This is a genomic window from Mucilaginibacter sediminis (assembly GCF_051903035.1).
Taxonomy (GTDB): Bacteria; Bacteroidota; Bacteroidia; order Sphingobacteriales; family Sphingobacteriaceae; genus Mucilaginibacter.
Genome location: NZ_CP170602.1, coordinates 2,594,037 through 2,709,379 on the forward strand (window position 1 = coordinate 2,594,037; position 115,343 = coordinate 2,709,379).

Annotated in this window: 85 protein-coding genes and 1 riboswitch (2 of these 86 cut by a window edge); of the genes, 29 read left to right on the forward strand and 56 right to left on the reverse strand. The window is 43.7% G+C overall.

The window, feature by feature from the left end:
* The 23 genes from ACFGVS_RS10145 to ACFGVS_RS10255 form a co-directional block, all read right to left on the reverse strand.
* Positions 1–1,458, reverse strand: partial view of a RagB/SusD family nutrient uptake outer membrane protein gene (locus ACFGVS_RS10145; RefSeq protein ID WP_439698516.1) — the 5' portion only. The gene continues 357 nt to the left of window position 1, outside the view; only the first 1,458 of its 1,815 coding nucleotides appear in the window; the start codon lies at positions 1,456–1,458; its stop codon lies beyond the left edge, outside the window.
* A gap of 30 nt (positions 1,459–1,488) precedes the next feature.
* A complete protein-coding gene (locus tag ACFGVS_RS10150; protein ID WP_439698517.1) occupies positions 1,489–4,785 on the reverse strand; it encodes a SusC/RagA family TonB-linked outer membrane protein in 3,297 nt (1,098 codons plus the stop codon).
* 254 nt (positions 4,786–5,039) lie between these two features.
* The gene (locus tag ACFGVS_RS10155; protein ID WP_439698518.1) at positions 5,040–6,005 is read right to left on the reverse strand and encodes a FecR family protein; all 966 of its coding nucleotides are present in this window, start codon (positions 6,003–6,005) and stop codon (positions 5,040–5,042) included.
* 243 nt (positions 6,006–6,248) lie between these two features.
* On the reverse strand, positions 6,249–6,821 hold the full coding sequence (locus ACFGVS_RS10160) for an RNA polymerase sigma-70 factor (RefSeq protein WP_090649113.1): 573 nt from the start codon (positions 6,819–6,821) through the stop codon (positions 6,249–6,251).
* A gap of 244 nt (positions 6,822–7,065) precedes the next feature.
* The gene (locus tag ACFGVS_RS10165; RefSeq protein WP_439698519.1) at positions 7,066–8,013 is read right to left on the reverse strand and encodes a BT_3987 domain-containing protein; all 948 of its coding nucleotides are present in this window, start codon (positions 8,011–8,013) and stop codon (positions 7,066–7,068) included.
* A 288-nt stretch (positions 8,014–8,301) separates the two neighbouring features.
* The gene (locus tag ACFGVS_RS10170) at positions 8,302–10,659 is read right to left on the reverse strand and encodes an alpha-L-rhamnosidase-related protein (RefSeq protein ID WP_439698520.1); all 2,358 of its coding nucleotides are present in this window, start codon (positions 10,657–10,659) and stop codon (positions 8,302–8,304) included.
* A 202-nt stretch (positions 10,660–10,861) separates the two neighbouring features.
* The gene (locus ACFGVS_RS10175; RefSeq protein WP_439698521.1) at positions 10,862–11,890 is read right to left on the reverse strand and encodes a LacI family DNA-binding transcriptional regulator; all 1,029 of its coding nucleotides are present in this window, start codon (positions 11,888–11,890) and stop codon (positions 10,862–10,864) included.
* Between the two features lie 137 nt (positions 11,891–12,027).
* The gene (gene fucP, locus ACFGVS_RS10180; RefSeq protein ID WP_439698522.1) at positions 12,028–13,263 is read right to left on the reverse strand and encodes an L-fucose:H+ symporter permease; all 1,236 of its coding nucleotides are present in this window, start codon (positions 13,261–13,263) and stop codon (positions 12,028–12,030) included.
* A gap of 113 nt (positions 13,264–13,376) precedes the next feature.
* Positions 13,377–16,304, reverse strand: a complete 2,928-nt coding sequence (locus tag ACFGVS_RS10185; protein ID WP_439698523.1) for a discoidin domain-containing protein — start codon at positions 16,302–16,304, stop codon at positions 13,377–13,379.
* A gap of 760 nt (positions 16,305–17,064) precedes the next feature.
* Positions 17,065–19,347, reverse strand: coding sequence for a GH92 family glycosyl hydrolase (locus tag ACFGVS_RS10190; protein WP_439698524.1), 2,283 nt, complete (start codon positions 19,345–19,347; stop codon positions 17,065–17,067).
* 103 nt (positions 19,348–19,450) lie between these two features.
* The gene (locus ACFGVS_RS10195; RefSeq protein WP_439698525.1) at positions 19,451–20,113 is read right to left on the reverse strand and encodes an SGNH/GDSL hydrolase family protein; all 663 of its coding nucleotides are present in this window, start codon (positions 20,111–20,113) and stop codon (positions 19,451–19,453) included.
* A gap of 623 nt (positions 20,114–20,736) precedes the next feature.
* Complete coding sequence (locus ACFGVS_RS10200; protein ID WP_439698526.1) at positions 20,737–21,933, reverse strand: DUF4185 domain-containing protein; 1,197 nt, start codon at positions 21,931–21,933, stop codon at positions 20,737–20,739.
* 29 nt (positions 21,934–21,962) lie between these two features.
* Positions 21,963–23,126, reverse strand: coding sequence for a prolipoprotein diacylglyceryl transferase (locus tag ACFGVS_RS10205; protein WP_439698527.1), 1,164 nt, complete (start codon positions 23,124–23,126; stop codon positions 21,963–21,965).
* Between the two features lie 420 nt (positions 23,127–23,546).
* Positions 23,547–26,666, reverse strand: coding sequence for a SusC/RagA family TonB-linked outer membrane protein (locus ACFGVS_RS10210; protein ID WP_274212543.1), 3,120 nt, complete (start codon positions 26,664–26,666; stop codon positions 23,547–23,549).
* 36 nt (positions 26,667–26,702) lie between these two features.
* Positions 26,703–28,412 (reverse strand): RagB/SusD family nutrient uptake outer membrane protein, encoded by a 1,710-nt coding sequence (locus ACFGVS_RS10215; RefSeq protein WP_439698528.1) that lies wholly within the window; start codon positions 28,410–28,412, stop codon positions 26,703–26,705.
* Between the two features lie 27 nt (positions 28,413–28,439).
* Positions 28,440–31,535 carry a SusC/RagA family TonB-linked outer membrane protein gene (locus tag ACFGVS_RS10220; RefSeq protein WP_439698529.1) on the reverse strand — a complete coding sequence of 1,032 codons (3,096 nt, stop codon included), beginning with the start codon at positions 31,533–31,535 and terminating at the stop codon, positions 28,440–28,442.
* 108 nt (positions 31,536–31,643) lie between these two features.
* A complete protein-coding gene (locus ACFGVS_RS10225; protein WP_439698530.1) occupies positions 31,644–32,645 on the reverse strand; it encodes a DUF4961 domain-containing protein in 1,002 nt (333 codons plus the stop codon).
* Between the two features lie 34 nt (positions 32,646–32,679).
* Positions 32,680–33,123 (reverse strand): DUF5004 domain-containing protein, encoded by a 444-nt coding sequence (locus ACFGVS_RS10230; RefSeq protein WP_225976409.1) that lies wholly within the window; start codon positions 33,121–33,123, stop codon positions 32,680–32,682.
* 24 nt (positions 33,124–33,147) lie between these two features.
* A complete protein-coding gene (locus tag ACFGVS_RS10235) occupies positions 33,148–34,899 on the reverse strand; it encodes a RagB/SusD family nutrient uptake outer membrane protein (protein ID WP_439698531.1) in 1,752 nt (583 codons plus the stop codon).
* 310 nt (positions 34,900–35,209) lie between these two features.
* Positions 35,210–36,031 carry an alpha/beta hydrolase gene (locus ACFGVS_RS10240; RefSeq protein ID WP_439698532.1) on the reverse strand — a complete coding sequence of 274 codons (822 nt, stop codon included), beginning with the start codon at positions 36,029–36,031 and terminating at the stop codon, positions 35,210–35,212.
* Between the two features lie 27 nt (positions 36,032–36,058).
* On the reverse strand, positions 36,059–37,444 hold the full coding sequence (locus ACFGVS_RS10245; RefSeq protein WP_439698533.1) for an SGNH/GDSL hydrolase family protein: 1,386 nt from the start codon (positions 37,442–37,444) through the stop codon (positions 36,059–36,061).
* A gap of 183 nt (positions 37,445–37,627) precedes the next feature.
* A complete protein-coding gene (locus tag ACFGVS_RS10250; RefSeq protein WP_439698534.1) occupies positions 37,628–39,325 on the reverse strand; it encodes an RICIN domain-containing protein in 1,698 nt (565 codons plus the stop codon).
* Between the two features lie 107 nt (positions 39,326–39,432).
* Positions 39,433–41,784 (reverse strand): GH92 family glycosyl hydrolase, encoded by a 2,352-nt coding sequence (locus tag ACFGVS_RS10255; protein ID WP_439698535.1) that lies wholly within the window; start codon positions 41,782–41,784, stop codon positions 39,433–39,435.
* 721 nt (positions 41,785–42,505) lie between these two features.
* Here ACFGVS_RS10255 and ACFGVS_RS10260 point away from each other — a divergent pair.
* From ACFGVS_RS10260 to ACFGVS_RS10285, 6 genes are all read left to right on the forward strand, one after another.
* Positions 42,506–46,693: a hybrid sensor histidine kinase/response regulator transcription factor gene (locus ACFGVS_RS10260; protein ID WP_439698536.1), complete on the forward strand. Its 4,188-nt coding sequence runs from the start codon at positions 42,506–42,508 to the stop codon at positions 46,691–46,693.
* A gap of 499 nt (positions 46,694–47,192) precedes the next feature.
* Complete coding sequence (locus ACFGVS_RS10265; RefSeq protein WP_439698537.1) at positions 47,193–50,498, forward strand: SusC/RagA family TonB-linked outer membrane protein; 3,306 nt, start codon at positions 47,193–47,195, stop codon at positions 50,496–50,498.
* A gap of 10 nt (positions 50,499–50,508) precedes the next feature.
* The gene (locus ACFGVS_RS10270; RefSeq protein WP_274212531.1) at positions 50,509–52,353 is read left to right on the forward strand and encodes a RagB/SusD family nutrient uptake outer membrane protein; all 1,845 of its coding nucleotides are present in this window, start codon (positions 50,509–50,511) and stop codon (positions 52,351–52,353) included.
* Positions 52,354–52,455: 102 nt separating this feature from the next.
* Positions 52,456–55,794: a VCBS repeat-containing protein gene (locus tag ACFGVS_RS10275; RefSeq protein ID WP_439698538.1), complete on the forward strand. Its 3,339-nt coding sequence runs from the start codon at positions 52,456–52,458 to the stop codon at positions 55,792–55,794.
* A 4-nt stretch (positions 55,795–55,798) separates the two neighbouring features.
* Complete coding sequence (locus ACFGVS_RS10280) at positions 55,799–57,136, forward strand: vanadium-dependent haloperoxidase (RefSeq protein WP_439698539.1); 1,338 nt, start codon at positions 55,799–55,801, stop codon at positions 57,134–57,136.
* Between the two features lie 75 nt (positions 57,137–57,211).
* Positions 57,212–59,035 carry a glycoside hydrolase family 35 protein gene (locus tag ACFGVS_RS10285; RefSeq protein WP_439698540.1) on the forward strand — a complete coding sequence of 608 codons (1,824 nt, stop codon included), beginning with the start codon at positions 57,212–57,214 and terminating at the stop codon, positions 59,033–59,035.
* A 50-nt stretch (positions 59,036–59,085) separates the two neighbouring features.
* Here ACFGVS_RS10285 and ACFGVS_RS10290 read toward each other — a convergent pair whose 3' ends face one another.
* From ACFGVS_RS10290 to ACFGVS_RS10315, 6 genes are all read right to left on the reverse strand, one after another.
* Entirely contained in the window at positions 59,086–59,778 is a 693-nt protein-coding gene (locus ACFGVS_RS10290; RefSeq protein WP_439698541.1) for a fasciclin domain-containing protein, read from the reverse strand.
* A gap of 25 nt (positions 59,779–59,803) precedes the next feature.
* On the reverse strand, positions 59,804–61,252 hold the full coding sequence (locus tag ACFGVS_RS10295) for a RagB/SusD family nutrient uptake outer membrane protein (RefSeq protein ID WP_439698542.1): 1,449 nt from the start codon (positions 61,250–61,252) through the stop codon (positions 59,804–59,806).
* A gap of 11 nt (positions 61,253–61,263) precedes the next feature.
* Positions 61,264–64,611, reverse strand: coding sequence for a TonB-dependent receptor (locus tag ACFGVS_RS10300; protein WP_439698543.1), 3,348 nt, complete (start codon positions 64,609–64,611; stop codon positions 61,264–61,266).
* A gap of 223 nt (positions 64,612–64,834) precedes the next feature.
* Entirely contained in the window at positions 64,835–65,908 is a 1,074-nt protein-coding gene (locus ACFGVS_RS10305; protein WP_439698544.1) for a FecR family protein, read from the reverse strand.
* A 59-nt stretch (positions 65,909–65,967) separates the two neighbouring features.
* Positions 65,968–66,555, reverse strand: coding sequence for an RNA polymerase sigma-70 factor (locus ACFGVS_RS10310; protein WP_090649009.1), 588 nt, complete (start codon positions 66,553–66,555; stop codon positions 65,968–65,970).
* Positions 66,556–66,978: 423 nt separating this feature from the next.
* Positions 66,979–67,407: an SRPBCC family protein gene (locus tag ACFGVS_RS10315; RefSeq protein ID WP_439698545.1), complete on the reverse strand. Its 429-nt coding sequence runs from the start codon at positions 67,405–67,407 to the stop codon at positions 66,979–66,981.
* Between the two features lie 196 nt (positions 67,408–67,603).
* On the opposite strand from ACFGVS_RS10315, the gene ACFGVS_RS10320 reads away from it, so the two are divergent.
* The 3 genes from ACFGVS_RS10320 to ACFGVS_RS10330 all read left to right on the forward strand — a co-directional run bounded on the left by ACFGVS_RS10320 (position 67,604) and on the right by ACFGVS_RS10330 (position 70,288).
* Positions 67,604–68,692 (forward strand): DUF695 domain-containing protein, encoded by a 1,089-nt coding sequence (locus ACFGVS_RS10320; protein WP_439698546.1) that lies wholly within the window; start codon positions 67,604–67,606, stop codon positions 68,690–68,692.
* Positions 68,693–68,918: 226 nt separating this feature from the next.
* A complete protein-coding gene (locus ACFGVS_RS10325) occupies positions 68,919–69,851 on the forward strand; it encodes a helix-turn-helix domain-containing protein (RefSeq protein WP_274212519.1) in 933 nt (310 codons plus the stop codon).
* A gap of 80 nt (positions 69,852–69,931) precedes the next feature.
* Entirely contained in the window at positions 69,932–70,288 is a 357-nt protein-coding gene (locus tag ACFGVS_RS10330; RefSeq protein ID WP_439698547.1) for a hypothetical protein, read from the forward strand.
* A gap of 228 nt (positions 70,289–70,516) precedes the next feature.
* On the opposite strand, the gene ACFGVS_RS10335 is transcribed toward ACFGVS_RS10330, so the two are convergent.
* Positions 70,517–70,996 (reverse strand): Dps family protein, encoded by a 480-nt coding sequence (locus ACFGVS_RS10335; protein WP_274212515.1) that lies wholly within the window; start codon positions 70,994–70,996, stop codon positions 70,517–70,519.
* 95 nt (positions 70,997–71,091) lie between these two features.
* Here ACFGVS_RS10335 and ACFGVS_RS10340 point away from each other — a divergent pair, with 95 nt between their 5' ends.
* The 3 genes from ACFGVS_RS10340 to ACFGVS_RS10350 are packed head-to-tail and all read left to right on the forward strand — an operon-like array spanning position 71,092 to position 73,534.
* A complete protein-coding gene (locus ACFGVS_RS10340; RefSeq protein ID WP_439698548.1) occupies positions 71,092–71,871 on the forward strand; it encodes a DUF4905 domain-containing protein in 780 nt (259 codons plus the stop codon).
* A 6-nt stretch (positions 71,872–71,877) separates the two neighbouring features.
* Complete coding sequence (locus tag ACFGVS_RS10345; RefSeq protein ID WP_439698549.1) at positions 71,878–72,909, forward strand: LysM peptidoglycan-binding domain-containing protein; 1,032 nt, start codon at positions 71,878–71,880, stop codon at positions 72,907–72,909.
* Positions 72,902–73,534, forward strand: coding sequence for a uridine kinase family protein (locus ACFGVS_RS10350; protein ID WP_439698550.1), 633 nt, complete (start codon positions 72,902–72,904; stop codon positions 73,532–73,534). The genes ACFGVS_RS10345 and ACFGVS_RS10350 overlap by 8 nt, the downstream gene beginning before the upstream one ends.
* Before the next feature lie 113 nt (positions 73,535–73,647).
* Here ACFGVS_RS10350 and ACFGVS_RS10355 read toward each other — a convergent pair whose 3' ends face one another.
* The 4 genes from ACFGVS_RS10355 to ACFGVS_RS10370 form a co-directional block, all read right to left on the reverse strand.
* Positions 73,648–73,983 (reverse strand): superinfection immunity protein, encoded by a 336-nt coding sequence (locus ACFGVS_RS10355; RefSeq protein ID WP_274212510.1) that lies wholly within the window; start codon positions 73,981–73,983, stop codon positions 73,648–73,650.
* 94 nt (positions 73,984–74,077) lie between these two features.
* Complete coding sequence (locus ACFGVS_RS10360; protein WP_439698551.1) at positions 74,078–74,734, reverse strand: 3-oxoacid CoA-transferase subunit B; 657 nt, start codon at positions 74,732–74,734, stop codon at positions 74,078–74,080.
* Positions 74,735–74,791: 57 nt separating this feature from the next.
* Positions 74,792–75,142: a four helix bundle protein gene (locus ACFGVS_RS10365; protein ID WP_439698552.1), complete on the reverse strand. Its 351-nt coding sequence runs from the start codon at positions 75,140–75,142 to the stop codon at positions 74,792–74,794.
* A gap of 73 nt (positions 75,143–75,215) precedes the next feature.
* Positions 75,216–75,911 carry a CoA transferase subunit A gene (locus ACFGVS_RS10370; protein WP_439698553.1) on the reverse strand — a complete coding sequence of 232 codons (696 nt, stop codon included), beginning with the start codon at positions 75,909–75,911 and terminating at the stop codon, positions 75,216–75,218.
* 229 nt (positions 75,912–76,140) lie between these two features.
* Between ACFGVS_RS10370 and ACFGVS_RS10375 the strand changes: the two genes are divergently transcribed.
* Complete coding sequence (locus ACFGVS_RS10375) at positions 76,141–76,683, forward strand: hypothetical protein (RefSeq protein WP_439698554.1); 543 nt, start codon at positions 76,141–76,143, stop codon at positions 76,681–76,683.
* Between the two features lie 177 nt (positions 76,684–76,860).
* On the opposite strand, the gene ACFGVS_RS10380 is transcribed toward ACFGVS_RS10375, so the two are convergent.
* The 5 genes from ACFGVS_RS10380 to ACFGVS_RS10400 form a co-directional block, all read right to left on the reverse strand.
* Positions 76,861–77,946, reverse strand: a complete 1,086-nt coding sequence (locus tag ACFGVS_RS10380; protein ID WP_439698555.1) for an SGNH/GDSL hydrolase family protein — start codon at positions 77,944–77,946, stop codon at positions 76,861–76,863.
* A 191-nt stretch (positions 77,947–78,137) separates the two neighbouring features.
* Positions 78,138–78,500: a VOC family protein gene (locus ACFGVS_RS10385; RefSeq protein ID WP_090648940.1), complete on the reverse strand. Its 363-nt coding sequence runs from the start codon at positions 78,498–78,500 to the stop codon at positions 78,138–78,140.
* A gap of 196 nt (positions 78,501–78,696) precedes the next feature.
* The gene (locus tag ACFGVS_RS10390) at positions 78,697–79,119 is read right to left on the reverse strand and encodes a hypothetical protein (protein WP_439698556.1); all 423 of its coding nucleotides are present in this window, start codon (positions 79,117–79,119) and stop codon (positions 78,697–78,699) included.
* Positions 79,120–79,138: 19 nt separating this feature from the next.
* Positions 79,139–81,508 (reverse strand): endonuclease MutS2, encoded by a 2,370-nt coding sequence (locus ACFGVS_RS10395; protein WP_439698557.1) that lies wholly within the window; start codon positions 81,506–81,508, stop codon positions 79,139–79,141.
* On the reverse strand, positions 81,489–82,100 hold the full coding sequence (locus ACFGVS_RS10400; protein ID WP_439698558.1) for a DUF4296 domain-containing protein: 612 nt from the start codon (positions 82,098–82,100) through the stop codon (positions 81,489–81,491). Before ACFGVS_RS10400 ends, ACFGVS_RS10395 begins: the two co-directional genes overlap by 20 nt.
* Before the next feature lie 43 nt (positions 82,101–82,143).
* On the opposite strand from ACFGVS_RS10400, the gene ACFGVS_RS10405 reads away from it, so the two are divergent.
* The 5 genes from ACFGVS_RS10405 to ACFGVS_RS10425 all read left to right on the forward strand — a co-directional run bounded on the left by ACFGVS_RS10405 (position 82,144) and on the right by ACFGVS_RS10425 (position 86,057).
* Positions 82,144–82,833: a YggS family pyridoxal phosphate-dependent enzyme gene (locus tag ACFGVS_RS10405; RefSeq protein WP_439698559.1), complete on the forward strand. Its 690-nt coding sequence runs from the start codon at positions 82,144–82,146 to the stop codon at positions 82,831–82,833.
* Positions 82,834–82,997: 164 nt separating this feature from the next.
* On the forward strand, positions 82,998–83,453 hold the full coding sequence (locus tag ACFGVS_RS10410) for a GNAT family N-acetyltransferase (RefSeq protein WP_439699242.1): 456 nt from the start codon (positions 82,998–83,000) through the stop codon (positions 83,451–83,453).
* A 255-nt stretch (positions 83,454–83,708) separates the two neighbouring features.
* On the forward strand, positions 83,709–84,503 hold the full coding sequence (locus ACFGVS_RS10415; protein ID WP_274212502.1) for an RsiV family protein: 795 nt from the start codon (positions 83,709–83,711) through the stop codon (positions 84,501–84,503).
* Positions 84,504–85,760 carry an aspartate kinase gene (locus ACFGVS_RS10420; RefSeq protein ID WP_439698560.1) on the forward strand — a complete coding sequence of 419 codons (1,257 nt, stop codon included), beginning with the start codon at positions 84,504–84,506 and terminating at the stop codon, positions 85,758–85,760.
* Positions 85,761–85,901: 141 nt separating this feature from the next.
* Complete coding sequence (locus tag ACFGVS_RS10425) at positions 85,902–86,057, forward strand: Sec-independent protein translocase subunit TatA/TatB (RefSeq protein ID WP_147052303.1); 156 nt, start codon at positions 85,902–85,904, stop codon at positions 86,055–86,057.
* Between the two features lie 366 nt (positions 86,058–86,423).
* Here ACFGVS_RS10425 and ACFGVS_RS10430 read toward each other — a convergent pair whose 3' ends face one another.
* From ACFGVS_RS10430 to ACFGVS_RS10440, 3 genes are read right to left on the reverse strand one after another with little or no spacing between them, the layout of a single operon-like run.
* Positions 86,424–87,125 carry a hypothetical protein gene (locus tag ACFGVS_RS10430; RefSeq protein ID WP_439698561.1) on the reverse strand — a complete coding sequence of 234 codons (702 nt, stop codon included), beginning with the start codon at positions 87,123–87,125 and terminating at the stop codon, positions 86,424–86,426.
* Positions 87,088–87,639 (reverse strand): hypothetical protein, encoded by a 552-nt coding sequence (locus ACFGVS_RS10435; protein ID WP_439698562.1) that lies wholly within the window; start codon positions 87,637–87,639, stop codon positions 87,088–87,090. The genes ACFGVS_RS10430 and ACFGVS_RS10435 overlap by 38 nt, the downstream gene beginning before the upstream one ends.
* Before the next feature lie 10 nt (positions 87,640–87,649).
* Positions 87,650–88,393 (reverse strand): intradiol ring-cleavage dioxygenase, encoded by a 744-nt coding sequence (locus ACFGVS_RS10440; protein WP_439698563.1) that lies wholly within the window; start codon positions 88,391–88,393, stop codon positions 87,650–87,652.
* Positions 88,394–88,577: 184 nt separating this feature from the next.
* Here ACFGVS_RS10440 and ACFGVS_RS10445 point away from each other — a divergent pair, with 184 nt between their 5' ends.
* The 6 genes from ACFGVS_RS10445 to ACFGVS_RS10470 all read left to right on the forward strand — a co-directional run bounded on the left by ACFGVS_RS10445 (position 88,578) and on the right by ACFGVS_RS10470 (position 95,089).
* Positions 88,578–89,195, forward strand: coding sequence for a phosphatase PAP2 family protein (locus ACFGVS_RS10445; RefSeq protein ID WP_439698564.1), 618 nt, complete (start codon positions 88,578–88,580; stop codon positions 89,193–89,195).
* Positions 89,196–89,207: 12 nt separating this feature from the next.
* Entirely contained in the window at positions 89,208–89,882 is a 675-nt protein-coding gene (locus tag ACFGVS_RS10450; protein WP_439698565.1) for a hypothetical protein, read from the forward strand.
* Between the two features lie 103 nt (positions 89,883–89,985).
* A riboswitch (cobalamin riboswitch) is annotated at positions 89,986–90,187 on the forward strand.
* A gap of 167 nt (positions 90,188–90,354) precedes the next feature.
* On the forward strand, positions 90,355–92,661 hold the full coding sequence (metE, locus tag ACFGVS_RS10455; protein ID WP_439698566.1) for a 5-methyltetrahydropteroyltriglutamate--homocysteine S-methyltransferase: 2,307 nt from the start codon (positions 90,355–90,357) through the stop codon (positions 92,659–92,661).
* A gap of 58 nt (positions 92,662–92,719) precedes the next feature.
* The gene (locus tag ACFGVS_RS10460) at positions 92,720–93,724 is read left to right on the forward strand and encodes a beta-ketoacyl-ACP synthase III (RefSeq protein WP_090648886.1); all 1,005 of its coding nucleotides are present in this window, start codon (positions 92,720–92,722) and stop codon (positions 93,722–93,724) included.
* 127 nt (positions 93,725–93,851) lie between these two features.
* Complete coding sequence (locus ACFGVS_RS10465) at positions 93,852–94,238, forward strand: acyl-CoA thioesterase (protein WP_439698567.1); 387 nt, start codon at positions 93,852–93,854, stop codon at positions 94,236–94,238.
* Positions 94,239–94,318: 80 nt separating this feature from the next.
* Positions 94,319–95,089 (forward strand): SGNH/GDSL hydrolase family protein, encoded by a 771-nt coding sequence (locus ACFGVS_RS10470; protein WP_439698568.1) that lies wholly within the window; start codon positions 94,319–94,321, stop codon positions 95,087–95,089.
* Here ACFGVS_RS10470 and ACFGVS_RS10475 read toward each other — a convergent pair whose 3' ends face one another.
* The 5 genes from ACFGVS_RS10475 to ACFGVS_RS10495 form a co-directional block, all read right to left on the reverse strand.
* Positions 95,090–95,518: a VOC family protein gene (locus ACFGVS_RS10475; protein ID WP_090648873.1), complete on the reverse strand. Its 429-nt coding sequence runs from the start codon at positions 95,516–95,518 to the stop codon at positions 95,090–95,092.
* 237 nt (positions 95,519–95,755) lie between these two features.
* Positions 95,756–96,616, reverse strand: a complete 861-nt coding sequence (locus ACFGVS_RS10480) for a YitT family protein (RefSeq protein WP_274212491.1) — start codon at positions 96,614–96,616, stop codon at positions 95,756–95,758.
* A 139-nt stretch (positions 96,617–96,755) separates the two neighbouring features.
* Positions 96,756–97,328, reverse strand: a complete 573-nt coding sequence (locus ACFGVS_RS10485) for an isochorismatase family protein (RefSeq protein ID WP_439698569.1) — start codon at positions 97,326–97,328, stop codon at positions 96,756–96,758.
* A gap of 73 nt (positions 97,329–97,401) precedes the next feature.
* Positions 97,402–98,667, reverse strand: coding sequence for an MFS transporter (locus ACFGVS_RS10490; protein WP_439698570.1), 1,266 nt, complete (start codon positions 98,665–98,667; stop codon positions 97,402–97,404).
* Between the two features lie 26 nt (positions 98,668–98,693).
* On the reverse strand, positions 98,694–99,131 hold the full coding sequence (locus tag ACFGVS_RS10495; protein WP_439698571.1) for a MarR family winged helix-turn-helix transcriptional regulator: 438 nt from the start codon (positions 99,129–99,131) through the stop codon (positions 98,694–98,696).
* 135 nt (positions 99,132–99,266) lie between these two features.
* On the opposite strand from ACFGVS_RS10495, the gene ACFGVS_RS10500 reads away from it, so the two are divergent.
* On the forward strand, positions 99,267–99,659 hold the full coding sequence (locus ACFGVS_RS10500; RefSeq protein WP_274212487.1) for a group III truncated hemoglobin: 393 nt from the start codon (positions 99,267–99,269) through the stop codon (positions 99,657–99,659).
* Positions 99,660–99,708: 49 nt separating this feature from the next.
* Positions 99,709–100,584, forward strand: a complete 876-nt coding sequence (locus tag ACFGVS_RS10505) for a glycoside hydrolase family 25 protein (RefSeq protein WP_090648850.1) — start codon at positions 99,709–99,711, stop codon at positions 100,582–100,584.
* 5 nt (positions 100,585–100,589) lie between these two features.
* Here ACFGVS_RS10505 and ACFGVS_RS10510 read toward each other — a convergent pair whose 3' ends face one another.
* Positions 100,590–101,366 carry a hypothetical protein gene (locus ACFGVS_RS10510; protein WP_439698572.1) on the reverse strand — a complete coding sequence of 259 codons (777 nt, stop codon included), beginning with the start codon at positions 101,364–101,366 and terminating at the stop codon, positions 100,590–100,592.
* Between the two features lie 305 nt (positions 101,367–101,671).
* Here ACFGVS_RS10510 and ACFGVS_RS10515 point away from each other — a divergent pair, with 305 nt between their 5' ends.
* On the forward strand, positions 101,672–104,386 hold the full coding sequence (locus ACFGVS_RS10515; protein WP_439698573.1) for a bifunctional YncE family protein/alkaline phosphatase family protein: 2,715 nt from the start codon (positions 101,672–101,674) through the stop codon (positions 104,384–104,386).
* Between the two features lie 214 nt (positions 104,387–104,600).
* Here ACFGVS_RS10515 and ACFGVS_RS10520 read toward each other — a convergent pair whose 3' ends face one another.
* The 4 genes from ACFGVS_RS10520 to ACFGVS_RS10535 form a co-directional block, all read right to left on the reverse strand.
* Entirely contained in the window at positions 104,601–105,287 is a 687-nt protein-coding gene (locus ACFGVS_RS10520) for an NUDIX hydrolase (RefSeq protein ID WP_439698574.1), read from the reverse strand.
* A 323-nt stretch (positions 105,288–105,610) separates the two neighbouring features.
* Entirely contained in the window at positions 105,611–106,000 is a 390-nt protein-coding gene (gloA2, locus tag ACFGVS_RS10525; protein WP_439698575.1) for an SMU1112c/YaeR family gloxylase I-like metalloprotein, read from the reverse strand.
* Between the two features lie 3 nt (positions 106,001–106,003).
* Positions 106,004–108,226: a phosphoribosylformylglycinamidine synthase subunit PurL gene (purL, locus tag ACFGVS_RS10530; RefSeq protein ID WP_439698576.1), complete on the reverse strand. Its 2,223-nt coding sequence runs from the start codon at positions 108,224–108,226 to the stop codon at positions 106,004–106,006.
* 232 nt (positions 108,227–108,458) lie between these two features.
* On the reverse strand, positions 108,459–109,553 hold the full coding sequence (locus ACFGVS_RS10535) for a hypothetical protein (protein WP_439698577.1): 1,095 nt from the start codon (positions 109,551–109,553) through the stop codon (positions 108,459–108,461).
* A gap of 556 nt (positions 109,554–110,109) precedes the next feature.
* Here ACFGVS_RS10535 and ACFGVS_RS10540 point away from each other — a divergent pair.
* A complete protein-coding gene (locus ACFGVS_RS10540; protein WP_439698578.1) occupies positions 110,110–111,153 on the forward strand; it encodes a cellulase family glycosylhydrolase in 1,044 nt (347 codons plus the stop codon).
* A 171-nt stretch (positions 111,154–111,324) separates the two neighbouring features.
* Here ACFGVS_RS10540 and ACFGVS_RS10545 read toward each other — a convergent pair whose 3' ends face one another.
* The 4 genes from ACFGVS_RS10545 to ACFGVS_RS10560 form a co-directional block, all read right to left on the reverse strand.
* Complete coding sequence (locus ACFGVS_RS10545; RefSeq protein ID WP_439698579.1) at positions 111,325–112,602, reverse strand: glycosyltransferase; 1,278 nt, start codon at positions 112,600–112,602, stop codon at positions 111,325–111,327.
* 587 nt (positions 112,603–113,189) lie between these two features.
* Positions 113,190–113,408: a UPF0175 family protein gene (locus ACFGVS_RS10550; RefSeq protein ID WP_439698580.1), complete on the reverse strand. Its 219-nt coding sequence runs from the start codon at positions 113,406–113,408 to the stop codon at positions 113,190–113,192.
* A 299-nt stretch (positions 113,409–113,707) separates the two neighbouring features.
* Entirely contained in the window at positions 113,708–114,259 is a 552-nt protein-coding gene (locus tag ACFGVS_RS10555; protein ID WP_439698581.1) for a hypothetical protein, read from the reverse strand.
* Positions 114,252–114,968, reverse strand: a complete 717-nt coding sequence (locus ACFGVS_RS10560) for a hypothetical protein (protein ID WP_439698582.1) — start codon at positions 114,966–114,968, stop codon at positions 114,252–114,254. The genes ACFGVS_RS10555 and ACFGVS_RS10560 overlap by 8 nt, the downstream gene beginning before the upstream one ends.
* A 353-nt stretch (positions 114,969–115,321) precedes the next feature.
* On the opposite strand from ACFGVS_RS10560, the gene ACFGVS_RS10565 reads away from it, so the two are divergent.
* Positions 115,322–115,343, forward strand: partial view of a hypothetical protein gene (locus ACFGVS_RS10565; protein WP_090648804.1) — the 5' portion only. Its footprint extends 593 nt past the window's final position; the window shows 22 of its 615 coding nt (coding positions 1–22); the start codon lies at positions 115,322–115,324; its stop codon lies beyond the right edge, outside the window.

Genomic DNA, 115,343 nt, shown 5'->3' on the forward strand with positions numbered 1-115,343 from the left:
ATTGCCCGGCGAAGCTTCATTTAAAGCCTCGGCGTAGTTCAGATAAATTTCGGCCAGCCTTAACATTACCCATGAGCGGCCGCCTGTGCGCCAATCGCCTATCGGCTCGTTTTTACGCACAATATAGCCTGTTGGCGAATAATCATTACCACCAGTTTGCTTGCCAGAGTTACCGGTGTTATAGGTTTGCGTAATAACCTCGCCGCTATTGGTGTTTAGCCATTTGCTGCCGTTATAAGTAATGCCTACATAAAAGCGCGGCTCGCGGTTTGTCCATTGGTTATAGGTACTCCGGGCCTGGTCATCATAGGGTGCCTGAAAATTGGAGAAACCGGTAGCAACATAACCCGAACCATTATCGGTTATTGAACGGCCGTTTGCCATAAAGTAGGCATCAACCATGGTTTGCGTGGCGCCCAAGCCGCCGCTGCCCCTTACCTCATCGGCATAACCGGAGTGGTAAGGTGTGGTTTCATACTGCCTGTTGGTTACGCCGGCATCAATCCTGGCGTAAATGATTTCCTTGTTCCAGTCAACCAGCATTACGTCGCGGCATGACAGGTATGGGCTAAAGTTACCCGAAGCATCGTTTTCGCGGTACAAATCAAAAGTGCCGGGTACAAACTGATCAAGAAAGGCTTTCGCGGCGTCGGCTGCTTTTTGCCATTTGGTAGCATCGTAAGTTTGGTTAATAAGCTTTTTTCCATCGGCATTTACCATACCGGCATAGTCTGTATTACCATTAAACAACGGGCTGGCAGCATACAACAACACCTGCGATTTTACTGCCGTTGCAAAAGCTTTGTTTATACGGCCAAGGTTATTGTTATTTGCGGCTTTCAGGGGCAAATCGGCAATGGCAGCATCAAGCTCGGTGGTCACATAGGTTACGCACTCATCAAACGAGCTGCGGGGTAATTGCACATCGGCAAATGAAGCATCGGGTGCAATTGTTTTATCGCCGGTGATAACAACCGGGCCGTAAATACGCATCAGCCAAAAGTAATAGATGGCACGCAACGCCCTTGCTTCGGCTTTGTACTGCGTTTTTAGCGAGGCGGGCATATCAGAAACCTTATCTACATTATCCATAAAGATGCCGGCCGAGCGGATACCACGGTAATAGGTTGTCCAAAAACCGCTTATAAAACCGCTGGACGCATCGTAATTGCCATTGTTGATATTTTGGGTGGCCACAAAACCCCAATCGTACTCTGCTTCATCAGATCCGCCTGTCCACTCGCCAATGCTGTTGTCTGATCCGGGGAAACGTTGTGATGCTTCATCGGGTATGGCAGAGTATACGTTGGCTAAAAACTTCTCGGCTGTGTTACGGTTTTTAAAGGTTTCATCAAGGGTAAGCCTGTCATCGGGCACCTGGTCTAAAAAGCCTTTTTTGCATGATGAGCTAACAGTTAACATACATGCCAGCGTTAAGGCTACTATAATTCGTTTCATTTTATTATCTTGAATTAAATGTTACTTCTGTTAATTAAATTGAGCGCTCAGGCCTAATGATATGGTTTTAACATTTGGGTATGCAGTGCCATTGCCGGTATTCAGCTCAGGGTCCCAAAGTTTAAACTTACTGAAAGTAAGCAGGTTGTAACCCATAATATAAATACGCGGGTTACTCATGCCAATTTTGCTCAGTGAAGCTTTGGAGAAAGTGTAACCAAAATCAAGCGTTTTAAGGCGGATAAACTGTACGTCTTTTACCCACCATGAACTATGCTGCGTGTTGTTGGTATTGTCGCCATCGCCATAAGCCAAGCGCGGATAAAACACATCCTGGCGCGGGCTTGCTTCTGTCCACCTGTCGGTAATGTTGGCATAGGCGTTACTGATACCGCCATTGGTTGAAAATGGCTGGATAGCATTACCCGATATATACCGCGATGCATGCCCGGTTCCAACAAAGAATGCGCCCAGGTTAAAGCCTTTGTAAGCTACGTTAAAACCTAAACCATAGGTCAGGAAAGGCACATCGCCTTTGCTTATTTCCGTTTTATCGTAAGCGTTAATAATACCATCGTTATTTAAATCTTTGTATTTGATATCGCCTGGTTTAATGCTGGCTTTGGCGCCGGGGGTGGCGCTGCTGTTTATCTCTTCCTGGGTGGTAAATAAACCTTCGGCTATGTAACCGAAATCTGCCAGTACGTTATGACCGCGCTGATCATTCCATGCATATTTGGGGGTTGGCTGGTCGTTTTCTACAACAACGTCTTTGTTATAAGTGATGTTGCCTCGTAAATTTAATACAACCTTACCTACATTAATACGCTGCTCGATGGTTGCATCAAAGCCTTTATTATTAACTATACCAAGGTTGGCGTAGGGTGACGATGACAAGCCAACATATCCGGGTACCGCAGCCCTTTGTAAGAAAATGCCTGTACGGTGCTCCTTAAACAAATCGAAGGTAAGTGAAAACGAATCGTGCAGGGCGCGGATATCCAAACCCAAATCTTGTTTATGAGACCGCGACCAGCTTACATCAACCCCATAGTCAGTTATGCTGATACCACTTATTCCGTTGGTATTGCCCAAACCATAAGTGAAACCCGATGAGCCGTCAGACAACAATGTAAGGTAACCAAAACGACGGCCTAAACCAATATCGCCACTACCCACAATACCATTGCTGTAACGGAATTTGAAGAACGATATAGCGTCTTTTAAAGGCTCAAAAAAGTGTTCTTCAGATACAAGCCATCCCACACCAAATGCGGGGAAGTATCCATAGCGTTTTTCGGGAGCAAAGTTTTCCGATCCGTTGTACCCCACATTAAACTCGGCAAAATACCTGTCGGCAAATGAATAGGTTACCCTTGCCGCCAAACTGCGGATGCGGTAAGGAATAGAGGTAGCAAAACTACCGGCAGGGAAATCCGACCGGTCTTCCTGGTTAAATAACAATAACCCGCCTACGCGATGTTTGCCAAAGGCATGGTCATAGTTAAAAGACGACTCGGTATAAATTTTATTTGAGCCACCGCTTGATGCGTTGTAGCTGAGGTAATTTCCGTTACCTGTATAGGTGCGTACCAGGTTTAAAGTACCATCGGCGTTATAGGGCGTATTTTGGTCGGGATACCAGGTATCTTCGCGTTTTTGGCGTAAAATGCTGTTGCTGTTGCTGGCATCAAACGCAAATAAGGTATTGAATGATAAGCCCGGCAGCCAAAAGCCAAAATCCTGTGTAAGCCTGATGTTGGAGTACAACTGATTGGTAAAAGTTGTGCTGTATCCGCGCCTGGTTAAATCGGCATAAGGGTTACGCTGGTCGCCATTAGGGTTTACGCCCGGAACATAACCGCCCGGATACTCAATAGGGAATACTACTGGCGATACGATCATGGCCTGGCCAAAAATATCGCTTGCCGATATTGCAGGATAATTGCCCTTACCTACATAACCCTGAACGCCTAATGCCACCTTGGTGGTTTTGGTGATATCTACATCAACGTTACTGGTAAAGTTATACCGGCTGTAATCGATATTTGAATTATAGGTAGATAGCTTATCTGTTTTTAAAAGTCCGCCCTCGTTGTAATAACTTGCAGATATGTAATACCTTGAATTTGGCCCGCCACCTGTCATGTTCACATTGGCCCGCCTGTTGCGGCTGGTATTTTTAAATACAGCATCAATCCAGTTGATGTTAGGATAAAGCAACGGGTCTACATTATTTTGCGTGTTTTGAATATACTGCTGCGAGTATTTGGCAACGCCACCCCTGGTGATGTTGGCTTCATTTACAGCATTCATGTAAGTAATACCATCGGCCATTTCGGGCTTGCGGGTAAATGAGGTGAAGCCTTCATAATAGTCGGCATCTATCTTCGGCTTGCCAACTTTGCCCCTTTTAGTTTGCACCAAAATAACACCGTTTGCACCACGCACACCATATACGGCTGTTGCCGAGGCATCTTTCAGGATGGTAAATGATTGAATATCCTGCGGATCGAGGTTGTTGATTGACCGGGTAACACCATCAACCAATACCAGCGGACCAGTATTGTTATTGGTAAATGTAGATATACCGCGAATCCAGATATCAGCCTGGTTGCTGCCCGGTTCGCCTGAGCGCTGAACACCAACTATACCTGATAAACGGCCGGCCAGCATAGTGCTGATATCGGCAACCGGTTGTTTAAGTTCGCCCACATCAACTGTTGATTGCGCGCCAACCAAACTCACCTTGCGCTGTGTACCATAAGCAACTACAGCAACTTCCTTTAACTCGTTTTGCGGCATTGGCACCATTTTAACATCGATGGTTTTGCTATCCTTCACCGGTATTTCCTGGTTTTGGTAGCCAATAAATGCAAACACCACAATTTCGGCATCGTTATTAACCTGTATCTGGTATTTACCGCTGTTATCGGTAATGCCGCCACGATCGGTTCCTTTAATCCTCACGGTTACGCCGGGCAAAGCCTCGCCTTTTTCGTCAACAACCTTACCTGTTAAAATACGCTGTACTGCCTGGATAGGTTCGGGGATTATCTCCACGTACCGTATCAATATCTCATCATCAAGCACAGTGTATTTATAGGGTGTTTGTTTTAGTGCATTATCCAGCACTTTGCCCAGCTCCTGGTTAGATACCTTTGCCGATATTTTTATTTTACTATTAGCTACTGTGCCGTTGTAAGTAAACTTTACACCAGATGCAGCAGAAATATTATCAAGCGCTTTGCTTAATGTAATATTTTTTAAATTGACGCTTACGTGCTTCTTCAGTACATCCTGGCCATTTGCAAAACTTGCGGCCATTGATAAACTTGTGCTGCACAAAACCGCTATAATTACTGTGCTAATCCTCATAAAAAGCATATACTTGTGTCCCCTATTGCGGGATACATTAATTTTCATATATTCACTTCAATAAAAATGTTAAAAAAACAGCAGGTACCTCCGGGGCTTCCAATCCATTGGGGTAATGCTTTTGACTATGACGTTTTTTGATTATCAGTACAATGCCCCCTTGCCCGGGGCATTACTGATATATAGAGCGTAAGAATTTTAACTCAAATGCCTCCTCCTCCTTTAATGATCCATAAATTATCTTTACTGATGAGCGATGCGTGAACCACCAGCGCCATTTTCTTTAAAAACTGCACAGGGCTTTCACCAGGCTTTATCCGCCCAAAAAACAGGGTATTCTTAACATCGCCAACTACCTGTATTTTCATGTTAAAGTTTCTGCTCACATCTTCGGCAATATCCTTCACCAATACATTGCGGTATTCGTAATAGCCGTTGCGCCTGCCCATTACCGCTGCCAAATCGGGAATTGGTAATACTTTGGTTGTTTTTTTGAGTTTATTATACACTACCATGTTAGCAGGCGATAGCAAAACACCCGATCCGCCATCGGTAAATGAAACCTTGCCCGTTACCAATGCAACCACAATTTCTTTATGCGATTTAAATGACGAGATATTAAAGGTGGTACCCAAAACCCTGGTGCTGGTTGTGCCTGTGTGTACAATAAACGGATGGTGCTTATCTTTGGCGATATCAAAAAAGGCCTCGCCCTCAAAGCTGATCTCCCTGGTCGTGCCCACAAAGGCTACAGGATAAGTAACCGAGCTTCCGGAACCCAGCCAAATCACCGACCCATCTACAAGGTTAATTATTTTACGTTCGCCCGGTTTGGTAACTACGGTGTTGCTTTGCGGCTTTACTGGTTTGCTGTTGTTATTCCATAGCAACCCAATGCAAACGGCCAGTATAACGGAAGCAGCGGCAGCTATTTTATAAAAGTAGTTTCTTGTTGTTGGTTCCGCAGCTTTGGCCGCTTTTATGCGTTGCTGTAAACCGTCAAATATCCGTGCTTTGGCTTCATCCTCTTCCAGTTGGTTTTCATATGGCCACTCAAAGTCTTCCTCGCCCTTGGCCCGGTACCACAACAACAATTCGTCCCGTTCGGCTGGCGTAGCCGTCCCGTCAAGGTATTTTTTTATTAAGTACTTCTGATAAAGCTCGTCCATATTAAGCAGCAATTAAAAGGGAGTACACTAAAAAGGCATTTACCCTTAGTGCATTTAAAAAAAAGTGATAAAAAAGCGATTTTTAATAAAAAAAGCAGCGGCTAATCAGCGCAAACGCATAAGGTAAATTGAAATGATTGTGATTGAGCTATGACACATAGTCCTAAGTCGAAAGTTTTAAGTTCTAAGTCAAAAAGAATAAATTGGGCTTTTGACTTAAGACTTAGGACTATTAACTTAACACTAATGGTGCTTAAGGAAAATAATGAGCAGCATAATTTCCTTTAAATTTAAGCGCAGCACCTTAAGGGCTTTTGTAAGATGCGCCTCTACCGTTTTTTCGGCAATATCCATCTCGACTGCTATTTCCTGGGCCGACAGACCTTGCTGGCGGCTGTATTTATATACCTGCCGGCATTTTTCGGGCAATTGCTCAACAATGCCGTTAACGTACTCTTCTAAAAATTTGGCATGTACCAAATCTTCGGGTAAATCGGCCATCACGGTTTTGGCTATCCCTTCAATGATCTGCGCTTGCCTGTTCCTGGTATATACACTTTTAAATACCGAAAATTTGATTGCCGTGGCCAGGTACGAGCTTAAGGTTTCTATTTTAAGGGTGCCTTTGCGGTTCCATAAACTAAAAAAAACCTCCTGTACAATTTCTTCAGCGGCATATTTATCTTTAGTATAACTATATGCCAGGGCGACCAGCCTTTTCCAGTAACGGTTATAAATTTCAGTAAATGCAAACTCTTTACCTTCGGCAAGAAGATTGAGCAATTCATTATCAGCAAAACCTACGGTCGAGTTCATTACGTATTACCAAACTTATTGCCTAAATTATTAATAATTTGTTAAGAATACGGCATATTTTTTGTTTTATCAATAGATTGACCGCAAAAAGCTTAACATTTAATATTTTCAAAAAATTCCGGTCTGTTTCATTTGCCTCTTTTTTTATGTTGATACCAACATAGTTACAAACCGCAATTGCCCATAAAGTAAAAAAGCCGCCTTGTAAACCACAAGGCAGCCTATTAACTTATTATTAACTGGTTTAATTTAATGCAATGGTTTCGGCAATGCGCCTGTCGCCGGTCCCGCCAACATATTTATAGTTTAAGGTAAACGTTTTGGTGGCCGGGTCATAAACGCAAACGCCGTTATTTTGGATGGTTTGATTTGCCGCACCGGCTGCAGATGTTACTGTAACTGTATTATCGCTGTTTACTTTCAAATTCATAAAGTAATTACTGCCGCCCAAATCGGCAGCCTCGCAACGTACGGTATTGCCATCAATGGTAGTTAATGATTTGGCACGTGCGCTCCATGTTCTGTCGCTGGCCGGGTTGGGGAATGCAATTGAGCCGTTAGCTGTATAATCGCCCTGGTATTTGCTGGCTACACTAATAATATAATATACCGCTTTATAATAGTTAATAGCATGACCCTGGGCATCTTTTATGGCCACAGGCAACATGTATTTTGTGCCAAGCACCAGGTTTGCGGTGGTTACATTAATTACATAACTGGCCGTCAGTTGCCCCGCCGGGATGTTAACCGTGTTACTGGGTATGGTAAAGTCGGCTGCTGGCAGCGGTACGTAAATATCGTATTTTGATTCAGACGGATCGGGAAGGCTGCCGGCATTTGCTACAGCCGCGGTACTATCGGCAGTATAAAGCGACCTGTGTAAGGCATTTAGCTGTGTTACAACCGAGTTATCAACCGCCATAGTAACTGTTACCGCGCTCGTTAAAGGCTTTACTGCTGATACCAGCACAGTAGTAGCCAGGGGCTGCGGTGTTGAACTGATAAACTGCGAAATATTATATTTAAAACCACCGTTTTCGAATGACGCAGGACCGGCATGGGCGGCAATAGGTAATTCTATCGAGGTAGCCATCTTTTTATAATCGTAATTATCTGCAACTTTTGAGCAGGAATTTAAAAGTACCGTAAGCACCATAATGGCCAAAGAAAGTTTAGTAAAGTTTTTTTTCATGGGTTAACTGTAAATTTTATGGATTTGTGATTTGCCTTATTTATAGGGGAGTACATTAAACAGGCATATACCCTTAGTTACCTGATCAAAAAGCTGCAAATAATTTATCGGGGGCGAAAATTCGCACCCGGCCCATCAAAAGGATGCCCGGACGGCAGAAGAACACGGCTATAGTGGGATGCCGGAAATTAAAGCTTGCAATATAAAAAGCAACTAAGTACGCGGGAGCGTACTGCAAATATTTGAATAAGAAGAGCCTCAAAATATGAGGCCTCTTCTCACCATCAGTTAAATAACAAAAGAATTGTTGCCCGCTTTTAACATATATTGTTTGGCCTTCCACACCAATATGCCGGTAGTTGTATGCGGTAAATTGACATTTATTTGCCAGCGGCCGTTTTCAAATTTATAGCCGGCAAAAACCTTCCCGTTTGGATGGGGAATTTCGCCGCTGATATCCTTCAAAAGGCCTAAATGAGGTTCTATTTTTATTTTGGCGAAACCCGGCGCGTAGCTATCAATACCTAAAATCGTCCTGAAAAATTCGATGTTGGGGCTTGCTCCCCAGGCATGACAATCTGAGCGGGTAGTATTAACATCAGAGTACTCGGCCCAGGTAGTAAGGCCCATGGCTATATTTTGCCGGTAAATACCCAGCCAGTTCATATAATCGTTACCCAAGCCGGCCTTTACCAGCGCCTGGTTTAGGTAATATTTAAAGTAAACCGAGCATTGGGTCAAACTGGTATCCTTAAGCATCCCCCTGGCCACCGCAGGCATGTAGGCATTGCTCACCGTGCCGGTAAGTATGGCCAAGGCGTTAACATGCTGCGAGAAGCCTTTTCGTTCCTTTGTATCGGCATATAATTTTCTGCCGGCATCCCAGTATTTACGCTGTATGGTAGCCTTTAGCTGGGCGGCTTTTTTATTGTATAAAACAGCATAATCATGCAAACCTATTTTTGCTTCCATTTCTGCCGCCCATTGGTATGCCCATAGTAGTTGCAGGTCATAAATGGCGGCGCTGCCATCTTTGCCTTTCACCTCGCCCCACATGTTACCGGCCCAGTCAACAAAGGCCCAGTAAGGGGTGTCTTTTAACGAGCCATCGGCCTGCTGGTATTTACTAAAAAAATCAAGCACGCCCCTTTCACCCAGCAGTTTATTTTTGATAAAGTTGTTATCGCCACGGTACATCCAGTAATCATGCAGCATGCATATGTACCATAACGAGAATGGTGAAATAACCTGCGTACCTCTTGATGGATAGCAACTGGCAGTTACGCCTTCGGGTAAGCGCGAGTGGTCCATCTGGTTAAGGGCGTTGCGTGCCAGCCGGTTATCGCTGGTATTGTAGTACGATATCATGGCCTGTATGCGCGTGTCGCCAATGTATTGCAGTTGCTCGTAATATGGGCAGTCTGTATAAGTTTCCCAGGCATTAAGCCTTACGGTGCGCCAGCCAATATCCAGCATCTGCTTCATTTCGGTATTATCTGTATTCAATACCGATGCCCGTTTAAAAGGATAACCCGTGAAAGTGCCATACAGGTCATCAACTACCAGCGGGTCGTTTTTAGTTTGTACAATGAGCCTTATATAACGATACGTGCGAAAATTCAGCGTTGTGAATGATTGCCCCTGGCTGCCATCGCCAACCAGGCTGTCTATCCTGGCTACAAACTCCTTGCCCTCCACATCATTACGGTTACCTTTAATAACGCCCTTGCTGCCTTTTGCATAAAGCGATTCGGCGTAACCAAGTGATATGCCTGCATCCTTGCCGCCGCTAAAATTTAAGGTTACATAGGCATTTGTTTCAAAAGTTTGATCGAGTACCAGCGTAGCCGTAGTGTTTGCGGGAATAGTTAACGGAGTCTTTTTTTCCGGAAAGCCGGGCGCAACGGTTACACCATCCGCTCTGCGTAATTGAACAAGCCGCTGGTAGGTCATCTCCCTTGGGGGCAGCGACGATGGCACCAAGGCCCATTCTATGCCCCAGGCTGTGCCTTTTAGCTTTCCGTCGGCCACTTTACCGGCGGCAAACCAGGCGCTGTCATCGTAACCGGTGGCCGTCCAGTCGCCTTTTACGGCCTGCCGCATATCTACCATCTCTCCCCTGCTGGCAGCAAAAAAATACCCCGGTACTGGCTGATGCCCCATATCACGGATGCACTTCCAGGTATTGTTGGTGTTTAATATATCTTCCTTTGCCGAATTACCCTGTAAAATAAAACCTGTGCGTACGCTGATTTGGGCCGCGGGGCTGTATTGGGCCTCATTCCAAACAAGCGCAGCTATGGTGTTTTTCCCTACAGATAGGTACGGTGCCAAATCAACAGTTTCATAATTCCAATAATAGGTATCGCCCCGTGCCGGCCCCAATGATACCAGCTTACTATTGACATACAATTTATAACGGTTATCTGCCGATATATGCACGATGAAAGTTGCAGGCTTACCGGCAATATCAATGTTTTTACGAAAGTAGTAAATACCATAGTTCAGGCCGTTGTCGCCAGGCAAAGCTATCCAAGCCGCATTCCATTGCCTTGGGGCGACATTATTAACTGACGATTGAGCACCGGCGTACTTTGCCGGGAATAAGCCAAGCGCGAGTATTATTGTAACAAAGAAAATTTTCATTATGGCTGTCTGATTGGTTGAGCAATAATATACATTTACTGTATAAAAAGCAAAATAAATCGTTTTAGCATAAATTTATATTTTTTACTTGAAAACCACGGCCTGCTATCCAAAGTAATATGCCAGGCGCAGATTTAAATCAGGGGCAAAACCAACACAAAGGATTTCATTTAAAGCCTTTGTGTTGATGGGACGATAAAATTCAGACGGCGTTTTTTAGCGACGAGTTCCTGATCTTCAGATCGGTTTTTAAAATAATAGATTGCGCTTTATCAGGCGCCGCATTGCTATTGAGCCTCTCCAGTAAAACACTAATTACGTTATCGGCTATTTCCTCAACGGGTTGTGCTATCGCTGTTATGGGCGGCGAGTGGAGTTTGAAAACATCATAATCGTCAAAGGAGATAACAGCTACATCCGCAGGGACTTTAAGGCCCATTTCATGCATTACCTTCAGTCCGCAGGTACCGATGTGGTTGGTACCAAAAAGGATGGCATCTACATCGGGATTTCCTTTAAAAAAATCGCGAAGCGGGGCCATGATCTGCTCCTCATCCTGGTTAAAAACAACCTCTTTCACGATGGTGGGCTTCAGTCCGTCGCTTTTCATGGCATCCTGGTAACCTTTTACCCTATCCATCATTTGAGTTTGGTGCGATGCAAAGGTCACAAACGCTATGTTCTTGAAGCCTTGCTCCTTTAAATGTTTGGTAGCGTTATAGGTGCTGAAAAGATTATCAACCTCAATAAAATCAGTTTTAACGCCGGGCAGGTGCCTGTCGAACAGAACCACGGGCATCCCATCTTTTATCAGCGATTCAATATCTTCTTCTATCCCCTCAGGCGGGGCCATGATGTAACCATCTACATGCCTGTCGCGAAACATGGCTATCAGGTCGCGGGTTTTGCTGGTATCGTTATCCGTGCTGCAATAAATAATTTTGTAGCCGTTTTTGTAAGCACGGTCTTCAATCAGGCGCGCAATACTGGCGAAGAAGGGGTTAGAGATATCTTCCACCATTAATCCGATGGTGTTTGATTTGCCGGTCCGCAAACTTTTGGCCAGCGAATTTGGCTTGTAACCTACTTCGGCTACATATTTCATCACCTTTTCAACCAGGTCGGCACCTATGCGTTTTTCCTGGGCCCGGCCGTTTAAAATAAATGATATCGTAGTTTTTGATACGTTTAACGCGTTCGCGATATCAACGATAGATAATTTCTTTTTCACCCGTTTATATTAGTTATTTCAAATATAGGGGAATATATCAAATTATATAAGTATGGCCAAAAGTTAATCGATTTATTTTGGCAGTAAATCGATTAACTGAACGCAATTTGATGGGCTGTTATAAAAAGACGCGACAGCTATGCCGATTTTTTGTTTAACCGCGGATAGCTAAAACCAAATGCAAATATAACAAGGTAGCAAATAATAGGCAAATAATAGGCAGTAGCCACGTTATGGTTGGCGATAAGGCCCATCGCCAACGGGAATAAGCCACCGCCAACAACGCCCATTACTATAAATGATGATCCTTGCTGTGTTTTAGGACCCAGATCTTTTAATCCCAAACTAAATATAGTTGGGAACATAATGCTAAAAAAGAAATTGATAAACAATAACGCGATGAACGACGGCCAGCCAAAACCCTGCGCCACGATAATACACATGATAACATTACAAGCAGCAAATATCGCTAAAAGCTTGTAAGGTTTAATAAAGCGCATTAAGGCAGTACCAGCAAAGCGACCAATCATCATCATTACCATACTCCCCGAGAAAAACAATGCAGACTTTGAATCCGAAAAATGCATTACTTCGGCACCGTAGTTGATAAAAAACGCCCACGTACCACCCTGTGCCGCAACGTTGAACAACTGCGCTATCACAGCAAAAAGAAAATGTTTTTGTTTGAACAATTTAACGTCCGCTTCCTCGGCCCCGGCAACAGCATAAGCATCATCGGCAATAACATGCGGGTCTGTTATAGGCGGTATTTTGATAAAAGAGAAAAGAAAGGCAACTGAGGCCACAACACAGCCTATAATAATATAAAGATGTTTTACCGATACAAGATCATTAGAGTGTTCCATGCCTTTCTGAAGTATCAAAACACTGCCAACAAAAGGACCAACCACCCCACCTACCCCATTAAACGCCTGAGCAAAGTTGATCCGCTGGTCGCTTGTGCGCTGGTCGCCAAGGGCCGCTACAAAGGGGTGCGCTACAGTTTCTAAAGTAGCCATACCGCAGGCCAACACGAACAAGGCTATTCTGAAAAAGGTAAACGATTCGGTATTGGCCGCTGGTACAAACAGGAAAGCTCCAGCTGCGTAAAGTGTTAACCCCATTAAAACCCCATTTTTATAGCCAAACCTTTTCATAAATAAACCGGCAGGTACACCCATTACAAAGTATGCCCCAAATAAGGATAACTGTACATAAGCCGACCGCGATTTGGAGATATGCAATACGTTCTGAAAGTGCTTATTCAGTGTATCGCCAAGCGTCATGGATATGCCCCACATCAAAAATAGCGAGGTTACGAATATTAAAACTACAAGATACTTGCGTTCGGTAAATTTAGCGGTGTTGCTCATTATATGGGTTTAATCAGTTTTTCAATTGGCGGCCTCAAATTAATCGAAATGTTTTAAATTCCACAGCAGTAAATCGATTTATTTTAAATCTTATTTTTTCCTGAAATTGACATTTACTCCGCTTTAATCGGATCGTTATAAGGCTGTACCAATAATACCGGGTTATCCTTACCCAATACATCGGCATCAAACTCTATTTTAATACTTTTCGACTCGCCCCGCATCAAACTAAAATAATTATCATTCATCAAGGCAGGTAATAACTGTTCACCGTTGCTTTTCCTCACTGCCTGTGCCCGTATAGCAAACGCCGCCGCCGGGGATAATGCCGGGTTGGTAATGGTGGCATTGATATAGTATTTACCATCGGCCCTGGTTATTTTCGAGGTTACTTTCAGGTTTACTTTGGGCAGGCTGTTGAGCGCGGTAAAATCGGTACGCTTGTTGCCCCGCCAGTAAAAGTTATCTGATACCAGTTTGCCTGCTTTATCGGTTAGTTTTAGTTTGATAAAATGCACCTCGCTTAAGCCGTTGCTTTTAGGCTCGCCGCCATACACTTCAAAATCCCACAGCGAGTAGCCCCAGCCCGAGCCGCGGTGTATGCCCTGCATTTTAACATAGCGGGCCTTGGTTTCGTCGAAAGTAAGCTGCTGTATGCCGGTATGTCCATCTTCAGTATCATATACATCGCGCCATTGTTTGGCATCGTTGGATACCTGGATTTTAAAGGCTTTGCCGTAAGCTTCTTCCCAGTTTAGTTTTACGCCGTTCACTACCTGCTCGCTACCCAGGTCAACATAAATCCACTCATTATCGTTTTGCCTGCTGGCCCAGCGGCTGCCGCTATTGCCGTCGGTTGCCAAAGCAGCCTCCATGTTTTCAAACGATGATGCTACTGTAGGTTTGTTCAGGGCTAAATTGTTGTGTTCTTCTTTAAAGTTAATGGTAAAGCAATTTACCGCCGCGTTGGCAATGGCATCTAACTGTTTGGTTTGATGATAATCGCTTACAGGTTTACCGTCGGTGTTGTAAACCGCCACTTCGGCTGTCAGGTCGCTCACATTACTGCCGGTGGTGTTAATTACCTTAACTGAATTGTTTACCGGGTTCCATTGAATGTGCAACGGTTCACAGGCTTTTTTAGCGCCCCAGTAGGACCCTGTGAGGTCGTAATAATAATCATAAGTTTGCCATACCAGCGATGGGTAGGCTGATTGGCTCATCCAGGTCATGATGCCCGATGCATCTTCCCACATGTTATCTTCCCAGCCCTCGTACATGGCCTTATTCGTTTCGATGTTGAGCAGCTGCGCCTTGCGGCAATAATCCTGGATACCTGTTGCTGTGCCATAGCGCTTGTTAATACCGTCATCATACCTGTCCGGACCGGCATTACCTGCCGATGGGCCAAAGAAATGCAGGTTCCACATTTCGTTACGGGGCCATAGTTTATCTTTCGGTATAAATTTTTTAAAGCTATCGTAATTGGTAAAAACAGCTGTACCAATCTCGCTGCGCAAGCCCCAGCCCGGCGATCCCCCAAAACCATTTGGAAACCGGCTGAAATACCAGCGGGGGTCAAAGTTTGTCCAGGGGCCGCTGCCGGTTAAACTGCCGGCGTGCGAGTTGGGTTGATAACGCCTGTCCCCCCCGTCGTAATTGCTGATATCTTCGGCCAGCCAGCCGTTTAATGGCGGCATGGGAGTACCTTCGTTATCGCCGCACCAAATGGCAATAGATGGGTGATTGCGGAAACGTTTGATTTTCTCTATCGCGTTAACGTTAAAATTATTGACATCATTGGGCAGGTTGGGGATAGAGTTGAGCCAAAAATCGTCCCAGATCATCATGCCGTATTTATCGCAGGCAACATAAAATTCATCATCGGTGGTCGATCCTATCCAGTTACGTACGATGTTGAAATTCATTTCCCGGTGTAGTTTAAGCTTGGTATCGTACTCGTTGCCGCGGCAGCGCAGCATGTATTCGGCCATGCCCCAATTGCCGCCTTTTAAAAACACTTTGGTTCCGTTCACAAAAACATGCAGTACATTGCCAACGGTATCGTAACTGTATTTTTTGATGCCGAATTTGATGGTTTGGCTATCAGATACCTCATCGCCCAGTTTAAGGCTTAGCTTACAGGTGTATAAATTGGGTTCGCCGTAGCCGTTTGGCCACCATAGTTTGGGGCTGTTGATGGCTAACTGCTCAAAGCGTTTTTTATCCAGTTTAATTTCTGAGGTGGTGTTGGCCCCCACAAACACCTTTTGCGAAAACTCGATATTGCCCGGCTGAATAGTGCCTGTTAACACCCCGGTTTGAAATTTAGATGTGCTGTTTTTTACACTCACCGCTATCGAGACATCGGCCCTTGCATTGGTTGGCAATTCGGTGCGGATCCAGGGATCATGTAAAGTAATGCCGCCCGTATTGCTCAGGTATACCTTATCGGTTATGCCCGAATTTAATCCCGGTACGTAAGGCATCCAATCCCAACTGGCTGATGGACTATAGGTTGGGCTTGCATAATTAACCAATGGGTTAACCGGGCAGTACACCAATACGGCTAAAACGTTTGAGCTATTTTTGCTCACTAAACCCGTAACATCAAAATTGCCGCGCTGCATAAAGCCATCCAAAACACCAATTTGTTTGCCATTGAGATAAATCTCGGCTTTGCGATTGATGCCTTTAAAGTTTAGCCAGATTTTTTCTTTGGTATAATTTTCCGGGATCTTAAACTCCGTACGATACCAAAAGTTGCGGTCGTATTTAGCCTTATCAACCTTATAAATATTATCGCCAAAGTTGGGGTCTTTTTCCAGCCCGGCTACCACGTAGGCATTAAAAACGGTACCCGGTACCACACCTTTAACCCAACTGCCTGCATCGTAACCGGGTTTGTACATATTAGCGCTATCGGTGCCTACTTCGGCCTGCGCTTTTACTTTCCAGCTGGTTTGCGGGTTGGCGCTACCGAGGTAAACGATATCCTGCGCCGATGCCCCGGTACAGGCAGCAACACAGATCATGAACATTGATCGCTTTAAAAATGGGGGAAAATTAAATGGCATTGAGAGGTGATATTTAGTTTGAAAATAAAAAGAAACGTTATTGCGGGTTTTAAAATCAGTTGACGGTGAAAGTGGAAATGACATTCAAAAATAAAAGACTGTCATCCTGAAGAACGGAGTATCTATTCGCGAACTTTTCTATCGGCGATGCACAACTGATAGATCCTTTGTTCCTGCCCATCACATGTTTAATATTTACATAAAAATTGGCTTTGAACGCTCGCTAAGACTCACCCGGTCCCGATGCATCGAGGGCCACCCTCTCTTCGGCTTCGCCGGAAAGAGGGGCTTGAAAATTCATTACCTGGTTCGTCCCTTTTCGCGAACTTTTCTATCGGTGATGCACAACTGATAGATCCTTTGTTCCTGCCCATGACATGTTTGATATTTAAATAAACATTGGCTTTGAACGCTCGCTAAGACTCACCCGGCGAGGCTGCGCCCGCCACCCTCTCTTGGGCTTCGCCGGAAAGAGGGGTTTGAAAATTCATTACCTGGTTCGTCCCTTTTCAATTGTTATATCCAGCGTTCAAGCCCCTCTTTCCACCGCAGGTGAAGGGAGAGGGTGGTCGGGCGTAGCCTCGACCGGGTGAGTCTTCGTCGCCAATCGATATACGTCAGGGCGAACAAGCATGGCGTAAAATAGATCCTTCACTGCGTTCAGGATGACAGATATTTTTAAAAGATGTCATGGGTAAACACGAAATAATTACGTCCATTTTATTTAGTTTGATGTACTTTTTGACAGTGAAAATGGCTTATCCTCAGCAGCCAACCCACGATTCATGTTAGGCTTATCCCCCATTTCAAAACGGAGGATGCCGCCGGCCATAATATCGCCGTGTTTAATAAAATTGTGCGTATAGGGCTTGCCGTTGAGCGTCGCCGATTGGATGTACACGTTTTGCTTGCTGTTGTTATTGGCCTCGATGATGAACTTTTTACCGTCTTCCAGCGTGATTGTCATTTTTTTGAAGGCCGGGCTGCCAATTACATACTCATCGGTGCCGGGGCAAACGCTGTAAATACCCGCCGCGCTTAGCACATACCATGACGACATCTGGCCTTCATCCTCATCGCCGGGGTAGCCGTTTTCGCCGGCGTTGTACATTTTATCCATTACCTCGCGTAAATGCTGCTGTGCTTTCCAGGGCTGGCCGGCATAGTTATATAGGTATAACAGGTGATGAATAGGCTCGTTACCCTGAGCGTACTGGCCCATTTTAAAGGCAGCCATTTCGGTCATCTCGTGAATTACCTGGCCGTAGCCTCCAACTTTAATGGTACCCGGCTCGGTAAATACGGAATCGATCTTATCAGTAAAATTTTTATTGCCACCCATCAGGTTAATCAAACCCTGCACATCCTGGAAAACCGACCAGGTCCAATGCCAGGCGTTACCCTCTGTATAGGGGCCGCCCCAGTCCATCGGGTCAAAGGGTTCAATCCAGTTGCCTTTGGCATCTTTGGCCCGCATGAAGCGTGTTTTGGGGTCGAACAGGTTTTTGTAGTTGTACATCTGCCTGCCAAACACATTTTCATAGTAGGTATTACCTGTTTGTTTGGCCAACTGGTAACCGCAAAAATCGTCATAAGCAAACTCCAAAGTCCAGGCGGTTGAACCTAAGGTTTGAGGCGTGAAAGGCACATACCCATCGGCAAAATATTCCTTCCAGCCGGGCCTGCCGTTTGCGCTGCCCCATGGACCTTTGTTGGTAGCCTCGTGGTAGTAAGCGGCCAGTGCCTGCTTTGGATCAAACGTATGGATACCCTTAACCCAGGCATCCGTTAACAAGGAAATAGAATGGTTGCCCAGCATCCCCCCTGTTTCGGCCGGGAACGACCAGGCCGGCAGCCAGCCGCATTGTTGCTGGGCATCTAACAGGGCCTGCACATACTGCCCCTGCATTTTAGGATGAATAATGGTGTTCAGCGGAAACTGCGCCCTAAAGGTATCCCAAAAGCCATTATCGGTATACATATACCCGTCATGCGTTTTACCATCGTACGGACTGTAATAATAAGGCTTACCATCTTTACCGTACTCAAAAAACTGGTGCGAGAAAAGGTTGGCATGGTATAAACAGCTATAGAAGGTGGCCTTATCATCCCCGGTAGCGCCTTCAATTTTCATGCGGCCAAGCAGCGTGTTCCAAACCGCATCTGCCGCTTTGCGGGTATCGTCGAAGTTTTTGTATTTACCCAATTCGGTTTGCTGGGTAAGTTCGGCCTGTTCTGGGCTGAGATAGCTCGACGCTACTTTGGCCTGCACGGTTTCGCCGTCTTTAAATTTAAGGTAAGCGCCAACGCCATCACCTTCGGCAGTTAAGTTTTTGGGCGATAGCTGGTCTTTTTTATTTTCCCAGGTACCATAAGCAGCAAAGGGTTTATCAAAGGTGATCACAAAATAATTTTTAAAACCCTGCGGCGCCCAACGGCAATTGTTAACCCAGCCTATAATCTTACGTTCGCCTGGGATTATCTTTACCATGCTCATTTTGGTGTAGCCATCCAGCACCAGGTAAGCCCCCTGCCCACTGGGGAAGCTGAAGCGTAAATGCGCACCGCGCTCGGTAGGCGTCATTTCGGTGGTGATATTGTTATCCAGCTTTACTTTGTAGTAGCTGGGCTGGGCAGTTTCGTTTTCGTGCTTAAAGTTTGCTGCTCTTTTATCCTCATTAACCACCAGATTGCCGGTTACAGGCATTAGCGAAAACACGGCATAATCATTAACCCATGAACTGCATTGGTGTGATTGCTGGAAACCACGGATGGTATGCTCAAAATACTGGTACTTCCAGCCGTCGCCGTTTTTACCGGTTTGGGCCGTCCAGGTGTTCATGCCGAAGGGTAGCGCGGTGGCCGGGTAGGTGTTACCGTAGCTAAACTCGTATTTGGTGTTGGTACCCTGCCGGGTGTTTACGTATTTAACCAGGTTATCGTTTTGCGCAAACAGCGCACTGGCCCATAAAAGCGCCGGAACGCATGTAAGTAACCGTATTTTCATTTGGCGTATATAATGTGGTTTATGCCGGTGATGGATATCGGCATCTGATAAGCAAATATAATTAATAAATCGATTTAGCAAAAGATTAATTAAAAACCTTATTCTATTTGAATAAGGTTTTATAAAATATATCTGCCACAAATTTATTGCCCTCATCGTTCAGGTGCACACCATCTTTGGTCAGGATGCCTTCGCCTTTGTTGGTGGGGTTATTTTTAACGTTATATTCATGAAACAGGGTGCGGAAATCAAAAAGGTCGCAATTATTTTGTTTGGCCAGGTCGCGGATGATGTTGGAGTATTTGTTCAGGTCGCCATCAAGTTCGTTGCTGTAATCGGTTTTCTCGCCCACACTGGCTGGGGTGCATATAAGCACTTTGATGTTTTTTGCCTGCAGTTTTTTGATGAGCGCGGTATAAAAGCGGCCAAACTTATCCCAATCGGTACCGGTACCAAACATGCGCTTGTGCCATACATCGTTCACCCCTACCCAAATCACCACCACATCGGGATTTTTGGTTAATACATCATCTTCATAGCGGAGGTACAAATCATATATTTTATTCCCGCCAATGCCTGCCCCGGCAACTTCATAATCCTGCTCCTTTTTTTCGGCTTTAAGGCGTTGCTGAATCAGCGTGATAAAGCCGTTGGGCTGCACCGCATACTCGGTAATAGAATCACCAAAGAACACCACTTTGGTTGGCTTTTTAGTTTGAAAACTGCACAGCATGATCATGCCGGCAAACAATAAGATTTTTTTCATTTGGGTTAGCTAAATTGATTTAGCGAATATATAATTTTGAGTTGCAAGTAGCAAGAATGAAAGTTGTTTTGTTTAATTTTTATCACGGATAGAAATACGATTTCCGTCCCCGCGGGGTCTCTCCAATGCTATTAAGTTAAGGAATTGACAGGTTGCTCCATCGGAGCAAAGCATTTGTAGTAACTTGTAATTTAACATTTTTGCGTGCCGTAGGTACGCCACATAAGTTCCGTACCTACGGCACGGAGCATTATTTTTCTATTTTTATCTACAAATGTTATGCCCCTACGGGGCTGAAAACGCTTAACTTAATTGCATCGGAGAAACCTAAGGCGACAGTAAAACATGGTTAACACATGTCAACCATGTTTTTTACTTAACTCACTGACTACAAGATATTTAAGTTAAAATAAATCAAAATTATGTTAACCTTTGTTAACCCTGATTGCACGCTCCGGCCATCTTAATAATATTCCGTCCCCGCGGGGTCTCTCAACGAGGACCCTGCGGTGTACACGTCCAGTCCGAAACTTAAAGCCGCGTTTGTGCGAGGTGATCGGGGACCTCAGGGTCCTCTACGAGAGACCCCGAGGGGACAGTAAAATCTTGATACTTGATACTAACTACTTGCTACTAATCTTCATCCTGATAAACCTTGGCCTGTATAGGTTAGGTTTCTTCATCAAATCGGGGATAAAATCAACAGAGTTAATGTTATAGCTAATCAGCAGTTCGCCGGGGGCGGATAGGCTTGGGTGTGCTTTGGCATTGTAAACTACAAAGGTTTTCTCTTCCAGGTCGGGTTTGCAATCCCATAGCTTTATTACCGGGCCAAAGGGACCGTAGGGTGTCGCCCCTATCCGCATCCCCACATTGGTGCTCATCCCTCCTACCTGGAAAATGAGGGCATAACGGCCATCAGGCAGCGCGGTAAGGCTTAGCTCATTGGATACGCTATTGGTAACATCGGCTACCTTGTTCATATCTTTTATCCAGTTGGCGCCATCGTAAAAAGTCCAACTGTCAAACTTTTCAAAATCCTTGGGCAAAACGCGGGCCACCATCAAATTTTTGCCTATGCCGCGCACCCCGTAAACGTAAATGTAACCGTCGGGTTTAGGTGCGCCGGCTTTTGTGGTATTCACATAAATACCGGCCCCGAACGACCCGATATCGCCTTTTGTATCCGTGAGGTAAAAGGGCGTATCCATTTGCTTAAGATCTTTGTACGGCGGCTGCGATCCGGCCGGAATTTTTATCAGCGTGTTACCAACCTCCCTAAACCCGAAGGCGCCGGTGCCCACATTCCGCACCCTGTAACCAAAAATATAAATGGCATTATTCAATTCCTGGTTTACAAAGCCATCGCCAAGCCAATAGTAATCCCCGGCAGCGGTTTGGGCAGTGTGTGGAATGAACAAGGATTCGGCAGCGCCTGCTTTATCAGTATCCCAGGCAAACTTCATTTCGGCATCGGCAGGCTGATTGCCATGGAGTACGGCCACCGAATTATGGATCATTTTAAAGCCCGGCACCATTGTGCCGTTTTCTATTTTGCCAATCATCGAATCGCTGAAAATAAACAGGATTTTATCGCCGGCTTTCGCCTGCTTGTTTTCCACTCCGTTTAACGGGATAGTATAAATCCCGTCGCCTCCAAACCAGCCGGTTTCGCGCTTTAACAGGCTGCTCCACTCGGGGGCCGCCTCGACAGTGAAATTAATATCGGTAAGATTTACCTTTTTACCATCGGTTTGTGCTATGGTATGCAGATTTGCTGCAATGCAAAAAAACAAGGTGATGACTGCAAATTTTCTCATAGAGTAATTCAATTAATAGGGTTTACAACCTACGTTACGGGTTGTAGCTTCCCCGTTTTTTTAGTTTTTATAATTAAACATACAAAGCCAACCAGGCCGCCAACTACCATTAATAAACCAATATAGCCGGCCTGGGTAAAGTTCATCCCAAAAATTTGATATTTGGGGTTAATGCGGATCAGTTCGATCAAAAACCTTTCGCCGCCGTTGAGCATAAGGTATAAAAAAAACATGAAACCAGGTATGATAATCTTATTCCTGAACACCCACATCAGCGTAAAAAACAGCAGGCAAATAGTAGCCTCGTAAAAAGGTGTGGGGTACACGCCATGTAACAGTTGGTTGCAATAATTGCCGGCGCAATCTGGTATTGGAAGGCCCGCGTTAATGGCATTGTGCGGATAGGTGAACGACCACATCCAACCCGGTATTAAACCTGGCTTAGGATGGTCATTGATAATACCCCAGTCGCCATCGCCGGCAAGCTGGCAACCTATACGGCCAATGCCATAAGCCAACATCATGCCCGGCGAACCGATATCGGCCAAATGCACCAGCTTCATCCCTTTTTTATGGCAGATGTACAGGTAAGTTAAAGCGCCAAATATCAGTCCCCCGTAGTAAGAAAAACCGCGGACGTTGAATAAAGTACCCATGGGGTCGTACCTGAAATTACTCCAGTGTTCTACCGTGTCAAACAGCTTGGCGCCGATAAAGCCAAAAAATCCTACCGAAAAAACAATGAGCTCCATCAGTTGGTAAGGATGAACCGTTTGCACTTCGGCCTTAGGCTGTTCCAACTCCTTTTCCTTCCTATCCGCATAAACCCATAAACCAAACACAGCACCAGCGAGTATGGCCATTACCAGGTTGCCTTTAAGTGACAACAGGTAGCCTTGTGGATTGGCGCTGAACACCGTATAGTTAAACATGGCCCCAAAGGCTTTGAAGCCTAATAAAAAGCCGAGAATGGAGTTGATACTGATTTCGGCAGCAGATGCCTTTTCTCCAACCACTACGTTACGGGTAAACGCTTTAATTTTACCTAAGGCTTCGTACCGCTTAAACTCCGAGCTAAATACAATATACGAGAACAAAAAGGACAATGCCACAAACAAGCCCAGCGTTTGAACAGGAAACGTAAAATTAATGCCGAACAGGTAATAAATGAGGTGGCCTATAGTTGGAAACATTGCACTAATTTAATTATTAAATGATTCCATAAGCAAACATTATATCATTGGTAATAGTAAATTCTGAAGGAAATTACATTCAAAAATAAAAGCTGTCATGCTGAGGAACGAAGCAATCTATTCGCGAACCTTTCTATCGGTCATGCTCTGCTTATAGATCCTTCGTACCTTAGTATGACAGGGAAGGTGAATATAATGGCAGCGGATTGAACGCTGGCTAAGACTCACCCGGCGAGGCTTCGCCCGCCACCCTCTCTTCGGCTTCGCCGGAAAGAGGGGCTTGAAAATTTATCACTTATTTTTTATATAATATATTGATATTGAACGTTCAAGACCCTCTTTCCACCGCAGGTGAAGAGAGGGTGGTCGGGCGTAGCCTCGACCGGGTGAGTCTTCGCCGACATGGCTTTCCCCTCATTATTAAAACCCGGCCTGGATACCAATATTAAGCACCCGTTGGTTAATGTATGCATCGCCTGCGGTATTGGTGGCTACTTCAGGATCCTGTTGGTATTTTTTAAAGTTTGTCCATGTAAACAGGTTGTATGCGCTTAAGTAAATACGGGCATTATTAATTTTAAATGGCAGCAATTTGGTAGGCAGCTGGTAACCCACATCAATTGTTTTTAAGCGGATATAATGCGCATTGATAAGCCAGTAATCCGAGAAATAAGATGTAGGGCTGTTAACCGATGTAGGGTTGGTGGTTAATCTTGGGAAATTGGCGGTGCCTGCGGTTGCCGGTGTCCAGCGTTCCTGGTGGATGGGCTGAAACTGGCTCTGGAACGGCTCGATACCGGTGCCCAGCACCGCGAAGCTATAGTTAAACGAACCGGCAAACAGTGCACTGATGCTGAATCCTTTGTATACGGCCTGCAGCGACAAGCCCAGCGAGGTATTAGGCAAATTAGGATTGCCAATTGCGCGTTTATCAAATACATTAATGATGCCATCACCGTTCAAATCCTGGTAACGCAGGTCGCCGGGTTGCAGTGGCAAGCCGTTATCGGGCACGGCTATAGGGTTACCCGCGTTTGATCCGCCGTGAGCAGCCTGGTAAGCGTTAATAGCCGATATATCATTAGCCGTGTAATAACCCAGGTAATGGTAGCCAAACTGCTGCCCTATCGGTTTGCCGGTTGAAGCCAGCCACGGATAGGCAGGCGATGCCTCATCCTGGAACAGGATTTTGTTTTTGGCGTATGAAAATACCAGGCCCACATTGTATTGTACTTTTCCTAAGGTGCTGTGGTATGATATCTGCCCGTCGAAACCCTGGTTGCGGGTTTTACCGATGTTTACCGCAGGCAAGGCCACACCAATAATTTCGGGTACACTGCCCGGAACAATCAGTTGATCGTAACGGATATCGTGGAAAAAGTCGATAGTGGCCGAGATCTTATCGTTAAACAAGTTCATGTCCAAACCTACGTCGGTTTTTTTGGCACGCTCCCAAACTACATTGGGGTTGCTCAGGGCATCTTCATAAATGGTGCCGTAGCCCTGCGGGTTTTCGTTAAAATAATAGCCACCGCCCTGTTTATAAACCTGGTTGTACACGTAGCGGTTACCTGGTGCAGCATCTGAGCCAACAAGGCCATAGCTTCCCCTTATTTTAAACAGGCTGAACACCGGGAACTTTTCAGTAAAAAACTTCTCTTTCACCAGGTTATATCCTACGCTTATCGCCGGGAAATATCCAAACCGGTGATTGGCAGCAAACCTATCGGTACCGTTGTAAGCAATATTAAACTCCAACAGGTATTTCTGCTTATAATCGTACCCTAACTTACCGGATATCCCCTGGAATTTTTGCGGAACCGCAACCAGCGAGGCATCCAGCAGCGACTGCGCATTGTAAGTTTGTGATGTTTGATTAAACAACAACAAGCCGGTTACATGGTGCGAGTTGCTAAAATTATGATCGTAATTGGCATATAGCTGTACATCGTAGTTGTTGCTGTTGATATCCGTGTTACCGGTAAGCGCGTAGGGTGTATACACATAAGTAGCACCGGGCCTTAAGGCATATTGATTGGTTGTTGGATCAAAGTGATAAGCCGGGATACCGCCATTAAAAATCTGTTTGGTAAACTGCTCAATGCTGGAGTAAGCAACCCGGCCGGTTAATGATAAGCCTTCGGTTAACGCATCCAGTTTCTGGGTAGCGCCAAACAGGAAGTTAAAGTCGGTACGGCGCGAGTGCTGGTAGCCGCCGGTTGCCAGCCTGGCATTCAGCGTTGGCAAATGCTCGGGGTTAAACGGCGAGTAAGCATAAGAGTACGAACCATTGGGGTTGATGTAGGGTGCGGTAAATGGCGTCTCCTTGGTAAAATTATATATCTCGCCCACGGCGTTTTCATTATAAGGCTGATTTAAGTCAGAAAAACGGGTAGTTACATCCAAACGAAGGTCTAACGTTTTATTGGCTTTTAAATCGAGATTGGAGCGGAAGTTATACCTGTTGAAATAATAGTTGGTGTTTACCAAACTTTGCGGATCGGCAAAGTCACGCACCAATCCATTTTGTTTCAGGATACCGCCTGAGATAAAATACTTGAGCGCGTTGTTACCGCCCGATATATCCAGGTTGGTATTGGCCTGGTAGGTATTTTTCTTGAATATCTTGTTATACCAGTCAACATCCGGGTGCCCGTAAGGATCGTCGCCGGCCTTAAAATGGTCAATATCTGCCTGCGTGAATGGCTTGTTGAGCCCATCGTTACCGTAGGCTTCGTTGATTAACACTGCCGAGTTGTATGAATTTAAAAAGGTTGGCGTTTTGGTTGGCGCCTGCAAGCCGGTCTCGACTCTTAAATTAACTTTGGGCGCACCGCTTTTACCGCGACGGGTAGTTACTACCAATACACCATTGGCACCCTTAATACCGTAAATAGCCGTGGTTGAGGCATCTTTTAATATCGATATACTTTCAATTTCGTTTACGTTGATCTGCTGTAGCTGGTCGTAACTGTACTGAATATCATCAACAATAATTAGCGGCTGGTTACCTGCGGGGTTTAATGAACTTACACCACGGATATAAAAGTCAGATGCATCCTTACCAGGCTGGCCCGATGCCTGCTGCGAGAAAAAGCCCGGCAATTTGCCGGTTAAAGCATTCTGCACGTTGGCCGTTGGCACAGTACGTATATCAGCCGCCGAAATGGAACTTACAGCGCCTGTATTGGTAGGCCTTGATCTTTTGCCATACCCTACTACTGCAACCTCATCTAAACCGTTGCTGTTGGTTTGCAGGATAATATCGGCTGTGTTGCCATCCTTAAACGTATAGGTTTGCGGTATATAACCTATGAATTTAACAATGATGGCGTTTGACTGCCCTTTAAGTGTAAGGCTAAATTTACCGTTGCCATTGGTAATTACCCCGTTGGTTGGCAATCCTTTTTCAACCACTGATGCGCCCGGCAAAGCGCCGGTAAGGTCGCGCACGGTACCGGTTACGGTTTTGTTTTGCGCAAATACCACCACCGGGAGCATGGCTATTATTATTTGAAAGAAAAGTATGAATTTTCTCATAACTGCTTAATTAATTTGGTTAAATTGATTGAAGGATTACCATCCGGGATTTTGTTTCATATTCGGGTTCTTTAACACTTCATCGTAGGGTATAGGGTACAGGTACATAGCCGGCTGGCTAAATTTGGTGTCAAGCGCTGTAACTATATTGTAGGTTAAGCTCGATCCTATTTTATTGATAGACATCCCTTTCAATGGCTGGTTCATAACCACATTGGCTGTTTTCCAGCGGCGGATATCCCAGTAGCGGCTCTCTTCAAAGGCAAATTCTATCCGGCGTTCGTTGTGGATGGCATCGCGCATCTCATCTTTGGTCATACCGGCTTTTAAACCGTATAAGCCATTGCTGCCTGCTGCTATGCCTGCCCGCTTGCGAATACTGATCATGTCGTTATAAACATCGCTGGTAGCGCCGTTCACTTCGTTTTCAGCCTCGGCATGCCCTAATATCACATCGGCATAGCGTATCACCAGCCAATCGGCGTTGTGGCCCTGGAAACTGTTCGCATTTTCTTCATTGCCCATAAATTTGCGCATGTAGTAGCCGGTTTTAGTTTGCTGCAGGCTGGTATTTGGCTTGCTTTGACCGCCCTCATACAGCTGCAGATCGCTGTTAAGCCAGCGGGCGCCATTATAAAACACGGTATAAGTAAGGCGCGGATCGCGGTTAGCGTATGGGTTATTGCTGTCGTAGCCAGATGCCGGGTCGGTAATAGCCAGGCCGTTACTCATCGGGAAAGCATCTACCAGTTGCTGGCTTGGGCTGGTTTGGCCTTTGGCAGCCGCGCCCGGGAAACCTATCGGCGCATTGGCTGTTTCAATCCCGTTATCAGAACCCGTTTGCCTTATCAGGATCATTTCGCCGTTATTCTGGTTCAAAAACACACCCTTAAAATCGTTCGGTAACGAGTATGCGCCCAGGTTCATAACATCCTTTGCCGCCGCCGATGCCGCTGCCCAGCGGGCCAAACTATTATCGGTATAACCCGTAAGCGGGTTTGCAGCATCAATGTTACCGCCGTTAAATAAGGGGCTTGCGGCGTATAACAACACCCTTGCTTTTAAAGCCAGCGCCGCGCCCTTGGTTACCCTGTGCGCATCGGCATTCGGGTTATCAACCGGGGCGGTTAGTAATGTATCTTTAATGGCATCACACTCGCTTGCAATGTATTTAATGCAATCGGCAAATGAGTTACGGGGTAACGATACATTATCGCTTATGGTAAATACTTTATCGCCAAGCAATGGCACACCACCGTAGCGTTTTACCAGTTCAAAGTAAAACAGTGCCCTTAAAAAACGGGCCTCGCTTTTCCAAACATACTTTTGCGAGTAGCCTTTGTATTTAGCCATCACCGGCACTACGCCAATGTTATTCACAAAAATATTGGCCTTGCGGATGCCTGCATAATAGTAGGCCCAAAGGTTTTCATCGGCAGGAATGGTGTAGGAGTTGTATGCGGCTGTACCCAAAATGGTTACCTGGTTTGTTGGCCCCGATGCTGATGACATAGCATCGTCAGATGCGGCATCCAGGTAATCGCCGCCTACACGGTTATGACCGCTTTTCATTACCGGGTAAATGCCATACAAAAATTCCTGCGCGCTACTGCCTAAGGAATCCTTAGGATCAAACACATATTGAATGCCTACCTTATCAACCGGAAATTGCTCATATTTTTTACAGCCTGCCAGTATTACCAAAATGAGTACGACCGCTATGTGTATATTTTTAATTCTCTTCATGATCATAATTTTAATGTTGGCCAATAATTAAAGCTTAATGTTTATACCTGCATTAAACACGCGCTGTATGGGGTACGCCAAACCGTACACTTCCGGATCCACGCCCTTGTAGCCGTAAAATGTGTATAGGTTTTCGCCATTGGCAAATACCCTGATGCCCGATAACCTTAGTTTGCGTGCCCACTCCAGCGGCAGGCTGTAGCCTACTTCGGCATTTTTAAGCCTCATGTAATTTGCCGACCGGATGTACAGTGTTGATAGCAAACCATTGTTAACATTGCCGGTTGATGATAAGCGCGGCAGGGTAGCTATATCAGCTGTTTCTGGTGTCCACCTTCCGGTTAGGGCGTCATAGCCCTGGCCCTGGTAAATGTTGCCAAACTGACCAAGGCCGGCAAAGCCGTTTACCAGGTTGTTGTTGTAAATAATCTGGTGGTTGGTAACGCCCTGCATAATTACGCTTACACTGAAACCTTTATAGTTAACACCAAATGATAAGCCGTAATAAATTAAAGGTTTGGTATTGGCTATGGCCGATTGATCAAACTGGTTAATCACGTGGTCGCCGTTAAGGTCTTTGTATTTCACATCTCCGGCCTGTGGCGTGTAGCCAACTGTGGTGGCGCTGGTGGCTGCATCCTGTGCGTTTTTAAAGAAACCCAAAGCAGTATAGCCAAATATTACATCGTTTGATAAGCCGGTGCGCCTTAACCATGGATACGGCGCGGGCTCTTCATCGCTGAATACATTGGTTGATGTTTGGCGCGTTGCATTAGCTGTAATAAAGTAATTTAAATTACCGGCATGGTCCTGGTAGGTTAAGGTAAGCTCGGTACCTTTATACAACTTCACCCCAATGTTCTCGGCCGAGTAGGTGGTTCCTAACAAGGCTATGCTATTGCCGCGGGTTTGTAACAGGTCATAGTACCTGTCGTGAAAGTAATCGGCAGTAATTTTAAAGTGATCTTTAAACAGGGATATATCGGTACCAATATCCAGTTTTTTGGCGTTTTCCCAACGGATGTAAGGGTTAGCCAGGGTATTTTCATTATAGCTTTGAATTACGCTGCGGGCAGTACCCAATGTATAAGGATAGCCGATTGACGTACCATATGTTTGCAAAAAGTTGTAGTAACCAAAATTATCAACATTGGCATTGCCGGTTTTGCCATAAGTGGCGCGCCATTTCCATGAACTTATCCAGCTAATATCTTTTATAAAACGCTCCTGCCCCATTTGCCAGCCTAAGCCAACGGCGTAAAACATACCATACTGGTTACCGGGCGGGTACCTATTGTAGCCGCTGCTGTTGGCCGATGCTTCAATAAAATATTTTCCATCGTAGTTGTAGCCCAGTTTGGCTGCCCTGTTGGTGGTAACACCAGATAAGTCATAGTTTAATACAACCGACCGGGTATCATACAACAACATGCTGCTTACGGTGCCTTTTCCAAACTGCCTCTCGTAATTTAAAGCAGCCTGCGCAAAAGAATAACGGGCGCTTGATACCGTGGCAAAGCCGTTTGATTGCGATATTGGTGTACCTACAGCCGAGTACGAACTATCCTTGTTAAGCAAATAGGTATTGTTTTGCAACGACCGGTTTACCAGACCCTGCGATTCAAATGCCAGGTTTCCCTTTAGTTTTACGGAGAGGCCTTTTGTTACGCTGCTTAAATCGTAATTAAGATCGAGGTTGGCCATTACATCGTTACTGTTGGTGCGCTGGTAGCCCGAAAACTGCGATTGCGACAACAGGTTATTGGTAAACAACGTAGTACCGCCGAATGATCCGTTAGGGTTATAAACCGGGTAGGCGTTGTTTGGCGTATTGTACAGTGTATTCAGGATGCCCGAGTAGCCTGTGCCCGGCTGGGTAGCCTGTTGAATACGGCCAAACAATTGCAAATCAACCGTAAACTTTTTGGTAACGTTTACGCTCAGATCGGAATTGATAATGTAACGGCTAAGTTCGTTATTGGTATTATAAGTTGCAGCCGGCGAGGTTTTAAACATGCCCTGCTGATCCATATAGTTTAATGAAACACTGTACTGCGCCACGCTGCTGCCGCCGTTAACATTCAGCTTGTAGCTGCTTATTGGCGAACTGTTGCGTAGCAAGGTGTTAAACCAGTTTACATCCGGGTGATGAGCAGGATCGGTATGGTTGCGATAGGCGTTAAAGTCATCGGCGCTGTAAATGGTTGGCTTACCGTCGTTTTGCAGCGCCTCGTTATATAAATAAGCATACTGGTAGGCCGGCAACGGTTTCGGCAGATCAAGAGGGTGCTGCGAACCTGCTTCGGCCGTAAACGAAATGCGGGGCGCCCCAGCCTGGCCATGTTTGGTAGTGATCAGTAAAACACCGCGCGAGCTGTTGATACCCAGCAATATATTTGATAATGCATCCTTTAAAACCGATACCGATTCGATACTTTCCGGATCGATGGAAGAGATTTCGCGCTGTACCCCATCTATGATGGTTATTGGCGTTTGTCCGCGCAGCGATAAACCTATTTCGGTATTATCATTTGCCGAGTAGTTGTTGTGCTGCACCACGTTGCCAATAAAATCGGCCACGGTCTGTGTACTGGTTTGCGGGCTGGCAAAGCCACTGTACTGCTGCGTATACAAGCCCGGCAGCTGCCCCGGCAATGCATGGGTATACAACGATGCCGGTGTGGTTGTAAGCTGATTGGTATAAATGGAAGCAACCGATCCCAGGTTTGCAGCTGCCTTTTTGGTGCCGTATAACACGTTTATCGTTTCGGGCGCTTTTAAATAGGTATCAAGCAATTTTATGGTGACTGGGCTTTTACTGCTGATCTTTACCTCGCTGGTGTAATAGTTAAGCATCGTAAATACCAGCTTATCGCCGCTGACAGCGTTAATCTCGAAGCGACCGTCTTTATCAGTAAAGCTGGCATCGGTTTTACCTTTTACCATTACCTTAACCCCGTTTAAAGGGTTGGCATATTCATCAAGTACAACCCCGCTTACCCAACCAGGATGGGTACTACCCCTGCCTGTGGTATCCTGCATAGCTGCGTACCCGGTTTTTACCAGCATAAGCATCAATATGACGAAACCTGTAAAGCATTTCTTTAAGTAGCAATAAGCCATAGTATAAGATTTAAATTGTTGGCAATAATTAAATATCGTTTTAGCAGCTACCTCAACCTGTGATTTTAAAAACAAGGTTAATTCAGCATCCTTTTGTATTATAATTGGTTACGAGCACTTAAAAGTGTAAACAAACGGCGCCAGTGTGTTGCCATAGCCAACTTTTGCAGTGCCTGTTTTATCGGTAATGAAGTACTCTATTTTTGTGATAGTTTGCGCGGCCGTAGTATTAAAAAACGACTTGGGCCAAAACGTTAACTGGTACTTTTTACTGTTTGGCACCGCTTGTATCATTTTGGTTTTATCCGTTTGCTCGCAAACGCTGATGGTTTTGCCATCACTGGTATAGGCGGTAGCGCACAGGTAAGTTTCGGTAGCGTTGTTTAGCGGCGTGTTAACAACCGTACCATCAAAGGTTAGCGTAATGATGTCGTTATCTAACGATTTTGGCGGGTTAACTGTGGTAAGCTGCGGATTACAAAAATCAATCAAATCGCCGGTGCCGCCGGTAACTTCAAAGCAGGGTGTTACTACTTCGCTGTAATAAGTTCCAAACTGATCGCTGGTAAAGCCGTGGCCGGTATCGGTAATGGTGTAGCCCAATTTTACCAGGTAGTTGTTATTATCGGCAGCAACCTTTGTTTTAATGGTGATATCGCCCTTAAATTCAAGCCCGCCGCTGTGTGAATATGCTTTATCTGACTGATAAGCCACCCATTCCATATCGTCAATAAGGTTACCGCCAATCTGGAAAGTTTTTTTCATGTAGGCTGTCCAGGTTAGGCCGTTTCCGTTCTTGCCTAAGGTTCCTTCGGGTATCAGCGTCATGTTGCCGCTGCCCTGCGCGCCGGAGTAGGTTACAACGGTATTTTGGGCCGCTTTCCATCCCTTGGGTACCAAAAAGCCAAACACCAGGTAATCGGGGCCGCCATCTGCCGCCGTTGGTATAGATAGGTGAACGGTTACAGTCATTGTAGACCCCGCTGTTGCAGTTGCAGGCTGGTCAACGCTGGTTATCACCTCGCCGCAGCAGGCCAGTACAATAGCCAGTGCAGTTAAAGCGCAAAACTTCCATAAACCTTTACCTTTTATATGTAAATATGATCTCATAAAATCTGTTGTATTAGTATGTTATGGTTTATGGTTAGTTAACTTTTTGCAGTACGTATACATAGCTGTTATTTGGGCAGCCCGGGCTAAAAGTGATGCTCAACTGCCTTTTACCATTCACAATAGGATAATTAAATGGTGTTGATACAGCGGTGCCCCCGGTTGCAGTAAACGTTATTTTAAACGGGTATTCCGGATCGTCGAGCGAAAATTTGCCGTTGGCGTTTACCAAAAAAGGCAGCGGGTTTTCAATGGTGTAGCCGCCATCTTTAAAGTTTACCCTGAATTTGGTAAAATCGATAAGGGTGGTAAGCTCGGTTCCGTTGCGTGTTGCCCTGATCACCTGCCAGCTGCCTGTGATATCTTTTATAGATTCTTTTACCGGCAATACCTTTTCGGCTTTGCATGATGCCATCAAAATAGCCGCTATCGCTACCAGCAAAAAGCCGCACTGTTGCATTATATTATTCTTTTTCATTTGCTTTTTATCTTATAATGGTGATCAATACCCCGGATTTTGTAACATCTCAGGCGATTTGGCCACCTCCGTTTGCGGGAAAGGCCACAGGTACATAGCCGTGCGGAAGTTGCGCTTGCGCACCGGGAAGGTTTTATAAGTAACCGATGCGTTATTGCGGTCAACCTCCATACCGTAGGTTTGAATATTGTCGGTCTGGTCGGCTATTTTCCAGCGGCGCACATCCCAAAAGCGGTGCTCCTCAAACGCCAGCTCAATACGGCGTTCGTTCTGAATGGCTTTACGCATATCGGCCTGGCTTAACCCGGTTGGCAATTGGTAAGGGCTTAACCCTGCCCGCTGGCGGATAGCCTCGACAGCCTGGTAAACCTGTGTGGTCGGGCCTTCGTATTCGTTGGCGGCCTCGGCGTAGTTCAACAGAATTTCGGCATAGCGTATTAATGGCCAGCATCTTTTGGTTGGATGTGTAAAATCCTGCGATACGGCATCCGGATCGAGCATTTTGTTGGTGTAATAGCCTGTACGGGTGCCCACATTAACCGCATCGGGACCTGTTGATTGTCCATTATAGGTACCGGTAAAAATATTAATAGGCGATTTGCCCGACGACAGCCTGTTTTGGATAAGCGTTTGATCGCGGATAACCGTGTAATCTAAACGCGGATCGCGGTTGGCATAAGGGTTTTGCGGATCGTAGCCGGATGTTGGGTCGGTGATGGCTTTGCCCGTGTTCATCGGGAATGCATCAACCAAACCTTGCAAAGGCAGGGCGCCATTTTTGCCCGTACGTGATGGTGGCTGCCACAGGCTCTCAAAATCGGCATTGTTGCCGCGCATCAGCTCAAAAATATATTCGGTATTAAGCGGCAAGGTAAACAGGTGCTGAAAGCCATAGCCTGGTGCGGTCGCATTATCCACATTGAGTTTATAGGCTCCGGTACCAATTACAGCAATCGCGGCATCTTCGGCCAGTTTCCAGCGTTCTTTATCGTAAGTGGCATAGCCCACCAGCTCTTTTGTAGCGCCATCACCTATCGATTGCCCATTAAATAACGGACTTGCAGCATACAGCAAAACCCTTGATTTTAAGGCAAGGCAAGCCCCCTTTGAAGCGCGGCCATAGTTTAAGCCGCTTTGAACGGTTGGCAACTCCAGCGCGGCGGTATCGCAATCGGCCAAAATATAGTTTACCGTTTCGGCGTAGGTATTCCGTTTTGCGGGAATGGCATCTGTATAGTTATAAATCTTATCGTTAACTATATGCACCCCGCCGTAGTGTTTTAATAATATAGCGTAGTACCAGGCCCTTAAAAAATGGGCCTCGGCACGCATCTGGGTTTTGGTAAAATTATTTATAGGCGACTTTGGCAAATTGGCCAGCAGCTGGTTTACCGCGCGGATGTTAGTGTAGCTGTTTTTATAAGCATCATCGGTAACTACAGCCGCGTTGATAGTACCTGATTCAAAAGCTAAAGCGGTAGAACCGGCTGATGTGTAAACCTCGGCTTCGTCCGAAGCAGCATCAAGCCCGCCGTTGGTTGTGGGCGATAAAATAGGCCCGTATAAAAAGCGGCCGGGGTTAAAGCTGAACCCTACATTACTGTAGATATTTGACAAAAACGCCACCGTATTGGCGCTATCGGCAAACACCGTGCTTTGGGTTAAGTTTGATGTAGTGGTTTGCCCCAGGAAACCATCCTTTTTACAGGATGACATGCCCCAAAGCGCAAGCCCGAACATCGAAAAAGTAAGAACCTTGAAGTAAATTTTTTTCATATTACAGGTTTATTTACAATAGCATATTTTAACACTACAAGTCCATTTAAATTAAATCAAAAAATCGATTTAGCTAAATTTGGCAGCTTTACGCAGATTGCCCTAAAAAAAAGTATATTGGTATTAGTTGGTTTATAACAGATGGTTAATCTGACTGCTAATTTAAATCATAAAAACGATTTAGCAAATTTTTCGAACACTTTTTTTTAATTTATTTTGTTTGCACTAAAAGCCGCTAAAAATTAGAAAAGTGGTTAAAAACCGGGCTAAAAATTATAAGCCCGGTAATTAAATTTTGCAACACTATCCCCTACCTTATTTTGTTAAAGTAGCGGCTAAAAAACAGCGCCTGGTAAACAACCGAGTTGCTCCAAAATTCCCAGGTATGCGCTCCCGGCCTTACCGTAAAATCATGCGGAATCTTACGCGATAAAAGCTCATTATGAAAAGCAACATTCGCCGGGTATAAAAAGTCATCATAACCGCAATCAAACGTAATAAGCAGCGAGTTTGGTTTTAACAGGTATATCATATTGATAACGCTGTTTTTTTCCCACCGTTCGGGGTATTGGCTGTATTTTCCCAACACCTGTTCAATACCAAACGCATCCGAAAAGGGCCTGATATCCAGCGCGCCGCTCATGCTGCCTGCCGCGCCAAAAGTATCCTGGTGCTTAAATGCAATGTACATGGCGCCGTGCCCGCCCATACTTAAGCCGGTAATGGCCCTCCCGCTCCTATCGGCAATTGTAGCGTAATGTTTATCAACCCAGTTCACCAGTTCGGTTCCAACATAAGTTTCGTATTGCCAGTCCTTGTTCATAGGACTATCAAAATACCAACCTGCAAAATTGCCATCGGGGCATACTATCATCATTTGATACTCATCGGCCAGTTTGGTAATGGCGGGTACTTTTAAAATCCAATCGCTGTAATTGCCGCTAAAGCCATGCAACAGGTACAGCACCGGGAACTTTTTGCCGGCCTGGTAACCGGCAGGCTTTATTACTACCGCCTTAATATCCTGGCGCATGGCGTTACTGTGCGTTAAAACGGTATCTACTGTAGCTGCATCAACCTTTATAAAGCTTATAAAAAAAGCTATAAGGGCTATTATTGTTCTTTTATTCATATGGGTATAGGTAATTTCCGGTTATGGTTATTTGGCAGCTATAATGGTAATGCGGTGATTTTTGGGTTTGTTAATGGCATAAATCTGGTCGGTTAATACATCCGTTTCTTTTTGCCAGGCATCGCGCAGGCTTTTGTAGCGGGCGCGGCTGTAGTTATCTTTATTGCCATTCACAAAAATGTCTTTTACAGCGTATTTTTTTACGGTATCCATAGCGGCGTTGCTATCGTTGTGCAGCAAACCTTTGCCCTTTAAAAAATCATACTGCATCCAAACATACATTCTTGTGCGGCGCTCAATATCCCAACGCTCTTCGTTCAGTTCGCGAACCTGGATGGCCTGCTGGTATTGGGGAGTTGTGGTAATTTCGGCCATGTTAACGCCATCGGCCAGTTGCTGGGCCGACCAGCTGCCTATCTGCTCGCCGTCAATCATCACCTTGTAATCGCCGTCCTTAAGGCCTTTAACGCTCAACAATTCCTGGTTAAACTCTTTGGTGAACGGAACTACTTTTAGGGCATCTGCCTGCTTTTTACGATTGCCCCAGCCACGCGGAATGGTATCAATAGGATAAGGCAGCGAATTGGCCAGGTAATTAAACGCAACCGAATCTGCACCGGCTGTTATATTACTGATGCGGCAGTTTACAGCCTTTAACACTTTTTTGTTTTGGGCATTGATGCTTAAATCGGCAACATACTGATTATCCAGCCCCTGGGCTTTCAAAAACAGGTAGGCCATTACCAGGTGTCCATCGTTATCGGGGTGCACCCTATCGTTAGGCGTAAGGCTAAAAGTGGAATCCTTTGCCTGTTCGCGCTGGTTGATGGCTGCCATAGGGTGATAAAAATCTACATAACCGTAGCCGTTTCTTTTAGCCGCCTCCTGCTGAAAATCGATAATTTTTGAAAACGCTATACTTTTTTTAGGGTAGATATTTTTGGTGGTGAACTTAGAAGTTTCATCGTATGGAGAACCCAAAATAAAGATCTTTTTAATAGACGGCAATTGTTTCAGCTTATCCTCCAGCATGCCGTAATATTTATAGCTCCCCTGGATCCTTTTATCCATCACATCCTTTGCATCGGCACGGTACCACTCAAAATAGCCGCTATCATTCATGCCCCAGGTAAGGGTTAAAACGTTAGGCTTTTTATCAAGCACATCATCATCAAACCTGTCATAAATCTGGCCTATAACATCGCCGCCAATACCCGCGTTAAAACAAGTTATCCGCGCGTTGGGGTAATGGGTCATGTAATACAGCCATATGTACGAGTGGTAATGTCCGCCATCGGTAATGCTGTTGCCCACAAATGCCACCCTGTCACCCGCCTTAAAAGGGGCAATTTTTTGCGCGCTGGCCCAAATGGAAAGGCTAATGCCGGCTAATAGTAAAAATGTTCTCTTCATTGTATGTTAATTCAAGTTATTTTGTTCGTTACCGCCTCAATAATGGGCATTTCGAGCGATTTGAGAAACCTTATAAAACCTGCATCCAAACCTTGCATATCTTCTTTGCATATTGTATAAGATTTCTCTTTCGCCCCTTCGCTCATTCCTGCCCTGCTCTTTCGAAATGACAATCTTACCCACCTACAATCCCACCAGCGAATATGGTATCCTTACCCCTTTCACCTGGTAATAATTGGGGTCCTGGTTATTATTAAAACAGGTTTGGGTTGAGCAGCTGCCACCATCGGCATTATAATTTAAGCAATAGGTAACCAAAAGCTCATTATGCCCATTATTAAACTCGGGATGTATTGCCGGCGTGTAATATTTAGCCAGGTGCCCGTTGTACATATCATTAATGGTAAATACCAATTGCGGCGCAGTAAACGGCCCCTTTGGACTGCTTGCTGTAGATATATAAATATTGTGGTTGCCCGGATCGCAGAAGTAACCCAGATCCATTTGCATCATTACATATTTGCCGTTCACTTTTGATATGATTACGTTTTGCTGCGTTGTATTGCCCGAACCAACCGTAATTGCAGCTGTTGATGCAGATTGCAGGCTGCCCGACCAGCCTGTGCCCGTCCAGAATGTCCAGCTGGTTGGGTTGCTCACCGCAAACCGCGCCAGGAATACATTTGATGAATTAAAATAAACACTTTTACTGCCATATACATAAACCGAATCTCCCGCCGGATTTTTCACCATCCCGTTGGAAAAACCGACATCAGTTTGGCCCGACATACCATTTGGCGTAAGCCTTGTTGCCGCACCCCAGTTTAAACCAGCCGTGTTTTGGTTAATGGAGTACACGGCCTGGTTTGCAGGGGTCGATCCGTTTGCAGATTCATAAGTATACAACAAAACCTTGCTGCCTGCCTCAATCCCAATGCCCGGCCAGCGATAAGTACTGTTATGGTCGCCGGGGCTTTCAATAATCTCCAGGTTGCTAATGGGCGAATTTGTAGTAGTTATATTCGGCGTTAATGATTGATCCCAGCTATGACTTGCCGGCTGTAATAAAGCCGAATTATGGTATTTAAAAAACTGGCAATACAACTGCCCGTTTGATTGCAGCTGATCGGCCGCGTACGCATCCTCGGTTATCCAAAGTACCTTGCCGCTATTGGCGCCATAGGTAAGGGCAATACTTTTACCTTCATCAAAAGCAACGGTGCCGTTTGCCCGGTGAAAAAAGTTTACCACATCATCATCCCGATATGATTCGGCAGTGATGCTGTTTAACACCCATTGCTGGGAGGTGTTGCCAGATACAAAAGGCTCCTGCGTTATGGCGGTGCCATTACTGGTGGAAGCGCCTTCGTTGGTTACCGCCAGGCCGTTGCCTACGTTAATAATCTTGTACACATTGGTGCCTACCGATTGGATATACCATTGCTGCGCGTTGTTAGTATTGGCTTTATCCTGCCATAAGCCTACGCCCGGCGTGGTAGATGCCAGGGGTACCTCAAGATATTTACCGCTGGCAACATTCATGAGTTTAAATTTGGTGCTGCTGGTAATAGCGCCGGTACCTTGCTGAATAATGTACCATTTTTGATTAGGGTTTGTTGCAGTACCGCTGCCAAAATACTGGTATTGCTGGGCGGCGTTACCATCATTTAACATTCCCACGCCATTTATTTCGATGATTTTACTGCTGGATACATTACTGATATAAAAAGTGCCATATGCGGATACAGGCGATCCGGACAACGGAATTTTGGCACCTCCGGGATTAGTTACAGGGGGCTCGGGTTTAGCCGATTTTTCGCGCTTGCAGGCAGCAACTAAAGTGGTGCCGGCAATAAGCAGGGTAAATAATTTGGTTTTCATAATTTGGTTTTGATTAATTGATAGATATATAATTTATTATTGGTTTCTATAAATCGATTTAGCATATCTTCACAATTCAACCACTCTTTATTAAAACATATTCTATATTAAATTCCCCAGTTTTTATTTGGCTTGCTGCCCATGGTAAGTTCCAGTGTACCGCCCGCGGCTATGTCTCTAAAGTCGAGGTAACACTTGTTGTAAGCCCTGCCATTTAACTTTGCGCTTTGGATATAAACATTGGCCGCCGAATTTTTGAGCGCCATAATGGTAAATGTTTTGCCTTTTGCATATTTCGGGTCGAGCCTTAAAACTACTTTATTAAATACGGGGCTGGTAATTTCCTGCCGGGTATCGCCGGGGCAAACCGGGTGAATGCCACTGGCAGCCAGCACATACCAGGCTGACATCTGGCCCACATCTTCGTTCCCAACCAGGCCTTCAACCGAATTGTGGTAGGCGCGGCGGCAAATCTCCCGTGTCCATTTCTGGGTAAGCCATGGTGCGCCCAGCCGATTATACAAAAACGGCACGTGGTGTACCGGTTCATTAGCGTGATTGTAATAATCGTTCCACATCATGTTATCAGGCGCTTTTTCAAAAAAGTTGTTCAGGTCGGCGATGGTTTTGGCGTTGCCACCCATCATTTGGGCCATGCCCTTTACATCCTGTGGTACAAACCAGCCTTGTTGATAGGGATTGCTTTCAATAGTACCGTACCATTGTTTGGTGCGTGCCGAATCGGGCCAGGCTTTCCAGTTGCCGTTATCATCTTTGGGCCTGTACCAGCCTTTTTCGGTGTCGAAAACGTTTTTGTAAGCTTGCCCCCTTTGGGTGTATTTTGTGGCATCGGCAGTTTTTCCCAACCATTTAGCCAGTTGGCCTGCACACCAGTCGGTATAGGCGTATTCTAAAGTTAAGGATAAGCTCAAATCGCCGCCCGTAAAACCTTTATCGCCATTGCCAAATTTTTCAACAGAGCCCACCGCAAGGCGATAAGCCTCGGGCACGTTATAGTTACGGATGCCTTTGGCGTAAGCATCGGCAATTACCGATACAGCCGGGTTACCAATCATACAACCGCTGTAAGCGTTCATGATCTCCCAGCGTTCCAGGTAATCCATTTTCTTTTCCTGCGCTAATGTTACCAGCGAATTGATCTCATCGTTTACCAGGCCCGGGTTTATGATGGTTTGCAGGGGCATCTGGCTGCGGAACACATCCCACCCGCTAAAAATAGTCCGCTTGTTAAAATTAACCGCATGATGTGCCTTGCCATCGCCGCCCGGATATCTGCCATCTACGTCGCTTATAATCCGGGGATCTATCATGGTATGATACAAGGCTGTGTAAAAAACAGTTTTTTGCTCAGGTGTGCCGCCCTGCACGCTTACTTTTGATAAAGCCTTGTTCCAAAGTGCAACAGCGTTTTGGTGTACAGCATCAAAATTCCAGTCTTTTATTTCGGTATTTAAATTGTTCTTCGCTCCGGCAATGCTGATAAAAGAGATACCTGTTTTAAGTAATACCTGCTCATTGGCCCTGGTTGCAAATTGCGTGTAAAAACCCAGGTGTTTGCCTTGTTTTTCTGTTGCGCCTTTTAATATTTCGGCTTCGGCAACCTTATCTAAATATTTTTTCCCGGTTACATCATCCAGCTTACGGGTCCAGTCATCGGGGATATTGGCACTCCAAACACCAAAATCCTTCAACGGCATGCTAAATTGGGCATAAAAATAAACGGTGTAATCGGCATGGCCGTCGCCATTTCCCCAGCCGCCGCCATCCGGCGTGCATTTCATCCAGCCTTCAATAGTATGGTCATTAACAACTTTTACGTGTTGCAGCGTTGAAGTGCCCCCTACCCTACGCGCCAAATCAACCTGGATCCGCGAATCGCTGCCTTCCGGAAAGGTAAAACGCAGCATCCCGCTATGAGGGGCAGCCGTCATTTCGGCCTTAATGTTATGATCGGTCAACAAAGCACTGTAATATCCGGCCGATGCTTTCTCACTTTTTTTATCGTATAGCGAGCGATAGCCTTTCATGGAGCCATCCGGTTTACCGGCTATGGTGTACATTTTGCCTGCGGTAGGCATCACCAGGAAATTGCCCAGGTCGCCGTACCAGCCTATACCGCTCATTTGTGTCATGGCAAAGCCCTCAATACTGGTTTGCTCATAACTGTAACCCGGGCCGTTATCGCCGCCTGTGATGGTATTAGGGCTTACCTGCACCATGCCATACGGTGTAGTGGCGCCCGGAAAAGTTTTGCCCAGGCCATGATATGTACCTGCATCGGCAGTACTTGTACTGGCACCTATAAAGGGATTAACGTAACCGGCGGGGCTTTGGGCTTTTAATAACGTTACACTAATGGCAAGTGCTGCAGTTAGCAATACAGTGAAATATTTTTTACCCGGCAAAGCCGCAAACACGGCCCGTTTAGTTTTGCTCATCTTTTAATCCCCGAAAAATATATTTAAGAAGCGGTTATCCTTAATTGGTAATTATCGACCAAATTATCTAATAAAAACGATTTAGCAAAATTTTGTGAGATAATTTTTACAAAGTATTTTTATTACTACGAAATACATTGCGAAGCTGTACTTATGCCGGTCCGTAAAACAGATCAACCATAGCCGTTTATTTCATAGCGGGTTTATATCGGGGAATAAACTGTAAAACGATACTCGCACCTTCAAAAAAACCGGTAAGGGACAAATGTTATCAAAACAAATTTTGAATGCAGCTACATCACAAAATATTTAAAAAGCCCGTGGTGCCGGCAACCCTTCAAAAGCGCAAAAATATGATGTTGAGGCGCAGGAAATATTTCTTTGAAATTATTTGTATTTTTTTGCCTGTTTATGATAAAAAATCCTCTGTTAACCGCATTGGTCTACAGATAATTTGCATTTTTTTTCCACATAATTTAAATGCAGCCTGCAATACTTCCGTCAATTTGCCAGACAAATAGCAACAGGAACGGGCCGCAAAAAGAGCAACCAGCCGGTGTATGTTTTCAAATAAAAAATCGGGAATATACAAGCGAAAAAAAAACGCAGCAAACTAAATTTTATTGTTTTTGATATGTTATTTATTTTAAATAAACTACATTTGAATATGGCGGTTTTTTGAAAAACGGCTGTCCTTCACAAAACCTGTTATTAATACTTAATGAGAAAATTATTACTTACCCTGGTAGGCGTATCTGCCTTTTCCCTTTGTTTTTCTCAAGATTTATTTACCAAAAAAATAACGAAATACTCATTGAAAGATGGTCTTTCTTTTGGTATAATCAATGGCATAACCCAGGATAACAAAGGATTTATCTGGTTTGCTACCAGCGATGGCTTAAACCGGTTTGATGGTACAAATTTCAAGGTATTTAAGCTGGATCCCAATAATCCATATAGCCTGCCAAGTAATTATGTTCAAAGCATATTTAAAGATACGCAGGGGGATATTTGGATATCATCCAGAAGAGGGATTTATAAATTCGATACCAACAAGGAACGGTTTATAAAATTTGCCCCCCCGGGGGTTCCTCCAACCTATTTAAACAATGTAAACAGTATTTTTGAAAATAATAAAAGCCAATTGTGGTTTTCGTGTGGCGCGTCAGGGTTCTCTTCCTACAATATAAAAACTCATCAGTTTAAAAATTATACTAAAAAAGAACAGCCTGGTTTATTAGGCGATTTATCAGTTACTAATGTTGTTGAAGATACATACGGGCTATTATGGGTAGGAACAAGGGACGGCGGCCTTAATGTTTTTAATACGAGTAATGGAGTGGTTTCAAAAAACTTGAATAGCCAGTTCGCACTTAAACTTATTCCCCAGGGCCTCATTACTTCTATTTATGAAGATCATAATCATAACATTTGGATAGCAACCAGTAAAGGGCTGGTGCTTTATAACAGAAAGGAAAACAACTTTCGCGTTTTTTTAGGCTCAACTTATAAATTACGCAGCAACTATTTTTTTTCGCTTTTGGAGGATGAACATAAAAACCTGCTTGTTGGCTTGCTTGATGGAGGTTTGTATACTATAAATCTCGACAAAGCTGCAAAGTCATCGTATAAAGATATCTCGATTGATCCCGTAAGATCGGAAGACAATTACAGCATTACCGCCCGTACCATCGAAACCTTATTCCAGGATCGGGATAAAAATATCTGGGTTGGAACCTATGGGGATGGAATTTATTTATTGAGCAGCGTGCCGGAGAAATTTCAAAAGTTCCAGAGTGAGTTGAAAGATAACTATGGCAGCAGCTTTTTAAGATATTATGGTATGTGTATGGATGATGAAGGATACCTGTGGATGGGTACCGACGGCGACGGGATTTACAAGAAAAAACTCAGTGGCGAGGTTGTAAAATATTACAGGTCCGATTGGCAAAAAGGTTCATTAACCTGCAATAATATACTTTGCGCATATAAAGATCATTCCAATACATTATGGTTTGGTTCTTACTCGCACGGGTTATTCAGATACAATAAAAAAACGGATTCCTTTACCAATTTTTTTCATAAAACAAATGACCCCACAAGTATCTGTTTGAACGATATAAGGACGATTATTGATGATTCAAAAAATAATTTATGGATTGGCACCAATGGCGGAGGCTTAAGCTTATTGCCCGCCGGAAGTGACAAGTTTGTTAACTACAACCCACAAAATAGCGGCATTGGTTCAGATTATATCCGGGCACTTGCCGAAGATGGCAACGGCAACCTTTTTATTGGTACATCGGCATCCGGCCTTAAATATTATATAAAAAATCAAAATAAGTTTGTTAATTATTTTAGTGAAGCCGAAGCAGAAAAGTTTTTGCCCAGCCACTTTATATATGCTTTGTATTTAGATGAAAACAAAAACCTTTATATAGGTACCGAAGGAGATGGCCTCGTTGTGTATGATACACACAACAAAAAATTTAAAAGATATACTGAAAAAGGTGGATTGGCTGATAATACAGTAAACGCGATACAAAAAGATGAGGCCGGCAACATTTGGATAAGTACTAACAGAGGATTATCGCGTATTGACCTGCAAACAGGCAAGATTATTAATTACGATAGTTCCGAAGGGTTGCAGGCCGGGCAGTTTAACCCAGGTTCGTCAATGTACAGCAGTACTAAAAAATTTATGGTATTTGGCGGTACCGAGGGTTACAACGTATTTTATCCGACAGAGGTTAAGCAAAACTCATTTAAACCCAAAGTTTTGATTACAGGGCTCCAGCTGTTTGGCAAAGAGGTTGAAGTGGGTCAGAAAGACAGTATATTAAACGCTGGTATTAATGAATCAACCCAAATTACCTTAAAGCCCGACCAGCCGGTTTTTTCGATACAATATGTAGCATTAAATTATGCTTATGCCGAAAAAAGCGAATTTGCCTATAAATTGGTGGGATTAGAACAAAACTGGAATTATGTAAAAAATCAAAAATCGGTTACCTACCGCTATTTGCCCGCCGGCGATTATATATTTAAAGTTAAAGCAGCGAACCAGGATGGTATCTGGTTTGAAAATTATGCAACATTTAAAATAAAAATTCTGCCCCCGTGGTATCAAACATGGTGGGCATATATGAGCTCTTTGCTAATAATAGCAACATTGATTTATTACTATTTACGCTATCGCAGCAACGCGGCCCGGTTAAAGTATGAAGTAAAAATAGCCCAGATATCTGCCGAAAAAGAAAAAGAGCTTAACGAGCGAAAACTGTCGTTTTTTACCAATATTTCCCATGAGTTTCGGACACCGCTTACCCTAATTATCAACCCGGTTAAAGAATTATTATTTAACCCGGGAGCAAGAGAGACTGAAACAAACAACCTGAGTATCGTTTTTCGTAACGCACGCCGGCTTTTAAGTTTGGTTGATCAGTTATTGCTATTCAGAAAAGCGGAAAGCGAATCTGACAGCCTTAAAATTGTAAGGTTAAATATTGTAAACTTATGTAAAGAAGTTTTTTTATGCTTCAGCCACCAGGCCAAAAGTAAAAACATATTGTTTGACTTTGTTTCCGAGACAGACACGATAGAAGTATTTGCCGACAGGGAAAAAATCGAGATCGTTTTGTTTAATTTGATATCAAATTCATTAAAATTTACGCCGGATAATGGGATGGTAAATTGCTATATATCCCAAACAGAAACATTGGTGAATATAGAAATTAAAGATACAGGACGCGGAATTGCCGAGGATATAGGGGAAAAGTTATTTGATAAATTTTACCAGGTACAGGATGAGACGCCACTTAGTGGTGGATTTGGCATTGGCCTTTACCTTGTAAAAAAGTTTATCGAAAGCCACAAAGGGAACATCAGTTATACCAGTTTAAATGGAGCGGGCACCATATTTAAGGTTTGCTTGTTAAAAGGAAAAGAGCATTTAAGCCCGAACTTTATTTTTGAAGATGTTATAGAAACCTCTGTTTTTTTAGACGAGCTTATTGAGAGTTATGAGGAAGTTCCGGGGCTGAATAAAGATTCAGGTGCTGCCAAAAGTAAAAAAAGTGATCCATTTGATTTCGAATCAAAATCTATGCTTATTGTAGATGACAATGCACAGATGAGACAGTACCTGAAACAAATTTTCTCGTCAAAGTTCGAAATTTTTGAAGCGGCAGATGGTGCCGAAGGTTTAGATAAGGTATACCAGTTTTTGCCGGATATAGTTATCAGCGATGTTATGATGCAAGGGATAAGCGGTATTGAGTTATGCAGCAGGATTAAGGAGGACCCAATACTAAGCCATATCCCCGTTTTATTATTAACCGCAAGCTCATCTCCCGAAATAAAACTTAAAGGCATAGAAGGCGGCGCCGACGATTATATAAGCAAACCATTTGAGCGGGAATTACTTTTAGCCCGCGTTGAAGGTATTCTTAAAAGTAAGAACAGCCTTCAAAAATATTTTTATAATGAAATTACCTTAAAATCAAATGACCTTAAAGTTCCGCCGGATTATAAGGAGTTTTTGGCGGCCTGTATCAAAGTGGTTGAAGATAACTTAAGCGATAGTGATTTTTGCATCAAAACCCTGGCAGATGAGGTAGGAATGAGCCATTCTAACCTCTATAAAAGGATCAGGGCCATTTCCGGGCAATCTGCTAATGGGTTTATACGGTTTATTCGTTTAAGAAAAGCTGCCGAAATGTTCCTTAACACCGATTGTACCGTTTCTGAGGCTGCTTATAAGGTGGGCATAAACGACCCTAAATATTTCAGAGAGCAGTTTAGCAAACTATTCGGACTTAACCCTTCTGAATACATAAAAAAATTTCGCGTTCCATTTCATGCCAATATCACCAGGAATATTGTAAAGGTTAAAATCAACAAAAATTAATTTCTTAAAAAGTAGCGAAAATTTAAATATTAAGCATTTTTTTACCAATTACCCCCTCAAGTTGTATGAATTTACCTCTCTTGGGCGGTGTTTATTTTACCCATCTTAGTACTGCCAACTATAAATGTACTAACCACATTTAATTTTATTGAAATAACGGTCGATAAGTAGTGTTAACTTGAAAAACGCAGGTTTGACTACGATATTATTTTAGACACAAAAATGTTACAAAGGCTTATCCAATTAATAGCTTAATAAAGGATAGGCGGCCTGATAGTATCACATATTGCGCCGATAAGGATACCATCCGGGTTTGCTTTTTGTAATCCATTGCCGAATACAACCAATTAATTTATATAAAACCTAAATAAGCAATATGGAAGAAAAATAAGCACAGTCACCCACAACCCGGGGGAAAATAATCGGAACGATTTTACCCCCTCCAATTATCCCGCTTTTATAGCGTGCATTAAATATTAATTAACTTAAATAAGCTAATATGGAATACAATTTACATAAGACTGTAAACTTGTTAAGGGTCTTTAAAATTGCGCTAAGTCAAATATTAATAGCATTAATATTTGTTGGTTCGTCATTCGCCGGCGCCGCAAAAATCGAAAAAACAAATTTTACAAAAACAAACGAGGGGAAGATCAACGAAAACGCCCCGATAAAAGTTACAGGAACAGTAACTGATCAGTCTACCGGCGAAACACTGGTTGGCGTATCAATATTGATTAAAGGTTCAAATGTTGGCGCGGTTACTGATGTAAAAGGAAAATTTACTATTACAGCTCCTGAAAATGCAGTGTTGGTTGTATCATACATCGGCTATACCACATTAGAGGTGCCTGTAGGTGGCAAACCTGTACTAAATATCAAGCTACAGTCATCATCAAAAGGATTAAACGAGGTTGTTGTGGTTGGTTACGGTGTGCAAAAGAGGGTAACCGTTACCGGATCAGTTACAACCGTTAAGGGCGACGAATTGGTAAAATCGCCTGCTGTTAACCTTTCTAACTCTATAGCCGGACGCATGCCAGGCGTTGTTGCCACGAATGCAAGCGGCGAACCTGGTTACGATGGTTCAACCATCCTAATCCGTGGTAGAAACACCCTGGGCAATAACGCTCCGTTACTTGTTATAGACGGGGTTCCTGCGCCTGCCGGGCAAACCAGTATAGACCGTATAAACCCTGCCGATGTTGAAAGCATCTCGGTGTTAAAAGATGCATCTGCAGCTATTTACGGTGCAAGGGCGGCTAACGGTGTTATTTTGATTACTACCAAACACGGTAAAATTGGTAAACCAGACCTTTCTTATACTTATAACAAAGGATGGGCCCGGCCAACTACTGTACCTAAAATGGCCAATTCAACAGAATATGCCACCATGGTAAATGAAATAGACCTGTATGGTTTGCCTTCACAATACTGGGCTCCTGCCTCTGCTGCATTCAAAACAGCGGGGAAATTTACCAGGCCGGATAATGGGGCTACAACAACGGCTACCTTTCAGCCAGCCGATTTCCAAAAATTTGCTGATGGATCTGATCCATGGGGACACCCTAACACAGATTGGTTTAAAGCAACAATAAAAGACTGGTCGCCTCAAACACGCCAAACTGTTCAGTTATCAGGCGGTTCTGAAAACATTAAGTACCTTACCTCAATAGGGTACCAAAATCAGGATGGATACTATAAAAACTCGGCTACAGGGTATAAGCAATATGATTTCCGTTTAAATGTTGATGCCAAAGTTAATAAGTACATCAACACCTGGGTTGGCGTATCAGGCCGCCAGGAAAACCGCTTTTTCCCGGATGGAGGAGGTGCCAATGATATATTCAGGATGTTGATGCGTGGTTACCCCTACAGGCCGGCTTATTGGCCAAATGGCTTACCTGGCCCCGATATTGAAAACGGCCAGCAGCCGGTACTTATCACTACCAATAAAACAGGTTATGCTAAAGACACCAGGTATTTCGTACAAACTAACGGCAAAATAGAGATATTAGTTCCGGGCGTAGAAGGGTTAAAAATCACGGGAAATGTTGCTTTGGATAAATATATACAACAAACCAAAAACTGGCAAACGCCATGGTATGTGTACAGCTGGGATAATGTTACCAAAGATGCAAGCGGCACCCCTGTACTTACCAAAGTAGCCCGCGGGCCAGCCCAGGCGAATTTAAGCCAGGGATCTGACGACCAATTGAGCAGTTTGCTTGAGGGTATCATAAGCTATAACCACAGCTTCGGCAGCCATAACGTTGTATTGCTTGCCGGCGTAACCAAAGAAAAATCAAACGACAGCCAGTTCGCCGCCAACCGTAAATATTACAACTCTATTGCTATCGATCAATTAAGTTGGGGTGGCAACTCAGAGATAGGAAACTCCGGCAGCGCCTGGCAAAAAGCGCGATTAAATTATTTTGGCCGGGTTAATTACAACTATAAAGAAAAATACCTGGCTGAGTTTTTATGGCGGGTAGATGGTTCTTATATGTTTCCCGAGAATCACCGTTTTGGCTTTTTCCCTGGTATATCTGCCGGTTGGAGAATTTCGGAAGAGGATTTTTTTAAAAATAACATAAAATTCTTTCAAAATTTAAAATTGCGCGGGTCATGGGGACAGATGGGTAACGACAACGTTGTTAAACCTGGTACCAACATATTAGCAGAATACTCTTATCTGTCATTATACAACGTTGGCTCGTACATTGTAAACGGGGCACCGGTGCAAACATTGTCAGAGAACGTGGCGCCAAACCCCAATTTCACATGGGAAGTAGCCAATAACACTAACGTTGCGTTAGAAGGAACTGTATTAAACGGAAAATTAGATTTTACGTTGGAAGCATTTTTAAACAAACGTACGCAGATATTATGGGCGCCTACAGCTTCGGTACCTGCAACAGCGATACCAAGATGGTTGCTACCTCCTGTAAATTATGGAAAAGTAACTAATAAAGGATGGGAATTTCAATTGAATTACCATGACAGGGTTGGTGAGGTAAGCTATAATGTAGGTGTTAACGGCGGATATAACAAAAACAGGATCGATCAATGGGACGAGGCTCCCGGAGCACCCGCCTGGCAAAGATCTACCGGGCACCCTATCGGAGCTCAGCTTTACTACGTGTATGACGGCATATTTTCTACCCAGGCGCAAGTTGATGCCAATACAGTTGACTATAGCGCTGTTGGGGCCAGTACGCTTCGCCCGGGCGACATGAGGTATAAAGATTTGCATGGTAAAAAAGATGCCAATGGTAAGGATATTGGGCCAGATGGTAAAATTACCGGTGATGACCGTATTTGGAGCGATAAAAGCACCACGCCTACTTTCCAGGGTGGTTTTAATTTTGGGGTACAATATAAAAATTTCGACCTGACTGTTTTATTCCAGGGTGCAGCGGGTTCTCAGCTCTTCCTGCAAACAGAATCCGGAACTATTGGTAACTTCCTGCAATATAGCTATGATCATCGTTGGACAGTTGACAACCCAAGTACAAAAGACCCGCGTACGGTTGATAGAAATAACCAGTATTTTTCAAGCGGAAACACTTATTGGTTACTAAACATGAATTATATCAGGCTAAAAAATGCCGAATTGGGTTACACGCTTCCGGTGGCGCTAACTTCAAAAGTTGGTATAAGCAATTTGCGCATATATGTAAATGGTCTTAACCTGCTTACATTCTCTAAACAGAAAATATTTGACCCTGAAGCGACCAGTTCGTCGGGTCAGTATTATATACAGGGAAAAGTTATGAATATGGGTGTAAGCGTAAAATTTTAATTTGAACGATATGAAAACATTTATAAGAAATATTTCAACAATCGCGATACTGTCGGGAGTGCTGCTTGCGTCGTGTAAAAAGGAATTTTTGAGTACGCAACCCATGAACCAGGCATCGGCAGAACTCACCTGGGCCGATCCAAACCTTTCTGAGGCCTTTGTGACGGAGCTATACAACGGCCTGCATGATGCCGGGCTGAACCAAGAGAATATGGATTGTATTACCGATAATGCGCTCTATAATTTTGGAAAGCAGAATATAATGGAAGGGAATATAAGCCCGGATAATTTAGGCTGGGTGAACAATACCTATGAATGGAACGAAATGTATGCCAGGATAAGGTCGGCTAACCTTGCTTTAGAGCAACTTGCCAAATCTAAGCTTGACAAAACGCTTGTAGACAGGCTTACCGGCGAGGCGCACTTTATGCGCGCGTATTTTTACAATCAAATGCTGCGCTATTATGGCGGCGTTCCGCTTGTAAAAACCACTTATACACTTAATACTCCTGATTTTACTATTGCCAGGAATACTTACGCAGAATGCGTTGATTTTATAGTAAGCGAACTGGATGCAGCGAGCACGTTGCTGCAAGGCAAAGATTTAGGAAAAGGCCGAGCCACAAGTGATGCTGCTTTGGCGTTAAAAGCGCGGGTGCTAATGTATGCAGCCAGTGATTTGCATGACCCCGTAAAATTAAAAACCATAAGCACCCTAACCGGTTATGCGCACCCCGAATATTTGGGCTACACAACCAGCGACCACGATGCCCGCTGGAAAAAAGCTCAGGATGCCGCATTGGTTATATTGGCTAAATCCGGCACATACGGTTATGCACTTAATTTAAGTGCACCTGCTACTGCCGCCGATGGATTTACAAATTATCAAAATTCTTATTTATCAAGAAATGGGGGCGAAAAAGAGATCTTGTTTGCCCGCTATTTCAGCAATAGCAAGGATGAATGGGGTGCATGGTACGGCAGGAACAATTGTACTAACGGATACCATGGCTGGACATCAAGCGAGCCTACTCAAAACATGGTAGATGATTATGAAATGATGGACGGCTCAAAATTCGATTGGAGCAAACCTGCACAAGCGGCAGCCCCATATACAGATAGGGACCCACGCTTTTATGCATCTGTCTTATATGATGGCGCGCCCTGGAAACCACGTACACCTGATGGCGCGGGGATAGACCCTTATAATGAAATACAAATGGGTACCTATCAAACCGGCAGTTCGGGCAGTCCTGTAGCTTATTTTGGTTTGGATACCAGGAATGGGCCTATCGAAAACTGGAACGGTACCCGTACAGGTTATGCCATCAGGAAGTTTATGGACCCTAACCCGGCCATTGTAGATCAGAACACCCGGTCGGAAGTGCCATCGCCCTTAATCAGGTACACCGAAATTGCGTTCAACTATGTAGAAGCATGTATTGAACTTGGCCAGGAGACCGAGGCCCGAAACTGGCTTAATAAAATCCGTTTCCGTTCGGGCATGCCGGCAATTACAGATGCAGGCGCCGCGCTTAAAGAGCGGTACCGCAACGAACGCAATGTAGAAATGATGTTTGAAGAACAACGTTTTTATGATGCGCGCCGCTGGATGATTGCGCCAACAACGCTGGGCAATAAAGTAAGGATCATGAAAATTACGGCGACTTTAAAGGCAGGTAAATCAGTAAGTGTTTACAGGCATAGTACCGATAATTACAACTACACCTACACAGTACAGGAACTTGACCCCGGAGTTGAAAACCGTACATGGAAGGATAGAGTTTACTTTATGCCTATTAGCAGGGACGAGATTAACAAAAACAATAAGTTAGTTCAAAACCCTGGGTATTAATTAAAGGGAAATAAAATTCTTATATATTTATCCTAAAGAATGCCGGCGGTAAAATACCGGCATTCTTTTAAAGTTTTAACCTATAAATTTAAACGGCCCTTGGTGAACACTTACATTAAATTATTTCCACAGTTGCTTTTAACCGGCATCATTGCATTAACAAGTTGCGGGCATTCAGCCGAAGTTAAGGGTACCGATGGAAACAACGGCACTCCCCTATTTACTTTACTCGCCCCGGAACAAACCCACGTAGATTTCAGCAATACTTTAACCGAAGGACTGAATACCAACGTGTTGATGTATGAATACTTTTATAACGGCGGCGGTGTTGCAACCGGCGATTTAAACGGCGATGGTTTATTGGATATATATTTTACCGGCAACATGACCGATAATAAATTGTACCTGAACAAAGGAAACATGCAGTTTACGGATATTACCACCGCTGCAGATGTAGCAGGCCGCCCCGGCCCCTGGAAAACAGGAGTTACAATGGCCGATGTAAATGGTGATGGTAAGCTGGATATTTACGTTTGTTACTCAGGAAACTTAAGGCCCGAAAAACGCCAGAACCAACTATTTATCAATGGCGGGAACGACAAAGATGGCGTTCCGCATTTTACAGAACAGGCACAACAATATGGATTAGCAGATGCCGGATACAGCACACAAGCTGTATTTTTTGACTACGACAGGGATGGCGACCTGGATATGTTTTTATTAAACCACAGCCCTATTCAGCTGCCTGTTTTAGATGAGGTAAATACAGCGGCTATCTTAAAGAAATTAAATTCGCCTAATGGCGTGCGACTATACAAAAACGACAATAACGTTTTTAAAAATGTAACAGAACAAGCCGGAATAAGCAGTTCTGATTTAACCTACGGCCTGGGAGCGGCAATAGCCGACATTAATGGTGACGGATGGCCGGACATTTATATATCAAATGATTATACCATACCCGATTTTATGTACATCAACAACGGCGATGGTACCTTCACCAATAAATTGCAATCTTCACTGGGGCATACCTCACAGTTTTCTATGGGGAATAATGTTTCCGACATAAATAATGATGCCTTACCGGATATTTTTACGCTTGATATGCTTCCTGAAGATAATCACAGGCAAAAGCTATTATTTGCACCTGATAATTACGAAAAATTCGGCTTAACGCTTCGTACGGGGTTCTATTACCAATATATGCGCAATATGCTGCAAATAAACAATGGGAATGGTACTTTCAGCGAGATAGGGCAACTATCAGGCATCTCCAATACCGACTGGAGCTGGGCTCCCCTATTTGCCGATTATGACAATGACGGCTGGAAAGACCTGTTTGTAACCAACGGCTACACCCGCGATTTTACCAACATGGATTTTGTAAAATATATGGGCGATTTTTTGAAGGATAAAAGATTAATGCGTAAGGATATATACAACCTGGTACAACAAATGCCATCATCGCAGGTAAAAAGTTACCTTTTTAAAAACAATGGCAATTTAACGTTTACCAACACCAGCGCCTCATGGGGCATTACACAATCATCAAACAGCAACGGCGCAGCCTATGCCGACCTGGATAACGATGGTGACCTGGACCTGGTGACCAATAACATTAACCAGCCTGCATTCATCTATCAAAACGAATCAGATAAACAAGCAAATAACCATTACCTGCAACTCAAACTAAATGGTGCGGGTAAAAACACCGAGGGTGTAGGGGCAAAAGTTACCATTTATACAAAAAACAAAAAACAGTACCTGGAACAGATGCCAAGCCGCGGCTTTCAATCCAGCGTATCGCCTATATTGCATTTCGGATTAGGTAACGATAGTGAAGTTGATTCGTTGCGCATAGTATGGCAGCAGGGCAAAGAGCAGGTGATAAAAAACATCAAAGCAAATCAACAGTTAACGCTGGATGAAAAAAATGCTGTTAACACTTCTTTGTTACCCAGGGCCGTAAAGCCTATTTTCGCAGAGGTGGCCTCACCAGTAAATAACAAACAGGAAAAAAATGCGCTTAATGATTTTAAAAGGCAGCCACTAATGGTAAACCCGTTATCATTCACAAGTCCGTGTATGATAAAAGGCGATGTAAACGCCGATGGCCTGGAGGATGTGTATGTAGGTGGCGGTAATGGAAAACCAGGCACCATATATTTACAAGAAGCAGGTGGTAAACTCGCCGTAAAATCACAGCCTGCTTTTGACGCCGATAAAAAAAGCACCGATGCGGATGCCGTATTTTTTGATGCCAATGCCGATGGCAAACCAGATTTATACGTGGCCTCCGGAGGTTATGATAATTATACAGCTGATGATCCTTTGTTACAGGACAGGCTTTATTTAAATGATGGAAAAGGTAATTTCACCCGGGCAGCAAAAGATGCATTACCCGCAATGCGAAGTAGTAAAAGCTGTGTGAGAGTAGCTGATATTAATGCCGATGGACACCCCGACCTATTTGTAGGCGGCAGGGTGATACCCGGCAGATATCCGGAAACTCCACAAAGCTACATCCTGATAAATGATGGCAAAGGACACTTTACCGACCAAACCGTAAAATACAACCCAGGCCTGCAACATATAGGTATGGTAACCGATGCTGCGTGGGTAGATATGAATGGAGATAAAAAACCCGATTTGGTTTTAGTTGGCGAATGGATGCCTGTAACCGTAATGATCAATGAAAACGGAAAGCTGGTAAATAACACAAAGGCTTATTTTGACAAGCCCAATAGCGGCTGGTGGAACAAAATATTAGTAGAAGATTTTAACCACGACGGGCACCCCGACCTGGTTGTTGGCAACCAGGGGTTAAATACCCAATGCAAAGCCAGCGATAATGAGCCGGCAGAAATGTATTATAAGGATTTTGACGATAACGGCGCAGTTGATCCTATCTTTTGCTTTTACATTCAGCATAACAGCTATCCATATGTTTCAAGGGATGAGCTTTTAGAGCAGATCAGTATGATGCGCCCGCGTTTTCCTGATTATAAGAGTTATGCCGATGCTACGCTTACAGATATATTTACCCCGGTAGAATTAAAAGACGTAGGACATTTACAAGCCAATAACCTGGCTACTACCTGCTTTTTAAGTGATGGCAAAGGTAAATTACATTCATCCCCGTTACCTTTACAGGTTCAGTATTCACCCGTTTTTACAATAACCGGTCTCGATTATAATCATGACGGCAACCAGGATTTACTTTTATGCGGCAACATTAACAGGGCCAGGCTTCGTTTAGGCAAATACGACGCCAATTATGGCATGCTGTTAAAAGGCGATGGGAAGGGACATTTTGAATATATTCCTCAACTTCAATCTGGGTTTAAATTATGGGGCGACGTAAGAAGCGTTATAGAAATTAATCAAACATTATTATTCGGGATCAATCAACAGGGAGTAAAAGCCTATAAAGGATTTTAATTTTATGAAAAGGAAGGCATTTTTAACAACTATCCTGTTTACAACGGCTATTTTATATAACAGCTGTAATAAAAAGCAGGCTCAGCCGGCATTAACAAGCGCCGATATTACCAAGGTAATTGATCATATGACGGTTATTATGATCCATGATGTAACCAACCCTCCTTTAGCCGCTCGTTTCTTTTCATATACCTGTCTTGCGGGATATGAAGTTATTTCGGAAAACGACAAAAGTGTTAGGAGCATGTATGGCGTTTTAAACGAATACCCCGTTGTTAAAAAACCGGCTTATGCCAAAGGATATGCCTACCAGTTAAGTGCATTAATAGCCATGATGGAAACTGCCGGAAAGCTGCAGCCATCAGGTAGCTTATTAATAAAATATGAGCAGAGTTTTTTGGATTCGTGTAAAAAGATAGGTTTTACCGACGAGGTTATCGACAGCTCAAAACATTACGCGCAGGCTATCAGTAAGCAGATACTGGCTTATGTTAAAAAAGACAAATACAACAGGATTAGTAATTATACAAGGTACACCCCGCTTGGAAAAGAGGGCACCTGGGACCCTACCCCACCGGCTTATATGGCCCCTGTTGAGCCTTATTTTAACACTATTCGTCCGCTCACGCTTGATTCGGCCTCTCAGTTTCTGCCCGCCCCCCCTATACCTTTTTCGACCGATAAAAATAGCGCCTTTTATAAATTCATGATGATGAATTATAAAGCAAGCGCCGAAGGATTAACACCCGAGCAACGCACTATAGCAGGCTTTTGGGATTGCAATCCATTTGCTGTTCAGGATAACGGGCACATGCTGATAGGGTTAAAAAAGATTTCGCCAGGCGCACACTGGATGGGGATTACCGGTATAGCCTGCAGACAAACAAAAACCGGTTTTTCAAAAGCGCTGGAGATTCATACCATGGTGGCCATTGGATTGCTGGATGGTTTTATATGTTGCTGGGACGATAAATACCGCACCAACAGGGTGCGCCCTGAAACTGCAATACGTAAATATATTGATGTTAACTGGAAGCCGCTGCTGCAAACACCGCCCTTCCCTGAGTACATCAGCGGCCACTCGGTTATATCGTCGGCATCAGCAGTAATACTTAGCCATTACTTCGGCAACAATTTCCATTATACCGATAATGTGGAACAAAAATATGGCCTTGCCCCCCGCAGTTTCAATTCATTTACACAGGCCGCTACCGAAGCAGGTATGTCCCGTTTTTGGGGTGGCATTCACTTTAAAGATGCAATTGATAATGGCATAATACAAGGAGTTAAAGTTGGCCAATGGGTATTGGCCAAGTATGAAAACCCGTCGATACATCATTAAATAAAATAATTTTTGCCTGCAATCTATTCTGTCCCAATCTAATGCTAACCCAACTCACACTTTAATAATGCCCATATGAAACTTAAATACCTTGCACTATCTATACTGTTCCTTTTAAATGTCATTAACACAATTGCTCAAACCCATACCTTTGCGTTAGGTGACGATGCCTTTTTATTGGATGGCAAACCTTTCCAGATGATATCGGGCGAGATGCATTACCCCCGGGTACCGCGCGAGGCCTGGCGCTCGCGTATGAAAATGGCCAAAGCGATGGGACTAAATACTATAGGAACTTACGTGTTTTGGAACCTGCACGAACCGCAAAAAGGAAAATTCGACTTCACAGGAAATAACGATGTAGCAGCATTTGTGCGCATAGCCCGGGAAGAAGGACTATGGGTAATACTGCGCCCAAGCCCCTATGTATGTGCCGAATGGGAATTTGGCGGTTATCCTTACTGGCTGCAAAACGAAAAAGGGTTAGAAGTACGCAGTAAAGAGCCCCGGTACCTTAAAGAATATGAAAGCTATATTAAAGAGATAGGCAAACAACTGGCCCCGCTGCAAATAAACCACGGTGGTAACATATTAATGGTACAGATAGAAAACGAGTACGGTTCCTACGGCAGCGACAAGGAATACCTTGCTATCAACCAAAAGTTCTTTAAAGAGGCCGGTTTCGATGGCTTGCTGTACACCTGCGATCCGGCGCCCGATTTGGTAAAAGGCCACTTGCCTGGCCTGCTCCCGGCCGTTAACGGGCTGGATGACCCCGCTAAGGTGAAAAAAATCATCAACGACAACCATGATGGTAAAGGCCCATACTATATTGCCGAATGGTACCCGGCCTGGTTTGATTGGTGGGGCACCAAACATCATACCGTACCAGCCGAACATTATGCAGGTCACCTTGATTCTGTGTTGGCAGCAGGTATATCTATCAATATGTATATGTTTCATGGCGGTACAACACGCGGATTCATGAACGGCGCCAATTATAAAGACGGAACTCCTTACGAGCCGCAAATCAGCAGCTATGATTATGATGCCCCATTGGATGAGGCAGGTAATGCCACCTCAAAGTTCATGAAATTCAGGGAGGTAATACAAAAACACTTGCCTGCCAGCGTGAAGCTGCCTGCTGTTCCGGCAGCTAAACCGGCTGTAGCTATACCGGCAATTAAGTTTGTACATTCGTTAAGCCTGTTGAATGCCTTGCCTGCCCCCAAAGCAAACATCACCCCGCTTACTTTTGAAGACCTGCGTCAGGACTATGGCTTTGTATTATACCGTAGCACAATCACAGGCGGTAAAACCGGTGTACTTAAGCTTAAAGAATTAAGAGACTATGCGGTAGTGATGATTAATGGCAAAACCGTTGGCACGCTTGATCGCCGGCAGAACCAGGATAGCTTAACCCTTACTTTGCCAGCCGGGAAAGCAAAATTGGATATTTTGGTTGAAAACCTCGGCCGAATCAACTTCGGCAAGTACCTGTTACAAAATAAAAAGGGCATTACCCAACAGATTCTTTTTGCCGGCAACAAAGTGCTGCATTGGAAAATGTATTCGTTACCCTTCAATAATTTAAACACGGTTAAGTTTGGTACAGCTAAGCATAATTCCAGTTCGCCATCAATTAAAAAGGGAAGCTTTAACCTCGGCAAGGTTGCAGATACCTACCTTGACCTGAGCCACTGGGGCAAAGGCGTGGTTTGGGTGAACGGGCACAACCTGGGGCGATACTGGAATATCGGCCCGCAGCAAACGCTATACCTGCCAGCAGAATGGCTAAAAAAAGGGCATAACGATATTGTTATCCTGGAACTATTGAAACCGGAACAAAATCAAATATCCGGATTAAGTAAACCTGTGTTAGATCAATTGCAACTTTAAATAACCTACCGCGGCAAAAAAATGCCGCGGTAGGAGTTAAAGTTCAGGTATTATTTAGTTTGATAGAAAAGTACCCTATCAATTACCTGTATGGCGCCGTTTACAGGCAAAATATTGCTTGTTCGTACACTTACATAGCCTACAGAATTTGAGAAATCATTTAACCGCATGGTAAAATTCTGGTCATCGTTAACACGTAATGTCATCACCGAGGTAGGGTTTAACGGATCGTAATTTAACGGCTCAAGTGTGGTAGCAACCACGTTACCAGGCGATAAGTTATTAAATGAATACGCCCCTTGTACAATTAAATACAACAGGTAATTTTTAACCTGCTCTTTGGGGTAATCGCTCCACTTTTTACCCGGAACACCATTTACCAGGTATTTCCCCCAGTAACAATCGGCTGTAATTGTGGGCACTTTATTTACCAGGGTGGTTCTGTAAATGGCATCGTTATGCAATAGGATAAATGTACAGTTTGTTTTAATGTACAGGTTTGTATCTATCCCCGAATATTCAATAGCCTGCCGCATCAGTTTAAAAATGGTGTCCTTACCGGCAAAATTGTAGCTGCGGTCCTTAATGTATTGCCAGGTGGTTTTATCAATATGCGGATCGAGCACATAAGGGTGATAATCGGCATTTTCCTGCAACTTTAATCCGGCCACATTACAGCCCGCCATGCTTATTAATAAGCCTGCAAAAACTAACCATATGGATGCTTGTTTTATCTTTTTCATTTGATATTGTTTTAAAATGCCATGATTAATAAGGTGGATTCTGAGTTAGCTTAGTATTAGCGTTTAATACGTTTTGATTGATTGGCCACAATACCTTTCTCGGATCGCCAAAACCGGTAGAAGGGAATCCCTTGGCCAACTGTCTGTTCCTGATTACCGGGTCCATAGTGCTGATGATGATGTCGTTTCTCTGCAAATCAAACCAGCGCTTCGCCTCGCAGAAAAATTCCAACTGCCTTTCGCGCAGGATACCGTTGGCATTTACCGGGCTGCCGTAAAGCATGGCATCAGCACTGGCAAAATCGCTTGCCTGGTACGCAGGCAGGCCTGCCCGGGTATGCACTTTATTCAGATAAACCAACGCGTTGGCCAGGTCGCCTGTTCGGTTCAAAGCTTCGGCCCGTAAAAGGTAAATATCGGCCAGCCGGTATAATGGAAAATACAAATTTGCCTGCGGCGAGTTTGGATAAATCTGGTTACCGTTCTTATCCAGGCTTGGTGCATAATACTTTAATATTTTATCATGATTACTCACCTTAAAATCAACACTCTGAGGGCCCCTGATATCGGCAGTTGTTGTAGTATAATAGGTCCACAATCCCGGGTCAACAGCAAAATCACTGTTGGTATCACCGGCTCCAATCTCCTGCGATGTTTTGTTACCTCCATCAACGGTAAAATCCCAGTTTAAACTCCAGATGTTCTCTTTAGTATTTGTTGGCGCGATAAAATTATTTTTCCAGTTGGCAGTAGCTTCCAGGCTATAACGGTTTAATTTAAACAGGTTATCGCACCACAATAAGGCGTTGGTATAATCACGATTATACATATAAACATCCATTAACATGGCCGCAATACCCCCGGAATTCAAATTCCACACTACAGCAGCTGTGTGGTCAGACAGGTCATAGGCTTTAAGCAGATCGGGTAGGATAACGTTTTTTACAATATCAGCTGCCGGTGTTACACTTTTATACGGGTCGGTACTTAAATCTTCATATGGCTCTGTCCAAACTGGCACATTTCCCCAAAGCCGTATCAGCCAGAAATAACAGTAGGCCCTTATTCCCAGGGCCTGCGCCTGTAAATCCTTTGACAAAACAGGATCGATACCATCAATCGCAGGAATATATTTTATGGCAAAATTAGCCCGGCTTATAGCAGCATATATCAGCGTCCAGTCGGCACCGGTGGTAGTGGGCGTTAATACGTTTAGTGCCAGGGGCAGGCCATCATTATAGGTAGGATGAAAAGTAAGATTATCGCTCCGGCCATCACCCCAATAAATATACTGGGTGTTAAACATATCCTGAATGCCATCATAAATCCCGGCTATACCGGCCTTGGCATCATCGGCTGTTTTCCAGAATTTACTGCTGGCCAACTGACTTTTAGGGGGCTGATCCAACAGCTTTTGGCAGCTAAAAAACGCAATAGAAAGCATCAAAAAAGTAATGTGTAATATTTTTTTCATGATTAAATTCATTAAAAATTAACGTTTATTCCAAAACCATATTCGCGCCTCCGCGGGTACCGGCCACTGTCATTCCCGGGCGTTAATGCCGAACTTGAAGAAAACTCAGGGTCGTACCAGGAATAATTTGTCCAGGTGAGCAGGTTTGCTCCATACACATACGCCCCAATATTTTTGAGTTTAATGCGCGAAGCTATATTTGCAGGCAGGTTATAGGTAAACTTTGCATAGCTGAGCCTTATAAACGACGTATTCTCCAGGAACCTGGTTTGCGTGCCCGGGAAATTCGCGGTTGAATTTTTACGGCCCATATAAGGTATATTGGTAATATCCCCCTGGTTTTTCCACGAATTATAAGTGGTATTATTATCGGCAACAATGCCCGATGTTGCCAGGTTATCTAAAGTTTGCCTTGGGCTGTTATAAGCCTCTCCGCCCCAGGTGGTGTTAAGCGTAAACGACAAGCTAAATTGTTTGTAAGTAAACGTATTGATGATAGCACCGTAAAACGATGGCTGGGCATTACCAATGATCTGCCTGTCGTTAGCATCAATCACGCTATCCTTTTTAACGTTGTCAAATATCATATCGCCCCCCAGCAATAAAGCTCCGCCAGCGTACATATGGTGCACTGTACCCGTATAAGTATTACCGTTCAGCTCATAGCCCGTGGCAGTTTTACCATCGGCAGATACGCCAACCGGTGTTAACCTATTCCAATCACCGTCATAAGCGTTTGAGGCATCATACCTGTAAACGCCCAGGCCCTTGTAGCCATAAAAATCGCCGATTTTGCCGCCCTCCTGAACCAGGTAGGTAGCGCCTCCTGCCGTGGCCAAAAATGGTTGATGATTGTAAAGGCTCCTGATTTTGTTGCGCTCGATAGATAAACTCGCGTTAATATTCCAGATAAAGTTTTTGGCAGCAACCGGTGTTGCGTTTACAGAAAACTCCCAGCCTTTATTTGCAATATCGCCAACGTTTACATATACGTTGGTAAAACCCGTCTCCACGGGAATATTACGTTGATAAAGCAAATTTTTAGTTACCTTTTGATAATAATCAGCTGTTATATTGAGCCGGGAATTGAAGAATTGCAGATCTAAACCTATGTTTTTCTGAATGTTACTCTCCCATTTTAATTGCGTATTGCCAAATTGGTTGCTTAAAACAACGCCATTAATAGCGTTATAAAAAGAAGACCCGAAGGTATAAATCAACAGGTTTGAGTTGGCCGGAATACGATCATTACCCACCTGCCCATAGCTCACTCTCAGCTTAGCATCGCCCAGGACTTTTTTAGACCAACTCATGAACGATTCGTCGGAGAAGCGCCAGGCAGCAGATGAGCCATAAAAATTACCAAACTGGTTGGATGAACCAAATTTTGACGATCCATCCCGGCGATAAACTGCGCTGATGATGTACCGGCTTTTGTAGTTGTAACCTGCACGGGCGTAAAATGATTCGCGGCTGGTTGATCCGGCGTCGGTTCCCGTATTGGTCAAATCTACAGTACCGGCAACGTTTGAGGTATATATAGTTTCGTTTGCATAATTTGTACCCGCTATTTTAAAGCTGTTATTCTGCGTTTTTTCGGCACTTATACCTGCTACGGCAGATATGGAATGGTTTTGGCCAAATGTTTTATTGTAATTTAAAAATCCCTGGTATGCCCAGTTGGTGTTAACGGCAAAACTCTCCCTCCCCGAATTAACCAACGGGTTGGCACTGCTTAATAATTTAGGATCAAAGAAGGTATTATGGGGCGTTGATAAACCAAAATCGAAGTTATTGGTTAAGCGCAGGTCCTTGGTGATGCTATAATCAACCTGGTTAAACAAATCGCCGGTATATGTATTGGTTACATTAACCTCCAGCAATGCAACTGACAACTGGTTACGCCGCCCGCTAATATAGCCGGTTAAGGTACCATCGGGATAATACAAAGCTAAATTCGATGGTCGCTGAAATGCCTGGTTAATGGTATTACCCTCGTTAATGTTATTGTTGGTATTGTAACCAAAAGATAAACGGTTGCTATATTTAAACTTAGGCGATACCTGGTAATCTAAATTAAAACGGGCCTGCAACGTTTTTGAATAGCTGTTAACTATCAGCCCCTGATCATTAATGTACCTTATGCTTGAGTAATATTGTACGCTTTTTTCGCCGCCGCTCACGCCAAAATCAAGAATATCTTTTTTGGCCAGCTGCGTAATTACACTCTGATTATCGTTATCTGAGTTAAAAACCACATTTAATGAGTCGTTTGTGGTGGTTGGTTTATCGGGGCTATTACCGTTGTACAAATTTCTTTCAACACGCAGGTCTTTTGAGTTTGGCTGCTCCAGCTTATGGGCCATTACGCCAAAAATGCGGGCATACTGGGCGTTAATAAGCGGCTTACCCGGCTGCCCACGCTTGGTTGTAATTAATATGACACCATTGGCTGCCTGCGAACCATAAATAGCGGCGGATGCAGCGTCTTTTAGCACCTCAATTGATTGGATGTCATTGGGGTTTACGTTATCGGCACTTTGGCTTAAAATACCGTCAATAACAAACAAGGGCGAGTTACCTGCACTTGAAAAAGTAGATCCGCCGCGTATTTGAATAGAGCCTGTTGCGCCAGGCTCGCCCGAGTCATTTACTACCAATACGCCCGATGCCTGTGATTGTAAAGCATCGATAAGGTTTATTGGATGGCGTTCTTCTATCTGTTTGGCAGTTACGGTTGATATTGCCCCGGTTAAATCGCGTTTTACCACCGATTGACCGTACCCGGTTACCACTACCTCGTTTAAATCGGTAGACGATTCCTTTAGTGTAACATTGATAGTTTTACGATCTCCGACCGCTACTTCTGTAGATATAAAGCCGATAAATGAGAACGTTAACACAGCATCGTTATCCGGCGCGTTGATGGTAAATTTTCCGTCTAAATCGGTAACAACACCCGTTTGCGCCCCCTTTACCCTTACACTTACGCCAGGCAACGGGCCTCCTTTATCGTCGGTTACACGCCCGGTAATATACCGGGGCGGCGGCTGTAAGGTTTTATCAAAAATTATAACCAGGTTGTTATTGCCCAGCTTATATTCTAAATCTGTTTTGGTTAGCAATACATCCATCGCCTCGCTTATCGAAGCATTTTTAAGGATGATGTTGCCAATATTCTTTTCATTCAGGGCATCGTCGTTGTAAACAAAACGATAACTGCTTTTTTTTTCAATTTCGGTAATCGCCTTTTTTACCGAAACATCATGAAGATTAACGTTAATTTTATCCTGGGCGTAGCCTTTTGCAAAAACCTGAAATGCAGATATAATTATCAGGATTAAGGTACACTTTGTCATGAGTAATATTTTTAATAGGCATTGCAACCGCACATTACTTATGCGGCAAGCATTTTTTTTCATAATTTAGTATTTAGGTTACTTTAATTATTGGTTTAAGAAGACTCGTAGTTGCGGTACCAATTATTGCGGGGAATGCGACAACATTCTCCGCTTTTTTGGTTTAATAGTTTTAAGGTTCAAATTTTATCATAGGCATATTTTTAGGTATTAACATTATTGGTTAGTAAATAATCACCTTTTTGTACTCAATCAAAAAGTTAAAATTGCTGGTTGCTCTTAGTGCCTCCAACGCTGTACTTAGCGACTCCGTGGTGAATTTCCCGCTAAACTTTTTCTCCTTTAACCCATCATTTTTAAATGAAATGGAAACGCCATACCATCTTTCCATTTTTTTTGCCACTTCATCAAAATACTCGTTATCAAATACCAGTTTATTTTCCAGCCATTGCGCTTCTGACGGCAACGAGTCGGTTTTTGCGGTGCGCAAAGTGCTCAAGGTAATCAGGGCTTCGTCTTTATTGTTATGATTGTGTTTGGGATTAAGGATTGTCAATTTCTCGGCGGGTTTTAATATAATCCGTTGTTTTGGCCCCGTAGTGGTAATCAATTCTATTCTCCCCCGTATCAGTGATGTTTCAGAAACATTGTCGTTTGCATACGACCGGACATTAAAAGCAGTGCCCAGCACTTTTATACGCATAGAAGCCGTATTTACAATAAATGGATGTTCGGCATCTTTCACAACATCAAAGAAAGCCTCGCCGGTCAGGCGTATTTCCCTGTTGCCGTTACCATAATTTGTTTTGTAAAAAATTTCGCTCCCTGCGTTAAGCCAAACCTTAGTGCCATCGGGCAATACAATCTTGCTAATGTTTCTTCCAGCTGCTACAACTTGATAGGTTTTAACATTATAGTTACCTGAATAATTTTTCCAATAAAAAAAAGACAATAGGGCAAACACCAGGCAAGCCGCTGCAACGAGTGCCTGAATAACCCTACGCTTTGTATTTTTAATCCGGGGGACAGCCTCGTTAGCAGGGCTTTGAAATGTATCGGAATCTGTGTTACCGGTTTCGAGTCGGCTCTCGAGTTTATCCCATTTTTGCTGAAGTTTATGCGGAATAAAACGGGGTGGCTTATTGGGATTTTGCCGCCACATGGCCTCTAATATTTGTATGGAATAAACATCGGCCCAGGGCTGCATGAGCAAATGATGCAGTTGACGAAGCTCTTCGGGAGTAGCCTCGTTATTAAGTTTTTTGCCAACAAGTGTCCAAATAGTGTCCTGATCCATTTTTTTGCTTCAGAAACAAGGACAGGAGAAAATGAAAATACCCCAGTGAAAAATAAAATTTAATTTGAGGATGCTTTTTTTATTGTTCTTTTATGGTGATGAGGCGATGCAGATATTGCCGTGGCTATTGCCTTAAGCGCATTTTTCATGTGATACTCAACGGTTTTAACTGAGATATTTAGTATCTCGGCCACCTTACGATATTTCAAACCGTCTTCCTTAACTAATTTAAATACTACTTTGCATTCATCGGGTAGCCGCTGTATGGTATAATTGATGATTTTTGCGAGTTCATCGGTGATGATTACATCCTCAACAGAACCATTGGCATCTTTAAGCTCAAAACTAACCGATTCTATATCAACACAAGTTATCCGATTTGACAAATTATGATTGATGGCCCTGTTTTTTACCGCTACATATAAATAAACCGTCAAATTGTTCACTTCTGTTAGCCCGGCCCGGTTAGCCCATATTTTCACAAAAACGTCGTCCACAATCTCCTCGCCTACCTCCGTTACCTTCACGTAGGAGCAGGCTAACTTCAACAACCTTTCGTAGTATAAAAAGTAGATCTTTTTAAAAGATGCCAGATCACTGTCACGCGCAATTTTTATTAATAGATCTTTAATATTAATATTTAACATTCTTTAATGAGGTTTTGGTACGCGCATTTACAGGGGGGAAATGCATACAATTGGTTACGCTAAATTTAGTTGAGAAAAACAAAGCAGAAGTAAACTATAATAGCTTATTACTAATCTGCTTTTACAATTCGAACAAGCAGTGGTTGTTGAGGCGGGTCTTAAAGCGAATATGGAGGGAAGATCAGGAAATTGCTGCGCCCAATAAAATACTTCCTTGCTATAACAATGGTATCAAAAAAAAGCGGACAGAGACGAAAATCCGTCTCTGTCCGCTCAAGGTTTTCCCACATGGACTCGAACCACGATTGTCTGAACCAGAATCAGAAGTGCTACCATTACACCATAGGAAAATATCAATCAAGCGCAGATTACGCCTGCTTAATATGCAAATATAAGACCAATGGCTTTATTTAGCAAAAATAGTTAAAGACTGGTTTCAGTATATTTTTTGAAATTATCCAGGATAGCCTGCCAGCCTCCCCTTTGCATTTCAATAGGATTTTGCGTTTCGGGGTCAAATGTTTCCGTTACCTTAGTGGTGTCGCCATCGCCAACAAACTCAATTCTTACTTTCCGGCCATCACCAAGCCCATATTCTATCAGGCTATATTGCGCTACGTTACTGTAAACACCTTCAAAATCAAAACTAAAACTTCCATCTTTTGCAGCCATGGTTGTTTTAAACTTGCCGCCTGTTTGCGCGTCGTTATCGGCATAAGGCGCATGCCAATCGTCTGATGCATGGCACCATTGGGTAATATGCTCCGGTTTAGTCCATGACTCCCAAACTTTTTCTATAGGCGCGTTTATGGTGGCTTCCACGGTGATAGTTGTTTTAGCTGCTGTTTCCATTTTATTTTTTTATTGATTTGCTGTTTATAAAATTAGCAGAATATTTTAAAACGGAATATGGCTAAATGCGACATTTGTGGGGTGTGAATTACAGGTAGAAATATTTAATATAATTAACTGTGTTTTTATATTTGGGGCAACAATAAGCGTCCTTTAGCACAATAATTCTGCCCTATCATTAAAAAAACTATAGCCCATGAATTTTCTAAAGAATATATTTAAAGGTGGCGAACAACCTGTTAGGTCGTACGCGGATTTTTGGACTTGGTTTCAAAAAAATGAAAAGGCTTTTTTCAAAGTAGTAAAAGAAAAGAGGGATATCCACAAAGATTTTTTCGACAAACTTTCGCCAAAGCTTAACGAGCTAAAAGATGGATTTTATTTTTTAACCGGCATATTTGATGAGCATACCGTCGAACTTGTTTTGACTGCCGATGGCGCTGTCAAAAACATTCCCTTTGTAGAAGAACTTGTTAAAGCCGCCCCCCAAATAAATGGTTGGAAGTTTACCGCACTGAAACCTGCTTTAGACATTACAAACGTATATATCAAAATGGGCGGCTATAAATTTGCAGATGAAAACATCCATTTTTATGCAAACAATTCGAATGAGTTCCCTGATGAAATAGACATCACCGTTTTACATGACGACCTTACCCAAAAAAATAAAGACACCATCATCAATGGGATATACATTTTCCTTGACAATTTCATTGGCGAACTAAATTTTGCTACAACCATAGATAACGTGAATGTTATAGGTAAAAGCGAGGCAGAAAAAGAATTAGTACCAATAGCGAAACTAAAAGATTTTTTAAAATGGCGCGAAAAAGAATTTATTGAAAAGTACGAAGGCGTAAGGCACAACACAGAAAATGACACTTATTCGGGGCTTGAAGCAACCCTGAACAGCGGCAATCCCGTGGTGGCTATCATTAACACCGATTTACTTAACTGGGACAGCAAAGCATCGCACCCCTGGATTATGAGTGTTGAAATTAAATATGGCGGTACAGCCAATAACGGCATGCCCGACAACAAAACCTATCAACTGTTGGATGATATTGAAAAGGATATACTTCATGAATTGAAAGACTTCGACGGTTACCTGAACATTGGCCGCCAAACTGCAGAAAACATCCGGGATATATATTTTGCCTGCAAAGATTTCAGAAAACCATCCATTGTAGCTTATAGTATTGTACAAAAGTATTCCGGCCAGGTTGATATAACATATGATGTTTATAAAGACAAATACTGGCAATCATTCGAGCGGTTTAGATAGTTATGGCATGCGGTGAACAGCAATTACTTCTTGTATTATTTTCACGAATTGCAACTAAAATGGTGTAAAGGCATTGCTTACTATATTCAAATACCGTGCGTTTTAAAATCGTAGTACTTGAAATACAGATTGAGTAAGAAAGCATCATCCATTTATCATATTCAAATCACGATCAGTTTAATTGATAGATGATTTATACTTTTATCTTAGTATTTAACAACCAGCTATGCAAGCCATCACTATCGACGAATTTTATAAACAGGTAGGTAAAAACGATACAGAGTCGCTGTTACCGGCCGGCATCAATAAAGAAATAGGACATTTCAATATATTCAACCTGGAAGAACTCATTCCTCGTTTTAAAGACAACCCCGGGCATATGCCCTACAACCGCAGGGCTTACTACAAAATAAGCCTGGTGAGGGGGAAAAACATTGCGGAGTATGCAGATAAGGTGATCCACATCGAAAAAAATGCTTTGCTTTTTGCTACTCCTAAAATACCCTATAACTGGGTACCGCAGGATACGGACCAGGCCGGATATTTCTGTATTTTTACCGGCGATTTTTTAATACAATCAAAAAGCGGTGCCGTGTTAGATGAATTACCCATCTTTCGCCCGGGTGGCTACCCGGTTTTCCAGGTTACCGATGCGCAGGCAAACGAACTGGAGCTGATGTTTAAAAAAATGCAGCAGGAAATAAGCTCTAATTATTTGTTTAAGTATGATCTTATCCGCAATTATGTAATGGAGGTAATTCATTACGGCCAAAAGCTGGAGCCCCTAACCACCTACAACAGTGCGCATAATGCATCCGCCAGGGTATCATCCCTGTTTATCGAATTGTTGGAAAGGCAATTCCCGATAGCGTCGCCTCAGCAAAAAATAACTTTGCGAACTGCGCGCGATTATGCCGACCGCCTGGCCGTGCACAGTAACCATCTTAATAAAGTTTTAAAAGAAAATACCGGCAAAACCACAACCGAGCATATTACCAACCGGCTTATCCAGGAAGCCAAAATCCTGCTCAAACAAACCGATTGGAACATATCAGAAATTGCCTACAGCCTGGGATTTGAACAGCTATCGCACTTTTCAAACTTCTTTAAAAAACAAACATCATTATCGCCAATTGAGATACGGGCAAAAATTGTTTGAAATTGATAAATAGCTGATTGATGATTGCAAACATGTTATGGACAATGGCACGTAGCTTAGCGCTATAACAAACCAACATCATGACTCTCAAATTAATTAGCAGCGCCCTTGTTTTATTTGCAGCCTTTATGAGCATAAAACACGGCTGGCAGGGATTAACCATGAAACCTGGCGCCACTGGCCCCGAAGCAGAATTGTTTGGCAAATTAAATTTAAGCCCCACTACATTAAAAGTAATATCGCTTTTGACACTGCTAAGCGGAATACTTATCCTTATGCCGCAAACTTTTGTAGCAGGTAACATTTTAAACGCCGCCCTGATATTTTTCCTGATGGTGATGTTTTTTTACGTACGTGAATTCAAAACCGCTTTAATTGAGATACCTTTTCTTTTAATTCCGTTGGCATTGATATATCTGAAATATCCACTTGGATAAATTACTTATAATTAACACATCACTCATTCTTATCATCAAAGCTAAATCAACGTATGTTTAATTACTTTATAAATTAGTTTAATGGCTTTAAAGGTAATAGATAATAAGATACTTGCATAAATTTCGCTATATTTTATCAGCAAAAATTTTCATAAAAAAGCCACTTACAAATGCAAGCGGCCCTCTTAATTCTTGACTCTTAATTCTTGCTTCTATTTTATTAACGCCTTAATCTTCGTTCACAAATGAACGCAGCATCCAGGTATTTTTTTCATTAAACTGCATAAAGCGGTTCACCATATCGTTGGTACCGTCATCGCCGGCTTCCGCTGTAATATCCAGGATCTCCCTTTCCTTGGCTATCAGGGCGGCAAGGTCGTCAATAATGGCCTTTACCATTAGGGTATCCTTTAAACCAATGGTTTGGATTTCTTTAATTTGGGCGGTTTCGATATAGTCTTTAAACGTACTATACGGTGGTTTCCCTAACGACAGGATCCTTTCGGCCAGTTCATCAATGGTTAATAAAGCAGCGGTATACAACTCCTCAAATTTAAGGTGCAATGTAAAAAAACTTGGCCCTTTTACATTCCAATGGCATCCGCGTAGTTTTTGGTAATGGATGTGGTAGTTTGCCAAAAGATCGTTCAAATGGTCGACAACCGGCTTTACTTTTGTTTCTTCTAAGCTAATTTGTTCAGCATTCATAGTAGTAGTGATTTAGTGCTTTTAATACCGCCGCAGCGGCAATGCTTGGTAAAATTAACACTGTTTTGAAGATATTAAGCATATTTACACACTTTATGACAAAGTTGCTACCATTCATCCAACATCAGTGTAAATGGCCCGTGTGGCGTATCGAGATTGACGGGCCAGGTAATATTATATTTCTGGAAGTACGCAATAGCGGGGATAAATTGGTTTCATTTACATCAATCAACCTGGATAGCGGCATCGTAAACTTTGAAGGTCTTGCTACTCCCGAGCGATGGCTTACCGGTATCGAGACCGCGTTTGACGGAGTACTTGTTCTGCATAATTATCAATCAGAAAAAGGCCCGGCACACAAGGGATTAACAGCTATTGACGGGCTGTCCGGAAAAACCTTATGGAGCAATTACACCCTGGCATTTGATTACCTGTCGGTAAATGGCCCGGTGGTTTACAATACTCAAATACAGCCCCCAAAGCTCGTTCTGGCCGATATCAAAACCGGGGGAATAGTAAGAACCTATCAGCCTGTTATTGATGTGGGCTTAAACAACCATATTTTAAGCCCGCGGGTGTTACCGGCGCAAGCATTTAAAAGTTTGCCCCCTGGTGTTGATGCCTACGGAAATACCGTGGATTACCTTGAGCACAATAATTTTAGAATTGTATCTTTGCACACGTTTTTGGACGGGCAACTTAAACAGCACCTTTATATTTTTGACGATGAAGGTGGTACTGTTTATCACGATTTGTTGCAAAGCGATATACAAAAATTGCAGCCCGAGGCGTTTGTAGTACATGATAATAAACTGATCTACCTTAAAAACAGGTCGGTGTTAATAGTTTTAAATTTACAAAATACTGTATTATAACATATTATGAAATTAAAGGTCCTTTTATTGATCGCTCCCGTACTAACCATTTCTGTCTCCGTTTTTGCAAGCACTGCTAAAGATTCTATCGGTGTTGAAAACCAGAACGGTAAAAAAATCATCCTCCACAAATTAGATCCTAAAGACAATTACTACTCCATAGGCAGGCGCTATAAAGTAAGCCCAAAAGCCATTATCCAGTTTAACAACAACGCTCCGCTTAAAATTGGCGGTACTATTAAAGTACCTACCGACCTGCCATTTGATGAAACACAAACGGCAACCACTGTGCAGCCTACAAAACCTGCGGTACAACCGGCTGTAATACAGCAAAAGCCCCAGGTTCAGCCCCCTGTTACCAAAACGCCAACTGTAGTTCAACAACCGGTTGCACAGCCACAAACCGCGCCAGTAGTACAGCAACCGGTTGCAGCAGCGCCAAAGCCAGCTACACCTGCACCAACAACAACGCAGCCAGCCGCAGCTGTAAATATGGATAATGTACAACAGTACAAGGTATCGGCCGGCGAAACGATTTACTCTATCGCAAAAAGGTTCAATACTTCAGTTGAGGATATCAGAAATTTAAACAACTTAAGCTCTGATGATCTAAAAGCCGACCAGATCATCAAAGTTCGTACCGGTATGCCGCCAGAAGAACGGACGGTTGCCAAGCAGGATGTATTGAAAACCGATTCGGCAAACATGCCCATTGACAGCGCCGATGCAAAATTTAAAGCCAACCGCTTTGGCTTATATGAAAAAAATGAAAAAGGGGTAGCCACCTGGATAGATGATACCAGCCTTGACCCTAAAAAAGAATTGGTGTTACACCGCACCGCACCAATAGGCACGGTTATAAAAATCACCAACCCAATGAATAATCATACTACTTATGCTAAAGTAGTGGGTCGTTTTACTGATAGCGAGGCTACCAAAAATGTGCTCATTGTAATGACCAAAAACACTGCCGATGCTTTAGGCGCATTAGATAAACGCATTAACGTAAATATCAGCTACGGAAGCCCGAATGAATAAACCTTATATTATTGGAATTGCCGGTGGAAGCGGATCTGGCAAAACTTTTTTTTTGAAATGTTTCCTGGAGCATTTTACTGCCGATGAAGTATCCCTGGTATCGCAAGACGATTACTACATCCCCGTGGCGCACAATATGACCAAGGAGGAGAATAAGCTATACAACTTTGATTTACCCTCGACTATAGATGACCGGCATTTTCATGATGATATTGGCAAGCTTTTAAATAAAGAACCGGTTATTAAGCATGAGTATACCTTCAACAACCCCGATGCCATCCCAAAAGTACTGGAAATAAAGCCTGCCCCAATCCTGATAGTAGAGGGATTATTTATACTGCATTTTAAGGAGATTGCCGGCATGCTGGATATGAAAATTTTCATAGAGGCCGAAGACGACATAGCCCTGCAGCGCCGCCTTAAACGCGATTTGCTGGAACGTGGCTACTCGCACGATGATGTGATGTATAAATGGGTAAACCACGTGGTTCCAGCTTATAAAGAGTTCCTGTTACCTTACAAAGATGAATGCGATAAGGTGATAACCAACAACACACACGTTGCGGACGATATCATCGCAGTAACAGAAGAAATATCAACTGATTTAAGAACAAAATTGTTTTAATTTGAGAATTTGAAGATTAACTTCGTTGAGGCTTCGCCATTTGAGAATTTGAAAATAATTAATAATTATTTCAGGCATTTTCAAATCTTCAAATTATCAAATTTTCAAATTATTTAGTTTCCTATAATTTTCCTGGTTTCGTTGTGGTAATCGGTTTTGGTAATTACGCCGGCCCTGAACAGGTTTCTCAATTTTGTAAGTTCAGCTTCTATTTTAGGGCAGCAGTTGTGGGTATTGAGTTTGTATGATCGCAGCGGGTCTTTATCAGTGCGGAGCGCCCACACTAACGAAATTATCCAGGCTATCACCGTCCAGCCTAAAAGTACATTAAGCAATAATACTGATGTAAAGTTATTTTTCTCCCTGGCCATTATAGATGGCAACAGATAAACGGGCATTGTAATGGATAACAAAATGAATATTAGTATCAGTTCTGGATAATCTATCATAACTTAATTTAATATTGTCATTTATACGCAATAACTTATCTGTAAGATGCAAATAATTTTCTATTAATGCCATACCTCATTAAGGTATTTTTTTTTAGAGCACTATCTCCGGCACCTCTCCTTCTATAATTAACTCCCCGGCGGTCGCTTTTATTATCTCTTCTACAGTTACGCCGGGTGCCCGCTCCAGCAATTTAAAGCCGCCCTGCGGCAAAACGTCAAATACGCCAAACTCGGTTACTATCTTTTTTACACAGTGCACGCCGGTTAAAGGCAAGGTGCACTTAGGTAATAACTTCGATTCGCCCGCTTTGTTTACGTGCTGCATGGCTACAATGATATTTTCTGCCGATGCCACCAGGTCCATAGCACCACCCATACCCTTCACCATTTTGCCGGGAATTTTCCAGTTGGCTATATCCCCGTTCTCGGATACTTCCATGGCGCCCAGTATAGTCAGGTTAACCTTCCTGGCCCTGATCATCCCAAAACTCATAGCCGAATCGAATATTGACGAACCAGGCAGCATGGTAATAGTTTGCTTACCCGCGTTAATTACATCCGGGTCTTCTTCTCCCTCAAACGGAAATGGCCCCATCCCCAACAATCCGTTCTCCGATTGCAAAACCACATCCATCGTTTCAGGGATGTAATTGGCCACCAACGTGGGTATACCTATACCAAGGTTAACATAGTAACCATCTTTTATTTCTTTGGCGATGCGTTTAGCGATGCCGTTTTTATCTAACATAAAATTAATTTGAAAATTTGAGGATTTGAAAATTTGAAGATGGATTTAATTTTCATACTATCCACTTTTTGCACTCGCTATAATTTTTGATAATATTTTATTGATCACCTTCAACTTCTCATTCAATGACATACTAAACGGATAACCCTTAGAAAACTGGCAAAGCAATAGGAAATACTCAGTCTCGTCGGCCTCCTTAACAGCTATTTTAAACTTATGTATAAAATCATTTTTACTTTCCGCATTTTGAGCTTCACGCACATTTGCCCCAATTGATGTACCGGATCTGATGATTTGTTTCGCAATAGCGAATTTCCTATTAGCTTCCAACTCCTCCGAAAACTCAATAATATCAAGCGCGAACTCAAAAGTCAATTTAACAATCAGGTTTTCTTTATCGTCTCTCATTTAATCATTCTTATCCATTTTTAACCATTTTCAAATCTTCAAATTATTCATACATTTTCAAATCTTCAAATTCTCAAATTGTCTTTACCGTCCTATGTTCAATCCGTTTTTCGTAGTCTTTACCCTGGAAAATCCTGTGTACATAAATTCCCGGCGTATGAATGTGATCAGGATCCAAGTCACCAGGTTCAACAAGCTCCTCTACCTCTGCAATGGTTATCTTGCCCGCCATGGCCATAATAGGGTTAAAATTCCGGGCAGTTGCTTTATAAATAAGGTTACCCATGGTATCGCCTTTCCAGGCTTTTACAATGGCAAAATCGGCATCAAAGGCCATTTCCATCAGGTAATCTTTACCATTAAAATTGCGGACTTCTTTGCCTATCGCTACCTCGGTACCAACGCCCGCCGGGGTAAAAATAGCTGGCATGCCGTAGCCCGCGGCCATACACCGTGTTGCCAGGGTACCCTGAGGGATTAGCTCCACCTCCAGTTCGCCGCTTAACAGCTGGCGTTCAAATTCAGCGTTTTCGCCAACGTACGAGGAAATCATTTTTTTTACCTGGCGTTTTTGCAGCATCAGTCCGATGCCAAAGTCATCAACGCCGGCATTATTGCTGATACAGGTAAGCTGCTTTACTCCTTTTTTTACCAGTGCGGCTATACATTTTTCGGGCAATCCGCATAAACCAAAACCACCAAGCATCAGGGTCATACCGTCCCGGATGTCGCGAATGGCCTCATCGGCATCACTTACTACTTTGTTCATGTTTTATAATTGGTTATTTCAAAACTACTGATAAGAGTCAAGAATCAAGAGCCAGGAATCAAGATTTTTTCAATCGGCAGTCACCAACGATAAATTATTCGGGCCACCATACTGAAGCAGTCTTAAATCTCAATTTTTAACTTTTGATTTTTAATTATTCATAATAATTAAACAAATAAAACAATTAGAAAATTAGAACATTGTAATTATACATCAACACATAAAACCTATGGAATTAAAAGATAACGGGTTTGGCGAAAGTAATGACTTAGCAAACGAACAAACGCAAAATAAGCCTAATGCATATCGGGTAGACGACGATGATAACCTGACCGAAGAAAACCTGCAGCATGGCTACCCAACATCGAAAGACGACATGAAAAAACAGGATGCCCCCGGTATGGAAGGGCAAGGCATGGGCGGGCAAAGTTTTGGCGAAAATAACCTGACCCCATCGGGTGATGACCCGGCCAATCCGTCGCAAAACGCGGGTTATAACAATGAGTACTTCCGCCGCACGCAGCCATCTGAAGAGCATCCGGAAAATAATAATTTTAAGGATCCTAACCAGTCAGGGTATTCAGATTATAATGCGGCTACAGGTAGCCAGGGTAACGGCGAAAATACCGGTAGCGAGGAAGACGAAAAACCCGGTGAATCGCAGCAACAATACCAGGAAGGAACCGCCGATGATGACGGTCAAGGCGAAGACAACCAAGCCAATATACCAGGGCCAAATGAGGTACCTGACCAGCAGAAAGTTGGGGAATAAAAATTGATGTGCAGATATGCAGATTTTAGATGTGCAGATTTTTTTTTGAATTCGGTATTTTCTGATTAAATGATTTACAGGAAATGTGGCTTTGCAAATCAAAATCTGATAAATGTGCTTAATCCAAGTTCAGACAAAAATTATCTGCACATCTGAAATTTTAAATTTGCCCATTTGTCACCACTTAATATTCTTGTCCATAAACGCTATCAAGTCATCGGCCATGGCCTGCTGTTCCTTAGCGCTTGGGTGCCCTGGCGTATTCTTGTAGGGAATCATGTGAGTGTAAATGCCTTTATCGCTTAAACTTGCAACGGCCTTTTCGATATATCCGGGCCATGGCGAACCGTCTTTGGTGGCATCCATACTGCCCAGAATGCAAAGGATTTGGGCTTTAGGATATTTTTTGCGGATATTTTTTACCATCTCCCGGTAGGCTTTGACGATTTGATCAGCCTCGGGTGGCTTTGTGCCGAAACGTTCTTTAAATTGTGGATTATCAGGCATTTTAACTATCCACGAATCGTTTTGAAACAGGTTGATTACCACCACATCGGGGGTATATTTTGTAAAATCCCAAAGGCTTGTCGGGTCGGTTGGGTCAAGGCGATTATACATTTCGGGCATAATGAGCGGGAACCAGCTTACCAATACGCCTATGCCGCTTTTAGCCGTTGCCACATAAGCCGCATCATAATGGCGTGCTGTTATAGCGGCATAGCTAATATAGCCGTTCTCGTAAGGGGCACTCCCTCTATCCTGCCCTGTAGTATCTTCAACAGCGTAACCGCAGGTGATAGAATTGCCAAAAAATTCAATTTTGCGTTTTTTAACAGGTGGCGCCGGTAATATAGATGCCCCTTTATCCAATATAAACTGCACAAAAGTGGTTTTACCCTTATCCCATTCGGTGCGTTTGAATAGTTCAAGGCTATGGTTACCGTCGGGAAGGCCTTCGGCAAGGGTGTATGTTTTCTGGGCATTTTCCAGGTGTAAGGTGTTGGTTACCTTACCATCTACAATAATTGTAAAATAGTTTTCGCCCCGCTCGTCCTGTAACACAGCCGATACGCCGGTACCTTTAAAGTTAATTACGGCCGATGAACCTGTCCAGTAAAATTCCGCAGCCTCATCGGTCATGTTAATGCGGCCGGTATAGCGGATATGGGTATCCTTGCTTTTGAGCACCAGGCTTTGCGCCTGGCAGGTTGATAGGGCCCCTGAAGTTACCAGGAACAGAATTATAAAGTATAATTTACGCATTTTTTTACCGGTTTACAGGCCTAATTTATGAAAATTGCCGGCGTAAAACAAACCGGTAAACACCCCTCCTGCCATGCACCGTTCGCGCACCTTCAACATCCTTTTAAACACCAAACTCACACCTTTCAATGCCTTCGCAAGCACCTTTGAAGCACCCACCAACTAATGGCCAAGACAGCGCAGCAAAATGACTAATCAACCGGAGTACCAAATTGCAACAGGTACCCGTTGTAATCGTAAATAGCAAATTCGCGCATGCCAAAATCAAAAGTTTCAATGGGGTAACAAATAATGGCCTGTTCTTTCAGTTCCTTCCACAGCTCATCAACTTTATCCGTACGGATGTACAACGACCCGGTAAACTTGGGCATCCCGAAGGGCTCATGCTCATTGGGTAGCGCAAACATAATTTCGATATCATCGCGGCTAACCGTTGCCCAACCCCAGCGCTCATCATATCCAACACATGTAAAGCCCAGGTTACTAATGTAATAATCTACTGTTTCCCGTACCTGCCGGGTGTATAACATTGGAGTGATAGTTTTTAGGCCCATTGGTTTATAATATTTGGAAAATATACTAACTTATTTCAAATAAACACAAGTTACTCCTTAAACCGGGATGATGAATTTTTACAGCGTGGCACTCACCAGTTTAATTATCCTCCATCTTTTTTGTTGATAAATTAAACCTAAAATCTGTGTAGTTATATTCATAAAAGCCATCAAAACCCATAATAAAATGATGTTCCTAATTTTTGAAATATTCCTTGGCTTCAGTCCGATTCTTGAAATTCAAAATATTAATAAGCAATACTTTCTGATTTTCAACATTTATATAGCCCACATACTGCCTTTTGTAATTACCAAAGCCAGGCGTAACATCTGCTAAAACTTTTCGTCCATACATTTTTTTTCCATCTATTATTTGTGGATGTTTGGAAATGTGAGTTAAAGCCAGTTCTGCCTCTTTAATATCATCAATCGTAGGGGTAAATCTTCCCTTTTGTTCTGCATCTATATCAACCTTACTTTTAGCAGGTAATACGTAACCAGAATAATTTTCACCCTGGATACTAAACGTGGTGTCACTCCTTAAAATATCAGGCTTAATGACACTTTGTGCTTTTGCTGATAAATTTATTAAAAGAAAAAAGACAAACCAATATCTCATTCTAAATCAATAATGACTTTTATTTCAAATATACATAAGTTATCCCATCGCCACCCCTATCGGCGTGCTCATCTTCCAATCTGTCAACCTGGTCGTATTTTTTGAGGTATTGGCGTATCATTTTGCGTAAAATGCCATCGCCTTTGCCGTGGATGATTTTCAGGTTACCAAAACCCATCATCAGGGCGCGGTCAAACAGTTTTTCGATATTGTGCAGCGCATCTTCGGTGCGCTGGCCGCGTACGTCAATCTCCGGACTAAAATTAGCAAAATCGCTGGTATGTGAGTTCATGGTACGCCTTACCTCTTTAGGCACCGACGATTTGCTCACCCGCTCCACCTTTTTCTTTTTAGCCACCGTGCGTAAATCGCCAATGGCGATTACCACGTTATCGCGAATGATCTCTATCACCTGCCCGGTAGTTTCAGAATCGGTTAATTTTACCCAATCGCCGGGTTTCAGTTCTTGGTCAGCGGCCGCTGTTGCGGTTGGTTTTGCCGGTTCAGATTTTACCGTGTTCTTTTTAAGTTCAATGTTCAGGTTTTCGCGCAGGGTGCGGGTTTTCTCCTTATCGGCGTTGCTGCTTTTAATTTCAGATATGGTGTTTTCCACCAGCTTATTGGCGTTCAGGATAATATTTTTGGCCTGGTCTTTAGCCTCGCGTATCAGTACTTTTTTATTTTCGTCCAGGTAGCTTTTCAGCTTTTCGTTCTCGGCCTGCAACTCGTTCACCTTGCGCTGCTGCTTGTCCAGTTTTTGTTTGGTTTCAAATATCTCGCGTTTTTCGCGCTCCAGGTCAACCAGCAGGGTATCTACCTTTTTCTGGCCTTCGCTTATTTTATTTCGTGCCAGGTTAAGTACGTTTGGCGGCAGGCCTATTTTTTGAGCTATCTCAAAAGCATACGAGCTGCCGGGTTTACCAACTTCCAGCCTGTAAAGCGGCTTCATCTCTACGTTATTAAATAGCATCGATGCATTCTCTATCCCTTCGGTATTGCTGGCGAAGATCTTGAGGTTGCTGTAGTGCGTGGTTACCATCCCCCTCACCTTTTTATGGTTCAACGATTCCAGCACGGCCTCGGCAATGGGCCCGCCAAATTGCGGATCGGTACCGGTACCAAACTCATCAATCAGTATCAGGGTTTTACCATTGGCCTGCTCCACAAAATTTTTCATTTTGGATAGGTGGGCGCTATAAGTACTCAAATCGCTCTCGATGGATTGATCATCACCTATATCAACAAACATCTGCTTAAACACACCTATTACACTGGCTTCGGCAGCCGGTATCAGCAAGCCCGCCTGAACCATCATTTGCAGCAGTCCAACCGTTTTCATACAAACAGATTTACCGCCCGCATTAGGGCCCGATACTACAATAATGCGTGTACCTTCATCAATCTGTATGTTTAAAGGCACCACCGTTTTTTGCTCCTTTTTAAAATTCAGGAACAGCAGCGGGTGACGGGCATTAAATAATTTTAGTTTCGGCTCGTTCACCACCTGGGGCATTTCGCCTTCAATATCAATGGCAAACAGGGCCTTGGCGCGTACAAAATCAAGCTTGGTTAACAGGCTGTGGTATGATAGTAAAAGCGGCGCATAAGGCCTTAACTCGGTTGTTAACGCTGTCAATATCTTTACAATCTCGCGGCGACGCTCAAATTCCAGGTCGCGTACCCGGTTGTTGAGGGTAAACACCTCTTCGGGTTCCATATAAACAGTTTGGCCCGAGGCCGATTCGTCGTGGATAAAACCTTTTAGCTTACGCTTGTTTTCGGCCAGCAGCGGGATACACAGCCTGCCATCGCGTACCGTGAGCGATCCATCGGCCGTCCAGCCGCTTGATGACGCATTTTTAAATATCTGGTCAATCTTTTTGCGGGCTTCCTGCTCGGCTTTGGCTATGCCCGATGTTATTTCCTGTAACTCGCGCGATGCATTAGGGCGTATTTTTCCTTTAGGGTCAATAACCGCGTCAATCTTTTTCAGGATGGCTTTCTCAATAGGTAGGTGCTCAAAAAGGGCCTCCAGGTTGGGGTAAAGGCCTTCCCGTTCGCTAAAGTAAGCGATAACGGCAAATACGGTTTGCAGGGAGGCCTGCACCTGGTAAAATTCTTCCTCGCTCAAAAAAACACCTTCTATGCGGGCTTTATTGGCCAGGGATTTAATATCAAAAAAATGATGAATGGGTAGTGCGGCGTCGTTTACCAGGATGTTTTTGAACTCGTTGGCCTGGCTTAAAAACTTGGCAATCTGGTCGTAATTGCTCATCACCTGTATCTTATCAACCATTTGCTGGCCCATCTCGCTCAGGCAATGAGCTTTTATTAATTCCTTTACTTCGGTAAACCCAAGCTTATCTACACTATTTAATGGGTACAGCATTAAGTTTTTTTCTATGTTTTAATTTTTTTGCCGAGTCGATTTTTGAATTCATCGCTCTTTTGATTTTTGCTTGTTTAGCTAAATCGTTCTTTAGCGAATCGGCCTTCCGCGCCATCACGCTTTCCCTGATTTTTGCCTGCTTAACCGAATCGGCTTTTTGGGCAGCAGTTTTCGGTCTAAGCATCGCTTTTCTTACCGAATCGGCCTTCAACGAATCGGCTTTTTGATTAGACATTCGCTGTTTGTTTTGAGCCAGGTTAACAGAATCCGACATGGTTTTTATCCTAACCTCAACAGAGTCATATATTTTAAACAGCTTATCGGGTTCGCTGGCGTAGTACTGCATGCTTTTCCTGAACTGGGCCGAGTCGGTATTGAATTTTTTAAAGGCTGCTAAATATTTGCCCATGCCATATTTGTACAGGCTATCGCCCCCCTGCAAACCGTTATATAACGAACCGTCTATGAGGTGTATCTGTATCAATAAGCCAGTCATTTGTTTGGGCTGGATAAATTTTGAGGGGACACTATCGCTTTTGCAACCGCACAAAAAAAGTGTTACTGAAAAAAACAAGGTCAAGTATTTATACATTCTGTAATTTAGCGGCTGATTAATTAAGCAAATTTACGGATAAATGAGCATTGCAGATAATATCAAAAGCTTAAAAAAAGAAACGGAGGCCGACAAGGTAATATTGTTAGCCGTATCAAAAACAAAACCCGCTGCCGTATTGCAGGAAGCATATGATGCCGGGCAGCGTTTATTTGGCGAAAACCAGGTACAGGAACTGGTTGAAAAATACGAGCAATTGCCCAAGGATATTGAATGGCACCTGATTGGCCACCTGCAAACCAATAAGGTAAAATACATAGCATCTTTTGTAAGCATGATACAATCTGTTGATAGCGTAAAGCTGCTACAGGAAATAAACAAGCATGCCCAAAAAGCCGACAGGGTAATTGACTGCCTGCTGCAAATTTATATTGCCGACGAGGAAACTAAATTTGGGCTGGGTTTTGATGAGGCGATAGAGCTATTGCGATCTGATGAATTTGCAGCTTGTAAAAACGTTCGCATCCGCGGGTTAATGGGCATAGCCACCAATACCGATAACGAAAAGCAGGTAAAAGAGGAATATTACGAACTGAAGACCTTTTTTGACGGAATAAAAGTGAGCTATTTCAGAAAAGATGATAGTTTTAACATTTTATCGATGGGCATGTCGGCCGACTATAAAATAGCCATTGAGCAAGGCAGCAACATGGTACGCCTGGGCAGCACTATTTTTGGCACCAGGGTGGTGAAGCATTGGAAGAATAATTAGTTGGTGAGTGGTTGATTAGGTTAATTAAGTTGGATTAGGTTGATTATGTTGTCTGAATCAGAATTAGAAGAATTAAAGGATTTATAGAATTGGAAAACGAACAAATAACAAACAATATTAATCAAAAGCTCCCCCTTCAGGGGGCGGGGGGGGCTTCGGCTACCCTGCGTGTTGCCACCATTGACGATTGCCCGCGGCTGTTGGAACTGGTGCATGAGCTGGCGCTGTTTGAACGGGCGCCGGAGGAAGTAACCGTTACTTTAGATGAATTTATTGATGCCGGTTTTGGCGCCAAACCTGTTTGGAAGGCTTACGTGGCCGAAGTTGACGGACTGATAGTGGGTTTCGCGCTTTATTATATCCGCTACTCAACCTGGAAAGGCTGCCGCTTGTACCTGGAAGATTTAATTGTTACCGAGGCCTATCGAGGCCAAAAAATTGGCAAGCTTTTGATTGAAAGGTTAATTGTAGAAGCCAAAGAACTTGGCTTTAGCGGCATGGTTTGGCAAGTGCTTGACTGGAACGAACCGGCTATTAACTTTTACAAAAAATACGAGGCTAATATTGAGGCGGGGTGGCTTAATGTGTCGTTATCGAAAGAGCAGTTGGAGAGGTATTAAGGCATTACTGCATGACGGCGACAACTCACCCCGACGAGGCTGCGCCCGTCTGCCCCTCTCTCCGACTGCGTCGCATAGAGGGGCGATAAAAAAATAAAAATTGGAGTTCACCCTCTATGCGGCGTAAGCCGGAGAGAGGGTCGGCCAGCGTAGCGTAGCCGGGGTGAGTCGTGACCAGCGTTCAAAAACAATACCCTTGTAAAACCAAACAAGCTATTGGTGTATTAAGCTATAACTACTAAAACAACATCTAACATGAAAACCGTCAGCAGGCTTTGTTTTATTTTAGCCGGATTTGCGTTTGCATCCTGCCAATGGAGTGTTAAACCCAAAGAAGATAAGGTGGTTTTTAAAGATACACTTCGTTATTCAACGGACGGCCTTACTACGTTTCCGGCCACGCTCCCAGGACAGCCAGTAAATCATAAGGACACCGTTGTAAAAGCAAGATATGTGGTTTTTGAAGGGCAACCAAGGCTTAATGATTCGGTTATGCAGAAGTTATCGGGCATTTTTACCAATGGCAATGCCGATATTAAATACCTGCACAACGCATCCAAATTTTTACTGGCTTATGCAGATTATTTAAAAAAGCATCCTAAGTGGACGGTAAGCGCCTATGCCAAAGTACTAATGCAGGATTCCAGCATAACCACCCTCGAAGTTGGTGGTTATACCTACCAGGGCGGCGCACACGGATCATCGGGAACATATTTTATCAACTGGAATACCAAAGCCAACAAAAGCATCACCTTAAATGATCTTTTTATTGACGGTTATGCCGATAAACTAAAGGCCATTGCCGAGGGGATTTTCCGTAAGGAGGAAAAGCTAAGTGATACAGCATCCCTGGCCCGCGACTATTTTTTTAAGGACAATAGATTCGCGCTGAACGATAATTTTTCGGTTACACCCATAGGGCTCAAATTCATCTATAACCAATATGAAATTAAGCCTTATGCTGCCGGGATAACCGAGTTATTTATCCCCTATTCACAAATTAAAACATTGCTCCGGCCAAATTCGGTTGTGGGTAAATTCATTAAATAAATGCTTGTATTTAAATTCGGAGGGGCATCAGTTAAGGATGCCGATGGTATTATCAATTTAGCCAGTGTTGTAAAGCAATACGATGGCCAACAATTACTCATCGTGGTATCGGCCATGGGCAAAACCACCAACGCGCTGGAGAAGCTCACCAAGGCTTATGTAGATCAAACCGAGGATATGCATAGCATCTTCGACAGCATCAAACAATATCACTTTGATATTTTGCATGAGTTGTTTGATGCCAACGATCCTGTTTTTGATGATGTTGCCAATACTTTTGTGGAAATTGACTGGGCCATTGAAGATGAGCCGCACGATAGCTACGATTTTATTTACGACCAGGTGGTATCTATTGGCGAATTGGTATCAACCCGCATTGTATCTGCTTACCTTAACAAAGCCGGTATAAAAAGCCAATGGCTTGATGTGCGCGGCTATATCCACACCGATAACAGCTACCGCGAGGGCATTGTACAATGGGATAAAACGCGGGCAAGCATCAGCAAGGATATCCCTGCCATGCTGCAAAAGGGCGTTGTGGTAACCCAGGGTTTTTTGGGTGGCACATCTGAAAACTTTACTACTACTTTGGGGCGCGAAGGATCTGATTATACTGCATCTATATTTGCCTCCTGTTTGGGTGCTGAATCGGTTACAACCTGGAAAGATGTTCCCGGTATCCTGAATGCCGACCCCAAATATTTCGCCGACACGGTAAAATTTGATGAACTATCTTATACCGAAGCCATCGAGATGACTTATTACGGCGCCAGCGTTATCCACCCAAAAACAATAAAACCCCTACAAAACGCCAAAATACCCTTGCTGGTGAAACCCTTCACGCATCCCGATGCTCCCGGCACCGTGATTAAAGAAGATGGCTTCAACAAGTTTGAAAAGCCGGTTATTATCCTGAAACAAAACCAGGTATTACTTTCCATTTCGCCAATTGATTATTCATTTATATCCGAAGATCACCTGAGCGGCATTTTTGGCTTGTTTGCCCAAAACCAGGTAAAGGTAAACGTAATGCAAACCTCGGCCCTTAGTTTTACGGTTTGTTTTGATTTTTATGAAGAGCGTTTTGAAAAACTGCTGCGTAATCTTAAGCAGGAATTTAAAGTAAAATACAATAGTGGCTTAACGCTGATTACCACCAGGCATTATGATGAAGATTCGCTAAAAGAATTAACTGCAGGCAAAACGATCTTACTGGAACAAATCAGCAGGAATACGGCGCAAATGGTGGTGCGGTAAGGTATTTTCGGACGCGACAACCTATTCATCGGCACAAATTAGCGCCTCGCCGATACAATGCCCTATGTAATATGTTGCTTTGATACTTTTAGGTTAATAAAGAGTTAGTAATTAAAACATTCATCAAAAAAACTTAAAATTATGGGATTAGGAGCACCTGAAATAATACTCATCATTATTGCAGTATTGTTATTGTTTGGCGGCAAAAAAATTCCTGAGCTGATGCGCGGCATGGGCCAGGGCTTAAAGGCATTTAACGATGGTAAAACCGAAAAAGACGCAGCCATTAAAGAATAATTAAAACTAAAAAAGGAAAACCAAAAAGGCGCATGAGTTATCTCGATGCGCCTTTTTTGATTACAAAACACGGCAGAACCTTTTACAGTATTATTGTCAATAAATATTATCTGTATAAACAAGGCCTTATGCTGTAAGTAAACCATGTTTTTACTTTAGCATAAGGCCTTGAGTTTTCCGTGTACCCATAACTTAAAAAAATGTCATTTCGATAGAGCAACGGAGGGCAAAGAGCGGGAGCGCGAAAGAGAAATCTTGAACGCCATGCATCATAACCAATTATCGAAATGCAAGGCGTTTAAGATTTCTCCTCACCCCTCCTACTTAGCCCACCTCTGATTCGTTCGAAATGACATTTTTTTTATTTTAGGCCTCCATTTCCAAAATCAACATCACCGCGCTATTGCTCAAAGCTTCCATATCAGCTTCTTGCAGGCCCCACAAAGCAAGGCCGTCGCGTTCGTGCATCAGCCGGCCCTGAAGTTCAAAGGCGCCGGCAATTACAAACGCATAAAACAACGAACCTGGTGTTTTCAGGTGATAAAGCGCGTCGGCACGTCCATCAAACCGGCCGATGTGCAGGTTAAAAGGCAGCCTGAATAAAGTGGGGATAATACTGATCAATTCATTTTGCCTGCCGTCAAAATCAAAGCAGAAGGTTTGCTTAAAAAACGGGAACACTTCTGTATCGGCGTCTATCTGCAGCTGCAAAAAGTTAACCCAATCATTTGGGTAGGGATTATTTAAAATTAAAATATCGCCGCTGTTTGCGTAATTAATATACACCTCGCCTACATCAACTACCGTACTTTTCCCTTCGGTATCCTCAACAAGCAGGGCGCCGGTTACCGGCACCGCTACAAAATAGCAGGCGTTTTGTACCTGTATGGAAATTGATTTACCGGCAGCCAAAATCTCGTCGTTAAATACACGCAGGGGGCCAAAAGCCTTACGGTGCTCATTAAAATGCCCGTCGTAATTAAAAGTGCTGCACCGCCTGAAGGTATTATTTTCGGTAATTACCCGCTGATCAGCAAGGTGAATCTGCCCGGGTGAGGTCTTTTCCATGTTGTTGCAATTTTTGGAGTGAATGAATATTTACGTATGGCGGCAGCTTAAACAGGTTGCTCAACATTTCTTCGTCGCCGGTTGCTTCGGACCGGTAATCGGCTACCAGCAAAAAATCGGCAATGGTATCGTGCCAGGCCAGTGCCTCTGTATAAAAATTAACAGCCACCTGGTGCCGGGCTTTGTCGTTAATATCAGAGTTGATGATCTCGAACTGAAATTTATTGAACTTTAAAAAACGCTTACCCACGTTATTAAGCACATCGGGCACTATACCATTTAGCTGCTGCAAATACCCGGTTATGGCCGGGGTAACCATGCCGGCAAGCCTTTTGGCGTTTGGCACGTGTTTTAGCAGGTCGGCATAGCTGGTAAAAGCGGTACCGTGGCTGTAGTTTTGGGCCTGCATTTTAAACTCCATGTACGATGCCTCAAACACCACCTTATCCCATTGTTTGGCTGAGTTTATATCGATAATTTTTCGGTAGCAAAGTGTAATTACGCGGGTGTCCATGTTAATACGGTTAAGCAAGTACGCTCATGCTGATTGATAGTACAAAGCCGGCTGTTTTACTGCCGGTAATGGTAGCCAGTTCCAGTGTATCACCATCGCTGAACACGCCGTCGGTAGCGTTATAGGTATAACCGCTCATTCCCTTACTGTATCCTGCCACAGTAGCCAATGCAGTTCCCGTACCTTCAGGAAAAGCTATTTGTGTAACCTTTAGTGATGTACCTGCCGAATTATATATATGCACATGAATGTGCGTTGCACGGCCGGTGTACCAACCGGGGAAAATAGAGGTAAAACTAACCAGGCCGTTGGTATCGGTAGTTTGTCTGCCACGTAAAAAATGTACCGAAGTGTAATTGGTAGCTTGTGAGCCACTGCCGCCATACTCCGAATAATTGCCCTCGGCATCGCAATGCCAGATATCAACCAGTGCGCCCGATAAGGCATTACAACTGTTATTGCTGTTGTTAACGGTAATATTAACAGTCATTTTATAACCGGTACGGTCGCCGGTAATATCGCTACGTACATATGATGCCGGTGAATGGGTTGGATAAGGCCCTTCGGTTTCGGTTTCGATAACACTGCAGGTGCCTGAGCTGGAACTTGACCCGGAAGAACTACTCGACGAAGAAGTGGTGCCTGATGTACTGCTTGTAGTAGTGGTTACTGAATCTTTTTTGCAGGCTTCAACCAATACCGATGTTGACACTGCGCCTATCATCAGGCTTTTTAAGAAATTTTTACGTTCCATGATTTTAATCTTTTTAGTTTATATTTTGTGATGCCGGTTAACGATTCAAAAGTATAATGTATCAGGAAAGTGACATACCATGTGTCGGTAAGCGAGAGTTTTGTGTCGATGAAAAGATAAACCGGCTAAACAAATCGCTGTAAATAGCCTTATATTGGGGCAATACAAATCCCTAAAACTAAAAATGGCAATGCGCGGGTATTTACGTTTCAGATTTTTAGTCATCGCGCTTCCATCGCAACTGCTTTTATGCCTGCATATTAACACTACCTTCGCACAGTTACGCACTCCACCATTTGATGATGCCATCCTGATAAATTTACAGGAACACCGCACTCCGGCCCAAACCGGTTTTTTCCTGTTCATGAGCAATCACCTGGAATATGGCAATATTGGCGTACCTGCGGGCCTGCTGGTTGGCGGTATCATCGGTAATAATAAGGAGATGCGGCAAAATGCCCTTTACGTAGCCAGCAGCACAGCCATCTCTGCCGGGTTAACCCAACTCATAAAAGTACTGGTAAAGCGGCCGCGGCCATTCATCCAGAACATCAATATCACACCCGTTTACCGCCCCGGAAACTACTCTTTTCCATCGGGGCATAGTTCATCATCATTTGCCACAGCAACGGCTTTATCGGCCGCTTACCCCAAATGGTATGTGATAGTTCCCGCGTATCTATGGGCGGGCTCAACCGTGTATTCAAGGATGTACCTGGGGGTACATTACCCTACAGATGTAGCAACGGGTGCGGGACTGGGAGCTGCGAGCGCGTTGCCGATGTTGTTTTTGAAGAAGTAGAAAATTGCCTTTATGATAGCAAAGAAACCATATATCCTTTATAGCTTGCCCGCAAGCAGAATAACCCAAGCCTTAATAGGAGGAAGAAAAATTGAAAATGCCTGGGAAAAAATAAAAATATTTTTAGTTAATTGCACAACAGCAGATGTAACTATACCTCAAAATATTTACCTCAAAGGTTATACTGCCGATGAAGATCATGGAGAATCTCCGGAATTGGCTAATGTAATAATAGATAAAATTAAAAAGCTTTTCGGCAATGGTACAGCCACTCCAGTAGGTTATCATTATCCTGACAATATCCCTACAAAACAACAAAAAATAGAATGGCAATTGATAAATGATGATTTAGAAAAAGCCATCGATTTCATGATTATCGGCCAGCCCTGGCCAAAATATAATTTAGGCCCGGTTGATCTGATGTTATCTTACGACTTTGAATTGATCGATCCTATTTCAAAAACTATATTACCAAATCAACAATACACCTCTGGAATCTTGGTGTGGTTATCGCGAAGTAACTGTATTAGCATGACTTTGTGGTTTCCTTTTGAACAAGCGGATAGTGAATTTGAAAAATACATCGACAGCATCGAACCATTTTTGCCATTTAAATTCGAGAGAAAATATTTGAGATTGGTACGGCCCAATAAAAAAGAAACTGCTAATGTCTTTTCTAAAATTTAATGCATATCACCTTGTCAATTTTCAAATTCAAAAACTCATCTGCACATCTGAAATCTGTAATCTGCACATTTTTTCCCTATCTTCGTCCCCAATAAAGTTCTTTACTTTTTTTCTGCAGAGTGGTTCCCGGTGTTTAAAGCACAGGGATTAATAAGGAACCGTGTGTAAATCACGGGCTGTCGCGCAACTGTAAGTAACACAAAAGGTTGTTGCCTTTAACAAAGTCCATTGTTCGCCCCCGCGCGAATGAGAAGGACGGCAACAATGTTACAAGCCAGGATACTTGCCCCTATGTAAAAGACAATGCTTTCGCGCAATGAAGCAGTAGTCGAAGAAAAAAGAATGACGTACATGGCCATTATATGCCTGTATGTTATGCTTTTGTCTTTTATTACCATTTACTCCGAAAGCATACCGAAAACCGTAAGGAGCATTAAGTCAACTTAATGTTTAACCAAAAACGTTTTAGCGTATGCTCAAAAACAATCTCGGGTACCCACGTGTAGGTGCCCACCGTGAACTCAAAAAGGCCAGTGAACAGTACTGGGCCGGTAAAATTACCCGTAACGATTTGTTTGCCGCTGCCCGGCAAATTCGCCTGCAAAACTGGCAAACCCAGGCTGATGCCGGTATCGACCTGATCCCCTGTAACGATTTCAGCTTTTACGACCAGGTATTGGATACCTCGCTCATGCTGGGCAACATCCCCGAACGGTACACACCCGTATTAACCCAAAACAAGGCCAATACCGAAATCGACCTGTATTTTGCGATGGCCCGCGGTTATCAAAAAGATGGACTGGATGTTACAGCCATGGAAATGACCAAATGGTTTGATACCAACTACCATTACATTGTGCCGGAATTTGTACAAAATCAGCAGTTTAAACTATTCAGCGAAAAAGTGCTTGACGAGTTTATCCTCGCCAAACAACACACCGGCAACATACCAAAACCGGTATTGATTGGCCCGGTAACCTACCTTTTATTAGGTAAAGAAAAACAACCCGGTTTTGATAAGATAGACCTGATCAAGAAACTGGTGCCTGTTTATATAGAAGTATTAAAAAGGCTGGCAAGTTATGGTGCTGTTTGGGTGCAACTTGATGAGCCCTTCCTGGCGCTTGACCTTACCGACAAAGAGAAAGCCGCTTATGCTTATGCCTACATGGAGATAAGCAAGCAATGCCCGGGCATTAAAGTATTGCTTACTACCTATTTCGAGAGCCTGCACGAAAACACCGAACTGGCCGTAACCTTGCCGGTAAGTGCCATTCATGTTGATTTGGTTCGCGCGCCCGATCAGTTGTACAAAGTGCTCACTGTTTTGCCCGATAGCCTGAGTTTATCGTTAGGTGTAGTTGATGGCCGTAACATCTGGAAAAACGATTACGTACGCTCGTTAACCCACGTAAAAAAAGCTATTGCCGTATTGGGCGCGGATAGGGTGATGATAGCGCCAAGCTGCTCGTTGCTGCATACCCCGTTCGACCTGGAGCTGGAAACCGCCATCATTCCCGAGATAAAAAACTGGATGGCTTTTGCCAAACAAAAACTGAACGAAATAAATGAATTGGCGCAAATCATCGGCGGCAACAACGAATTGCTGCAAGAAAACCTGCGCGCCATTACCAGCCGCAGCCTTTCAAAACTCATCCATAAGCAGGATATCAAACAACGCGTGGCAGCCATAACCGATGCCGATGCGCAGCGTGAAAGCGGATTCATCTCCCGCCAAAAAATTCAGCAGCAACGCTTTAAATTACCACTGTACCCTACAACTACCATAGGATCGTTCCCGCAAACTGATGATATCCGCTCGTTAAGGGCAAGGCTTAAAAAAAGCGAGCTAACCGAAGCTCAATATGATGCCGAAATAGAAAAAGCAACCATTGATGCCATCCGCTGGCAGGAAGAGATTGGCCTGGACGTGTTAGTTCATGGTGAATTTGAACGTAACGACATGGTTGAATACTTTGGCGAGCGTTTGGATGGCTTCCTGTTCACCAAAAATGGCTGGGTACAAAGCTACGGCAGCCGCTGTGTTAAGCCACCGGTTATTTATGGCGATGTAAGCCGCCCCGGGGATATGACGGTCAAGTGGAGCAGCTTTGCGCAGCAAAACACCGATAGGCTGATGAAAGGCATGCTAACCGGCCCGGTAACTATACTGCAATGGTCGTTTGTGCGGGATGATCAGCCACGGTCCGAGACTACCAACCAGATAGCGTTGGCCATCCGCGACGAGGTTGTTGCCCTTGAAGCAGCGGGTATTAAAGTGATCCAGATTGATGAGCCTGCCATTCGGGAAGGGTTGCCATTGCGTAAAAAGGATTGGCAAAACTATTTGAACTGGGCGGTAAAGGCGTTCCGTATTTCGGCCAGTGGCGTAAGGGACGAAACACAGATCCATACGCACATGTGCTACAGCGAGTTTAACGATATCATTGGCAACATTGCCGATATGGACGCCGATGTAATCACCATTGAAACATCGCGCTCGCAAATGGAGCTGTTAGCGGCCTTCGCCGATTTTAAATATCCAAACGAAATTGGCCCCGGTGTTTATGATATCCATTCGCCGCGTGTACCTACCGTTGATGAAATGGTAAGCCTGCTGGAAAAGGCATCTGAATTACTCCCGGCCGGCAATTTATGGGTTAACCCCGACTGCGGATTGAAGACCCGTAAATGGCCGGAAACCCAGGTGGCACTCATAAATATGGTGGCCGCTGCGAAACATCTTCGTCAGTTAGTTGTAGAAACAATAGCATCCTGACGGGTAAAAACAGGCAATTTGCGTATACTTGCCTGTTTTTTCAGATTTTTGGCATTTTATGAGATTAAAAAGTAACGCGGTTATTACAGGGGTTGGGGGTTTTGTTCCGGATAATATATTAAGTAACAGTGATTTAGAGAAGATGGTTGACACAAACAGCGATTGGATCGTATCACGTACAGGAATTAAGGAAAGAAGGATTTTAACCGACCCTACACTTGCCACCTCAGATATGGCCGTTGCTGCTGTGAAAAATTTGTTAGAAAATACAGGTGTTTCCGCAGAAGAAATTGATTGCCTTATTATAGCTACATCTACCCCCGATCACCTGCTTTTATCAACCGCCAGCATCGTGTGCGATAAGGTTGGTTTAAGCAACGCCTGGGCTACCGATGTAAACGCTGCCTGCAGTGGTTTTTTATATGCCTACACGCTTGGTGCAAGCCTGGTAGAAAGCAACCGGTACAAAAAAGTAATTGTAATTGGCGCCGACCAAAACAGTGCTATTATTAATTATAAAGACCGCAATACCTGTATCCTTTTTGGCGATGGCGCCGGCGCTGTTTTGCTGGAGCCTACCACCGAGGATATAGGTTTAATTGACAGCGTTTTTAAAACTGATGGCCATGGCCGCGAATACCTGCTGGTGCCTGGTGGCGGTTCAAAAATTCCGGCTACGGTAGATTCTGTTGAGGCAAACCAGCATTACATTCGCCAGGAAGGCAGGATTGTTTTTAAGGCGGCAATAAAAGGCATGACAGAAACCTGTACCGAGGTATTAAAACGCAACGATATGACGATAGATGATGTAAACTGGCTGATACCTCACCAGGCCAATTACCGCATTATCCATGCCGTTGGCGAAAACCTGGGTTTACCCGAAGATCGTGTTAAGGTAAACATCGACAGATATGGTAATACTACAGCAGCTACCATACCACTTTGCCTTTGGGATTTTCAGAACGATTTTAAACACAACGATAACATTATTTTCACCGCCTTTGGCGCCGGCTTTTCATGGGGTGCAACCTTGTTGAAATGGGGCACTTTGAGGAAAGCGTAGGATAATTTTAAATTAAATAACATGACGGGCCTGTCATCCTGAGCCTGTCGAAGGACGCGCGGAGAGGCCTTAGCCCGCTATGCTTCGACAGGCTCAGCATGACAGGCCTTTTAATTTTTTTCACTCCATGACCATCAAAGAAAGAATAAAAGCATCCGAAACACGCATTTTTAAAACCGTGTTTCCTAATAATACCAACCATTACGATACGCTGTTTGGCGGTTCGGCTATGGCCATGATGGACGAGGTAGCGTTTATAACCGCCACACGTTTCACCCGAAAAAGAATGGTTACCGTATCGTCCGACAGGATTGATTTTAATAAACCTATCCCTGCCGGTACCATTATCGAACTGGTAGGCACCGTATCGCATATTGGCAACACCAGTCTGAAAGTTTTGGTGGAGATTTTTATAGAAGAGATGTACTCCTTTGTGCGCGAAAAGGCTATTACCGGCACATTTACCTTTGTGGCTATTGACGAGCATAAACACCCGGTAAAGGTTGTGGATTAAGGTAATTAAAATCTCTGCTTTAACTAAAACGCCTATATTTATACCCGTTAGTAAAAACAATACAGGTTAGTATTCTGGCAATGGGCACAAACAACACCAATAAAAGACGAGACTTTATCAGGAAAATTGGCTTAGGTGCAATTGGCACCCTGGCCGCGCCTTATTTGTTTGCATCTCCTCAAAATGCAGTTAATGCGGATGTTGCACCCAAAACCATCCTCTTCCAGGGCGATTCCATAACCGACGGCGGGCGGTCATACGATAAAGACTGGAACCATATTATGGGCCAAAGTTTCCCGTACCTGGTAGCAGCCAGGCTTTGGTTTGATCATCCGGACCAGCAAATGATGTTTTTAAACCGGGGCATCAGTGGTCATACCGTGCGCGACCTGCAGGCGCGCTGGCAAAAGGATACTTTAGATTTGAAGCCCGACATCCTGAATATTCTGATTGGTGTAAACGATGTACACCATGTAATCCACAATAACAATCCAACTACGGTTGATCAGTTCAGGGACGATTATGATGCCCTGCTTAATCAAACTAAAACCGCGTTCCCCGATATAAAATTGTTGATTTGCGAACCATTTATTTTGCCGGTTGGCCAGGTAAATGCTGATTTAAAACGCTGGCAGGACGAAATAGCGCTGCGACAATTGGTAGCCAAGCAACTTGCGGAAAAATACAATGCCGTTTTTATACCGCTGCAGGCCATATTTAATGCGGCACTCAAAAAAGCGCCAGCCGAATTCTGGATCTGGGATGGCGTGCACCCCATGCCGGCGGGGCACGAATTGATAGCCCGTGAATGGATTAAGGCAGCAAAAAAGAATTACGGTTTCCCGGCTTAGTTAAACTGCAAACAGTTGCCCCATATCCTTAAAAGCCTTAAACTCCAACGCATTTCCGGATGGATCAAGGAAAAACATGGTGGCCTGTTCGCCGGGCAGGCCCTTAAAACGGATGTAGGGTTCTATAACAAATTTCACATTAAGGCTTTTTAATTTAGCCTCAAGCGCAACCCAGTCATTCCATTCCAGTACCACGCCAAAATGGGGCACCGGTACATCGTGCCCATCAACCGGGTTAAAATGATGTTTGGCATCATCAACCGGTTTAGGTTTCAAATGGATAACAAACTGGTGGCCATATAAGTTAAAGTCTGTCCAATTCGTATCGCTGCGGCCCACGCTGCAGCCTAAAACTTCGCGGTAAAATTTGCGGGCCTCGTCCAGGTCATAAACCGGCACAGCAACATGGAAAGGTGTTATTTTGCTCATAACTATTTAAACTCTAAATTAACCGGCCATTTTAATGACCACTCACCACTCACCACTCACCACTCACCACTCACCACTCACCACTCACCACTCACCACTCACCACTCACCACTCACCACTCACCACTCACCACTCACCACTCACCACTCACCACTCACCACTCACCACCCACCACTCACAACTCACAACTCACAACTCACAACTCACAACTCACAACTCACAACTCACAACTCACCGCTAATGTAATCCTTTACGTTTTAATAATCCCCCTGTAGTATCATCCACGCTTTGCTGTACAATGAATGCCTTAGGATCTATCCGCAGGATGGTTTGTTTTAACGACGGAATCTCCAACCGGGTGGCAACGGTAAAAATAATGTCACGTGGGTCGTTTACGTGGCCATCCTTGCCGTAACCACTTTTACCCTGGTAAATGGTAACCCCCCTGCCCAACGAAAGCGTAATTGCCCGGCGAATGGCCTCGCTATGGGTAGATACTACCGTGATACCCGAATACTGCTCAATACCGTTCAAAATAAAGTCGATCATTTTGGCGGCAGCCATATAGGTTAATATCGAGTACATAGCCGGCTCAACGCCCAGCAAAAAGGCAGCAAGCCCGAATATCACTACATTCAGCAGCAAAATAAAATCGCTCACTTTTAACAGCTGGGTTCGTTTGCTGATGAGTACCGCCGCTATTTCGGTACCATCAAGTACGGCGCCGCCCCGCATGGCCAGGCCGCTGCCCGTACCTATAAAAACGCCGCCAAAAACCGCTGTAAGCAACTTATCATGCGTTACATCCGGAAAATTAATTACTACCAGGCTTACCGATAGCAAACCAATGGCAATGGTACTTTTTATGGCAAACCACAGCCCAAGCTTTTTATAGCCGAGCCACAAAAAAGGCACATTAATTAAAAAAATGAGCAAAGAAATGGGGATGGCCGAGATATCTGCAACCAACATTGATACACCGGTTACCCCCCCATCAATAAAATGACTGGATAACAGGAATCCTTTAAGGCCAAAACCTGCTGCCAGGATACCCAACCCGATAGATATTGATTCTTTGATGACCTTCATTACCTTCATGCCCAAATATAATTTATCCGGCGCTAAAACGGGTTTTAATAAAGCAGATAATTAAGAACGAAGTGGTTTTGAGATGCAAAATATAAATAGTTTAAAGTGCCAAAACCTAAATATCATAACTCCCGGCTATTTAAAAGTGCTAAACCTGTAAACCCAGTTTAGCAATAATCTCATCTGTGGTGCCTACTTCTCCAATCCTCGGGAAAATATATTTCAAACTGCTATCGTGTGCATCGGCAAACCTATCGCTCATAGCATCGCTGGCAAAGGCAATATTATAGGCAAATTCATTGGCGCTGCGGGCGGTAGCTTCAACACCTATGCTGGTAGCCAAACCGGCCAGCACAATCTGGGTAATACCACGCTTTTGCAATTCGTCATGCAGGCCTGTTTGGTAAAAAGCGCCCCATGTTTTTTTGGTTATCCTGATGTCGCCCTCTTCTACTTTAATTTCGGGCACTATATTCAAAAAATCCGGACCAGGTACCGAACCGGCGTTTGGATTACTATCCTTGCGGGTGGCAAAAGCAGCCGAGCCTACAGGGTTAACATTTACTATTACAACGGGCAGGCTTGCCTTACGAAAAGCTGCAAGCAACTTAGCCGAGTTTTCCAATACCTGGCTCATAGGATGCGCCGTGGGCATTTGCACAACAGCCTTTTGTAAATCAATTAATACGAGTGCGGTGTTTTTATCAATTGTAGTTATCATATAATTTGCATTTATTTCAATTATCGCTGTTAGTATTCATTCGTGTCCATCAAATTCGTGAAATTCGTGTGTATCAATTCGATGTTAGTGAGTTAACAGGAGAGTGTTGCAAAGATACTTCGGTAGCTTTTTTGAGCCTCGTTTTCCTGAGGTACCTTAATTGCAACAAACCCAGCAGCAGCGCCACAAGGCCTTCGCCTAAAACAGTATCCGGAACGCCTATTTTTTGCGAGATAGCTCCTACCAGCAAGCCCCCCAAGGGCTGCATTCCAAAAAATGCCATGGCATAAAAACTGATTACCCGGCCGCGCATAGTCGGATCAACGGTAGTTTGAATGAGTGTATTGCTGATGGTGATCTGGGCCATCATCCCAAAACCTGTAATAGCTGCAAACAAAAGGGCGATATAATAATTGGGCATATGCGAAAACAACGCCAGCCCCCCGCCAAAAATCAGTGTACTTATGGCCAGTATCTTTTTAAGGTCTCCCCCTACTTTTAATGATGCCAGGAATAGGGCGCCCGAAAATGCACCCAAACCTATCAAACTATCTATTATCCCAAAAGTTGATGCCGTTCCCTTAAAAATATCCTTGGCATAAACCGGTATCAGCGTATTAAATGGCAAAACCATCAGGCTTATTAAGGCCAAAATTACCAGCACAAACTTAATTGAAGGCGTATTTTTGATATAACTAAAGCCTTCTTTAAGCTCAAAGTAGATATTGTGCGCATGTACTTTCGGCTTGGATTGGGGCAGCTTCATTAACAATATCGAAGCAATTACAGCAATAAAACTGGCGGCATTGGCACCAAAGCACACTACATCGCCAAATTTCTCCAGCACCAGGCCGGCTATACCCGGCCCAACCAGTCTTGACAGGTTTACCATAGATGAATTAAGCGCCAGCGCATTGGGCAAATCAGCTTTATCATCAACCATCTCATAAACCAGCGATTGACGGGCAGGCACATCAAAAGCATTAATGATACCCAGAAGAGCGCTTAAACCGATGATTTCCCAAATCACGTATCGCCCAAAAAACACAAGCGCTGTAAGTAAAATGGCCTGCACCATTGATCCGGCCTGTGTAAACAGCAATAATTTATAACGATCATACCTATCTGAAACTACCCCGCCCAAAAACGAAAATAAAAACGAAGGGAACAGGCTGGCAAAAAGGGTAACCCCCAATAAAAATTTAGAATGTGTTTGCGAGTATATTACCCAGCTAACAGCGGTTTTCTGCATCCAGGTGCCTACCAATGATATGGATTGCCCGGTAAAATAGAGCCTGTAATTCCGGCTTCTAAATGCATTAAAAGTGTTTATATTCATTACTCCCCTATCCTTTTACAAAGGCTTTATTCAAAATCAACAATTTTTGTTAGCGGGCCAATGGCTTTTTTTATCAATTCCTGTTCCTCTGGCGTACAGGTTGCTGCTATGGCATCATTAAGCCAGGCGTTGCGCTCGTTACGCACCTGGTATAGCATGTTGCGGCCAAGATCAGACAAGGTGATGATGGCTTTACGCTTATCGGTTTCCGAGATCCGCCTTTTGATTAAACCGCGCTGCAGCAGGTTGGCCAATATCTGCGACATGCTTTGGGTAGTTATTTTTTCCATAGCCGCCAGTTCGTTAGGCAGCAATTCCTGGTGCTGATCAAGCAGGGCAATCGTCGACCGTTCGGTTAACGACAGCTTGTCGGCTGTAACCGAATGTTTTCGCAGTACTTTAATCAGCCTGGTTACCACTGTACGCAGGTCGGCTGCCAGTTGAATATCTTTTTGCTCTGTCATCTTTATTATAAAGTAAACTTATAAGTTTACCTTACAAATATAAGGTAATTTTAAGTATTTGTTGAATTACCTCTATTTTTTACATTGGTGTTATATCACATTGGGTAGCTTTGCTGTGGAATTGCTGGTATAGCCATGAGTACAAAACACGATATAACTTCATTAGATGATATCAAACTATTAGTTGATACCTTTTACAATAAAGTTGGCGAAGACGTTTTGCTGGCTCCCGTTTTTAACCAACGCTTAGGCGATGGCTGGTTGCCCCACCTGGAAAAAATGTATACCTTTTGGCAAACCCTGCTCTTACAGGAACATACGTATAACGGCGCCCCGTTTCCGCCCCATGCACGCTTACCTATTGACGAAAAGCATTTTAATGAATGGCTGAATTTATTTACAGCCACAGTTGACAGCCTTTTTGCCGGCGAAAAGGCCGATGAAGCCAAATGGCGTGCCGGTAAAATGGCCGAAATGTTCCAATATAAAATAGCCTATTTTAAAAATAATCCGCATAATATCGTTTAGCTATTTATTTACCGGGCAATATGCGGGCGCATTTTAGTAATTTTGCCTTGTGCCGCCACCTGTTAAAAAAACACCTGCCAAAACCACAGTTCCGGTAAAACGGAAAGCTGCCGCGAAGAAAAAAACATCGTCCGCAGTTCCTACAGGATGGATATTTGCTGCTATTGGCTTACTACTCATAGTGCTTTCTCCTTTTTATTATGGCTATGTTTTAAAAACGGCAACCGCAACCTGGCGATGGATACTGGATGCCGGCGAGCCCACTAATTACCGTACCTATAAAAGTTTTGGCGTGCGCATACCGGCCAATTATACCGTGCACGGCATTGATGTGTCATCGTACCAGGGCAAAATAAACTGGCAAAAGGTAAAGCAGATGAACGAGGATGGCGTACATATCAAATTCGCATTTATTAAGGCTACTGAAGGTGTTTTAATGACTGATCCTTATTTCCAGCGCAACTGGCGCGAAGCTCCGAAGGCCGGCCTGATTTGCGGCGCGTACCATTTCTTTTTGCCCCAAAAAAGCGGCTTATGGCAGGCTAAATTCATGCTGCAAACGGTAAAAATTGAAAAAGGCGACCTGCCGATGGTTGTCGACGTGGAGAGGCTATACCGCACCACACCCGAAAAAATGCGTACCCAGCTTAAGCTGTTCATTCACCAAATAGAAACTAAAACCGGTGTAAAACCCATTATTTACACCAACTTAAGTTTTTACCGGGACTACCTGCAAGGCTATTTTGACGAGTACCCGCTGTGGATAGCCCACTATTACCAACCCCAATTAAATGTAAGCAGCAACACCAACTGGCAATTTTGGCAACACTCCGACAGGGCCCACATCAATGGCATTAATGAAAGAGTTGATATGAGTATTTTTAAAGGCGATACTACTGCTTTTGAAAATTTGCTGGTGAAGTAAAAAAATCACCCCGTTACCCCTTCTTTCTTATAAACATTCATCAAGCTATCGGCCCGGTACCTACGTCCCTCCTTTAAAAAGGCATAGTATGGCGCTACGAGTTTAGCGGCAGATGACAAAGGGAATTTATCCAGCAGATAGCTGTAAGCGTCTTTAAAATAATCGCTTAAATTGTTTTTATCGTCCATAACCCAAGTGTTATCCGTTCCCTGGAGCAGTGCCTGCAAGTAACTTTTTTGGTTAATGGCAGCATCGGCAATGCTTATAAAACCGGGGTTGTCCTTAACAAATTGCTCCCACCATATTTCCCTGTCTACCAACTGTTTTGCACTTATAATTATCGAAGCATCCTCCACGTAAATAGCCTTATTCTCCTTATTTAATTGCTCCAGGTACACCTTCACAACCGGCGAAACAGAATCATAAAACCACCTGGCTATAAAATCCCTGTCTTGCCCCACATAGGTATCCCCTTCTTCTATAATAATTGTAAAACCGTTATCGTTTAATTGCTTAAGGTATTTTGCAACTTTTACCGGCAGTTTACCTGACTTTACTTTGCCCATAAGTATAGTATCGCTTCGGTCGGCACGGTTAAAATGGGTATCATCAAGACTATTATTTAGTTTATCGTAGTATGCGCTAAAAATCAAAAAAGCGGTGTCGCAAGTGGCAGGCGCTTGTCCTTTAAATAAATCTGCATACCTTCTCGCGGCCTTTGTGGCATTTTCAGGATCGGTTAAATTTAAAGATTTAATAAATACCACATACTGATTAAACAAGGGGTTTGTATATTGCGGCTTATTGATGGTTGAAGTTTTTGCCGGCTTATTAGCCTTAACAGCATGTTTCGTTTCTGCCGAAGGTTGCTTTTTATGTGAACAAGCGCACAACACAATTAAACACATACACAGGAGGACACAGTTTTTCATGGCAGAATGGAAGTATCTTGCATAAATATGAGCAATTTGTTTGGAAACAGAAAGCGCAACGATAAGTCGATGACTCCGCTACATGCCTCGGAAGTGTATAATGTATCAAAACCTTTAGCCCTGAAAGGCCCCCGTCATCAAGAACATCTTTTATTATGAAAATATCTACATTATCTTTTTGTGCTTTATTGATCGCGCTGTTTTCTGCCTGTCATTCGGTTATAACCAATGGCACCGCCGGCAACCAGGAACAAAGCAACATGCACAGTACCTATGACGATAGCACCTTAAACAATAAGATATTGCCTGTAATGATGCCGTACAACAGGCTAATTGACCCGGCCGGCAAAGTGGTGCGCTTTGGCGACCCGAATTTTGAAAACCATAGCCTTGATATCAAACTGATCCCGGGAACCTCGGTTTTAGCCGTTGAAGACCGGTACGGCATTACCCTCATAGATTCTGTTGGCAGCAAGGTGATAGCGCAATGGACTTATACCCAGGATAAACGATACAACGGATTGATGAGCACCTATTCGGGCTTAAAGGTTCATAAAAATGGTTCAGAAACACACATTTTCTGGAGCGCCGCCAATGGCGATTCGCATAAATCATTTGTGATGCAAGCCGTATGGGACGGGCAAAATATCAGTATCAAAAATGCATTTGAATTCAAACCCGCTGCGCCATCGCCATTGGCCTTGCCCAATGAACTGGTTATTAACAATGAAGCCGGTACCGATTATTTATATGTGGCTTTAAACGGCAACAATCAGCTTGTAAAAATCAATCTAAGCACCGGCCAAACCATTTATACCAAACCAACCGGGGTAGCGCCTTATGGCCTTGCGCTTGTTGGGCAGCGCCTGTTCATTACCAACTGGGGTGGTGCCGAACCAACTGATACAACAGGCAGGGAAACCGCGGGCGTACCTTATGGCAAAACCTACATCGACCCCAAAACCGGCGCTACAAGTTCCGGAAGCGTACAGGTATTTGATATTGCAAGCGGTAATATATTAAACGAAATCCCGGTCGGCCTGCACCCCAATGTTATCATAGCCGATAAAAGCAACCGCTTTTTATATGTTGCCAATGCCAACAGCGATAACGTATCTGTAATAAATGCCACAACATTAAAAGTGATTGAAACTATCCCTGTACGGTTGATGCAGGATAAAAACGGATATATAGGCGATTCGCCAAACGCTTTGGCACTTAGTGGAGATGGTAACACGTTGTATGTTGCCAACGGGCTTGATAATGCGGTTGCGGTAGTTCAGCTTGGCTCAACTTCATCAGCCAATGGCAAGGGCAAAACAGCTGTTAAAGGCTTTATCCCTACCGAGGCTTATCCCGGCGGCTTACTGGTTGTTGATAACACCCTTTTTGTAACCAACCTGGAAGGCGAAGGATCAAGGGTAAGCACCAAAGAGTTTAAAGCCGGGCCGCAGGTACCTGATGATGTTACCGCTTATAACTCGCACCACGAAAAAGCTACGGTATCCATCATCCCCTTACCTAATGATGAGTTATTAAAAACATATACCAACCGTGTTAAAACGCTTAACCTTACCTTCAGGCAGGATATAGCACAACTGGTGCCACGTAAAAACATCGCCCCTAAGCCAATGCCTGATCGTATTGGCGAACCATCGGTATTTAAGCACGTATTATACATCATCAAAGAAAATCGCACTTATGACCAGGTTTTAGGCGACCTGCCGCAAGGTAAAGGCATGCCCTCATTATGTATTTATGGCGATAGCATTACCCCCAACCAGCATAAACTGGCCAAAGATTTTGTATTGCTTGATAATTACTATGCATCCGGCAAATGCTCGGCCGAAGGGCACCAATGGACTGATGCCGCCATGGTGACCGACTACGTAGAAAAAAACGTGCGCGCCTGGTTCCGCAGCTACCCACATGTGCAGGAAGATGCGCTGGTGTATGATAAGAAAGGTTTTATATGGAATAACGCCGCCGACCACGGTAAAAAAGTACGGATCTACGGCGAGGCTTCGGCACCGCATTATGATGAAAAATTAAGCTGGACGGATATGTACAATAACTATAAAGCCGGCATCCCGCTTAAGTTTTATAACACCAGTACCATATCAAGGGTGAGGCCCATGCTATCGCAAAACTACCCCGGATCGGACGAGTTAAAAATAACCGACCAGATACGGGCCTTGGCTTTTATCAACGAGTTAAAGGGCTATGAAAAACAAGCCGGCGATGAACTGCCCGAACTGATGGTAATGGCGCTATCAACCGATCATACGCAAGGTACCCGGCCAGGCCTTCCTAAACCGGAAGCTATGGTGGCCGATAACGACCTTGCCCTTGGCCGCATTATTGAAGCCGTATCCAAAAGCCGTTTCTGGAAAAACACCGTAATATTTGTTACCGAGGATGACTCGCAAGCAGGGTGGGACCACGTATCTGCTTACCGTACAACCGGTTTTGTGGTAAGCCCGTACAGCCAATTGCAAAAAACCGTATCAACCAATTATAACCAAACCTGCGTTGTACGGTCGATAGAACAAATATTGGGCATCCCGCCGATGAATATTATTGATGCAACAGCTTTGCCCATGTTTGGCTGCTTTAGCGACAGGCCAACTGCCTACACTTACAACGCTGTGCCAAACCGCATCCCGCTAAATAATATCAACCCTAAACTTGCCGCGCTTAAGGGGCAGGCTTTATATTTTGCCAAAGCATCATCAAAACCGGAGTTTGACCATATTGATGGCGGTAATGACGACATGCTGAACCGCATTTTATGGTACGCCGCAAAAGGTAAAAAAACTTACCCCGCAAAATTAGCGGGCAAAGCCGGCAAGGATGATGATGACGATTAATGAGGCCCTGGAGATGCCCCTCTCTTTCTTGATAAAGCGCCGAAAATTGGCGCATTGATAGCTGCATCGAATGCGGTGGTGCCGACAGAAAAAACGGGACCGACGAGTGTAAAGACGATAGTTATATGCGTGGTAGCTGGCTGTAGGCTGACTTATTTTCCCGACCAATTGCTCCGACAGTTCAGAGCTTCCCCAATAAAAACTGTGCAAAAAATTAAATTTCGAAATTGATACCCTGTTTTTGAAGCTGGAAATATTTTTCCTGGTTAAAACGGAACAGGTTTCCCGGCCTGCCCGCTCCCTCAAGCACTTGTTTTTCTATTGTTTCTTCCAGGAAACCAAACTTGATGACCTTCTTCTTGAAGTTACGCCGGTCCATCTCTCTATCCAACACAGCCATATAGAGTTTTTCCAGTTCAGAGAAGGGAAATTTTTCTTCCAGCAGCTCGAAGCCCACCGGCTGGTAAAGGATTTTGTTTTTGAGGCGATCATGTGCCGCGCCAATAATGGTATTATGATCAAACGCCAGTTGAGGGACTTTTTTTATATTGAACCAGGCTACCTCGGCGGCGTCGGTATCAGCCTTAATCTCGAATGCATCCGGTTTAACCAAGCCATAGTAAGTGATGGAGATAACCCTGTTACGCGGGTCGCGACCCGGATTGCCAAAACTATATAGCTGTTCCAGGTAGTTGATGCTGATGCCGGTTTCTTCTTTTAGTTCGCGTTGTACGGCATCCTCTAATGATTCATGGTTGCCCACCAGGCCGCCGGGCAATGCCCATGTATTTTTAAAAGGATTGATGTTGCGTTTAATCAGCAACACTGATAGTCCTTCTTTGGAGGTATATCCAAATACTACGGCATCAACGGCTACTTTAATATCCTGGGTGGTGGGCATATTGCAAAGTTATCAATATGCGGAAAATTTACGCAAATTATTCAGTAGCGGAATTTAATATGTGGGCGTTGCCTGCGGCCGGGCCATTCGCTCATACTGCACAAGGCGTTACGCTAAGGCCAGTATCCGCTACTGTCCCTAACGCATTGTCTGAACCTGAATTTTTCACCTTTTGTTTGTTTTTAAGAGGTGTTCAAGAAGGCTACGCCGTTTATAGAATTAAAGAATTAGAATAATTTTAAAAGCAAATTCGAGAAATTCTGAAAGTCTTTTGTCCGAATGTCAAATCTTGATACTTGATACTTACTACTTGATACTTACCATTATCCCTCATACAGCTCCAGCGGCAAGGCATCCGGGTCTGCAAAGAAGGTAAAGCGTTTACCGGTAAGTTCATCCACCCGGATAGGTTCTACCTCTACCCCCAATTCCTGCAGATGTAATACGGACTCGTCAAGGTTATCCACCTCAAAGGCTAAGTGGCGCAGGCCGGCAGCTTCAGGATGCGACGGACGTGGAGCGGGGTGTGGAAATGAAAAAAGCTCGATCTGGTAGCGGTTGCCCACTTCCAGATCAAGCTTGTATGATTGGCGTGCCTCGCGGTAAACCTCGCGCACTATTTTTAAACCAAGTATCTCGCTGTAAAAATGCTTCGACTTTTCGTAATCGCTGCAAATGATGGCGATGTGGTGTACCTGGTTAAGTTTCAGCATTATTTATTCGCCTAAAATGGAGTGCAATACGTTGCTGTGTACCATTTTTACGTCGGTAACGTGGCCAAACAGTTCTTCGTCTACATTCAGGAAGCCGTTGTTTACGGTACCCAGCAGGCTAAACTCAGTTTCGCTGGTGGCCATAAACTCTACAAAGCGTTCCTGCTCTTCGGGTGCTACGGTTACTACTATCCTACCTTGTGCCTCGCCAAAAAGGAAAGCATCTTTACGGATTGCCGCGTCTGTTTCAATATCAAAGCCCAGGCCGTTTGGCATGGCAGCTTCTAATAAACAGATATATAAACCACCGTCGGCCACATCATGGCAGCTTTCCAGCACGCGGTGTTTGATGAGTTCTTTAATGGTTTGCTGGGTAGCATACTCTTTTTCGATATCGAAATAAGGAGCCGGGCACGCGGTAATTTTATGCCATGAGGCCAGGTATTGCGATGACGCGATATCGTTAACCGATTCGCCTATCAGGTAAATCAAGTCGCCGGGTTGTTTAAAATCGGCGGTCATGATGTTTTCGGTATCTTCCATTACACCCAGCATACCTATTGTTGGTGTTGGGAATACCGAGCCACCATCGGCCGACTGGTTGTAGAAACTTACGTTACCACCGGTAACAGGAGTTTCAAACTTGCGGCAGGCATCGCCCATACCTTTAATGGCGCTTACAAACTGCCAGTAAACTTCGGGGTTGTAAGGGTTACCAAAGTTTAAGCAGTTGGTAATAGCAACCGGCTCGCCACCTGCGCAAGTAATGTTACGGGCTGCTTCGGCAACGGCAATGGCAGTACCGGTGTAAGGGTCGGCGTATACATAGCGCGAGTTACAGTCGGTTGTTAAAACGATTGCCTTGTTGGTATCCTTAACGGCCACAACGGCTGCATCGCAGGCCAGGTTGGCTGTCATGGTTTGTACACCTACCATGCTATCGTACTGGTCGGTTACCCAACGTTTTGATGCTAAGTTAGGATGGGCAGACAGATGCTCGGCAACTTCAACCAAATTGGCAGGCTCGGCAACATCATCTATGTTAAATTTCTTATTCTCGGCAAAGTAAGCAGGCTCGCGGTATTCGCGTTCGTAAACCGGGGCACCACCGCCTAACACTAAATCGTCGGCAGGTACATCGGCAACTTTTTCGCCATGCATGTAATATTCTAAGCGTTGGGTATCGGTAACCTCGCCAATAATGGCGCAGTTAAGGTCCCATTTATCAAACACGGCTTCAACTTCTTTTTCGCGGCCTTTGTGCACCACAATAAGCATGCGCTCCTGCGATTCTGATAGCAGGATCTCGTAAGGCTTCATATTGGCCTGGCGGGTTGGTACCAAATCCAGGTCGATACGCATACCGTGCTCGCCTTTGGCGCTCATTTCCGAGTTGGAGCAAATGATACCGGCGGCGCCCATATCCTGCATACCTACCACGGCACCGGTTTTTATAACTTCTAATGTAGCTTCTAACAATAGTTTTTCCTGGAACGGATCGCCTACCTGTACGGCAGGTAAATCGTTCACAGAATCTTTACTGATATCTTTAGACGCGAAAGCCGCGCCATGAATACCATCCTTACCTGTAGCCGAACCAACTATGTAAACCGGGTTGCCCACACCGTACGATGTTGCCGAAACGGTTTCGCCCGCCTTAACAATACCGGCCGACATGGCGTTTACCAATGGGTTTACGTTGTAGCAATCGTCAAAAAACAATTCGCCGCCCACGGTTGGGATACCAAAGGCGTTGCCGTAATGGCTGATGCCTTTTACCACACCCTTAACCAGCCACTGGGTTTTCTCCAGTTTAAGGTCGCCGAAGCGCAGGGAGTTTAACTGTGCAATGGGCCTTGCACCCATGGTAAAAATATCGCGGTTAATGCCGCCCACGCCTGTTGCCGCGCCCTGGTAAGGTTCAAGGGCCGACGGGTGATTATGTGATTCTATTTTGAAGGCGCAGCCAATGCCGTCGCCAAGGTCAACAAGGCCTGCATTTTCTTCACCTGCTTTGGCCAGCATACGGTCGCTGTCTTTAGGCAAAGTTTTTAGCCAGGTGATGGAGTTTTTGTACGAGCAGTGTTCGCTCCACATTACCGCAAAGATGGATAGTTCGGTAAAGTTGGGCACGCGCCCTAATATCTCTTTAATACGTTCAAATTCTTCGGGTAGTAAGCCTAAATCTTTGGCGGTTTCAACGGTGGTTAATTCCTGGTGCTCCAAGGTAATATTGTTTTATTTTGAAAGGATGCGCAAAATTAGGAAAAAAGGTGGAAAGGCGAAAGGTAAAAGGCGAAAGGTTTCAAGGTGCGGGAATTGATCAGTTTTAAGCTTCGCTCAAGACACTTTTATACTACCCCATGCGTTTCAACACACACTGCCCAACAAGTGCAAAGGCATGGAAAGGTTTCTCCGCCACAACGGAAAATACTTTTAACAGCAGGTGGTATTATCACTATTTATATTCTAATTTTCTTACCCTGTTGTTTCCGGTATCCATAACAAATACAGTCCCGGTGTTGTCAACAGCAATACCGTACGGAAATTTGAATTGCGCCTTTGTACTGTCTCCGTCTTTATAGCCCATTTGTCCGGTTCCTGCAATAGTTGTAACTACACCATCCGGTGTTATTTTCCTTATAGCGTGGTTGTCGCTATCGCTAACCCACAGGTTCCCCAGGGCATCACAAGTCATGCTGCTAATAGTGTTAAATTGAGCCTCGGTCCCCTTACCATCTTTAAAGCCAATTCCTCCTGTTCCTGCAAAAACACGCACATTTCCAGCCTTATCTATCTTCTTAATAAGGCAATTGCCATTCCCTGTTACAAATATATTACCCGATGTATCCACCGCTACCGCATACAAATAATGGTAATTTGGCAATCCGTCGGATGAGAAACCTGTATTATCATTTAAGTTGAAGGTAGAAACCGTACCGTTGGGTGTAACCTTGCGCAGAACAAATTTATCGTGATTATCGTAATCGGGTAAAATGATATTGTCCTGGTTATCTATAGCCATATTGCCAATAATATTAAACGCCGCCTGAGTGCCCACACCGTCTAAGTAATTAACAGATAATGACCCTGCAAAAACAGCGTTAACAGAAGGCGACACTATCTTCCGTATCAAACTATATTCAATGGTATATAAATTACCTTTACTATCACGTACCAGGCTATAAATATTACCAAAAGCGGGATCTGGGTTCCCGATATTTTTGCCAATAAAAGTAGTAACATGTCCCGAATAAGTAATCTGCCTAATGCTGGCATTTCCCTGGTCGCCTACAAAAAGGTTTCCATGATTGTCTGCAATAATACCCTGGGCATTACTGAATTGTGCCTGCGTAGTATCTCCGTCTTTAAAACCTGCCGTAGCTGATCCGGCCACGGTAGAAACGATCCACTTTTTTGAAGGCGTGGTTGGATTGATAGCATCAGATGGCTGCACATTATCAAGAGCATGCTTATCACATCCGCTAAAAATGAAAGCAAAAATCAGCCCGAAAAAAATTTGTTTATAGATAGTAGTGGATCCTATTGTCATAAGCTTAAGGTATGGGGCTAAAATAAGCAAAAAGCCGAAAAAACGATGGCTATTTGTATAAATACCGCCGCACTATGTGTGAATGTTTGCCTGCCTGCTTGATATTTACCGCGAAAACGACGTTGGTTGTATTAAAACGATCTAAAGGCAGCAAGGCGCCACCAACAGCGCAAAGGCAGGCACGCTATGCCATGCACTTTCAGACTTCCCGACTTTCGAAGGTTTCAGACCTCCGGGCCTTCGAGCCTTCCCTACTTTACCCACGGCATTCCCTGCGGGCCGGGCTCACGGGCTATGGAATTTGCAGTTAAAAAATTTAGGGACAGAAAAAAACACGCAAATGCTTAGTTTACCCCCTTACAATGCTGATTAAGCCAGTCATTATATTGCACATTGCCATCTACCTTAGCCTCACATTATAAACCAACCAAAACTTCCTGGTTCTGATTATCAACTATTGCGTACTAACCAATTCCGTAGCCTATGCTTTGACGGCTTTACGGGATATATGCCAAATATGCTTGCTAACCAACCAATTATAAACCAAAAAAACCAAATGAAAAAAACATTAATTTTCTTATGTTCCATTTCTGTTTTTTGTAGTTGTACAAAAAACACTGCCGACCTGACACCAGCGAACTCATCGGCGAATGCCAAACCAACAAGTTCGGCAACCACAATGGCGGTTGGAGCTGCCTCCATAGCCGGTGTAAACTGGGCCGATGGCCGCGATAACTTTGTGGATGGCTGGGTTATCCCATCCGGTTTAACCGCTTCCGACAGTTACAGCACGGTTAATGCAAAAGCCAATTCAATATTATCGGGCTTTCAAACCAACATGCCGGGCGTCAATACAGTAAGGTTACCTATTAATTATCCCAGTGTATCCCAGTCGTGGTGGAGCGCTTATACCGGCGCCATAGATGCAGCCCTTAACAAAGGAATGAAAGTAATTATATGTTGCTGGGATAGCGCGTCGGCCAACGACGGATTGATAGATAACATGACCAATTTTTGGGCCATGTGGCAAACTGTAGTTAATAAATATGGCAGCAACAGCAACGTTTATTTCGAGGTGTTTAATGAACCGCACGGCTACAGTTTATCCAGTTTAACAACCATCTATGCGCAGTGGCTGGCTAATTATCCCAGCGTTGCAAAAGGCAGGGTGTTGCTAAGCGGTACTGGCTATTCAGACAACGTAACCGGGGTTGGCGCCGACAGCCGCTTTACCAGCTGCCTGCTTTCATTGCATAACTATGCTTATTGGTCAACACACTCTACCGCTGGATGGCAAACCGACTGGCAAAACAGGTATGGCAGTTATGGTTCAAGGACTGTAGTTACCGAATTTGGGGCAACAATGAACAGTGGTAAAGATTACCAGAATGGTTCACAATCCGACAATGAGATTGCTTACATCGTAGGATCGAGTAATGTATTCCGGAACAATGGTATTGCAAGCGTTTACTGGCCTGGCCTGAGAGACAATGATAGTTACAGCATCCAAACAAGAGGCGGAAGCGGCAACAATATCACCCTCACCACTGTCAATTCTTCCGGCGTCTTCCGCGTTCGTTACGGTTGGGGACTAAACTAACCGTTTTTACAATTTACCTTTAATATATATTCAAGAATATCGTTAGCAAGACAACCAATAAGGCCGCCTCATATGCAATTATGAGGCGGTTTTTTATTTCGGGCTCTTCAATACCTACTTGAAAAGAAACTTTAAAGCCGTCTGCCATGTATAAAACTATGTAGATTGGGCTTAATTTCCGGTAACTGCTTCATTAAAGTACTTTTCAATTTCGTTCACCGCATTTTCAAGTCCTTTTTCATTCCTTATTTGCCCGCCAATAGCTGCCGCATTGTTCCTTACTTCGTTGATTTGAATTTTTGATAGCGCCGAAATCAGCTTATCGGCATCGAGCTTTTTAACCGGGATATGCACCCCGAATTTCATCCGTTCGGCTATTTTGCCCCAGGTTGGCTGGTCGGTGTAAAACGAAATAATAATTACCGGCAAATTGCTACGCAGCATAGCCGCCAGCGTACCCGCGCCGCCGTGAAACACCCCAGCTTTGCATTTTGGTAATACAGCCCCGTGGTTTACATATTTTGCTACAAACAGGTTTTTATGCACCGGTAGGTTTTCGAAAAGCGACCAGCCTGTACAAAACAAAACCCGCTCATTGGTTTTATTTAAAATGGTGTTTAAAATGTTTATAAACTTTTCGGTATTGCCAACACCGTTACTGCCAAAGCCAATGTATATGGGTTTATCACCTTGCTGTAACCAATCATTTAATGTAGCCGGGGTTTCGTCCCTAAACTGGCCCGGTATTTTTTCTTCAGGAACAGTTAAAAAACCGGTTATTTTATGGTTATCATCCCAATCTTTAGGTTGCGGAATCAGGCTGGGGCTTAAGCAATATAAGTCGAGTGGCTGTTGCTTGCCAATATAATCTATAAGGTTTACCTTTAAAATGGGCAGGCCTAATTCTTGTCTGAATTCGTTGGTCTCTTTCTTTACAAACTTCCAGAAAAACAGGTGCGCCAGCTTATAGGTAAGTTTATTATACCAGGGAAAATTCAGGAAATCAAAATCGCCCAAGGGGAATTCAGCTGTAGGTACAACCGGCGGCATAAAATAGGTCAGCGCAATTTTTTTATGTTGCTTTTCTGCAATCGCGCTGGTAATGGGCAGCGTTGCTGCATTGGCTATAATAAAATCTACCTGGTTAATTCCTTCTATACAGCTTTTGCGTAAAGGCCCCCTTATTTCATGAAGCGCTTTAAAAAAGTACTTCATCAGCTTAATGGTATTCTCTGTTTTTAATACGTTCTGCCCCTCCGGCGAATTCATCATTTCCTCGGCATTTCCATACAGCGGATGAAAGGCAAGGCCAAAGCCCTCCACCAATTCCTTATAATTTTCTGGCGCCGCAATAATTACCTGGTGTGTTTTTTCGCTAAGCCCTAAAGCCAAAGCAATATAGGGCTGTATATCGCCCCGTGTTCCGTAAGTAAAAATCCCTATGTTCAATTGTGGTTGGTTTATTTACAAAGGAACTGATACAAAAGGATTTCTTTTGGTAATTGGTAAAAAATTAATGGGTGATATGAAGTAATCAATAGGCCTGGAATGAGGACGCTAACTTCTCCCCCAGCGGGGGAATAGCTTTGTAGCAAAAAAGCAAAAATGAAGCTCCGTGCCAGAGGTACGGAACCTTAATAACATTGCGGGAACGGCGCACTGCCAAGAAACCGTTTCTACACCCTGCAAATCATTTTTGACTTTTAACTTTTGAATTTTGACTTTAACAATGGCGTTCCCTGCGGGCCGGGCTTTCTGCTCATACGCCTGCAGGCATTACGCTCATTGGCCGGTATCCGCGCCAATCCCTAACGCTTTTGTCTGAATCAGAATTTTCAGAATTAAAGAATTAACAGAATGAAAATTGAATACTTCCGCTGGCTTTTTCCATTTTAGCGTCTTGTGCGTTTGGAGTGGGCGGCTGACTTGTGATATGGGACATTTTAGCGCAAGTCTTGTGCGTTTGGATGTGGGTGGCTGACTTGTGATATAAAGAGCTGATAAAGCAGCTGGTATCGGTAATAACAATAGTATTTTCAGGCATGATCCAGGTCGGCCTCAACACTTGGGTCAAGGTAGTTTACGCCAAAATTGATCAGGATTTCAACAAAATCCCATTTTTTCATTCCGCATATTTCGGCAGCCTGGCTTAATGATAGTTTGCCAGCCTCGTACAATTTGGCTGCAATCAAACGCACGGTTTCATCATGCGCTTTTTCCAGCGCATCAGGAACCTGTATTGTAATCGTAGTCATACTATAAAGATCAGCATTATTCAAATTAAAACGTAACATGTTTTATCAGAAGCAGGTTCCGTCCCCCCCTCCAACAACGGCGCGGATTACTGGTAAAGCATAAGACCGATTTCCTGGCTCAAAAACCCCGTTTCGGTTAAAAATATTAACCGCCAGTGGTGTACCACCCCGTACCAGGGTGTACCAGGGCGTACCACCCCGTACCAGGGCGTGTCATCCCGTATCAGGGTGTGTCACCTTGTACCGGTACAGTACACATTAACGCTAAAACTGCCTCATTCCAGAAAAGTTCTCCAATACTATCCTTTATCAATCTCGCTAACCCGTATCGAAAGGATTCCGAATGCAAACGTAAGCGACACGAAAATCAGTTGATATATTAGTAAAAACAGCAGCATGCTATAGTTTAACATGGCCGATGACGACGACTGGATAACCGTGCGTACATCGTCACGGCCCCACTCCCTTATTAAGTTGGCTTTACTGCCTGTTTCCTGCAGCCCCTGCCTAAGTTCGCCCTGGGGCCATACCGGGAAAAATACGGGCTTCGAATCCTTATACCCCACAACATACTGGGTAAAAAGGAACAGGTAAAAAAACAATGTAAGCCCAAATGTTACTATCGAAACTATAGCTAAAAGATTGATGGTTTTTACAGAAAGGGATTTGAAATAGCCGGAGTTGAACCTCAATATTAAAAGCGTAAATACGCCAAAGGATTCTATAATGCCACAAAACAGGTATTTTGAACTATCGGGCGGTACACCAATATTGCTTAAAAGCACCGCCAAACCCGGAATGGTTGCAAACACTCCCGAACCGGCTTTTAAAATAGTTTTCCATTTATTCATTTTGAAAATCTACAGTGACTTTTTGAGTTGGTTCTATATCCATCGGCCTGGTATAGTGCGTACGGGTAAGAAATTTATTGCCCAGCTTAAATACCACTGTATAAACAGTTTCATCAATGGTTACAGCTGTATTTGTTTGATCGCTATCCACCATGTAATCACTCAACAAACCGATATGATCTTGCCACGTGGTGTTTTCAAATTTGCTCTTCCAAATTCTGTGCGGTATTAAATATACGCTGGCTTTTTGCGGCTGCGATTGCAGCGTTAGTTTTATCCGCATATTAATACCGCCATATTTAACAACCTGCGTCTCGCGCCCCCACCAAACAGCCCAGCAGGTGAGCATTTTATGCTGATTATAAATTTTTCGGGGGATGCGCACCTTAATTAAATAACCAACAGAATCTTTATCTATTACCGTTGCCAAATCATACCAGTTTATTTCGGGGGTATTATATGTAAGGGCAAAGCCTTGAAGCGTGCCTGCAGCTTTTATCTTAGATGTAGGGTTTACGTGTAAAAAGGCCGTTATCACCGAATCTTTTTTAAGCGTGCTATCGGGCGAGTTAACCCATTTACTATAAATTGAATCTAACTGACCGGCATAAAAACGAAGACTATCAGTCTGCGAAAAACCCTTTAAGCTACACATGAGCATAAAGACCAAAAAGATAGCAGCTTTTTTTAAAACACATTGCAAACTCATACTAACAGGCTTAAGAGGGCACAGATTGACTGGCATTTTAAAACGGAGAAATTAAAATACCGGCAACTTATAACAGGCTGAATATTAAACTAATATAGCAGATAAAAAGAATATGTGCAACCCATTTTTCCGCAGGTGCTTTAATTTCGGCCGGCACAGGATAATCTTGCCGGGGAATATCAGTATAAAGTGTAAAACATTATTTACAATAGTTTACATTTCATTTACAATAGTTTACAATTTGCGATACAATAACTTTATTTTAAAGAAATTCATTTACCTGAAATTTAAATAAGCTTTACATTTAAATAAGTTTTTTCAAGTAGCAAATTAAGGTTGTAACTCGCATCGACATGACCATCGGCTCGCTTATCT

Bases quoted from the DNA above. Each gene is read 5' to 3' on its own strand.
- ACFGVS_RS10490 (WP_439698570.1), bottom strand. From the start codon at position 98,667: ATGAATATAAACACTTTTAATGCATTTAGAAGCCGGAATTACAGGCTC.
- ACFGVS_RS10170 (WP_439698520.1), bottom strand. From the start codon at position 10,659: ATGAAAATTTTCTTTGTTACAATAATACTCGCGCTTGGCTTATTCCCG.
- ACFGVS_RS10360 (WP_439698551.1), bottom strand. From the start codon at position 74,734: ATGTTAGATAAAAACGGCATCGCTAAACGCATCGCCAAAGAAATAAAA.
- ACFGVS_RS10420 (WP_439698560.1), top strand. From the start codon at position 84,504: ATGCTTGTATTTAAATTCGGAGGGGCATCAGTTAAGGATGCCGATGGT.
- ACFGVS_RS10210 (WP_274212543.1), bottom strand. From the start codon at position 26,666: ATGAGAAAATTCATACTTTTCTTTCAAATAATAATAGCCATGCTCCCG.
- ACFGVS_RS10560 (WP_439698582.1), bottom strand. From the start codon at position 114,968: ATGAGTTTGCAATGTGTTTTAAAAAAAGCTGCTATCTTTTTGGTCTTT.
- ACFGVS_RS10260 (WP_439698536.1), top strand. From the start codon at position 42,506: ATGAGAAAATTATTACTTACCCTGGTAGGCGTATCTGCCTTTTCCCTT.
- ACFGVS_RS10425 (WP_147052303.1), top strand. From the start codon at position 85,902: ATGGGATTAGGAGCACCTGAAATAATACTCATCATTATTGCAGTATTG.
- ACFGVS_RS10375 (WP_439698554.1), top strand. From the start codon at position 76,141: ATGGAATTAAAAGATAACGGGTTTGGCGAAAGTAATGACTTAGCAAAC.
- ACFGVS_RS10320 (WP_439698546.1), top strand. From the start codon at position 67,604: ATGAATTTTCTAAAGAATATATTTAAAGGTGGCGAACAACCTGTTAGG.
- ACFGVS_RS10195 (WP_439698525.1), bottom strand. From the start codon at position 20,113: ATGAAAAAAATCTTATTGTTTGCCGGCATGATCATGCTGTGCAGTTTT.
- ACFGVS_RS10480 (WP_274212491.1), bottom strand. From the start codon at position 96,616: ATGAAGGTAATGAAGGTCATCAAAGAATCAATATCTATCGGGTTGGGT.
- ACFGVS_RS10395 (WP_439698557.1), bottom strand. From the start codon at position 81,508: ATGCTGTACCCATTAAATAGTGTAGATAAGCTTGGGTTTACCGAAGTA.
- ACFGVS_RS10315 (WP_439698545.1), bottom strand. From the start codon at position 67,407: ATGGAAACAGCAGCTAAAACAACTATCACCGTGGAAGCCACCATAAAC.
- ACFGVS_RS10450 (WP_439698565.1), top strand. From the start codon at position 89,208: ATGATAGCAAAGAAACCATATATCCTTTATAGCTTGCCCGCAAGCAGA.
- ACFGVS_RS10460 (WP_090648886.1), top strand. From the start codon at position 92,720: ATGAGATTAAAAAGTAACGCGGTTATTACAGGGGTTGGGGGTTTTGTT.
- ACFGVS_RS10390 (WP_439698556.1), bottom strand. From the start codon at position 79,119: ATGAGATATTGGTTTGTCTTTTTTCTTTTAATAAATTTATCAGCAAAA.
- ACFGVS_RS10400 (WP_439698558.1), bottom strand. From the start codon at position 82,100: ATGTATAAATACTTGACCTTGTTTTTTTCAGTAACACTTTTTTTGTGC.
- ACFGVS_RS10150 (WP_439698517.1), bottom strand. From the start codon at position 4,785: ATGGCCGCAAGTTTTGCAAATGGCCAGGATGTACTGAAGAAGCACGTA.
- ACFGVS_RS10225 (WP_439698530.1), bottom strand. From the start codon at position 32,645: ATGAGATCATATTTACATATAAAAGGTAAAGGTTTATGGAAGTTTTGC.
- ACFGVS_RS10465 (WP_439698567.1), top strand. From the start codon at position 93,852: ATGACCATCAAAGAAAGAATAAAAGCATCCGAAACACGCATTTTTAAA.
- ACFGVS_RS10290 (WP_439698541.1), bottom strand. From the start codon at position 59,778: ATGAAAAAGATAAAACAAGCATCCATATGGTTAGTTTTTGCAGGCTTA.
- ACFGVS_RS10440 (WP_439698563.1), bottom strand. From the start codon at position 88,393: ATGGAACGTAAAAATTTCTTAAAAAGCCTGATGATAGGCGCAGTGTCA.
- ACFGVS_RS10155 (WP_439698518.1), bottom strand. From the start codon at position 6,005: ATGGACGAGCTTTATCAGAAGTACTTAATAAAAAAATACCTTGACGGG.
- ACFGVS_RS10330 (WP_439698547.1), top strand. From the start codon at position 69,932: ATGACTCTCAAATTAATTAGCAGCGCCCTTGTTTTATTTGCAGCCTTT.
- ACFGVS_RS10515 (WP_439698573.1), top strand. From the start codon at position 101,672: ATGAAAATATCTACATTATCTTTTTGTGCTTTATTGATCGCGCTGTTT.
- ACFGVS_RS10495 (WP_439698571.1), bottom strand. From the start codon at position 99,131: ATGACAGAGCAAAAAGATATTCAACTGGCAGCCGACCTGCGTACAGTG.
- gloA2 (WP_439698575.1), bottom strand. From the start codon at position 106,000: ATGCTGAAACTTAACCAGGTACACCACATCGCCATCATTTGCAGCGAT.
- ACFGVS_RS10520 (WP_439698574.1), bottom strand. From the start codon at position 105,287: ATGCCCACCACCCAGGATATTAAAGTAGCCGTTGATGCCGTAGTATTT.
- ACFGVS_RS10215 (WP_439698528.1), bottom strand. From the start codon at position 28,412: ATGAAGAGAATTAAAAATATACACATAGCGGTCGTACTCATTTTGGTA.
- ACFGVS_RS10200 (WP_439698526.1), bottom strand. From the start codon at position 21,933: ATGAGAAAATTTGCAGTCATCACCTTGTTTTTTTGCATTGCAGCAAAT.
- ACFGVS_RS10550 (WP_439698580.1), bottom strand. From the start codon at position 113,408: ATGACTACGATTACAATACAGGTTCCTGATGCGCTGGAAAAAGCGCAT.
- ACFGVS_RS10295 (WP_439698542.1), bottom strand. From the start codon at position 61,252: ATGAAAAAAATATTACACATTACTTTTTTGATGCTTTCTATTGCGTTT.
- ACFGVS_RS10475 (WP_090648873.1), bottom strand. From the start codon at position 95,518: ATGAGCAAAATAACACCTTTCCATGTTGCTGTGCCGGTTTATGACCTG.
- ACFGVS_RS10255 (WP_439698535.1), bottom strand. From the start codon at position 41,784: ATGAGCAAAACTAAACGGGCCGTGTTTGCGGCTTTGCCGGGTAAAAAA.
- ACFGVS_RS10185 (WP_439698523.1), bottom strand. From the start codon at position 16,304: ATGTTCATGATCTGTGTTGCTGCCTGTACCGGGGCATCGGCGCAGGAT.
- ACFGVS_RS10300 (WP_439698543.1), bottom strand. From the start codon at position 64,611: ATGACAAAGTGTACCTTAATCCTGATAATTATATCTGCATTTCAGGTT.
- ACFGVS_RS10500 (WP_274212487.1), top strand. From the start codon at position 99,267: ATGAGTACAAAACACGATATAACTTCATTAGATGATATCAAACTATTA.
- ACFGVS_RS10430 (WP_439698561.1), bottom strand. From the start codon at position 87,125: ATGGAAAAGACCTCACCCGGGCAGATTCACCTTGCTGATCAGCGGGTA.
- ACFGVS_RS10270 (WP_274212531.1), top strand. From the start codon at position 50,509: ATGAAAACATTTATAAGAAATATTTCAACAATCGCGATACTGTCGGGA.
- ACFGVS_RS10355 (WP_274212510.1), bottom strand. From the start codon at position 73,983: ATGATAGATTATCCAGAACTGATACTAATATTCATTTTGTTATCCATT.
- ACFGVS_RS10535 (WP_439698577.1), bottom strand. From the start codon at position 109,553: ATGACAATAGGATCCACTACTATCTATAAACAAATTTTTTTCGGGCTG.
- ACFGVS_RS10285 (WP_439698540.1), top strand. From the start codon at position 57,212: ATGAAACTTAAATACCTTGCACTATCTATACTGTTCCTTTTAAATGTC.
- ACFGVS_RS10365 (WP_439698552.1), bottom strand. From the start codon at position 75,142: ATGAGAGACGATAAAGAAAACCTGATTGTTAAATTGACTTTTGAGTTC.
- ACFGVS_RS10165 (WP_439698519.1), bottom strand. From the start codon at position 8,013: ATGAAAAAAAACTTTACTAAACTTTCTTTGGCCATTATGGTGCTTACG.
- ACFGVS_RS10340 (WP_439698548.1), top strand. From the start codon at position 71,092: ATGACAAAGTTGCTACCATTCATCCAACATCAGTGTAAATGGCCCGTG.
- ACFGVS_RS10265 (WP_439698537.1), top strand. From the start codon at position 47,193: ATGGAATACAATTTACATAAGACTGTAAACTTGTTAAGGGTCTTTAAA.
- ACFGVS_RS10325 (WP_274212519.1), top strand. From the start codon at position 68,919: ATGCAAGCCATCACTATCGACGAATTTTATAAACAGGTAGGTAAAAAC.
- ACFGVS_RS10555 (WP_439698581.1), bottom strand. From the start codon at position 114,259: ATGAATAAATGGAAAACTATTTTAAAAGCCGGTTCGGGAGTGTTTGCA.
- ACFGVS_RS10220 (WP_439698529.1), bottom strand. From the start codon at position 31,535: ATGGCTTATTGCTACTTAAAGAAATGCTTTACAGGTTTCGTCATATTG.
- ACFGVS_RS10235 (WP_439698531.1), bottom strand. From the start codon at position 34,899: ATGAAAAAAATTTACTTCAAGGTTCTTACTTTTTCGATGTTCGGGCTT.
- ACFGVS_RS10250 (WP_439698534.1), bottom strand. From the start codon at position 39,325: ATGAAAACCAAATTATTTACCCTGCTTATTGCCGGCACCACTTTAGTT.
- ACFGVS_RS10485 (WP_439698569.1), bottom strand. From the start codon at position 97,328: ATGATAACTACAATTGATAAAAACACCGCACTCGTATTAATTGATTTA.
- ACFGVS_RS10385 (WP_090648940.1), bottom strand. From the start codon at position 78,500: ATGGGCCTAAAAACTATCACTCCAATGTTATACACCCGGCAGGTACGG.
- ACFGVS_RS10245 (WP_439698533.1), bottom strand. From the start codon at position 37,444: ATGAAGAGAACATTTTTACTATTAGCCGGCATTAGCCTTTCCATTTGG.
- ACFGVS_RS10305 (WP_439698544.1), bottom strand. From the start codon at position 65,908: ATGGATCAGGACACTATTTGGACACTTGTTGGCAAAAAACTTAATAAC.
- metE (WP_439698566.1), top strand. From the start codon at position 90,355: ATGCTCAAAAACAATCTCGGGTACCCACGTGTAGGTGCCCACCGTGAA.
- ACFGVS_RS10280 (WP_439698539.1), top strand. From the start codon at position 55,799: ATGAAAAGGAAGGCATTTTTAACAACTATCCTGTTTACAACGGCTATT.
- ACFGVS_RS10370 (WP_439698553.1), bottom strand. From the start codon at position 75,911: ATGAACAAAGTAGTAAGTGATGCCGATGAGGCCATTCGCGACATCCGG.
- ACFGVS_RS10415 (WP_274212502.1), top strand. From the start codon at position 83,709: ATGAAAACCGTCAGCAGGCTTTGTTTTATTTTAGCCGGATTTGCGTTT.
- ACFGVS_RS10445 (WP_439698564.1), top strand. From the start codon at position 88,578: ATGGCAATGCGCGGGTATTTACGTTTCAGATTTTTAGTCATCGCGCTT.
- ACFGVS_RS10240 (WP_439698532.1), bottom strand. From the start codon at position 36,031: ATGAATAAAAGAACAATAATAGCCCTTATAGCTTTTTTTATAAGCTTT.
- ACFGVS_RS10350 (WP_439698550.1), top strand. From the start codon at position 72,902: ATGAATAAACCTTATATTATTGGAATTGCCGGTGGAAGCGGATCTGGC.
- ACFGVS_RS10190 (WP_439698524.1), bottom strand. From the start codon at position 19,347: ATGAAAATACGGTTACTTACATGCGTTCCGGCGCTTTTATGGGCCAGT.
- ACFGVS_RS10230 (WP_225976409.1), bottom strand. From the start codon at position 33,123: ATGAAAAAGAATAATATAATGCAACAGTGCGGCTTTTTGCTGGTAGCG.
- ACFGVS_RS10470 (WP_439698568.1), top strand. From the start codon at position 94,319: ATGGGCACAAACAACACCAATAAAAGACGAGACTTTATCAGGAAAATT.
- ACFGVS_RS10160 (WP_090649113.1), bottom strand. From the start codon at position 6,821: ATGAACTCGACCGTAGGTTTTGCTGATAATGAATTGCTCAATCTTCTT.
- ACFGVS_RS10335 (WP_274212515.1), bottom strand. From the start codon at position 70,996: ATGAATGCTGAACAAATTAGCTTAGAAGAAACAAAAGTAAAGCCGGTT.
- ACFGVS_RS10310 (WP_090649009.1), bottom strand. From the start codon at position 66,555: ATGTTAAATATTAATATTAAAGATCTATTAATAAAAATTGCGCGTGAC.
- ACFGVS_RS10380 (WP_439698555.1), bottom strand. From the start codon at position 77,946: ATGCGTAAATTATACTTTATAATTCTGTTCCTGGTAACTTCAGGGGCC.
- ACFGVS_RS10405 (WP_439698559.1), top strand. From the start codon at position 82,144: ATGAGCATTGCAGATAATATCAAAAGCTTAAAAAAAGAAACGGAGGCC.
- ACFGVS_RS10435 (WP_439698562.1), bottom strand. From the start codon at position 87,639: ATGGACACCCGCGTAATTACACTTTGCTACCGAAAAATTATCGATATA.
- ACFGVS_RS10205 (WP_439698527.1), bottom strand. From the start codon at position 23,126: ATGTTTCCAACTATAGGCCACCTCATTTATTACCTGTTCGGCATTAAT.
- fucP (WP_439698522.1), bottom strand. From the start codon at position 13,263: ATGAGCAACACCGCTAAATTTACCGAACGCAAGTATCTTGTAGTTTTA.
- ACFGVS_RS10345 (WP_439698549.1), top strand. From the start codon at position 71,878: ATGAAATTAAAGGTCCTTTTATTGATCGCTCCCGTACTAACCATTTCT.
- ACFGVS_RS10540 (WP_439698578.1), top strand. From the start codon at position 110,110: ATGAAAAAAACATTAATTTTCTTATGTTCCATTTCTGTTTTTTGTAGT.